The organism is Flagellimonas sp. (assembly GCF_965233845.1).
Classification (GTDB): domain Bacteria; phylum Bacteroidota; class Bacteroidia; order Flavobacteriales; family Flavobacteriaceae; genus Flagellimonas.
On record NZ_OZ247584.1, the window covers coordinates 3,651,543 to 3,766,885 of the forward strand.

Annotated in this window: 106 protein-coding genes (2 of these 106 cut by a window edge); 58 read left to right on the forward strand and 48 right to left on the reverse strand. The window is 42.6% G+C overall.

Going from position 1 to position 115,343, the window contains the following annotated elements; genetic code table 11:
• Positions 1–456, reverse strand: the start of a protein-coding gene (locus tag ACO6S0_RS16245; RefSeq protein WP_422349362.1) for a DUF5689 domain-containing protein. Its footprint begins 801 nt before the window's first position; the window shows 456 of its 1,257 coding nt (coding positions 1–456); the start codon lies at positions 454–456; the stop codon falls past the left edge of the window.
• Between the two features lie 121 nt (positions 457–577).
• The gene (locus ACO6S0_RS16250; protein WP_422349363.1) at positions 578–3,316 is read right to left on the reverse strand and encodes a TonB-dependent receptor; all 2,739 of its coding nucleotides are present in this window, start codon (positions 3,314–3,316) and stop codon (positions 578–580) included.
• Positions 3,317–3,423: 107 nt separating this feature from the next.
• Between ACO6S0_RS16250 and ACO6S0_RS16255 the strand changes: the two genes are divergently transcribed.
• Entirely contained in the window at positions 3,424–4,461 is a 1,038-nt protein-coding gene (locus ACO6S0_RS16255; RefSeq protein WP_422349364.1) for an endonuclease/exonuclease/phosphatase family protein, read from the forward strand.
• 9 nt (positions 4,462–4,470) lie between these two features.
• Here ACO6S0_RS16255 and ACO6S0_RS16260 read toward each other — a convergent pair whose 3' ends face one another.
• A complete protein-coding gene (locus ACO6S0_RS16260) occupies positions 4,471–5,541 on the reverse strand; it encodes a hypothetical protein (protein WP_422349365.1) in 1,071 nt (356 codons plus the stop codon).
• A gap of 187 nt (positions 5,542–5,728) precedes the next feature.
• On the opposite strand from ACO6S0_RS16260, the gene ACO6S0_RS16265 reads away from it, so the two are divergent.
• Positions 5,729–6,130 carry a JAB domain-containing protein gene (locus ACO6S0_RS16265; protein WP_422349366.1) on the forward strand — a complete coding sequence of 134 codons (402 nt, stop codon included), beginning with the start codon at positions 5,729–5,731 and terminating at the stop codon, positions 6,128–6,130.
• Positions 6,131–6,205: 75 nt separating this feature from the next.
• On the opposite strand, the gene ACO6S0_RS16270 is transcribed toward ACO6S0_RS16265, so the two are convergent.
• The 8 genes from ACO6S0_RS16270 to uvrC all read right to left on the reverse strand — a co-directional run bounded on the left by ACO6S0_RS16270 (position 6,206) and on the right by uvrC (position 18,666).
• Positions 6,206–6,643, reverse strand: coding sequence for a hypothetical protein (locus ACO6S0_RS16270; protein WP_422349367.1), 438 nt, complete (start codon positions 6,641–6,643; stop codon positions 6,206–6,208).
• A gap of 89 nt (positions 6,644–6,732) precedes the next feature.
• Entirely contained in the window at positions 6,733–9,414 is a 2,682-nt protein-coding gene (locus tag ACO6S0_RS16275; protein WP_422349368.1) for a TonB-dependent receptor, read from the reverse strand.
• 170 nt (positions 9,415–9,584) lie between these two features.
• Positions 9,585–11,222 carry a glucose-6-phosphate isomerase gene (pgi, locus tag ACO6S0_RS16280; protein WP_422349369.1) on the reverse strand — a complete coding sequence of 546 codons (1,638 nt, stop codon included), beginning with the start codon at positions 11,220–11,222 and terminating at the stop codon, positions 9,585–9,587.
• Between the two features lies 1 nt (position 11,223).
• Positions 11,224–12,525 carry a M23 family metallopeptidase gene (locus tag ACO6S0_RS16285; protein WP_422349370.1) on the reverse strand — a complete coding sequence of 434 codons (1,302 nt, stop codon included), beginning with the start codon at positions 12,523–12,525 and terminating at the stop codon, positions 11,224–11,226.
• Positions 12,526–12,527: 2 nt separating this feature from the next.
• The gene (locus ACO6S0_RS16290; RefSeq protein WP_422349371.1) at positions 12,528–13,493 is read right to left on the reverse strand and encodes a tryptophan 2,3-dioxygenase family protein; all 966 of its coding nucleotides are present in this window, start codon (positions 13,491–13,493) and stop codon (positions 12,528–12,530) included.
• A gap of 6 nt (positions 13,494–13,499) precedes the next feature.
• A complete protein-coding gene (locus tag ACO6S0_RS16295; RefSeq protein WP_422349372.1) occupies positions 13,500–14,234 on the reverse strand; it encodes a DUF3108 domain-containing protein in 735 nt (244 codons plus the stop codon).
• A gap of 379 nt (positions 14,235–14,613) precedes the next feature.
• The gene (locus tag ACO6S0_RS16300) at positions 14,614–16,869 is read right to left on the reverse strand and encodes a patatin-like phospholipase family protein (protein ID WP_422349373.1); all 2,256 of its coding nucleotides are present in this window, start codon (positions 16,867–16,869) and stop codon (positions 14,614–14,616) included.
• A 6-nt stretch (positions 16,870–16,875) separates the two neighbouring features.
• A complete protein-coding gene (gene uvrC, locus ACO6S0_RS16305; protein WP_422351839.1) occupies positions 16,876–18,666 on the reverse strand; it encodes an excinuclease ABC subunit UvrC in 1,791 nt (596 codons plus the stop codon).
• A 508-nt stretch (positions 18,667–19,174) separates the two neighbouring features.
• Between uvrC and ACO6S0_RS16310 the strand changes: the two genes are divergently transcribed.
• Entirely contained in the window at positions 19,175–19,735 is a 561-nt protein-coding gene (locus tag ACO6S0_RS16310) for a 5-formyltetrahydrofolate cyclo-ligase (protein ID WP_422349374.1), read from the forward strand.
• Here ACO6S0_RS16310 and ACO6S0_RS16315 read toward each other — a convergent pair.
• From ACO6S0_RS16315 to ileS, 4 genes are read right to left on the reverse strand one after another with little or no spacing between them, the layout of a single operon-like run.
• The gene (locus tag ACO6S0_RS16315) at positions 19,732–20,367 is read right to left on the reverse strand and encodes a lipoprotein signal peptidase (RefSeq protein ID WP_422349375.1); all 636 of its coding nucleotides are present in this window, start codon (positions 20,365–20,367) and stop codon (positions 19,732–19,734) included. The two genes, ACO6S0_RS16310 and ACO6S0_RS16315, sit on opposite strands and share 4 nt — an antisense overlap.
• A 34-nt stretch (positions 20,368–20,401) precedes the next feature.
• Entirely contained in the window at positions 20,402–21,022 is a 621-nt protein-coding gene (locus ACO6S0_RS16320; protein ID WP_422349376.1) for a hypothetical protein, read from the reverse strand.
• A gap of 27 nt (positions 21,023–21,049) precedes the next feature.
• Positions 21,050–21,433 (reverse strand): TraR/DksA family transcriptional regulator, encoded by a 384-nt coding sequence (locus ACO6S0_RS16325; RefSeq protein WP_138837316.1) that lies wholly within the window; start codon positions 21,431–21,433, stop codon positions 21,050–21,052.
• 2 nt (positions 21,434–21,435) lie between these two features.
• The gene (gene ileS / locus ACO6S0_RS16330; RefSeq protein ID WP_422349377.1) at positions 21,436–24,837 is read right to left on the reverse strand and encodes an isoleucine--tRNA ligase; all 3,402 of its coding nucleotides are present in this window, start codon (positions 24,835–24,837) and stop codon (positions 21,436–21,438) included.
• A gap of 180 nt (positions 24,838–25,017) precedes the next feature.
• On the opposite strand from ileS, the gene ACO6S0_RS16335 reads away from it, so the two are divergent.
• Positions 25,018–25,371, forward strand: a complete 354-nt coding sequence (locus ACO6S0_RS16335; protein ID WP_422349378.1) for a hypothetical protein — start codon at positions 25,018–25,020, stop codon at positions 25,369–25,371.
• A gap of 49 nt (positions 25,372–25,420) precedes the next feature.
• Here ACO6S0_RS16335 and ACO6S0_RS16340 read toward each other — a convergent pair whose 3' ends face one another.
• The 4 genes from ACO6S0_RS16340 to ACO6S0_RS16355 form a co-directional block, all read right to left on the reverse strand.
• Positions 25,421–27,853, reverse strand: coding sequence for a TonB-dependent receptor (locus ACO6S0_RS16340; RefSeq protein ID WP_422349379.1), 2,433 nt, complete (start codon positions 27,851–27,853; stop codon positions 25,421–25,423).
• A complete protein-coding gene (recO, locus tag ACO6S0_RS16345) occupies positions 27,837–28,556 on the reverse strand; it encodes a DNA repair protein RecO (RefSeq protein WP_422349380.1) in 720 nt (239 codons plus the stop codon). The genes ACO6S0_RS16340 and recO overlap by 17 nt, the downstream gene beginning before the upstream one ends.
• An 87-nt stretch (positions 28,557–28,643) precedes the next feature.
• Positions 28,644–29,987 carry an NADP-specific glutamate dehydrogenase gene (gene gdhA, locus ACO6S0_RS16350; RefSeq protein WP_422349381.1) on the reverse strand — a complete coding sequence of 448 codons (1,344 nt, stop codon included), beginning with the start codon at positions 29,985–29,987 and terminating at the stop codon, positions 28,644–28,646.
• A gap of 129 nt (positions 29,988–30,116) precedes the next feature.
• Complete coding sequence (locus ACO6S0_RS16355; protein WP_422349382.1) at positions 30,117–31,271, reverse strand: cystathionine gamma-synthase; 1,155 nt, start codon at positions 31,269–31,271, stop codon at positions 30,117–30,119.
• Positions 31,272–31,355: 84 nt separating this feature from the next.
• On the opposite strand from ACO6S0_RS16355, the gene ACO6S0_RS16360 reads away from it, so the two are divergent.
• A complete protein-coding gene (locus ACO6S0_RS16360; RefSeq protein ID WP_422349383.1) occupies positions 31,356–32,099 on the forward strand; it encodes a PdaC/SigV domain-containing protein in 744 nt (247 codons plus the stop codon).
• A gap of 3 nt (positions 32,100–32,102) precedes the next feature.
• Here ACO6S0_RS16360 and ACO6S0_RS16365 read toward each other — a convergent pair whose 3' ends face one another.
• Positions 32,103–32,564 (reverse strand): DinB family protein, encoded by a 462-nt coding sequence (locus ACO6S0_RS16365; RefSeq protein ID WP_422349384.1) that lies wholly within the window; start codon positions 32,562–32,564, stop codon positions 32,103–32,105.
• A gap of 291 nt (positions 32,565–32,855) precedes the next feature.
• Between ACO6S0_RS16365 and ACO6S0_RS16370 the strand changes: the two genes are divergently transcribed.
• The 3 genes from ACO6S0_RS16370 to ACO6S0_RS16380 all read left to right on the forward strand — a co-directional run bounded on the left by ACO6S0_RS16370 (position 32,856) and on the right by ACO6S0_RS16380 (position 34,868).
• Positions 32,856–33,548, forward strand: coding sequence for an aspartate/glutamate racemase family protein (locus ACO6S0_RS16370; RefSeq protein WP_422349385.1), 693 nt, complete (start codon positions 32,856–32,858; stop codon positions 33,546–33,548).
• Positions 33,549–33,624: 76 nt separating this feature from the next.
• Positions 33,625–33,978, forward strand: a complete 354-nt coding sequence (locus ACO6S0_RS16375) for an arsenate reductase family protein (RefSeq protein WP_422349386.1) — start codon at positions 33,625–33,627, stop codon at positions 33,976–33,978.
• Complete coding sequence (locus ACO6S0_RS16380) at positions 33,975–34,868, forward strand: DMT family transporter (protein WP_422349387.1); 894 nt, start codon at positions 33,975–33,977, stop codon at positions 34,866–34,868. The genes ACO6S0_RS16375 and ACO6S0_RS16380 overlap by 4 nt, the downstream gene beginning before the upstream one ends.
• On the opposite strand, the gene ACO6S0_RS16385 is transcribed toward ACO6S0_RS16380, so the two are convergent.
• Positions 34,852–35,328, reverse strand: coding sequence for an acyl-CoA thioesterase (locus ACO6S0_RS16385; RefSeq protein ID WP_422349388.1), 477 nt, complete (start codon positions 35,326–35,328; stop codon positions 34,852–34,854). The genes ACO6S0_RS16380 and ACO6S0_RS16385 overlap by 17 nt on opposite strands.
• A gap of 114 nt (positions 35,329–35,442) precedes the next feature.
• Between ACO6S0_RS16385 and ACO6S0_RS16390 the strand changes: the two genes are divergently transcribed.
• The 8 genes from ACO6S0_RS16390 to ACO6S0_RS16425 all read left to right on the forward strand — a co-directional run bounded on the left by ACO6S0_RS16390 (position 35,443) and on the right by ACO6S0_RS16425 (position 41,467).
• A complete protein-coding gene (locus ACO6S0_RS16390; RefSeq protein WP_422349389.1) occupies positions 35,443–36,420 on the forward strand; it encodes an NAD(P)H-dependent flavin oxidoreductase in 978 nt (325 codons plus the stop codon).
• A 57-nt stretch (positions 36,421–36,477) separates the two neighbouring features.
• Complete coding sequence (locus tag ACO6S0_RS16395; RefSeq protein WP_422349390.1) at positions 36,478–37,479, forward strand: bestrophin family protein; 1,002 nt, start codon at positions 36,478–36,480, stop codon at positions 37,477–37,479.
• On the forward strand, positions 37,479–38,456 hold the full coding sequence (locus ACO6S0_RS16400; protein WP_422349391.1) for a YheT family hydrolase: 978 nt from the start codon (positions 37,479–37,481) through the stop codon (positions 38,454–38,456). The genes ACO6S0_RS16395 and ACO6S0_RS16400 overlap by 1 nt, the downstream gene beginning before the upstream one ends.
• A gap of 96 nt (positions 38,457–38,552) precedes the next feature.
• Positions 38,553–39,032 carry a c-type cytochrome gene (locus ACO6S0_RS16405; RefSeq protein WP_422349392.1) on the forward strand — a complete coding sequence of 160 codons (480 nt, stop codon included), beginning with the start codon at positions 38,553–38,555 and terminating at the stop codon, positions 39,030–39,032.
• 108 nt (positions 39,033–39,140) lie between these two features.
• Positions 39,141–39,854, forward strand: a complete 714-nt coding sequence (locus ACO6S0_RS16410) for a membrane or secreted protein (RefSeq protein WP_422349393.1) — start codon at positions 39,141–39,143, stop codon at positions 39,852–39,854.
• Positions 39,851–40,258 carry a hypothetical protein gene (locus tag ACO6S0_RS16415; protein ID WP_422349394.1) on the forward strand — a complete coding sequence of 136 codons (408 nt, stop codon included), beginning with the start codon at positions 39,851–39,853 and terminating at the stop codon, positions 40,256–40,258. Before ACO6S0_RS16410 ends, ACO6S0_RS16415 begins: the two co-directional genes overlap by 4 nt.
• A 36-nt stretch (positions 40,259–40,294) precedes the next feature.
• Positions 40,295–40,783 (forward strand): hypothetical protein, encoded by a 489-nt coding sequence (locus ACO6S0_RS16420; RefSeq protein WP_422349395.1) that lies wholly within the window; start codon positions 40,295–40,297, stop codon positions 40,781–40,783.
• A 144-nt stretch (positions 40,784–40,927) separates the two neighbouring features.
• Positions 40,928–41,467: a DinB family protein gene (locus ACO6S0_RS16425; protein ID WP_422349396.1), complete on the forward strand. Its 540-nt coding sequence runs from the start codon at positions 40,928–40,930 to the stop codon at positions 41,465–41,467.
• On the opposite strand, the gene ACO6S0_RS16430 is transcribed toward ACO6S0_RS16425, so the two are convergent.
• Entirely contained in the window at positions 41,464–43,041 is a 1,578-nt protein-coding gene (locus ACO6S0_RS16430; RefSeq protein ID WP_422349397.1) for a SulP family inorganic anion transporter, read from the reverse strand. The two genes, ACO6S0_RS16425 and ACO6S0_RS16430, sit on opposite strands and share 4 nt — an antisense overlap.
• Positions 43,042–43,122: 81 nt before the next feature.
• Positions 43,123–44,094 carry a phytanoyl-CoA dioxygenase family protein gene (locus ACO6S0_RS16435; RefSeq protein ID WP_422349398.1) on the reverse strand — a complete coding sequence of 324 codons (972 nt, stop codon included), beginning with the start codon at positions 44,092–44,094 and terminating at the stop codon, positions 43,123–43,125.
• A gap of 144 nt (positions 44,095–44,238) precedes the next feature.
• Here ACO6S0_RS16435 and ACO6S0_RS16440 point away from each other — a divergent pair, with 144 nt between their 5' ends.
• Positions 44,239–45,102 carry an AraC family transcriptional regulator gene (locus ACO6S0_RS16440; protein WP_422349399.1) on the forward strand — a complete coding sequence of 288 codons (864 nt, stop codon included), beginning with the start codon at positions 44,239–44,241 and terminating at the stop codon, positions 45,100–45,102.
• Positions 45,103–45,214: 112 nt separating this feature from the next.
• On the opposite strand, the gene ACO6S0_RS16445 is transcribed toward ACO6S0_RS16440, so the two are convergent.
• Positions 45,215–46,138 (reverse strand): nicotinic acid mononucleotide adenyltransferase, encoded by a 924-nt coding sequence (locus ACO6S0_RS16445; RefSeq protein ID WP_422349400.1) that lies wholly within the window; start codon positions 46,136–46,138, stop codon positions 45,215–45,217.
• A 122-nt stretch (positions 46,139–46,260) separates the two neighbouring features.
• Here ACO6S0_RS16445 and ACO6S0_RS16450 point away from each other — a divergent pair, with 122 nt between their 5' ends.
• On the forward strand, positions 46,261–47,262 hold the full coding sequence (locus ACO6S0_RS16450; protein ID WP_422349401.1) for an NAD(P)H-dependent glycerol-3-phosphate dehydrogenase: 1,002 nt from the start codon (positions 46,261–46,263) through the stop codon (positions 47,260–47,262).
• Here ACO6S0_RS16450 and ACO6S0_RS16455 read toward each other — a convergent pair.
• On the reverse strand, positions 47,259–48,011 hold the full coding sequence (locus ACO6S0_RS16455; protein ID WP_422349402.1) for a LytR/AlgR family response regulator transcription factor: 753 nt from the start codon (positions 48,009–48,011) through the stop codon (positions 47,259–47,261). The genes ACO6S0_RS16450 and ACO6S0_RS16455 overlap by 4 nt on opposite strands.
• 123 nt (positions 48,012–48,134) lie before the next feature.
• Between ACO6S0_RS16455 and ACO6S0_RS16460 the strand changes: the two genes are divergently transcribed.
• Entirely contained in the window at positions 48,135–49,466 is a 1,332-nt protein-coding gene (locus ACO6S0_RS16460; protein ID WP_422349403.1) for an alpha/beta fold hydrolase, read from the forward strand.
• A 2-nt stretch (positions 49,467–49,468) separates the two neighbouring features.
• Here the strand turns inward: ACO6S0_RS16460 and ACO6S0_RS16465 are convergent, their stop codons facing one another.
• The 4 genes from ACO6S0_RS16465 to ACO6S0_RS16480 all read right to left on the reverse strand — a co-directional run bounded on the left by ACO6S0_RS16465 (position 49,469) and on the right by ACO6S0_RS16480 (position 54,349).
• The gene (locus tag ACO6S0_RS16465) at positions 49,469–51,028 is read right to left on the reverse strand and encodes an alanine/glycine:cation symporter family protein (protein ID WP_422349404.1); all 1,560 of its coding nucleotides are present in this window, start codon (positions 51,026–51,028) and stop codon (positions 49,469–49,471) included.
• Positions 51,029–51,150: 122 nt separating this feature from the next.
• The gene (locus tag ACO6S0_RS16470) at positions 51,151–52,236 is read right to left on the reverse strand and encodes a hypothetical protein (RefSeq protein WP_422349405.1); all 1,086 of its coding nucleotides are present in this window, start codon (positions 52,234–52,236) and stop codon (positions 51,151–51,153) included.
• A 73-nt stretch (positions 52,237–52,309) separates the two neighbouring features.
• The gene (locus ACO6S0_RS16475; protein WP_422349406.1) at positions 52,310–53,977 is read right to left on the reverse strand and encodes a glycerol-3-phosphate dehydrogenase/oxidase; all 1,668 of its coding nucleotides are present in this window, start codon (positions 53,975–53,977) and stop codon (positions 52,310–52,312) included.
• Positions 53,978–53,992: 15 nt separating this feature from the next.
• On the reverse strand, positions 53,993–54,349 hold the full coding sequence (locus tag ACO6S0_RS16480) for a hypothetical protein (protein WP_420401226.1): 357 nt from the start codon (positions 54,347–54,349) through the stop codon (positions 53,993–53,995).
• A 64-nt stretch (positions 54,350–54,413) separates the two neighbouring features.
• Here ACO6S0_RS16480 and ACO6S0_RS16485 point away from each other — a divergent pair, with 64 nt between their 5' ends.
• The 5 genes from ACO6S0_RS16485 to ACO6S0_RS16505 all read left to right on the forward strand — a co-directional run bounded on the left by ACO6S0_RS16485 (position 54,414) and on the right by ACO6S0_RS16505 (position 58,313).
• Entirely contained in the window at positions 54,414–54,956 is a 543-nt protein-coding gene (locus ACO6S0_RS16485) for a CvpA family protein (protein WP_422349407.1), read from the forward strand.
• A gap of 187 nt (positions 54,957–55,143) precedes the next feature.
• Positions 55,144–55,662: a CAP domain-containing protein gene (locus tag ACO6S0_RS16490; protein ID WP_422349408.1), complete on the forward strand. Its 519-nt coding sequence runs from the start codon at positions 55,144–55,146 to the stop codon at positions 55,660–55,662.
• Positions 55,663–55,771: 109 nt separating this feature from the next.
• The gene (locus tag ACO6S0_RS16495) at positions 55,772–56,311 is read left to right on the forward strand and encodes a 3-hydroxyanthranilate 3,4-dioxygenase (protein WP_422351840.1); all 540 of its coding nucleotides are present in this window, start codon (positions 55,772–55,774) and stop codon (positions 56,309–56,311) included.
• A gap of 2 nt (positions 56,312–56,313) precedes the next feature.
• Positions 56,314–56,685, forward strand: coding sequence for a DUF1304 domain-containing protein (locus ACO6S0_RS16500; protein ID WP_422351841.1), 372 nt, complete (start codon positions 56,314–56,316; stop codon positions 56,683–56,685).
• Positions 56,686–56,759: 74 nt separating this feature from the next.
• On the forward strand, positions 56,760–58,313 hold the full coding sequence (locus tag ACO6S0_RS16505) for an aldehyde dehydrogenase family protein (protein WP_422349409.1): 1,554 nt from the start codon (positions 56,760–56,762) through the stop codon (positions 58,311–58,313).
• A gap of 62 nt (positions 58,314–58,375) precedes the next feature.
• Here ACO6S0_RS16505 and ACO6S0_RS16510 read toward each other — a convergent pair whose 3' ends face one another.
• Entirely contained in the window at positions 58,376–59,140 is a 765-nt protein-coding gene (locus ACO6S0_RS16510; protein ID WP_422349410.1) for a hypothetical protein, read from the reverse strand.
• 449 nt (positions 59,141–59,589) lie between these two features.
• Between ACO6S0_RS16510 and ACO6S0_RS16515 the strand changes: the two genes are divergently transcribed.
• On the forward strand, positions 59,590–60,141 hold the full coding sequence (locus ACO6S0_RS16515) for a hypothetical protein (RefSeq protein WP_422349411.1): 552 nt from the start codon (positions 59,590–59,592) through the stop codon (positions 60,139–60,141).
• 10 nt (positions 60,142–60,151) lie between these two features.
• On the forward strand, positions 60,152–60,718 hold the full coding sequence (locus ACO6S0_RS16520) for a hypothetical protein (protein ID WP_422349412.1): 567 nt from the start codon (positions 60,152–60,154) through the stop codon (positions 60,716–60,718).
• Between the two features lies 1 nt (position 60,719).
• On the opposite strand, the gene ACO6S0_RS16525 is transcribed toward ACO6S0_RS16520, so the two are convergent.
• The gene (locus ACO6S0_RS16525; protein WP_422349413.1) at positions 60,720–61,445 is read right to left on the reverse strand and encodes a metallophosphoesterase; all 726 of its coding nucleotides are present in this window, start codon (positions 61,443–61,445) and stop codon (positions 60,720–60,722) included.
• A gap of 207 nt (positions 61,446–61,652) precedes the next feature.
• On the opposite strand from ACO6S0_RS16525, the gene ACO6S0_RS16530 reads away from it, so the two are divergent.
• The 4 genes from ACO6S0_RS16530 (at position 61,653) to ACO6S0_RS16545 (ending at position 68,785) form a co-directional block, all read left to right on the forward strand.
• A complete protein-coding gene (locus ACO6S0_RS16530) occupies positions 61,653–65,327 on the forward strand; it encodes a T9SS type A sorting domain-containing protein (protein WP_422349414.1) in 3,675 nt (1,224 codons plus the stop codon).
• Positions 65,328–65,421: 94 nt separating this feature from the next.
• Positions 65,422–65,868 carry a hypothetical protein gene (locus ACO6S0_RS16535; RefSeq protein ID WP_422349415.1) on the forward strand — a complete coding sequence of 149 codons (447 nt, stop codon included), beginning with the start codon at positions 65,422–65,424 and terminating at the stop codon, positions 65,866–65,868.
• 44 nt (positions 65,869–65,912) lie between these two features.
• A complete protein-coding gene (locus tag ACO6S0_RS16540) occupies positions 65,913–66,857 on the forward strand; it encodes a carbohydrate kinase family protein (RefSeq protein WP_422349416.1) in 945 nt (314 codons plus the stop codon).
• Positions 66,857–68,785 carry an amylosucrase gene (locus ACO6S0_RS16545; protein WP_422349417.1) on the forward strand — a complete coding sequence of 643 codons (1,929 nt, stop codon included), beginning with the start codon at positions 66,857–66,859 and terminating at the stop codon, positions 68,783–68,785. Before ACO6S0_RS16540 ends, ACO6S0_RS16545 begins: the two co-directional genes overlap by 1 nt.
• Here the strand turns inward: ACO6S0_RS16545 and ACO6S0_RS16550 are convergent.
• Genes ACO6S0_RS16550 through ACO6S0_RS16565 form a run of 4 tightly spaced genes read right to left on the reverse strand, consistent with a single transcriptional unit; the run spans position 68,782 to position 72,036 of the window.
• Complete coding sequence (locus ACO6S0_RS16550) at positions 68,782–69,918, reverse strand: ATP-binding protein (protein ID WP_422349418.1); 1,137 nt, start codon at positions 69,916–69,918, stop codon at positions 68,782–68,784. The two genes, ACO6S0_RS16545 and ACO6S0_RS16550, sit on opposite strands and share 4 nt — an antisense overlap.
• A gap of 45 nt (positions 69,919–69,963) precedes the next feature.
• Positions 69,964–70,344, reverse strand: a complete 381-nt coding sequence (locus ACO6S0_RS16555; protein ID WP_422349419.1) for a four helix bundle protein — start codon at positions 70,342–70,344, stop codon at positions 69,964–69,966.
• A 51-nt stretch (positions 70,345–70,395) separates the two neighbouring features.
• Positions 70,396–71,154 (reverse strand): SDR family NAD(P)-dependent oxidoreductase, encoded by a 759-nt coding sequence (locus ACO6S0_RS16560; RefSeq protein ID WP_422349420.1) that lies wholly within the window; start codon positions 71,152–71,154, stop codon positions 70,396–70,398.
• Between the two features lie 9 nt (positions 71,155–71,163).
• Complete coding sequence (locus ACO6S0_RS16565; RefSeq protein ID WP_422349421.1) at positions 71,164–72,036, reverse strand: aldo/keto reductase; 873 nt, start codon at positions 72,034–72,036, stop codon at positions 71,164–71,166.
• A 157-nt stretch (positions 72,037–72,193) separates the two neighbouring features.
• Between ACO6S0_RS16565 and ACO6S0_RS16570 the strand changes: the two genes are divergently transcribed.
• The 17 genes from ACO6S0_RS16570 (at position 72,194) to ACO6S0_RS16650 (ending at position 90,394) form a co-directional block, all read left to right on the forward strand.
• A complete protein-coding gene (locus ACO6S0_RS16570) occupies positions 72,194–73,195 on the forward strand; it encodes an AAA family ATPase (RefSeq protein ID WP_422349422.1) in 1,002 nt (333 codons plus the stop codon).
• Positions 73,196–73,278: 83 nt separating this feature from the next.
• Complete coding sequence (locus ACO6S0_RS16575) at positions 73,279–74,145, forward strand: DUF58 domain-containing protein (RefSeq protein WP_422349423.1); 867 nt, start codon at positions 73,279–73,281, stop codon at positions 74,143–74,145.
• Positions 74,145–75,806: a BatD family protein gene (locus tag ACO6S0_RS16580; protein ID WP_422349424.1), complete on the forward strand. Its 1,662-nt coding sequence runs from the start codon at positions 74,145–74,147 to the stop codon at positions 75,804–75,806. Before ACO6S0_RS16575 ends, ACO6S0_RS16580 begins: the two co-directional genes overlap by 1 nt.
• On the forward strand, positions 75,807–76,805 hold the full coding sequence (locus ACO6S0_RS16585) for a vWA domain-containing protein (protein WP_422349425.1): 999 nt from the start codon (positions 75,807–75,809) through the stop codon (positions 76,803–76,805).
• 4 nt (positions 76,806–76,809) lie between these two features.
• Positions 76,810–77,856, forward strand: coding sequence for a VWA domain-containing protein (locus tag ACO6S0_RS16590; protein ID WP_422349426.1), 1,047 nt, complete (start codon positions 76,810–76,812; stop codon positions 77,854–77,856).
• Positions 77,849–78,727 (forward strand): tetratricopeptide repeat protein, encoded by an 879-nt coding sequence (locus tag ACO6S0_RS16595; protein WP_422351842.1) that lies wholly within the window; start codon positions 77,849–77,851, stop codon positions 78,725–78,727. The genes ACO6S0_RS16590 and ACO6S0_RS16595 overlap by 8 nt, the downstream gene beginning before the upstream one ends.
• A complete protein-coding gene (locus tag ACO6S0_RS16600) occupies positions 78,727–80,517 on the forward strand; it encodes a BatD family protein (protein WP_422349427.1) in 1,791 nt (596 codons plus the stop codon). Before ACO6S0_RS16595 ends, ACO6S0_RS16600 begins: the two co-directional genes overlap by 1 nt.
• Positions 80,514–81,275 carry an SH3 domain-containing protein gene (locus tag ACO6S0_RS16605; protein ID WP_422349428.1) on the forward strand — a complete coding sequence of 254 codons (762 nt, stop codon included), beginning with the start codon at positions 80,514–80,516 and terminating at the stop codon, positions 81,273–81,275. Before ACO6S0_RS16600 ends, ACO6S0_RS16605 begins: the two co-directional genes overlap by 4 nt.
• A gap of 57 nt (positions 81,276–81,332) precedes the next feature.
• A complete protein-coding gene (locus tag ACO6S0_RS16610) occupies positions 81,333–81,644 on the forward strand; it encodes a hypothetical protein (RefSeq protein ID WP_422349429.1) in 312 nt (103 codons plus the stop codon).
• A gap of 84 nt (positions 81,645–81,728) precedes the next feature.
• Positions 81,729–83,321, forward strand: coding sequence for a SulP family inorganic anion transporter (locus ACO6S0_RS16615; protein WP_422349430.1), 1,593 nt, complete (start codon positions 81,729–81,731; stop codon positions 83,319–83,321).
• Positions 83,322–83,331: 10 nt separating this feature from the next.
• A complete protein-coding gene (locus ACO6S0_RS16620; RefSeq protein WP_422349431.1) occupies positions 83,332–84,150 on the forward strand; it encodes a universal stress protein in 819 nt (272 codons plus the stop codon).
• Positions 84,151–84,167: 17 nt separating this feature from the next.
• Positions 84,168–84,794 carry a carbonic anhydrase family protein gene (locus tag ACO6S0_RS16625; RefSeq protein ID WP_422349432.1) on the forward strand — a complete coding sequence of 209 codons (627 nt, stop codon included), beginning with the start codon at positions 84,168–84,170 and terminating at the stop codon, positions 84,792–84,794.
• Between the two features lie 114 nt (positions 84,795–84,908).
• Positions 84,909–86,768: a SulP family inorganic anion transporter gene (locus ACO6S0_RS16630; RefSeq protein WP_422349433.1), complete on the forward strand. Its 1,860-nt coding sequence runs from the start codon at positions 84,909–84,911 to the stop codon at positions 86,766–86,768.
• 21 nt (positions 86,769–86,789) lie between these two features.
• Positions 86,790–87,485: a hypothetical protein gene (locus ACO6S0_RS16635; protein ID WP_422349434.1), complete on the forward strand. Its 696-nt coding sequence runs from the start codon at positions 86,790–86,792 to the stop codon at positions 87,483–87,485.
• Entirely contained in the window at positions 87,478–88,497 is a 1,020-nt protein-coding gene (gene pheS, locus ACO6S0_RS16640) for a phenylalanine--tRNA ligase subunit alpha (RefSeq protein ID WP_420401255.1), read from the forward strand. The genes ACO6S0_RS16635 and pheS overlap by 8 nt, the downstream gene beginning before the upstream one ends.
• Positions 88,498–88,504: 7 nt before the next feature.
• A complete protein-coding gene (locus ACO6S0_RS16645; protein WP_422349435.1) occupies positions 88,505–88,981 on the forward strand; it encodes a GyrI-like domain-containing protein in 477 nt (158 codons plus the stop codon).
• A gap of 117 nt (positions 88,982–89,098) precedes the next feature.
• The gene (locus ACO6S0_RS16650) at positions 89,099–90,394 is read left to right on the forward strand and encodes a Zn-dependent hydrolase (protein ID WP_422349436.1); all 1,296 of its coding nucleotides are present in this window, start codon (positions 89,099–89,101) and stop codon (positions 90,392–90,394) included.
• Between the two features lie 3 nt (positions 90,395–90,397).
• Here ACO6S0_RS16650 and ACO6S0_RS16655 read toward each other — a convergent pair whose 3' ends face one another.
• Together ACO6S0_RS16655 and ACO6S0_RS16660 are read right to left on the reverse strand one after the other, a co-directional pair.
• Entirely contained in the window at positions 90,398–91,066 is a 669-nt protein-coding gene (locus ACO6S0_RS16655) for a lysoplasmalogenase (protein ID WP_422349437.1), read from the reverse strand.
• The gene (locus ACO6S0_RS16660) at positions 91,066–91,539 is read right to left on the reverse strand and encodes a CYTH domain-containing protein (RefSeq protein ID WP_422349438.1); all 474 of its coding nucleotides are present in this window, start codon (positions 91,537–91,539) and stop codon (positions 91,066–91,068) included. Before ACO6S0_RS16660 ends, ACO6S0_RS16655 begins: the two co-directional genes overlap by 1 nt.
• Positions 91,540–91,566: 27 nt before the next feature.
• Here ACO6S0_RS16660 and dinB point away from each other — a divergent pair, with 27 nt between their 5' ends.
• Positions 91,567–92,667, forward strand: coding sequence for a DNA polymerase IV (gene dinB, locus ACO6S0_RS16665; RefSeq protein WP_422349439.1), 1,101 nt, complete (start codon positions 91,567–91,569; stop codon positions 92,665–92,667).
• Between the two features lie 36 nt (positions 92,668–92,703).
• Here dinB and ACO6S0_RS16670 read toward each other — a convergent pair whose 3' ends face one another.
• Complete coding sequence (locus ACO6S0_RS16670; protein WP_422349440.1) at positions 92,704–93,153, reverse strand: COG2426 family protein; 450 nt, start codon at positions 93,151–93,153, stop codon at positions 92,704–92,706.
• Positions 93,154–93,281: 128 nt separating this feature from the next.
• Here ACO6S0_RS16670 and ACO6S0_RS16675 point away from each other — a divergent pair, with 128 nt between their 5' ends.
• Positions 93,282–93,860, forward strand: a complete 579-nt coding sequence (locus tag ACO6S0_RS16675; protein WP_422349441.1) for a TetR/AcrR family transcriptional regulator — start codon at positions 93,282–93,284, stop codon at positions 93,858–93,860.
• Between the two features lie 48 nt (positions 93,861–93,908).
• Here the strand turns inward: ACO6S0_RS16675 and ACO6S0_RS16680 are convergent, their stop codons facing one another.
• The 3 genes from ACO6S0_RS16680 to ACO6S0_RS16690 form a co-directional block, all read right to left on the reverse strand.
• On the reverse strand, positions 93,909–94,301 hold the full coding sequence (locus ACO6S0_RS16680; RefSeq protein ID WP_422349442.1) for a plastocyanin/azurin family copper-binding protein: 393 nt from the start codon (positions 94,299–94,301) through the stop codon (positions 93,909–93,911).
• 27 nt (positions 94,302–94,328) lie between these two features.
• Entirely contained in the window at positions 94,329–94,874 is a 546-nt protein-coding gene (locus ACO6S0_RS16685; RefSeq protein ID WP_422349443.1) for a carboxymuconolactone decarboxylase family protein, read from the reverse strand.
• Between the two features lie 280 nt (positions 94,875–95,154).
• Positions 95,155–96,003 (reverse strand): helix-turn-helix domain-containing protein, encoded by an 849-nt coding sequence (locus ACO6S0_RS16690; protein ID WP_422349444.1) that lies wholly within the window; start codon positions 96,001–96,003, stop codon positions 95,155–95,157.
• A gap of 174 nt (positions 96,004–96,177) precedes the next feature.
• Between ACO6S0_RS16690 and ACO6S0_RS16695 the strand changes: the two genes are divergently transcribed.
• A complete protein-coding gene (locus ACO6S0_RS16695) occupies positions 96,178–96,696 on the forward strand; it encodes a PAS domain-containing protein (RefSeq protein ID WP_422349445.1) in 519 nt (172 codons plus the stop codon).
• Here the strand turns inward: ACO6S0_RS16695 and pyk are convergent.
• From pyk to ACO6S0_RS16720, 5 genes are all read right to left on the reverse strand, one after another.
• Positions 96,693–98,135: a pyruvate kinase gene (gene pyk / locus ACO6S0_RS16700; RefSeq protein ID WP_422349446.1), complete on the reverse strand. Its 1,443-nt coding sequence runs from the start codon at positions 98,133–98,135 to the stop codon at positions 96,693–96,695. The genes ACO6S0_RS16695 and pyk overlap by 4 nt on opposite strands.
• Positions 98,136–98,137: 2 nt before the next feature.
• Positions 98,138–98,602, reverse strand: a complete 465-nt coding sequence (locus tag ACO6S0_RS16705) for an IPExxxVDY family protein (RefSeq protein ID WP_422349447.1) — start codon at positions 98,600–98,602, stop codon at positions 98,138–98,140.
• A gap of 111 nt (positions 98,603–98,713) precedes the next feature.
• Entirely contained in the window at positions 98,714–99,451 is a 738-nt protein-coding gene (gene rnc / locus ACO6S0_RS16710) for a ribonuclease III (RefSeq protein ID WP_422349448.1), read from the reverse strand.
• Positions 99,452–99,463: 12 nt separating this feature from the next.
• On the reverse strand, positions 99,464–100,714 hold the full coding sequence (gene fabF / locus ACO6S0_RS16715; protein WP_420401267.1) for a beta-ketoacyl-ACP synthase II: 1,251 nt from the start codon (positions 100,712–100,714) through the stop codon (positions 99,464–99,466).
• 100 nt (positions 100,715–100,814) lie between these two features.
• Entirely contained in the window at positions 100,815–101,048 is a 234-nt protein-coding gene (locus ACO6S0_RS16720) for an acyl carrier protein (protein WP_009778413.1), read from the reverse strand.
• Positions 101,049–101,178: 130 nt separating this feature from the next.
• On the opposite strand from ACO6S0_RS16720, the gene purN reads away from it, so the two are divergent.
• From purN to ACO6S0_RS16740, 4 genes are all read left to right on the forward strand, one after another.
• On the forward strand, positions 101,179–101,784 hold the full coding sequence (gene purN, locus ACO6S0_RS16725; RefSeq protein WP_422349449.1) for a phosphoribosylglycinamide formyltransferase: 606 nt from the start codon (positions 101,179–101,181) through the stop codon (positions 101,782–101,784).
• The gene (locus ACO6S0_RS16730; protein WP_422349450.1) at positions 101,774–102,409 is read left to right on the forward strand and encodes a viroplasmin family protein; all 636 of its coding nucleotides are present in this window, start codon (positions 101,774–101,776) and stop codon (positions 102,407–102,409) included. Before purN ends, ACO6S0_RS16730 begins: the two co-directional genes overlap by 11 nt.
• A 96-nt stretch (positions 102,410–102,505) precedes the next feature.
• A complete protein-coding gene (locus ACO6S0_RS16735; protein ID WP_422349451.1) occupies positions 102,506–103,432 on the forward strand; it encodes a PfkB family carbohydrate kinase in 927 nt (308 codons plus the stop codon).
• Positions 103,433–103,477: 45 nt separating this feature from the next.
• Complete coding sequence (locus ACO6S0_RS16740; RefSeq protein ID WP_422349452.1) at positions 103,478–105,376, forward strand: amidophosphoribosyltransferase; 1,899 nt, start codon at positions 103,478–103,480, stop codon at positions 105,374–105,376.
• A gap of 903 nt (positions 105,377–106,279) precedes the next feature.
• Here ACO6S0_RS16740 and ACO6S0_RS16745 read toward each other — a convergent pair.
• A complete protein-coding gene (locus ACO6S0_RS16745) occupies positions 106,280–106,621 on the reverse strand; it encodes an IPT/TIG domain-containing protein (RefSeq protein WP_422349453.1) in 342 nt (113 codons plus the stop codon).
• Positions 106,622–107,026: 405 nt separating this feature from the next.
• Entirely contained in the window at positions 107,027–107,635 is a 609-nt protein-coding gene (locus ACO6S0_RS16750) for a superoxide dismutase (RefSeq protein WP_422349454.1), read from the reverse strand.
• Positions 107,636–107,747: 112 nt separating this feature from the next.
• Here ACO6S0_RS16750 and ACO6S0_RS16755 point away from each other — a divergent pair, with 112 nt between their 5' ends.
• From ACO6S0_RS16755 to ACO6S0_RS16770, 4 genes are all read left to right on the forward strand, one after another.
• A complete protein-coding gene (locus ACO6S0_RS16755) occupies positions 107,748–110,870 on the forward strand; it encodes a UvrD-helicase domain-containing protein (protein WP_422349455.1) in 3,123 nt (1,040 codons plus the stop codon).
• A 10-nt stretch (positions 110,871–110,880) separates the two neighbouring features.
• Positions 110,881–112,083, forward strand: a complete 1,203-nt coding sequence (kbl, locus tag ACO6S0_RS16760) for a glycine C-acetyltransferase (protein ID WP_422349456.1) — start codon at positions 110,881–110,883, stop codon at positions 112,081–112,083.
• Positions 112,084–112,187: 104 nt separating this feature from the next.
• The gene (locus ACO6S0_RS16765; protein WP_422349457.1) at positions 112,188–113,546 is read left to right on the forward strand and encodes an OmpA family protein; all 1,359 of its coding nucleotides are present in this window, start codon (positions 112,188–112,190) and stop codon (positions 113,544–113,546) included.
• A gap of 69 nt (positions 113,547–113,615) precedes the next feature.
• Positions 113,616–115,343: the 5' portion of a PD-(D/E)XK nuclease family protein gene (locus tag ACO6S0_RS16770; RefSeq protein ID WP_422349458.1), read on the forward strand. Its footprint extends 999 nt past the window's final position; 1,728 of the gene's 2,727 nt are visible here — the first part of the coding sequence; its start codon is at positions 113,616–113,618; the stop codon falls past the right edge of the window.

Sequence of the window (115,343 nt, forward strand, 5' to 3'; positions counted from 1 at the left end):
CACATCATTCAATTTGATCAGGGTATTTAACCCAGCCTGATCTAACTGCGAAATAGTCATTGGAAAGGGTTCGACCAGCCCATTTTCATCACATGTAGCTATAAGATGGTCTTGAACTTTTAAAGCGGGTAATCGCCCTACGGAAACATTGCCAAAGGAAGTAAACGAGCTGCCAAGCCTCAAGGTTTCACCACTCTTTCCAAAAAACAATCCTTTTAGCTTGACAAGCACTTTAGTGCCAAGCGGGTAATATAGGTGCGCAGGACTTAGTTCCGCTTCCAAAAGAAGCCCCTTTGTGGGATTCTTGGTCTTATCTTGTAGATATACCTCATTGAAGAAGTTACCTGCTTCATCTGAAGAGATGACATAACCCTCAATGATCAAATCCTCTTGTATCTGAAATGTTTCATCAGAATACATCTCTTCCAATTCCTGAAACGTTGTGTTGGCAGACATAACTTTATCACAGTTCGGTTGTGGTACTTCGAAATTGGTATTCGGAACACAGGCTGAAATTATTGTTGATACGACCAACCCTTTTAAAACAATCCTCACTTTCATTTTCATTTGCCCATCTTTAAAAGTTTATAGCAAGATTTAAAAAGTAAGTCCTGCCGTAACTGTGCCAATATTTGGGGCCAAAAGATGGGGTTCCACTTAAATTATCTTGTAGCATTTGCCCATAATTTCCATTCCTACTCTGTTCATATCCCCCAGTCTTGAATACGGAATCAAATACATTGTTCACGCTCAAAAAGGCACTTATATATTTCTTGTTCACCAACCAAGACTTTCCTCCTACCAGGTTTAATAGGTAAATCTCATCCAACTTTTGTTGTTTTAACAATCTTTCAACATCGGCAGGGGTAACATCTGAAAGCGGTTCCTGTGTGTCAGGATCCAACAAGAAACTCTGGGTTCGCTTTATGGTACTTAGGTTTGCATAGCTTTGATCCATAAAATTTGCCGTCGTCCCCAGCCACCAATATTTTGGACTTCTGTATTCTACTCCAAGTGATAGTGCTGTTTGTGGTCCTTGAGCCAATTTCAACCCCTTTATTTTGGCTGTTCCCAATTGCACCTTCCCTTCGTTGTTAATTAGGTCTTCGTCATTGCCAGCAGTATCAAAATAGAGCTGAATGTCCGGGTCGCTGGCGTATACACAGCTGCCTAAATTACCCGCCACGGAAAGTTTAAGCTCGTTGGAGGCCTTATACTCCAAACCCAATTCCAAGCCTTTGTGCAACTTGTCCAAACCTGTAACCACTTCCTGAACAAAATCCGAGCCCAGGCCTGAATCCACGAAAAAGAAATTGACATCCGTTGCGTGTTGAAATCTGGTATAGAAAGCACTAATGCGACCTTTTAAATCTGGTAACCGGACATGGTAACCAACATCAATTGTGGATATAGCTTCGTTTTGAATATCAGGAACAATTAAGTTGTTCTCTCTTGGGTTAATAAATAGGTTTTGAAGTGATGGAGCGCGATTGATTTTTGCACCATTTATCATTATCCAATGCCTCCCGTTTAAGAAGTAGGTCATTCCCGATTTTGCGTTTAGTCCCCCAAAGGAAATTTCCTCCCCTTTACCTATTGAGGTATCGGGATATCGCTCATTTTGAAACAATCCATTCCGTTGCGCATTCCATTGAAACAGTGCTCCTGAAACAAATGCATTCCATTTTTTTCTTTTGATCTGCAATTGTGCAAACCCCTTGAGTCTTTTGGAATCCAATTCAAAGTTGTAGCCAATCCTATCCCCTTCGGTTTTTGCCGGATTCCCAAAAACATCGTTCCGAGTAGATGAAAAGGAATCGCTGTCATCTAGAAATTCGGCTCCAAGTAAATCTTTGATGTTGGCATAATTCTGGATACCCGAAACTTCTATGTTGGCACCTATACCCAATTCCAAACTCCTACCTAAATCCAATTGCATATTGCTCGCAAATATGAACCGTTCTTCGTTCTGTACATCTTCAGAAAGCACATAGGAAGCAGCCTCATCCACGGAATTGCTATTCACCGCATAAATTTGTTCCCAATCCAATTGCGGATGATCTAATAAAGCTTCCTTGGCCAAGTTTGCATTGGCAAAATCGGCACCAAAAGAACCATTGATATGATAACTGGGGACATATTTATAATAGGTAGGGTCAGGGTTTTGTGTATTAAAGTAAGCCAGTCTATCTTTTGCCACGCTACCATTCTGATACATCATTCCCGTAGTCCAATTCATTTTATTGGATTGAAGAAAGTGATTGACCATGAACATGGGTTCAAAAATCTTGCGTTCCCTTGAATTTCTAGTTTCCCCATTCTGAGTTCCCCAATACGGATTGTAGCGGTTCCCCATCAAGGCAAATACTTCCTCGGTCAGTGCTGCTGACCTACCTCTTCTATTGTTTGCCATAATTGTACTTATGACCAAACTGTTTTTGTTGTTCCATTTATATTCCAGAGCGCCAAAAAGGGAGTGGGCATCATACAAAGTACCTTCAACATAGCCCGAATTAGCCCATCTTCTGGAAGCGGAAAGGGAGTAGGCCCAACCACTTTCCAGTAGGCCTGAACTGTAGGTCGCCATTAGCCTGCTCTTATAAGTCCTGTTGGACATGGAGCTGGAAACTCGCAGACCTGATCTAAATCCAGAAGGTCTTATATCTATATTGGTGTTTCCCAAGATTCCACCGAAGGTATTTGGGTTTATTTCCAAGGCTTGGGTATACGTCTGATTTCGAATTACATCATTGAGTCCGCCCCAATTGTTCCATTGTGGTCTTCCATCCCAGATTTTGTTTAAAGGGATTCCGTTGATCAATACTTCCCCCTCCTGGGAATCATATCCACGAATCCTAAAAAATGCCTGTCCAAAATCAAATGCTGCTCGGGTAAGGAAGATATCCCTAGTGGACTGCAACATTCCCATAGATCCTGAAAGTAAACCTTCCTCATCCGAAAGTTCGTTATCTGTCAAGGTTATGAGATTGTCACTTTTTTCCAGGGTAATATCCTTTTCTAAAAAAATGTCTCCCAAATCAATAGCTTCGCCTTCAAGAAAAAGCTCGAATTTTTTGGGCAAGTAGTCAGGTGCCGATATATGAATTATAAAATCCTCCTTAAAATTCAGAACAATGGTAAAACTACCATTAACCCCAGTATGATATTCTTTTTGAAATCCTTCTACTTTTAAAGAAGCCCCCGAAACAGGAACTTGGTTTGACCCATCTTTTATGGTTCCTGAAATTTCTATACTGTGCTGGCCAAATAAGAGGTTGGAATAGCATAGCAGCACAAAGAACATGGCTGTTCTCATATGTTAGCCTTTGTAGGTTAATCAGAATAAAATTTGGGGTTATTACTAAATGTTTTGTAAGAAAAGCGAACAATCTTAGTAATTTTAGTACAGAAAACAAAACCCAAATGAAAATTTTAACCTACTCATTCCTACTATTGCCGTTTTGTCTATGGGGACAAAATGAAGCGAGCTACAAAATCAGAACTGTTGCTTTTTATAATGTTGAAAATCTATTTGACACCACCAACGACACCTTGATATTTGATGATGACCGCACCCCTGAAGGTGCCTATCATTGGACGGAAAATCGCTATGAGGCAAAAATTCAGAACATATCGCAGGTCATGGCCCAATTGGGCAAGGAAAAAAGCGGGACATCACCTGACATTCTAGGACTTTGTGAAGTGGAAAATAAAGGGGTACTGGAAGATTTGGTGAATCATCCCAATTTACAAGCAAAGGATTATGGCATTGTTCATTTTGACTCTCCTGATGCCAGGGGCATTGACGTAGCCTTGCTCTATAAAAAATCGGCTTTTATCCCCACCTCCTTTAAAAGCCATAGGCTGCTTTTGTTTGATGAAATGGGGGAACGGGATTATACCCGGGACCAGCTTGTTGTTGGCGGTTTAATGGATCAGGAAGAACTACATTTTATTGTGAACCACTGGCCTTCCCGACGGGGTGGCGCCACCAAAAGCCAGCCCAAACGGGCTAGGGCTGCCTTGCTTAACAAGAGAATCATGGATTCCATAAGAGAGCTGAACCCCAATGCCAAGATCATTGCCATGGGTGACCTTAATGATGATCCCAGAGACCATAGTTTAAAAAGGATACTAAGAACCAAAGGAACGGTATCCAAGTTGGACAGTCTTTCCCTTTTTAATCCTATGGAGAAAATGTACAAAAGAGGGTTGGGAACTTTGGCTTACAGAGACCAATGGAACCTTTTTGACCAATTTTTTATAACCCCCAACCTAGTCCACGAAAATGAAGCCGGGTTTTTCTTTTGGCAAGCCCAGATTTTTGCTCCCTCATTAATTAAAACCCAAAAAGGAAAATATAAGGGCTATCCCAAACGCACCTACTCGGGTAAAACCTACACCGGAGGGTACAGCGACCATTTTCCGGTGTATTTGTTTTTGATAAAAGAGGAGAATTAAGCTAAGGTTCTATAGATCAACAGCACCACCCCAAATTAAATGTTGGTCTCCTGTACCATGGTAACTAAGGCCTCCAAAATCATTTCCTCCTTCATGAACCTGATAGGTATTGAAATACTGGCTGGTCCATGAACCGTCAGGCCATTCAGCAATAAGGGCAAAGGTAATTGTACGACCTTCAATCACACCTGAAAATTTATTTCGTTTAATGCGATAATCGCTGGTTTTTATTGCCTTTCTGAACTTTTCTTTCCAGCCACTATTTCTGGCATGATTTTGCATTAATGTCAAGGCCTCTTTTTCCAATTTTTTATCTCGCTCAAAAGGCTCTGGAACCTTGTAGTTTGGAATTTTGCTAATCCATTCCAGGCCTTCGTCCACATTGGTCAGGAGTATTTGTTTTTCGGCTAGGGGCAAGGTCTTTTTGTGCATCCATCCTCCACCAGAACTGCCATCTGCCAAAGAATATCGTAACCCCAGCAACACGGAATTGTCCTTTTTTGACTTTATATATCCTTGATGCTTTAACAAGGCTTCACAAATGCGGGCCTGCTGTATGCTTATTGTTGGATTTTCTCCCTCTTCTTTAGGAAAAACACTGGGTTCAAAAACTGGATATCTTACAGATTCCCAACCCCTTTCTTCTTTGGAGGTTTTGTAATTGTAGTAATAATCCGCCTGTAGGCTGTCAATAAAATAGTCGTACCTCAAATGGGCATTTCTTGGTATTCCAGGGTTTACGGAAAACCTTTTAAAAATTTCTGCCGGACCCACATTGTAGTTGATGAACAATCTACAGAACAGGGGTTCCTTATCCATTTTGGACATATCATAGGTGGTAACAAATTTGCCTTCGTCCTCCCACTCCCTATCTATAGTTTCATGGGCAAAAACATAGCGTCCCAGGTTGTTTTTGTGGATTTCGCTGAAGAATTTTTGGCTCAAAAGCTTAGTGGTGTCAATTTCCATAGGTGGCCAATAATAGGGGGATTGGGTAATGTCTTTTGTTGAAGACCCTCCTGAACAGGCAATTAGTAAAATGACTGCTACACAACAGGATAAATAGGTTAAGATTCTCATGGTTTTATATTTAATTAATAGATACGCTACCGTGAGGTTGAATAGAGGTTGGACACAGGAATATCATTCCCATTAAAACACAAAAACCCTATGCGCTAGGCGCAAAGGGTTATGCTATAAAATCAAGATAAAGTTATGGAAAAACAGCTTTCCAACCAACGGTACCATTTTTTTCTATCTTTAGCCCATGACCGTGAGATTACCAAAAGACGAGGACAAGCATATTTCTGGGACAGACGATATCGCCCGTATTATGCTCAAGATATTATGGCGGCAGAATAAACTTCATCGCAAAAAGGAGTATTTCTGGACTGTAGGGTTAAACAATGCCAACGACATAGATTATATTGAATTGGTCACCATTGGAATCAGTAACAGAAACATTGCTGAACCAGTAGATATTCTAAGTCTACCTGTATCCAAAAAATGCAAAAAAATAATTCTTTGCCACAATCATCCTTCTGGAAGATTATACCCAAGCGAACAAGATATTTTGTTCACGGAACGAATTACCAAAGCAGCTGCAATCCTGGGAATAGAAGTTTTGGACCACCTGATAATATCGGAGAACAACTACGTCACCATTTAGGCCAAAAGTGAAAAGATCCCCGCTATGCGTCACCGCTAAAGCTTTTGGCTGCATGCAGCCACTGGAATGACAGTTTTAACTAAACCACTGTCCCCAAGGAATACGGCTTAGGATAAAAAGCAATCCCAATCCATAAAAAATGGTAATGCTCTTGAACTTGGCGTTACTGGTTTCTTTTTTCTTATGCTTGGACCATCCTATGGTGATCAGAGCCACCGCCAAGATGTTGATAAAAGGGTGTTCCACGGCCAATAAACGGGCTGCGGAGTTAAGGCCACCCATGCCCAAGGTCTGTATGGCCTGGAGTCCGTTGGCGGATACAAAGTAAAGGATAAGGCCTATTAGCAATTGAATGTGGGTCAAGATCAGGGCAAAAAGACTTATTCTTAAATCTTTGTGCATGGCGAACTCTCTTTTGCCCAAAAGCCCCATAAGAGCATTTACGAAGGCCAAAATTAAAATGGCCAAAACAATATAAGCGAAATAGGAATGCAGGTTCTTTAGAATTTCCATGAGTTGAATTTGTGAATCCTAAAAGTACGGATTTTGCAAATAAAAAACCCCCGCCTTTGGCGAGGGTTTGATATTATAAGGAACAGCTGTTAGAAATCGTATCTCAGCGTCAAGTTCCAAGTTCTACCCCATCCAAAATAACCTCGGTTAGAGACATTTAAACCATCATAGGTTTCGTCTCCTGCCTCAACCATATTGGCAGTTGTCAACCTTGAAATGTACTCAGTATCAAAAACATTGTTCATATTGGTTCTTACCTTCAATCTGTTGGCTTTTTCAGCTCCAACTGGAATGGTGAAAGTCAATCCAGCATCTACCAGGCTGTACGAAGGTAATTGCAAGTTTTCCTTGATAGCACCCACATCGGCATAGAGGTTGTCGTAGTGTCTAAAATCGGAGTCAAAAGAAAACATGTCATTAAACCTAACGTTTACCCCAAGTCCACCTGAAAGCTGGGCAGCACCACCCACTTTGCCACCATCAAAGTCGTTGTTCTCCGTGCTGATTACGTTACGCTCTTCATCAGTAACCTGGGTAACCGCTTCTCCTAGGTATTTCCAATCACCGATGGAGGCAAATGCATTAAATGAAATTACATCATTGGGTCTTACTTTGGCATCAAATTCAACTCCGGTGTGCAACTGTTCTGTACCAAAGTTTGTGGTAAACTGTACTACATCGTCCACAACATCAGAGCTGGTTACAACCCTATCTTTCCAAGAAGTTCTGTACACATTAACATTAGCGGAGAAAACATTGGTTCTGAAACCATATCCACCTTCCAAACCAAAAATCTTTTCGTTCTCGGTCAATGGATTTACCTGATTGGTAAAGTTTAGGTAGATGTTGTCATGGTATGGTTGACGGTTATAGTATCCAACATTGGCATAGAAGCTGTGTTGGGTAGTGGGCTTATAGCTAAAGCCTGCCTTGGCATTAAATCCAAAGTTGTTTACTTTTTCAGAATCCACCCCATCAGTGATTCCAGCCGGTAATGGCTCACCCGTACCTTGTGGAGATGTTCCGTCAATAAGGGATTGATCGGCATATTGGAATAAATCAAACCTTTGGTGGTACTGATTGGAAATAGATCCTTGGAAAAAGGTTGAGAACTGATCGGTGGCATACTCCAACTGTGTGAACAAACCACCATACGAAATACGCTCCTCGTTGTTGTAAGCAATTTTCTCAGTTTCATCATAGCTGTTGAAGGCTGCGGACCAACCTGAAGGTCTAAAGCTTTCCGTAGCGTTCACAAACTTGTAGGTTCCAAAACCTCCAAAAGTGTCATGGTTGTTGTTCTGGTCTCTTAGTCGAATATTTTCTCTCCAAGATTCCAATCCATGGAAGTTGGAAACTACCCTAAAGTGCTTTCCGTAGTAAGTTCTAAGGTCAAAACCAATATTCCAAGTAAGGTTATCGGAAAGTTGCTTTTCCAAGTTTGAAATTAACCCATACCAGCTGTGCAGGTTCATGGAAGCTCTTGTAATGTAAGCGTCATCCGCTCCAAAGTATACCCCGGCTCCATTAGGCACCAACGCATTTTGGGCATAAATAGCTTCATAATCTATTCTACCTTCATCCGTTCTAATTCTATTGCCACGGTCACCAGTTCCACCCCCGTTACCCCAAGAGGCGTAAAGCACAGTGGATAAGCTGGTTGTGGAATTGATGTTCCAGTCCCAGTTCAGGTTAGATACTGGTTTGTGGTAGAAGTTTCTTCTTTCTGTCAAGTACTCCCCATTGTATGTACCCCAGTTGTTGTTGTACTGCATTCCGTACTCCAAATAATCGGCAATGGGTTTGGTAAAGTTTTGATCATGAAACTGTGGAGCACCCGTAATCAAGAAGTTGAAATTATGCTTATCACTGGGTCTGTACCCAATAGATAAGAAATAGGTTTGACCTTCTCCATAGTTTCCTTCGTTGAAACCATCACCTTGCCAGTGGGAGAACATAGCACTAACACCCCACCCCTTTTCAGAGATTCCAGTGTTATATCCAGCAGAAGTCTTTAGATAATTATTGTTGGCCACTGTGGTGTAACCAAATCCACCTTCATTCATCTCGGTTGCCTTGGTCACAAAGTTCACTGTACCCCCAACCGATGAAATCGCAAGCTTGGAAGAACCTAGACCTCTTTGAATCTGAACCCCGGAAGCAATATCGTTAAGACCGGACCAGTTGGACCAGTACATCAATCCATCTTCCATACCGTTGATGGGTTGCCCGTTCAAAAGAAAGGCAGTATTATCCTGATCAAAACCTCTCACCCTCATATTGGTATCTCCAAATCCACCTGCTTGACCAGATACATAAACAGAAGGGGTGTTCACCAAGGTCATGGTCACGTCCTGAGTCCCTATTTTTTCCTGGATTACCTTAATCGGTACCGATGACACTGCTATAGGAGTTTGTCTATCACTCGCCAAATCTATGATTCCAGTTCCCACAACCACAACGCCTTCCAGCTCTTCCGCATCAGGAAGCAATGAGATGGTTCCTACGCTCCCTGCAGCGTTAAAAGAAAGGGTTTTGGAAACAAATCCAATGTAAGAAATCACCAAAGTACCTGAGTTACTTGATGCTTCCAGTGTAAAATTACCGTCAAAATCGGTTGATGTTCCGTTGTCCGTGCCCCTAAGCACCACACTCGCTCCAGGAAGCCCTGTTCCCAGTTCGCCATCCACTACCTGACCGGTAATGGTAACTTGTGAAAATGCCATGGTTGATGTAAGCATAGCCACAAATGCCAAGTAAATTGTTTTCATTTTCTAGTGTTTAAATAGTTTAAATAGCCCTGCAAAAGTGCTGTATTTCCAAGTTATCCCGATTAAGGGAAAGTTAAGAAAAAGCTAAAATATTAATATAAAATTAACATTTAAAATGAGCTGACAAAGAAGTATTTAGCTTTTTTCCCGAAGAATGCTAACCCGCTAATTTACTTCTTAAAATGTTGAAGAAGATGAAGTGTTGAACTGTCATGACTGCCAATTCCTGAATTCTCAATATCTGTCAAAATATTCTTGGCCAATTGCTTGCCCAATTCCACGCCCCACTGGTCATAGCTGAAGATGTTCCAAACTATTCCTTGAACAAAAATTTTGTGCTCATAAAGGGCTATCAAAGCTCCCAAACTCGTTGGAGTTAGTTTGTCAATTAGAATGGTATTGGTGGGTTTGTTGCCCTCAAAAACCTTAAACGGAAGTAAGGTTTCCATTTGTTCTTGGGACAATTCCTGTGCTTGCAATTCAACGTTGACTTCCTCTGCTGTTTTACCGTTCATCAAGGCTTCGGTCTGTGCGAAGAAATTTGCCATCAATTTATTGTGATGGTCCACATCCCCATGAAGGGATTCCTTGAATCCAATAAAATCCGTTGGGATCAATTTGGTTCCTTGATGGATAAGTTGGAAAAAAGCGTGTTGCGAGTTAGTTCCCGGTTCGCCCCAAATAATGGTTCCGGTCTCATAATTGGCTCGTTGGCCCGCTCGATCCACACTCTTACCATTGCTTTCCATGATTCCCTGTTGTAAATAAGCCGAGAAACGATTTAGGTATTGGGTATATGGAATAATTGCCTCGGTTTCGGCACCATGGAAATTGTTGTACCAAACACTCAACAATGCTAAAACAACCGGAATGTTTTCTGCAAATGGTGCTTCCTTAAAATGGATATCCATTTGATTGGCCCCTGATAGTAGTGCATCAAAATTATCGTACCCCACGGCCAACGCAATGGAAAGTCCAACTGCACTCCAAAGTGAGAAACGGCCTCCTACCCAATCCCACATGGGGAACACATTTTCCTGGGCTATCCCAAATTCATCAATTTTTTCCTGATTGGTGGAAACCGCTGCAAAATGCTTGGCAATATCGGCTTGGGAAGCGTGCTCCAAGAACCATTTTTTTATGGTTAGCGCATTGCTCAAAGTTTCTTGGGTGGTAAACGTTTTGGACACCACCACAAAAAGGGTGGTTTCTGGATCCAAGGTTTTTAGAACCTCGTGCACATGATCCCCATCCACATTACTGACAAAGTGGGTGTTCAGATGGTTTTTATAAAACTTTAGTGCTTCGGTGACCATTACAGGGCCCAAATCCGATCCTCCAATACCAATATTGACCACATCGGTAAATGCCTTACCAGTAAATCCCTTTTTTTCTCCTGATATCACAGCATGGGAAAAGGTCTTTATTTTCTCCTTAACCCCAAAAACCTCCGGGACCACATTTTGCCCATCAACCAAAACCTCATCCCCTTTTTGAGCCCTCAGCGCAGTATGTAAAACAGCCCTTCCTTCCGTCTGATTGATCAAATCCCCCTTGAAGTAACTGTCAATGGAGTTTTTCAGGCCTACTTCCTCGGCCAATTCCAAAAGCAAATCAACCGTCTCTTGGGTTATTCTATTCTTGGAAAAATCGACCAGAAAGTCTTCCCACTGCAAGCTAAACCTTGTGCCACGCTGCGAGTCGTTTGCAAAAAGCTCCCTTAAATGGGTTTTGTGGGTTTGGGTAAAATGATTTTGAAGTTTTTTCCAGGCTTGGGTGGTAGTAGGGTTTATTTTGGGTAATGCCATTTTACGGGTTAAGGGTTAGTTGGTTTTCTTCAAGCTCAGAGTCAAGCAAATCCTCGGTTTCTTTGGGTAGGAGGATATATTCAATACAATCCAACTGGGTTTTTAAAGGATCAATGTGCGCTAGATAATCGGTTCGCAAGGAGTCAGCAATGGGCTCTGCAGCAGGTAACTTTTCCCTAAGCGGATCCACCTGTCTTCCGTTTTTCCAAAATCTATAGCAGACATGGGGGCCTCCCGTATTTCCGGTCATCCCAACCCATCCAATTACATCGCCTTGGCGAACAAATTCCCCTCGCTTCACCTTCTGCTTTTTCATGTGCAGGTATTGGGTACTATAGGTGCCATTGTGCCGAATCTTTACATATTTGCCATTACCTCCTCTTCTGGTGGATTCTGTAACCGTACCATCTGCCGTGGCAATGATCGGTGTTCCAATTGGAGCAGCGTAGTCCGTTCCTTTATGCGGTCTTACTTTGTACCCATAATAGGCAATTCTTCGCTTTAAGTTATAGCGGGAAGACAAACGATATCCAAACTTGATTGGGGCACGTAGAAAGGTGCTACGCAGGTTGTTGGCCTCCTGATCATAGTAATCCAAAATGTTTTTGAGCGAATCCGTTACATACGGAAATGCGAATATGGGCCTACCCTTGTGTTCAAACAGTGCTGCCTTTATAGGTCCACGTCCGGCATATACGGAATCGTTGATAAAATGTTCGTCATAAATTACCTTGAACTTGTCCCCTTTTTCCAATCTAAAGAAATCTATAGTCCACGCATAAATTTCAGACAGATCAATGGTCACGTTGTAATCAACGCCAAGGTTATCCAAGGTTTCAGAAAGATTGTTCTCAATTACCCCACCAACTTCGCGCTCCACTGAATTTACCTTTCTTCTTCCCTTATAGGCATTGGCCGTGCTGTCCCTAAAATCAAAAACCGTGTAATTAATCTTGTCATTTTGATAAATGAAGACTTGAGCTGATTCAGAAGTGTCCTTGGATTTTAACAACACATAGGGTTTCCTGTCTATTCTTCTAATGTCGAAGGTATCCTTGTACTCTTCCGCAATATGAATGATCTTGGGGTAATCCACCTTGTTCTTGAGCATAAGTTCGCCAAAGGTTTCCCCTTTTTGTATGGTATCATAAACCACATTGAATTCCTCCAAATTGAAGCCAAAGCGTTTTACAATTGGCTTTTGAACCGGTTCCGCCGGCTCCAGTTGTTGTACCAATTCCTGTTTCTCCTTACAGGATACCAGTACCATCAATGCGAGAATTGCCCCAAAAAATTTCTGCATTCCTATCTTTTATTTGCCGGGTTAAAAATGTGGTCAACCCACTGTTTTCCCCATGTGTCCAGCTCATTTTCCGAGTACAAAGTTGGGAAAAATATTATTTTCTGAAAACTTGGGGGTAAAAAGTCTTTCCAATTGGTTCCTCCGGTAGCATCAACCTCCTTGTTTTCCTTGGCCAAATATCTATAGGCAGAGCCCATATGCATCAAGGGCCAATTTACATTGGCGTTGACATCCATCTCTTTAAGGGACTTGATCAACTGCCCATTTTTTCTGTGCTCTTCGGGCAATTGTAAGTACTTGTGATAGATAGTACTTTCTTTCACCTGATTGGATATTCGTAATAGGCGGGGGGTGTACCTAAACTCAAACTGTTTAAGGGTAAGTGTTTTTTCTCCGGTGGTTAAATCAGTGGCTCCTTTTTTCCAATAGATATGCTCAAAAAGCTCTTCAACACTGTTTTTCGCTGAAAAGGAGTCCCGTTCGGTATGGTGGACGAGATTCTCCAATGGTGTTGCATAGATCTCAATCATTCTATATTGGGCAGATTGAAACCCACTGGCCGGAAGCAATGCCATTCGATATCGGAGAAACTGTTCACGCTCCATCCCCTTGATCATGATTCCAAAAGAGGATATGAGTGCCTTGAAATAGCTGTTTATCCTATTGACCTTTTCAATGAAATATTGCACATCTTGGGACCTATCCTCTACGATTTGCTTTTGCTCGTGCAAAATGAGCTTAAAATAAAGCTCCGTAATCTGGTGATACATGATGAAGATCTCCTCATCGGGAAAATGGGTACGCGGCACCTGAATACTCAATAAGGTGTCTAAATGGATATAATCCCAGTAGGTAAGATATTTTTGGTAAAGGAGTCCGTCTAGGTAGGAACTTAGGTCTTGTCCAGAATTTTTGTACTTCTCTTCAAGCTTATTGATTTGGGACTCAATTCGCTCATCATTCCTCATTAACTACTATCTCATTATTATTTTAAACTGGTTTCGCAATCCGTTGTAACCATCCAAATCCGCTTTTAGGGAACCAACGGCCAAATCGGCCTTGATACGTATAGGAATTTTGTTGAGATCATTGGAAACCCATAGGGTAAGGCTCTCTTTTTCCTTAAATACACGGCCAGATTGTACAATGGGCCTAAATTTAAGACATTCTACCTTGCCAAACTTGGTGCGAATCACTTCTTTTCCCAAATATTTTAGTTTGAACTTGTAAATTCCCTCATCATCAAACAACATATCCAAATCAATGGACTTGCCCACTTCAAAATCATCCAGCCCATATCGGTTTCTCAGATAATAGGAGGCCGATAACAAATCCTGCACTTCCTTGTGTACCGGAATGTCCATGACCTTCCCATTTTTGTTGTCCGTTAAAATGGCTTTGTCCTGGTCATATTTAAAGTCGATTTCCACATCTCGGGTATATCCGCCTTCACTGATCTTACGGATGAATCGGTATGGTTTACCGTCATTTTTTCCAAAGTAACTCTCATATCTATCATCCACCTTAAAGAAAATACTGGCAAAGCCAGTGGTTTTTCCCAAACCCACCACATGGTATACGGGAACTTTTTCTATGGTGTCAGAAGTTAGGTGCAGAGTGGCGTAGCTCGCATTGAGAATACCATAGTGAATTCGAAATTTTAACCATTCCCCACTCTTGTATGCAGGAGATTGGCTTATTACTGTCATAGGGGTTAAAAGCAATAAGATTATAAGGGCAAAAAACTTTTTCATAACTATTTTGTCGTCATAAAATTAGTAAAATCACATGTTTAGCAGGTTAACTTACTATTACATAAACAAATCTTGTTCCAAAATAGTATGTATAAAAAAAGCCCAGTGTAAAAACTGGGCTTTTCCTAAATAACCAACCAAACTTTAAATTATGAAAAACCAATACTTAAAGTTATAAGGGAACCACCCCTTATGCCAACAATGATAAGCCAAGGTTTTGTAGGAAAATAAGTTTTAAGGTGACTTTAACTATCTTTTATCAATTTTGATATGGAAGGGAGAAAAAATTGACAGTTTTTTAAGAGGTTTTGCCAATAAATAGGGGATTCCCAAACTAAAACCAGTAGCCTACGCTAAAGAAAAAGTTGCTTTCAGAGACTTCCGGGCTCCAGGAATAGAAGATTTGGACCGGACCCAAAAAAGATTCCAGTCCGTAACCCAGGCCAAATCCTGAATAGGTGGGTTCCGAAAACCAGTCCCCCGTCCTAAAAAGATCATCGGCCACGTTGGCGAAGTTGGCCGTGAACAAGATGTGGTTCTTAGGAGCCACTTCATAATCCAAACGGCCATAGGCCTTCACAAAACTATTGCCAGGAAGGCTAAGAAAATCATAGCCCATAAAGGAGGTAAAGTTGTTTACAAAATCGTTGCCGTAGCCCCCAAGCACAAAATCGAAGGAAGTTACGCCCGATGTTCCCAATTTTACGCCACCTTCGGTTTCCAAATTAAGGGTCAAATTAGGAAATAGCGTAAATGCTGTTCCCATTCTTGCTTTTCCCACAGAAAACTCCCTAAAGTTATCGTTGAAATCCGAAGAGAAAAGATACAAATGGAAATCACTATCAAAGAAAAGTCCTTTGGTAGGGAAGTATTTGTCATCATAGGTATCCAAGGTGATTTTACCATAGGCACTGAAATAGCTTGAATCATCAAAAAAAGTGCGCTCCGAAGGTTCGGGCAAAAAGGCTTCCGCCGATTCATCCGCAAATTGATTCAAGGTTCTTGTGCTATAGCGGAGCAACTTGTGTTCCAAGCCCAGTGTAAATGCAAACTCTTCCCGTAATACAGTCTGTAGATATATTTGGTTCGTCAAATCCGTAACGTCCAAATTGACCTCACGGATGTTGGGGTCGTTGGGAGCATCAAAGTTGGTTCTGATCAGGCTATAGTCTATTTCCTCATTAAAATTTGTGAATTTGGAGTTTATCCCAAAACTCCAGTAATACCCTTTATCCAAGTAGTACTGCATATTGTAACGGATGTTGTCCCCCACAATAAAATCAAAGGAGGCCACATCGTCCTTGAGTAAAAAGTTCTTTTTGGTCAGATTAATCAGAGCGGAACTTTTATAAAGATCATCATAATGGGCAGACATTTTAATAAACATCTTTGTAGGGTTCTCTTTGAGTTTGAGAATCAGATCTGTGCCCAAACCATTGGATACCAATTCATATCTAATGGCCTTAAAGTTTCCTGTTGCGGATAAGTTGTTGATTCCCTGTTTTAGTTTTTCGAAGGCAACTTTTTCTGCCAGATTGAGCCGTAACTTACCCTTAATGTAACCTCGGGTGTAGCGGTCGTTCCCCTCCAAGATCAGACGGTTGATGACCAGACTATCTTTTACAGCAATCCTCTTTTTGGGAGTTGGGGTTATTTGCTGCTTAGCTGCAATCTCCTTCAACGCTTTCACTTGGGTATAAGCGGCTATCTCACCACTCTCCACAATTTCCATGCTCCGATCAAAATCGATTACGGAAAAGTCATCAATATCAGGCCTTATATAGATATCTGTCTGCTGCACCTTCTTTTTCATGTCCTTGACTGTTCTGTAGTTGTTGATCTGCAATAAAATCTCCGTAGCAGACTCCAAGGATTCCCTAGTGGCCAATCCATGCTGCACATCCACACCAATGATGATGTCCGCTCCCAAGGCCTTGATCTCATCTATGGGATAATTATTGACCACCCCTCCATCAATCAATACCTCTCCTTCAATCTCCGACGGCTCAAACAGCGAGGGAAAGGTTCCACTTGCCATAATAGCTTCCGGCAAATAACCTCTATCCAACAGGACTTCTTCTCCGGTTTCCACGTTGGTCGCCACGCACAAAAATGGGATAGGAAGACTACTGAAATCCTGAACATCCTTTACATGAAATAACAATCGGACCAGCTCATTGTAGATGTTTTGCCCTCCAGAGATAGCCTGCGGAAATGAAACATTGAAATTGGTAAAAGGCAATCCCAAAGCGTATCGTTCAGAATCTTCTTTCTCATAAAAAGTTTTGGCCCCCCTTGGTACGTTGTCCTGAATAAGCTCGGTAAAATCGGTCACCCTAAAAATGGAATCCAATTCCTGGGCGGAATAGCCCGAGGCATATAAAGCACCTACAATGGCTCCCATACTGGTTCCGCCGATGTAATCAATTTTGATTCCTGCCTCATCAATTACCTTGAGCGCCCCAATGTGGGCCAAGCCCTTGGCACCACCTCCACTAAGCACCAATCCTACCTTGGGAGACTCGTCCTGGGCCATGCCCAAAATCCCCATCAAAACAAAAATCACTAACAATACGCTCTTTAATCTCATGGGTTTTTAATGGAAGGATTTATAAATTTTTTTGGCCTTGGCCATACCTACAGATTCCGCAAGACTCTCAATGGTTGCTTCCTTGACCCTTTTTACTGATTTGAACTGTTTCAACAATTGTTCTGCCGTTTTCTTTCCAATTCCCTCTATGTTTTCCAACTCCGAGTCTATGGCTTCCTTACTTCTTCGGTTTCTATGATGGGTGATGCCAAATCTGTGGGCTTCGTTTCTTAGCTGTTGGATAATTTTAAGGCTTTCTGATTTTTTGTCCAGATAAAGCGGAATGGGATCATCCGGAAAGTAAATCTCCTCCAAACGTTTGGCAATGCCAATGATGGCAATTTTGCCTCTCAATCCCAAAATTTCCAAACTTTTCAAGGCGGAAGATAATTGGCCCTTTCCCCCATCAATCACAATAAGCTGTGGTAGGGCTTCGTCTTCTCCCAATAATCGCTTGTATCTGCGAAAAACCACTTCCTCCATGCTTGCAAAATCATCTGGCCCTTCAACGGTTTTGATGTTAAAATGCCTGTACTCCTTTTTGGAGGGTTTGCCATTTCTAAATACCACACAGGCTGCCACAGGATTACTCCCTTGGATGTTGGAGTTGTCGAAACATTCTATATGGGTTGGCTCTTCACTAAGCCTTAAATCGGCTTTCATCTGAGCCATGATTCGCTTTACATGACGGTCAGGGTCTGTAATCTTGATCTGTTTGAACCGATCTTGTCTAAAAAAACGTGCATTGCGTTCTGACAGTTCCAAAATTCTCCGTTTTTCGCCCAATTTGGGAAGGGTAATCTTGATATTGTCCTCCACCAGGACAGGAAATGGCAGATAAATTTCCTTGGATTGGGATTGGAAGCGCTGTCTAATTTCGGTTATGGCCAACTGAAGCAGTTCCTCATCCGTCTCATCCAGTTTCTTTTTAATTTCCAGGGTATGCGAACGAACAATGGAGCCGTGGGACAGTTGCAAAAAGTTCACATAGCCGTGGGTCTCATCAGAAATAATGGAGAACACATCCACATTGTTGATCTTGGGGTTGACCACCGTGGAACGCGCCTGATAATTCTCCAAGATTTCAATTTTATCCTTGATGAACTGTGCTTTTTCAAACTCCATTTGCTCTGCCAAGGTTTTCATCTGCTGCTTAAAATGCTGGATGGACCCCTTGAAATTTCCCTTGATTATTTGTCGGATGTTTTCAATCTGTCCGTGATAGTCTGCCTCGGATTGCAAGCCAGCACATGGCCCCAGGCAATTTCCAAGATGGTACTCCAAACAAACTTTATACTTGCCCGCATTGATTTTTTCCTCTGACAAGTCATAATTGCAGGTTCTAAGGGGATATAAACTTCTGACCAAATCCAGTAAGGTCCGTACGGTTTTCATACTGGTGTACGGCCCAAAATATTCAGAACCGTCCTTAATGAATTTTCGCGTGGAAAACACTCTTGGGAAACGCTCTTTTTTGATGCAAATCCAGGGATAGGACTTGTCATCCTTGAGCAATACGTTATATCGGGGCAGTAGTTTCTTGATCAGGTTGTTCTCCAGCAGGAGCGCATCGGATTCAGAGGACACCACAATGTGCTTAACGGAGTGGATTTTCTTTACCAAGACCCTTGTTTTGCCGTACTCCTGCTTCTTGTTAAAGTAGGAGGACACCCTTTTCTTCAGATTTTTGGCTTTCCCCACATACAGAATTTTTCCTTCCGAATCGTAAAACTGGTATACGCCCGGATTGCTGGGTAAAACACTTATTTGAACACTAATAGAGGGTAAGTCGGACATAAACTTCTCAAAAATCCACGCTCTAACAAAAGTAGGTTTTAATACTACTGGTTTTTTGTTAAAATTGATCAAATCCCTTTCGGAATTGACGGTTGGCAGCAGGGAATTCATGGATGTAAAATTGAACACCGTGCTTGACTCCTAATTTATTATTTTAATGCTCAATGATTCAGGCTAAATTCCTAAGAATGAAATTGAAAGCAGGAGCACAAAACTTTTTCATAACAATAGGTTTAAACTTTGTGGGAAAAGGCATCCAAAATAGGGGCTACATGTTAAACTGTTGCTAAAAATGATGCTGTTCATCGATAAAAAGTGCATTTCATGGTGATTTTTCCAATTCTTTTACCTACATTTAACCGTATAAATACAATTCAATGGAGAACTATGTTATCGTTTTGGGAATGTATTTGATTTTGATGCTGTTTTTCAAAATCTTTTTCTCGGTTTCAACTAGAGAATAGACCAAATCCCCCAGAACCCCCAACCCCAAAATTTTCAACATTCGATGTTGAAACGTGAACTAAGAAAAAAGTATAAAAACCTGAGATTGGGCATGAGTCCGGAACAAATCTCAGCGTCGAGTATCATTCTAGCAAATCATGTACTAGGAATCCCAATTTGGGATTTTTTTTATTTCCATACTTTCCTAAGCATTGAAGCCAACCAAGAAGTTGACACTTTACCGCTAATCACCCTGCTCCAAGGCCGGGACAAGAACGTGGTTGTTCCCAAAGTAGTTTCCAACAATTCCATGGAAAATTATCTGCTCATGGACAGTACCACTCTTAAACTGAGCAAATGGAACATTCCAGAACCTGAAGACGGGATACTGGTCCCAGAAAATAAAATAGAAGTGGTGTTTGTGCCATTGTTGGCCTTTGACCTCATAGGAAATCGGGTAGGCTACGGTAAGGGGTTCTATGATAATTTCCTCCGCAAGTGCGATGCAAAAACCGTTAAAATTGGCCTGTCTTTATTTGAGCCCGAAAATTCCATCCAGGACGTCCACGAAAATGATGTGGCTCTGGATTACTGCATCACACCAGAGAAAATCTATAAATTCTAATCTGAAGTTTCATCCTTCTGTTTTTTAGGGAAAGCTTTTTTGTTGAAAACAATCAAGATTCCTACACCCGTACTTATAGCGGTATCTGCAATGTTGAAAACGGGCTCAAAAAAACGGAATCGGTTGCCACCAACCCATGGAACCCAATCGGGCCAGGTACTATCAATCAAGGGAAAATAGAGCATGTCCACAACCTTTCCATGAAATATCTTGCCATAGGGATCATCAGCGAAAAGGGTGGCTACTTGGCCATGGCTGTCGTTGAATACAACCCCGTAAAAAACCGAATCTATAATATTCCCTACCGCACCGGCAAAAATCAGCGACACGGCCAAAATCAAGGTTTTGGGCGATTGCTTTCTTATAATATCCCAAAGCCAATATCCAATTCCAGATATGGCAAAAAGCCTAAAAATGGTCAAGATCAACTTTCCAGTAGATTCCGATATAGGAAGAAAATCGCTGAGTTTGGTTCCCCAAGCCGCGCCCGAGTTTTCAATGAAATAAATCTTGAACCACGAAAAAATCTCGTGTGACTGTTCATACAGGAAATTGGTCTTGATATATATTTTGCTGATTTGATCTATGATCAAGACCAACACAATGATTATTAGGGACTTCTTTAGATTCATACCTTCAAAAAGAGATTGCGCAAAAGTAGGGATATTATTTTGTTTTCTTAAGTTGTATGGTACCTTCCACTGTGCTTAAAATGTACTGGTTACTCCCTATTGGGATTTCCTCTTTTATTACCTGTCCATAGGTGGATTCTGCCTGAAAATCTCCTTGGGACGCCCTTACCAGAATATCTCCTTTTTGGGTTTTGACATCCACATATTCCCTCACATTGTTTAACCTACATGTTCCGTTCGCCAATTTCACTTCCAATTTTTCATAGCTGCCAAGGACATCAACATTGCTGCTGGTGCCGTAAAGGGACACATTCCTATATTCCGGGACAATAATTTCCAGAGCAATAGAGATTACCTTATGGGCACTCAATTTATCGTTGGGGTTGGTAAAGTTGGGGTGAAATCCAGTTCCGATTAGCATGGTTGCCCCCTTTTCTTCCAAGGTTAGCAGTAAATCCTTGGCATATTCACCTTCCATTTGGGCGGCAACATATACTTCATCTGTTTTGGCTGTTTGAAGGGTAACTTGGTAACAGAAATCAGCATTGATCTGGATAAATTCAATATCCGAATCCAACAGTGCTTTCTTGATTTCTTTTTGCCCATGGAGATTGGACAATCCAAATAAGCCCAAGAAAATGAACAGGAGTCTCATAAACAAAAAACGCCTTAAGGCGTTTTTTTATTTCTGCATGTTCTTGGCCTCTATGCTCAGCGTGGCATGGGGAACAAGCTTTAGCCGTTCCTTATTGATCAATTTGCCAGTGACCCGGCAAATTCCATAGGTTTTATTTTCTATACGCAACAAAGCGTTTTTTAAATCGCGGATAAACTTCTCTTGCCGAATGGCCAACTGGGTATTGGCTTCCTTGCTCATGGTCTCGGAGCCTTCTTCAAAGGCTTTGAAAGTGGGGGAAGTATCATCAGTACCATTATTGCCATCATTCATATAAGAGCTTTTCAGCAATTCCAAATGCTTTTTCGCCTTTTCAATTTTTTCCTCGATCAACGCTCTGAATTCCTCAAGGTCTTTATCAGAATATCTTACTTTTAAATCTTGCGCCATTTCTAGTGTTTTTGGATAAACAATTTTGTATTCACTTCGTCAAAGGCAATTGCTATACCTTCCTCTAAATTCTCTTCAAAATTAAGTTGGGCGGTCAGCGTCTCTGTCTTGATGTATTCTTCATTACTGGAAACCGCTTGTTCCACCAAACCGTCTTTCAATATTTTGATATCAATCTTATCGGTCACTTCAAACCCAGATTCTTTTCTAAGATTTTGAATTCTATTGACCAATTCCCTCGCAATTCCTTCTTTTTTCAGGTTTTCGTCTATGGTCACGTCCAAGGCAACTGTCAAGGCACCTGAACTAGCAACCAACCAACCTTCAATATCTTGCGAACTGATCTCTACATCGGTTAACTGTAAAATAATACTTTTATTTTCCAATTCAAGCATTAATTCGCCTTCTCGCTCAATTTTTTGGATTTCTTCCTGGCCCAATTGGTTTACTGCGGTGGCAATTGCCTTCATGTCCTTACCAAATCTAGGTCCCAAAACTTTAAAGTTAGGCTTTATTTGCTTTACTAAAATCCCCGAGGCATCATCCAGCAATTCAATCTCCTTGACATTCACTTCGGACTTGATCAAGTCAGCGACAGCTTCAATACTTTCTTTTTGGTCAACATCCAAAACGGGTATCATCACCTTTTGCAAGGGTTGACGTACCTTAATTTTCTCCTTCTGACGTATGGACAGCACCAAAGATGATATCTTTTGTGCCAACTGCATTTTCCGCTCCAGTTTTTTGTTGACCATTTTAGGATCAAAAACAGGAAAATCTGCCAAATGCACGCTTTCTACCCCTTCTTTTTGGGTGCTATTGTCCAAATCCTTGTACAAACGCTCCATATAAAACGGAGCTACAGGAGCAGAAAGTTTTGCCACTGTGGTCAAGCAGGTATACAAGGTCTGATAAGCGGATATTTTATCCTGTTGGTAATCCCCTTTCCAGAACCGTCTTCTGCTTAAGCGTACATACCAGTTACTAAGGTTCTCCTGAACAAAGTCAGAAATCATTCGGGTAGCCTTTGTGGCCTCATAGTCAGCATAAGCTTCATCCACTTTTTCAATCAACGAATGTAGTTCTGACAGGATCCATTGATCTATTTCTGGCCGCTCTTCCAAGGGAATGTCAGCTTCAGCATAGGTAAACCCGTCAATATTGGCATACAGCGCCATAAAGGAATAGGTGTTGTAAAGTGTTCCGAAGAATTTTCGTTTCACCTCAACAATTCCATCCATATCAAATTTAAGATTGTCCCAAGGGTTGGCATTGGAAATCATATACCAACGTGTAGCATCTGCTCCATGCTTGGGCAACACCTCAAAGGGATCCACTGCATTGCCCAATCGTTTGGACATTTTCTTGCCCTCTTTGTCCAGCACAAGCCCGTTGGATACCACATTTTTGTAGGAAACGGTATCAAAAACCATGGTTGCGATGGCATGCAATGTATAGAACCACCCTCGAGTCTGATCGACCCCTTCTGCAATGAAATTAGCTGGAAAAGCGACTCCGTCATCCACCAGTTCCTTATTCTCGAAAGGATAGTGCCATTGTGCGTAAGGCATGGAACCACTATCAAACCAAACATCAATCAAATCGGATTCGCGTTTCATGGGTTTTCCAGACGGAGAAACCAACGTAATCTGATCTACAATGTTTTTGTGTAAGTCTATCTTTTCGTAGTTGGCCTCACTCATATCGCCTACCACAAAATCTTCAAAAAGGTCTTTCTCCAAAACCCCAGCTTCCACGGCCTTGGCCATTTCTTGTTTTAGCTCTTCAACAGAACCTATGATCAATTCTTCTTTGCCATCGTCCGTTCGCCATATGGGCAATGGAATCCCCCAATATCTTGATCGGGAAAGGTTCCAATCGTTGGCATTGGCCAACCAGTTCCCAAAACGACCTTCACCCGTAGCCTTGGGTTTCCAATTAATGGATTGGTTCAGCTCAAACATGCGATCCTTGATATCCGTAACCTTCACAAACCACGAATCCAATGGATAATAAAGTACCGGTTTATCAGTCCTCCAGCAATTGGGATAACTGTGCAGATATTTTTCAACCTTAAAGGCCTTGTTCTCTTCCTTTAGTTTGATGGCAATCTCGACATCCACTGATTTATCCGGTGCCTCGCCATCCTCATAATATTCGTTCTTGACGTATTTGCCTCCAAGTTCCTTCATTTCAGGCCTGAATCTTCCCTGTAGATCTACCAATGGGACTGGGTTGTTATTCTCATCCAAGACCAACATGGGCGGCACAGGCGGTGTGGCTTGTTTGGCTACCAGGGCATCATCCGCACCAAAGGTGGGAGCGGTATGCACTATTCCGGTACCGTCTTCCGTAGTCACAAAATCCCCGCTAATTACCCTAAAGGCATTTTCAGGATTTTCATAAGGGAGGGTGTAATCCAACAATTGCTCGTATTGAATTCCCACCAAATCCTTGCCCACAAAACTCTGACCTACTTGATACGGTATCTTTTTGTCACTTGGGCTATAATTGGCAAAGTCATCTTCGCTTTCGGCTTCAAAAAACTTTCCTGCAAATTGTTTCCCAACTAAGGCTTTTGCAAGCACCACATGGATAGGCTCAAAGGTGTATTGGTTAAAACTCTTTACCAGAACGTACTCAATCTTTGGCCCAACTGTTAAAGCGGTGTTGGATGGCAAGGTCCAGGGTGTGGTGGTCCAAGCCATAAAGTAAATGTCGCCATCAACACTTTGTAAGAAGTCCGGTAGGGAATCCTTTTTGGCCTTGAACTGGGCCGTAACCGTGGTATCTGTAACATTTTGATAAGTTCCGGGCTGGTTTAGTTCGTGCGAGCTTAATCCAGTTCCCGCTTTAGGGGAATAGGGTTGTATGGTATATCCTTTGTACAACAATCCCTTGTCATATATCTGCTTCAACAACCACCAAACCGATTCCATATACTTGGACTTATAGGTAATATAGGGATCATCCATATCTACCCAATAGCCCACCTTCTCGGTCATTTCATTCCAGACATCGGTATAGCGCATCACTGCTTTCTTGCAAGCAGCATTGTACTCTTCAACCGAGATTTTTTTGCCTATATCTTCCTTGGTAATGCCCAATTCCTTTTCAACACCAATCTCAATGGGCAGTCCATGGGTGTCCCAACCAGCTTTACGCTTTACTTGGTAGCCTTTCATGGTCTTGTACCTTGGAAAAATATCCTTTATGGTCCTTGCCATTACATGGTGAATCCCGGGCATCCCATTGGCAGAGGGTGGGCCTTCGTAAAAAACGTAGCTTTCCTTGCCTTCCCTTGTGGAAACACTTTTCTCAAATATTTCGTTGGCTTTCCAAAAATCCAAAACCTCTTCGGACACCTTAGGTAAATCCAATCCCTTATATTCCGCAAACTTCATATGTACTGCTACTTCTTCTAGAATTCCAAGTTTGCAAAATTAAAAATTTAGATGGAATAACTGTTGCTTAAATGAGGGTTTTAAATGCTTTAAGTTGCTTAACCTAAATATGATATACTGCTCTGATCCAGTTCTTTTAAAATTTATATCTTGACAGCTTTAACACTAAACCATTATAATATGAAAAAAGTAGTAATTGGGGTCATGGCCTTGACCCTTTCCATGTCCGTTTTGGTATCATGTAAAGAGGCCACAGATAAGGCCAAGGAAGCGGCTGAAGAAACGGAACAAAGCTTGGAAGAAGCTGGTGACAACTTAAAAGATGCCGCCAATGACGCCATGGATGCCGTGAAGGAGGCTGGAGAAGATGTGAAGGAAGCAGGTGAGCAAGCCTTGGACAGCATTAACAAAGCTGGCGAGGAAACCATGGACAAAGCCAAGGAAATGAGCAATGACCTAAAGGATGCCGCTGACCAAACTGCAGATGACCTGAAAAAGGCGGCGGAAGATACCAAAGAGGCTTTGGATCATTAAAAATCAAGCTCCAACCAAAAATTCAGCCCCGATTAATCGGGGCTTTTTTTTAGAAGTTATAGCCCAACCCCATAATAACGTTTGTGCCTGGGGCAACAATTCCAGAGGAATAGGTTCTGTAGCGTTGGTTGGTCATGTTCTCCAAACTTAGCGTAGCTTTTAAGGCATTGGTTATTTGGTATTGCGACCTAAAGTTAAGGGTATACCAGGACGGGCTATATGGATTTCCATTTTCATCCACAGCATAGATATAAGATTTGCTCCGTTCGGATAAGGCTAAATCATTATACCCTATTTCACCGTTATAGTTGAGGAAAAAGTCGGTTTTCAACTTCTGATTTTGCCAAATCAAATGGACATCACCAAAGGTGGGAGCGGCATGTCGAGCGGCACTTTCCTCCCCAGTATCATCTTCTTCTGTCCCCTCGGTAATGGTCAAATTACTGGCAATGGCCCAGTTCTCATTTAAAAATGCCTCAAGTCCTACTTCCACCCCATACACATACGCTTTAGCTGCATTTTGAATGGCCTGGACGGTACTTAATTCCCCATTGTAGATAATCTCGCTTTCTCCGTTGAAGGTAAAATCCCTTCTTACCAAGGCATCAACCAAATAGGTATAAAAGGCTGCACCTTTGAATACTATTTTATCTTGGACATTTTTCCGAATCCCCAATTCCACGTTATAGGCATATTCGGGTTCCAACTCAGGGTTGGGCACCACCACCGCTCCCGGTTCAGAATCAAAGATTTTTCCAATATCGTCAATGTTGGGCGCTCTAAATCCGGTAGAACCGTTTAAGGTAATCTGTAAATCGGCCTTGGGAAACCAGCTAAATCCTACGCTGCCCGTAAGTGCTCCCGTAATCAAATCAGCCTCATCAAATGGAAAGGGATAAAAGGTTTTATCAAACTGGGCATCCACCCAGACCTGACTATACCGTGCCCCAGAAAGCAGGGTAAAATTGGGCATCAGCTTATACTCCCCGTTAATATAGCCGGCAAAGGTCTGCCAAGTGGCCCCATCGGGATATCGGGAGGCCGCAGCCGAAACCACATCGGTTGTAATATTGGTCTGGCTTCCTTCGGAATGTACTTTGTTGAAAATATATTCTGCACCATAGTACAGTCTGAGGTCTCCAATTTTTTTGTTTTCAAAGTCCAGGCTAACGGTAAGGGCATCCACCTTTTCCATTGTGGTAAATCGGTCTACAGCTTGAAAATTCCGATTGATCCTGCTTTCTTCAAAAAACTGGTAGGCGGTGGTGAGCTTTACCCCGTCATAAAATTTGTTCTTCCCTTGCTTGGTGACTTGAAAATTGCCCATAAACCACTTTTGTGGGCCATATTTCCATTCAGCGGAACGCAGTCCATCACCTGCATCATTGGGTCTGATCAATCTGTCATATCTGGAAAACTCCGAGGTTTCCGAGTAATGAAGTCCCAAATCGTAGTTCCAAGTGGCATTGGGCTTATAGGTGAATTTTTGCAGCAAATTGATTTGATCATATCCTGATGTCACCTGTTTTCTTGGATCGTTATTTTCCCGAAGCACGTCCATCCCATTTTCCCTAACCACAAATTGATTCCTTAAATAGGAATCTGGCCCGCTTTCTCCCATAACCAAGTCATCAAAATTGTTGTAGGTGATACTGGTGAAAGATGCCCAATGTTGTTGCCCAAGATTCAAATCCACATGCGCCGTGTTCTCATTATTGGCCGTTGCAAAGCGATACGTGGCGTTGCCCGATACGGTAAGACTGTCCGTAAACGAAAATCTGGGGTTTTTGGTAAAAAAGTTCATGACCCCTCCCATGGCGTCACTTCCATATATAACCGATCCTGGGCCAAAAATCACTTCCGTATTTCTGATGGTAAAAGGATCTACCGAAATAACATTCTGTATGTTCCCGCCCCTAAAAATGGCGTTGTTCATCCGTACGCCATCCACGGAAAGCAATAATCTGTTGGTGGCAAAACCTCTTATCATGGGACTGCCTCCACCCAATTGACTTTTCTGCACAAAAACCTTCCCGCTGTTTTGCAGCAAATCGGCAGAGGTTTGCGGATTGGTAAAGGCTATGGTTCTGGCATCAATGGATTCAATCTTTTGGGGAATATCCTTTTTTTGTTGCTCCCATTTGGACACGGACATGACCACTTCCTGCAATTCTTCAGGTTTCAATACCAGATAAACGCGGTTTCCCTTTTTCCCAATTTTAGCCCGAGTGGTCACCAGCTCCTCATAGCTGATGTGTCTAAATGTGATGCGTTCCTTGCCATCGAAAATATCCAGGTTGGCCTTCCCGTTTAAATTGGAAACCGAGGTTTTGGATTTATCCTCATTAAAGATGGCAATATTGGCCACAGGATTTCCTGTATCAGCGTCCAAAACAGTGATTTCTTGTGAAAATCCGGAAAGGGAGGCCATAAGGAAAAGGAGGACAAAACCAATGTTGCGCATACTACTCAAAAACTGCATTTAAAACGGCCAGTGACTTCGGTTTTCTAAATCCGTGCAAATGTAATTCAAAATACAGAATAACTTTTTTTAGCAATTCCTGTCTTTGGGGCCGGTTCATTTGTATCGCTTGAAGTGCATCAAAATTTATGCCCAAGAGCGTTTTGAAATGAACAATTTCATCTCCCTGGATCATAGGGTTAAGGGAAGGAGCGGTGACAAAACTCCCTTCCAATAAGTCAAAGTAGGGAGCATTTACAAAAGAAGTATCGGGATAGAACCCTAAAAACTTAGTGAGGTTCAATAAAAACAAAATATGAAAACTGGGTGAGGGCGTATTTTCATCCAACCAATGCAAGGTGTACTCCAAGTAGTTGAAAAGCGCCTTGTCCTCTTCCTGTTCTTGAATGCTATTCCCCAACATTTCGGCCAAAAAAAGTACCAAACTGTTCTTGATGATATCGGTATGAAGTGTCTTGTAAGGCACCGCAACTTTTACCTCTTTGATGCTTTCCAAGGTACCCTTGTTTTTATGATTGGCCACAATCTCCAACTGCATCAAGGGTAAAAAATAGGCGGCTTTCAACTTTCCCCTTTTCGAGCTGAGCACTCCTTTGAGCAGATAGGATTTTAAACCATCGGACACGGTAAAGGCCTTAACGATAAGACTGGTATCGCCATATTTTATGGAAGAAAGTACAATGGCCTTGGTAGTTACCTGCATCTGAAAAAAGGGATTGGTCCAATATAAAAAAAGTGGGCGATTGATCAACAACCGCCCACTTGGATTTTATGGAATTGGAATCTGTGTTTAGATAACCCCTTGGGCCAACATGGCATCGGCTACCTTCACAAATCCAGCAATATTGGCTCCTTTTACATAGTTGCAGTAGCCATCTTCTTCTTTTCCAAACTCGATACAAGAATCGTGGATATCTCCCATAATTCCCTTCAAGCGTTCGTCAACCTCTTCCCTTGTCCAGCTAATACGCAAGGAGTTCTGAGACATTTCCAATCCTGAAGTGGCAACACCCCCGGCGTTGGAAGCTTTTCCTGGTGCAAACAAAATTTTGGCATCGTGGAAGGCGTGTATGGCTTCAGGGGTAGAAGGCATGTTTGCCCCCTCAGCAACAGCGATACAACCATTTTTGATCAAGGTGGCAGCATCATCCCCATTCAGCTCATTTTGGGTGGCACAAGGTAAAGCTACATCGCAGCTTACTTCCCAAGGTGTTCTGCCCTTATGGTATTCTGCTGATGGGTACTTATCCACATATTCGGAGATTCTTCCCCTTCGGTTGTTCTTCAAATCCATGACGAAGGCCAATTTGTCTTCATCAATACCATCCTTATCGTAGATATATCCTCCTGAATCTGAAAGTGTCAATACCGTTCCACCCAAGTGCATTACTTTTTCAGCGGCAAACTGGGCCACATTCCCTGAACCGGAAATCACCACCTTTTTTCCTTCAAAGGACTGGTCTTGGGTCTTGAGCATGCTATCTGCAAAGTATACGGTTCCATATCCAGTAGCTTCCGGTCTGATCAGGGATCCACCCCAAGAACGACCTTTCCCGGTCAATACCCCGGTAAACTCGTTTCGAATCTTTTTGTACATTCCAAATAGGAATCCAATTTCACGGGCACCCACACCAATATCTCCAGCAGGAACATCCGTATTGGGGCCAATGTGTCTGTTCAATTCCAGCATAAATGCATGGCAAAAGCGCATGACCTCATCGTCCGATTTCCCTTTCGGATCAAAATCCGAACCTCCTTTACCACCTCCCATGGGAAGTGTGGTCAAACTGTTCTTGAATACTTGTTCAAAAGCAAGGAACTTTAGGACACTGGCATTCACCGTTGGGTGGAAACGAAGCCCTCCCTTGTAAGGGCCAATGGCCGAGTTCATTTGAATTCGGTATCCCCGGTTTACGTGAATTTCTCCACTATCGTCAACCCAGGCTACTCGAAAGGATATCAAACGCTCTGGTTCCACCATTCGCAAAAGGATATTTTTGCCATGGTAAATATCGTGTTTGACAATGTAAGGGATAACCGTTTCGGCCACCTCTTGTACCGCTTGGATAAACTCAGGCTCATGTCCATTTCGGGCAATCACCTCATCCATAAATGCTTTGATTTTTGCTTCCATATAACGGATTTCAAGTTTAATTTCCCCGACTTCGATTTCGGAGAATTTTAACAAATTAGGAATTAGAGGGCAAAATTATACTATTTACATAATTCAAATAGCCTTTTTCTGAAAATTTTTCAAAATTGACTATCCTATCGCCTGTTCCAGGTCCGCTATAAGATCGTTAACATCCTCAATGCCCACGCTCAATCTGATCAAGGCATCCACGACTCCACTTTTCTCGCGTTCCTCTTTAGGAATACTGGCATGGGTCATGCTTGCCGGATGGCCCGCCAAACTCTCAACCCCGCCCAAGGATTCTGCCAGGGTAAATACTTCCAATTTTTCCACAATTTTAATGGCATCCTCGTAGCTGCTTCCTTTGGTGATAAAAGATATCATTCCACCAAAACCGTCCATTTGCGATTTGGCAATGTCATGATTGGGATGGTTCTCAAATCCGGGCCAGTACACCTTTTCAATTTTTGGATGGTTCAAAAGGAATTTGGCAATGGCCTGACCGTTTTCACAATGGCGTTGCATACGTACGTGAAGGGTCTTTATCCCGCGAAGGGTCAAAAAACTGTCCATGGGTCCACATACCGCACCGCTTGCATTCTGAATAAAATAAAGCTGATCTGCCAAGGCTTTGTCCTTAACCACCAAGGCCCCAACAACCACATCACTATGCCCTCCCAAATATTTGGTGGCCGAGTGCATTACAATGTCCGCTCCCAAATCCAAGGGTCTTTGCAAATACGGAGTGGCAAAAGTATTGTCCACCGCCAAAAGCAAGTTGTGTTTTTTGGCCAAATCGGAAACTGCTTTAATGTCTATGATGTTCATCATGGGGTTGGTAGGGGTCTCTACCCAAATCAACTTGGTCTTTTCATTGATTTTGGCCTCAATGGCCGCCGGATCCTGCATTCCAATAAAGTGGAAGGTAATCCCGTACTTCTCAAACACTTGCTTGAACAAGCGATAGCTTCCCCCATACAAATCGTTGGTGGACACCACCTCGTCACCTGGGTTGAGTAATTTGATCACCGCATCCATGGCCGAAAGTCCGCTGGCAAATGCCAATCCGTAATTGCCATTTTCAATACTGGCCAGGGCATTTTCCAATGCCGTTCTCGTTGGGTTTGCACTTCTGGAATATTCATACCCCATATGCCCGCCAGGTGTGGATTGGGCATAGGTAGATGTTTGGTAAATAGGGGGCATTACGGCTCCATACGCCTTATCAGGTTGCTGTCCCCCGTGAATTGTTTTGCTATTGAAATTAAGTTCTCTTTTGCTCATTGTATATTAGTCTGATACAAATGTATTGTTATCTTTTGGAGTAATCAATGAAGTCTTATTTTTGAAGTCCATAAACCCCTTATAATGAACAAGTCCTTTTATCTACTCCTGCTTTTATTGCTTTCCCTTGGTTGCGAAAATGACCATAAACTTACTTTTGAAACCCAGCAGCTGGAAGGCGAATCCTGCGATGATTGCCCAGAGGTTCAGATATCCTTGCCAAAGGCCTTGGATGAAACCATTTTGGCAGAGGCCATTAATACAGCCTTAGAGGAAGAGGTCATAGCCATCCTCTCTTGGGACGAGGATAAAGAAATCGAAACAATGGAAGATGCCATCCGTTCTTTTTCAGGGAGTTTCAAGGAGCTTAAGAACAAATTTCCTGATGAAACTGTGGGATGGGAAGCCAAGATCAATTGCGATGTCGCCTTTGAGGACAAGGCTATGTTGACCTTGGTAATGAATGCATACACTTTTACAGGCGGTGCACACGGATACAGTGCAGTAACCTTCCTTAATTTTGATAAAATCAAGGGACAAGAAACGGAACAGTGGGAACTTTTTGAGGATGAAGAAGGTTTCGTGAACTATGCAGAAACCAAATTTCGAATCCAGGAGAGCATTCCACAAGACTCAAATATAAATGGCACGGGATTTATGTTTGAGGGCGACCAGTTTCATCTCTCCGAAAATCTGGGCTATACCCAGGACGGCATACAGTTAATTTACAATCAGTACGAGATTGCCTCTTATGCGGATGGCCCAAAAATCCTGACCATCCCTTTCGCTGAAGCCAACAAATACCTCAAACGACCCGTTAAAAACTAGAGCCTATACCCTTAAGGCCTTTTGAATGGCCAAGATGGCCCCAAGATGTATCCCATCGTGAAAAGTCAAAAATGCAATGGCGTCCTCCACGGATTCAAGGCCAACTTTTGGTGTGGTCATACAGGGTTCAAACGTGCTAAATACCCCTTTTGAATAATCGGCTTGCATCTGTTCAATAGTGCTGATCAGGTATTCCGATACTTTGCCAACTTCCGCTTCAGAGGGAATGGCCTCTGGCGCAGTACCCTTCCTGTAGGCATTTATGAGGGTTTCTTCTATAGTGAAGTCCAATCCACTCAACTTATAGACCAATAATTGTTGAGAGACCATTGCATGGGCAATGTTCCACCAGATATTATTCTTAAAACCATTTGGAATTCGAAACAAATCTTCCTTTGGGGTTTGCTCCAAAAAGCGTTTGAAGATAATCCGGTTCTTTAGGAGGATGTCAAATTGTTTTTCCATTGAAGGGAAATATTTCATTTTTAACATATCTATAAATATAAATATGTAAATGTTTTATAGCTTTGTTAAACAATACTTGTAGCAAGGTATTATTTTTTTGTTTTATAAATCGATATTTATGAATATCTAAATGTGAAATGTATGGAAAACTGTTTAAGCTGTACTTGCATAGAGCAGCCCGTTAAGATATCGTTCCGACAAGTATTAAATGAACATATCACAAAATTTCTTACGTCCTTTACTCTGGATGGCGCAGAGGACAGGTCAAAAATCAAATAAAGTAGATTTAGCATGAAAACAATTGGGATGATTGGGGGAATGAGTTGGGAATCCTCCAAAATTTACTATCAGCATGTCAATCAAATGGTTCGGGAAGCCGTGGGTGGGTCCCATTCGGCCAAAACTATTCTTACTTCAGTGGATTTTGATGAAATAGAGCAGTTTTCCTTTTCAGGGGATTGGGATAAAATCGGCGAATCCATGGCAAGCGAGGCCACAAAATTGGAACGAGCCGGTGCCGATTTGGTGGTGCTTTGCACCAACACCATCCACTTGGTGAGTGACCATATCACCAATTCCGTTTCCATCCCATTTCTGCATATAGCGGACGCTACAGGAGAGGCGATTCAGAAAAAAGGCTTGAAAAAAGTGGCACTTCTGGGTACCAAGTTCACCATGGAAAAAGACTTCTATACCAAAATCCTTAAGGAAAAATTTGATTTGGAGATTCTGGTTCCAACCAATGCCGAAATGGACACCCTACAATCCATTATTTATAACGAACTGGTCAAGGGAGTCTTTACAGAAGCGTCCAAAAAGCAATGCTTGGAAATCATTGCAAAATTAATTGGCCAAGGGGCGGAAGGCATAATTTTAGGCTGTACAGAATTGCCCATTCTTATCCCGTCGGAAGAAATAGCGGTTCCATCTTTTGATACCACTAAAATACACGCCCAGAAAGCAGTGGATTTTGCGCTGTCTTAATTTCAAATGCACGACCTTTGATTGAATTATTGGATAATATGGATTCCTATGTTCTTAGGAATCACAACTCTGGAAAATGAAAAAAATATACCACCTAGGAAGCTGCTCTACCTGCCAACGTATCCTTAAAGATTTGGAACCATTGGATGGTGTGGTGCTTCAAGAGATAAAATCGGAACCCATGACCGCTGAGCAAGTGGAACAAATGGCGCAATTGGCCGGAAGTTACGAAGCACTTTTCAGCAGACGGGCCATGTTGTTCAGGCAAAGAGGGCTTCATGAACAAAATCTCACGGAAAAAGACTATAAAAATCTGATTTTGGAACATTATACTTTTCTAAAAAGACCGGTATTGCTCTTAGAGGATCACATTTTTGTTGGAAATTCCAAAAAGGTGGTAGAAGCCGCCAAAGCCGCGCTACATTCATGAACAAACGTACCCTAGCTTTATTGGCCGCCTTGGGGGCTACCACCATCTATGGTCTTAACCACACCATAGCTAAGGGAGCCATGCCCGACTATGTGGGCCCATACGGGTTTATCATGTTGCGCTTGGGGGGTGCCTCCATTCTATTTTGGGCCATTTCTTTTTTGGGGCCCAAACAACATATTGAAAAAAAGGATTGGTTGCGCATACTGGCTTGCTCCCTTTTGGGGATGGCCATTAATATGCTGGCCTTTTTCAAAGGATTACAATTGTCCACGCCAATTAACAGCTCGGTGCTGGTGACCATCACCCCCATTATTGTAGTGGTACTATCGGCCTTGTTCATTAAGGAAAAAGTGACTTTGAACAAGGGATTGGGAATCTTCCTTGGTTTTGTTGGGGCTTTGGGTTTGATTTTATTTGGTGCTGAAATCCGGCAAGATGCACCCAATATTCCCTTGGGCAACATCCTTTTTGTAGTGAACGCAACGGTTTATGGCTCTTATTTGATCTTGGTAAAAAAACTGCTTGAGAAGTACCATCCCCTTACCCTGATGAAATGGCTGTTTACTATCGGATTTGTAATCGCCTTTCCGGTAACCTACCCGGAATATTCCCAAATTGAATGGGCTACTTTACCCCTATGGGTATATGGGGTAATAGCTTTTGTGGTTATCGGTACTACCTTTATGACCTATCTATTTAATGTGTTTGCCCTTACCCAATTGAGAGCCTCAACGGTAGGTGCCTTTGTGTATTTGCAACCACTCATCGGTATCCTTTTTGCCCTGTTTTCTGGCAAGGATGAATTGACCCCGGTCAAAATATTGGCCACGGTTTTGGTGCTTCTAGGTGTATACTTGGCCAGTAGAAAACCTAAGGCAAGTCCCTAGGCACTTTGGCATACTTGCGTGTATCCTCCTTGGTCAACACCCTAAAATCTTCTGCTTTTTCCTGTTGATTAAAAATTTCCAGACCCACCTTGGGAAGGTTTACCAGTTTTCTGGTCTTCATATCTATCCAGGAAAAGAACATTTCGCAATGCGCCAAGTGTTTCCCTTTGCTGTCATAAAAGTTATGGTGGAACTCAAAGAATTTACCTTCCTCACTCATGCCTTTGAACTCCAAGGAAACTTTAATGGGTTTTCCAGGAAACACTTCCTTGAAGTAGTAGATATGTTCATAAAAAACCACAGGGCCAATTCCATAGAATTCAAACTCCTTGTGCCCAAATCCAAGATGGGTCAAATATGACATCCGGGTATGACTCATAAAATTGATATAAGCCGAATTGGCCAAATGCCTGTTGGCATCCAAATCGTTCCATCGTACCTCGAACTCCTTAAAAAACATAGGTGGATTATTTGTTATGCATGCATAATATTTGTAAAATTACCATACTTTTCAGAAATGGGTCCCATCTGAAGGCACAATTAACCTTAAATTTAAAACTCCAAGAACATTATCATGAGTCAGAAAGCTGAATTTATCCAAGATTTAAGTTTACCGGCCATTGCGGCACCCATGTTTCTAATTTCCGGGCCCCGTTTGGTAATCGAGTGTTGTAAAAATGGGATTGTGGGCACCTTCCCTGCCCTTAACCAAAGAACCAGTGAAGGTTTTGAGGAATGGCTCATCGAAATTAAATCCGAACTTAAAAAATTTGAAGAGGAAACGGGTAAAAAGCCTGCTCCTTTTGGAGTCAATCTCATTGTGCATCCTACCAACCCTAGATTGGAGGCCGATGTGAAACTCTGTATGAAACACAAGGTTCCTTTGGTCATTACCTCTCTTGGCGCGGTAAGTATGGTGGTTAATGCCATTCACAGCTACGGCGGTCTGGTATTTCATGACATCATTAAAAAACGGCATGCCGAAAAAGCGGCCGAAGCAGGTGTGGACGGTCTTATTTTGGTCTCAGCAGGTGCCGGAGGACATGCTGGAAATATCAACCCTATGAGTCTGGTGGCAGAAGTAAAAAAGATGTTCGATAAAACCATCATCCTTTCCGGCTGCATCAGCACAGGCAAGGATATTGCCACCGCCATGCAAATGGGGGCCGATCTGGCTTATATGGGTACGCGTTTTATCAATACGGAAGAAAGCAAGGCTCCAGAAGAATACCGCAAAATGATCATTGAAGCGGGGGCAAGCGATGTGGTGTATACGGCAGCCATATCCGGTGTGCACGCCAACTTTTTGGCCGCCAGTTTAAAAGCCGCTGGAATTTCTGAGGAAGATTTGAAAAAAGACCATAAAATTGATTTCGGGAAAGAACTGGATACCGAAGCCAAGGCTTGGAAGACCATCTGGTCTGCTGGGCAGGGGGTTACCACCATAGACAACGTGCTCCCCGTTTCGGAACTTGTATCCACTTTAAAATCAGAGTTTAAAACCGCTATTGAGGAACAGGCCCAATTGCTGGAGCGCTACCCCAAAGACTAAGCTTATTTCTTACTTTTCTTTTGTATTTTGGGTAGACCAAAAACCATCTGAAGAAACATGTACATCAAAAGGAACATAAGCTGGGCGCTTATCTTAAGGTTTGCCTGGAGAAAATTAATTTTCTTTACCGTCTACGCCTCGATTGTATTTTATCTCTATTATTTTTTGAACTGGACCCATATCGATATTCCATTTGAGCCGATTTCCGTAATAGGTATTGCCGTTGCGTTTTACATCGGTTTTAAAAATAGCCAGAGCTATGATCGCTTTTGGGAAGCCCGAAAAATATGGGGCGGTATCGTAAACTATTCAAGAACCTGGGCCAATAACGTTTTAAGTCTGGTGGAAAATGACCGCGATGCCCAAATTGTTCTTATCCATCGCCATATTGCTTGGATCAATGCTTTGCGGATCCAATTACGGCAGCCTACCAGCTTTTCCAAAAAAGAAAATCGGGCTGTGGAACGATTGTTTGATCGCCATGGCGAAAGAAACCCTGTGTGCAGTGGCATGGATCATTTGTTGGGGCCTCAAGAAGTGGATTCCATTGAAAATCGTAAAAACGTAGCCACGCATCTTATAAAAAAGCAGGGGCTCCATCTAAAAAAGCTGTTGGCTGAGGAAAAGATTACTGAATTCGACAAACAAATCTTTCATGGCAATCTTGAGGAAATGTATAATCTTCAGGGGAAGTGCGAACGAATCAAAAACACTCCTTTTCCCAGACAATATGCCTATTTCAGCACTGTTTTTACGTGGATATTTTTGTTGCTGCTCCCTTTTGGTTTATTGAACGTATTTGCAACGGAACTAAAAGAACTTGACGCAGGAAACAATTGGTGGTATATTGTTTTGATGATCTTTTTTTCCATTCTAATTTCCTGGATTTTCTCCACCATGGAGAGTGTTGGCAGCAACAGCGAGGACCCCTTTGAAGGCCGCATCAATGATGTTCCCATGACTGCCTTATGCCGGACCATCGAAATTGATCTAAGGGATATGTTGGATGAACAAAACCTCCCGCCAAAAATCCAACCTATGCACAATATTCTGTATTAATGCCGCAGGTTTCCTCCACTTATAAGCCATCGCTTTTTTTTAGAAATGGGCACTTGGCCACTATCTACAATGGTCTTTTTAGAATCGTGAAAGGTGTTGCCCAAAAAAGGGAGCGCATAACACTTTCTGATGGGGATTTTTTGGACTTGGACTGGAGCTATGCTCCAAATACTTCCCAAAAGCTGGTCGTTTTGTTGCATGGCTTGGAAGGCGATGCCCAACGGCCCTATATCACCGGGAGTGCCAAGCTGTTCAACACTAAAGGATTTGATGCTTGTGCAGTTAATTATCGGGGATGCAGTGGGGAACCCAATTCAAAATATCGATCGTACCATAGCGGAGCTACCGAAGATTTGAAGGAAGTCCTTGACCACATAATCGCCACAAAGAACTATGAAAACATTTATTTAAAGGGATTTAGTCTTGGTGGTAATCTGGCCCTCAAATATCTGGGAGAGGGCAATGTGATTCCAAAGGAAGTCAAAGCTGCGGCGGCCGTATCTGTGCCTTGCAGTTTGCAAAGTTCCTGCGAAAAGCTATTGACGTTTGAAAACATGCTGTACGCCAAAAGATTCAAAAAACATTTGATTGGCAAGCTCAGGCAAAAGCAAAAAATGTTTCCCCATTTAATTTCCAATGCGGATATAAAGGCCATAAAGACCCTAAAGGATTTTGACGACATCTACACCAGCAGGGCGCATAATTTTAAAGATGCGCTTGACTATTACACCCAGTGCAGTTGCTTGCAATTTTTGCCTTCCATCCAAGTCCCAAGCCTAATCATCAATGCTGCCGATGACTCCTTCTTGGGTCCAAAATGTTACCCTTACGCGGAAGCCGAACAGAACCAAAACCTCCATTTGGAAATTCCCAAACATGGAGGACATGTCGGCTTTTGGGGTCAGAACGGAACCACCTATACCGAGTCCAGAGCCTTGGAGTTTTTTAATTCACACTGTCTTCAACTATCTGACTAGTTGTTATAGACGTCAAAATAAAGGAGTAAAAAGTTCTCTGCTATTTATATATCTTAGTAGCTGCAAATTCAACTAACTACAACACAATCTACTGAAATGAAAAAAATACTCCTGTTTTTATGTTTAGCTGCCTTCGTAGCAAGCTGTGGTGGAAAGAAAGAAGAAAAGAAGGACGGTTTTGAAGTAAGTCGTTCCAAAGCCGAGGACAAAAAGGCCGATGCCAGCGAAGGTGTTCCCGTTGACTTGGACAACAAGGGCGTGGGACCCATCAAAGAAGTTACCTTCGCGGATGAGATAGATCAAGAAATGGCTGCTCGTGGGGAGGCTAGTTTCAATTCCATCTGTGTGGCTTGTCATATGGTGGATCAGCGCATGATTGGCCCGGCCATGAAAGGTGTTTACGAGCGCAGAAGCCCGGAGTGGGTCATGAACATGATGCTCAACCCTGATGGTATGCTGCGGGAAGACCCCATTGCAAAGGCTTTGTTGAAAGAATATAACAATGCCATCATGCTCAACCAAAACCTGACTGAAGAACAGGCTCGGGATTTGGCGGAATACTTGCGCACGCTTTAAGCGCAAGGGCGATATAGGTAACGGTTCCCAATTATTGTGAACTCGGTTTGGTATTTCTAATCTTTCTATTGGAAAGGATTTAGTGGTTCACTTAAGATATTCTAACACATGAAAACCATTCTGCTTGCATTTGTTAGCTGTCTCTTTTTTAATGCCCTCCACAGTCAAAGTTTATTGGGCGCATGGGAGAATGTATACACCAATGAAGAAGGACAGGCTATAAAAAATGTGGTCATTTTTTCTGAAGGATTTCAAGTAGCCACTTGGTATGATGCCAATACAGGAGCCTTTATCAGCACCAATGGTGGAGGTTGGGAATTAAATGGTACTGTATTGACCGAAACGGTGGAATTTGACACTAAAAATCCGGATAGGGTTGGAACCCAAATCAGTTTCGAAATTGTTTTAACACAGAATTCCCTTAAGGTAAAAGATGAGGAGCGCACATGGAATCGATTGGACGATGGTACCCCTGGAGCGTTAGCTGGAGCTTGGCTCATGTCCGGGAGAAAAACAGATGGGACTTTACATCACCGAGATACCAACAGGCCAAGAAAAACCATGAAAATTTTATCCGGCACCCGTTTTCAATGGATTGCTTATAATACCGAAACCAAACAATTCATGGGAACCGGGGGTGGAACTTATACTACTGTTGACGGGAAATACACGGAAAACATCAAGTTTTTCTCCAGAGATAACACTCGGGTTGGGGCAAGCCTTGTGTTTGACTTTGACCTAAAAAATGGTGACTGGCACCATTCAGGATTCAGTAGCAAGGGTGCACCTCTTTATGAGATTTGGAGTTTACGAAAGCAATGAAAATCAATCCTAACATAAACGTAATTGATGTCATTAAGACGCCCAAGACGTTAATCCTTTGGTTGTTTTTATGGGTTCTGCCATTCCATTCCTTTTCGCAAAGCGAAGAAAAAACAGCGTCCTATTTTGTGGCCCTATACACTTTAGGCGAAAGCTGGGATACGGAAAAACAACCTCAAGAACAAGCGTACTTTAAAGAACATTCCTCCTTTTTGGCCCAACTGCGTAAAGAAAAGAAAATCGCTGTGGGAGCACGCTACAGTGATACCGGAATGTTGATCATTCTTGGCAAGGATCTTCAGGAGGTAACAGATATGCTTCATGCGGATTTGGCTATTCAACATAAGCTTTTTAAGCTGGAAATCCATCCCTTTGCTCCCTTCTACAAAGGATGCATTGAATAGTCAACGGGAATGAGCCGTTAAGCCTTACTTAGCCCTATGAAAATTCAGTTCAAAAAAAGAAAAGGCAAACCCAGCATACTCAACTGTGTTAGGGAAGATGGCAGTGTTACTTGGGCCCAAATACATCCAAATTTTGAAGCCCATGACCTTGCCCACTATGCCGTGGAAACCGTTTTGGGCTTTAAAAAGGCCTTTTACGGATTGCTGTCCGATGGGTCCAATATTGAGGATTTTGAATTGCCACGGGATAAAAGACCTGAGGCCTTGGTTCCTGCAAACCTACCTCCTGAATCGTTGCAAACCGAGCACCTAGTGAACCTGTTGTTGACCAACCTTCAATCTTGCGGGGAGTATATGGATCTTATCCCAACCCTAAAAGAAATTTTGACTCGGGAAGGTTTACCTTATCCCCATGGTCTTAACACGGATTCCTTAGCTGAAATTCAACAATCCTTTAATGACTTGTTGGCTAAATGGAATGCCTTGAGTGAGGGAGAAACCTTGGAATTATCCTTCGATAAGTAATTTGATATGCTAAATGTTTGTCAAAACACTGGGCGGTAACATCCAAAACGGTTAATTTGATTCCTTATTTATATGCATATGATAACCAAGAAACCTCTCGTCAGTGCTTTAGTGCTGTTTCTTTCCCTATTTTTATGTAACCCAATGAGTGCACAGGAAGAATTACCGTATCACGAAATTCCGGATTATCCCGAGGACTATAGTCCTGGGAATGTTGCCGCCCGAATGATAGATGGTCTGGGTTTTCGATATTATTGGGCCACCCAAGGTCTAACCCAAAAAGACCTGGAATACAAACCATCGGAAGATGGTAGGGCCAGTATAGAGACCTTGCGCCATATTCATGGCATGTCCAAAATGATCTTGAATGCAGCCGATGCTACACCCAATGTTCAAGTGGAAAATCCGCCAGAGCTTTCCTTTGAAGAACTTCGAAAGGAAACCCTGTTGAACTTAAAAGCCGCCAGCGCCAAAATGCTTGGGAAACAGGCAAAAGATTTTGAAGCAACAGGCGTAGTTTTTCAACGTGGTGACCAAGAGTCCAAATATCCCTATTGGAATTTGATCAACGGTATGCTATCGGATTGCATTTACCACGCTGGTCAAATTACCTTGATGCGCCGAGCGTCTGGCAATCCCATTCACCCAAAGGTTAGTATGTTCAATGGGAAACTAAGGAGTTAAACCTTATCCGCAACCACTTTATAGGTTGGATCTTCGAGGACGTTAACCTCAATGATGTCCTCTGCATTTTTCAGGAGGCGGATACAGTCCTTGCTCAAATGTCTTAGGTGTACCTTTTTCCCCGCTTTGGCATAACGTTCGGTGATTTTGTTCAAGGCCTCAATTCCAGACATGTCTGCTACTCGGCTTTCCTTAAAATCGATGATAACCTCCACAGGGTCGTTTTGCACGTCAAACTTTTCAGCGAACAAGGTGGTGGAACCAAAGAAAAGCGGGCCATAAATTTCATAGTGTTTAACCCCATCTTCATCTACATGTTTTCTTGCTCGAATGCGCTTGGCATTCTCCCAAGAATATGCCAAAGCCGAAATAACAACCCCCAGTAAAACCGCAATGGCCAAATTATGGGTTATGGCTGTGATCAAAGTCACCAATACCATTACAATCACATCAGAATTGGGCATTTTACGGAAAGTCTTGAAACTGGCCCATTCAAAAGTTCCAATGGCAACCATAAACATAAGCCCAACTAAGGCCGCCATAGGCAATCGCTCAATAAGGCTACTTCCAAACATGATAAATATCAAGAGCATTACCGCCGCGGTAATCCCTGAAAGTCTCGCTCTGGCACCAGAGGAAGTGTTAATCAAACTTTGACCGATCATAGCACAACCCCCCATTCCAGATAGGAAACCAGAAAGTATGTTTGCCGTTCCTTGAGCTACACACTCCTTGTTTCCACTACCTCGGGTTTCGGTAATTTCATCAATAATGTTCAAGGTCAGCAAGCTCTCAATTAAACCTACTCCGGCAACAATGGCGGCATAGGGAATGATAATTAGGAATGTGTCCAAGGTCATTGGTATTTTGGGAATGGACAAGGGTGGGAATCCACCTTTGATACTTTCACCTTCCTGCATGGTGTCGGCAACCGTTAGGGTATCAATCCCAAAACCGATAACAATGGCTGAAACCACAATTATGGCCAACAAGGAGGACGGAACTGCCTTGGTCAACTTGGGAAATCCCCAAATAATGAGCATGGTGAGCAAAGTCAAACCCAACATGGTATAGAGTGCAGGCCCAGAAAGTAGTTCAGAGGTACCCTTTTCATAGAAATTTGGGAACTGGGCCATAAATATGATAATGGCCAAGCCATTGACAAACCCGAACATCACCGGATGTGGTACCAAGCGAATAAATTTTCCCAATCGAAGTAGTCCTGCCAAAATCTGTATGGCTCCTGCAATGATCACAGTGGCAAAAGTGTAGTTCAGAATGGTGGTAGGGTCAATTCCTGGAAAGGTCTGTTTAAGTTCCAAGATCAAGCCTACAAAAATTACAGCTACTGCTCCCGTTGCGCCAGAAATCATGCCCGGACGTCCACCCAAAATGGAAGTCACCAATGCTAAAACGAACGCAGCATATAAACCAGTTAGGGGAGAAAACCCAGGAATCAGCGCAAAAGCAATAGCTTCTGGTACCAAGGCCAAGGCAACGGTCAATCCGGAAAGCACTTCGGTTCGGTAGTTTACCTTTTGGGAAAAATCGAAAAGATTGAGATACTTTTTCATAGCTCCTGTTTGAAGCCGGCAAAATTACCAATATTCCTTTAGTAGGCCATAAGTATCCTCATTTTTAAGGATTTGATAATCCTACCACTTCTTCAAACCCAATAATTTCTCTCCAAGTGGACTTAATTTTGCAGTTTCGTATTTCTCCTGTTCCCAATTCCGCGAATCACCTGGAAAGGCATATCCTTCGGGAGCCACACGGTTCTTCCACGAATTGATACGCCATTGTCTCAATTCCTGGTTTTCCTCTTCCGCGGGCATCATGGAAATGTATTGGGCAATCCTAACCTTGTTCTTGGATTTATTGGGCCTGATACCATGGGGTTCCGTACTGTTGAATATCAATAAATCCCCTGCCTCCATCTTTACTTTAACGATTTTATCTTCCAATCCTTCCAAGTCTGGCTGAAAGTGATCTCGATCTTCGGGCTGGGTCAATTTCCAGGTGTCATAATTTCGGTACAACCATGGAATACATTGGAAACCTCCCATGTTCTCATCTGTCTGGTCTGCCAGGGCCAAAACGCCTTGAACATTTTGCGGTCGGGTCTCGGGATCGTAGTCCCAATGGATAAATCCTTTTTTCTCCACTCCGGGTTGTAGCGGGAAATTCAAATTGGCCCTGTCAATGGTTACCCAAAGTTTTTCTGTGCCCCAAACATCCACAAAGGCATCATATACTCTAGGCATTTGTCTGTTGTTCCATAAATGCTGATGGTTATACACCTCTACCATTCCCGTTCCGGTGAGTTCCTTCATTTTCATTTCTGCCCTCGCGGGTGCGTACCACGTATTGGGGTCGTTGGGATCTTTTTCATCAAACTCCCATATAAAATCGGCAGTTGCCTTTGCTTGCTCCTTCGGAATGGCATTTTTTATTACGATATAGCCATTGTGCATCCAAAAGTCCCAATCTTCTTCTGAAAGTACCCGAAGTGACTTTCCATTAGATCGGTCATTTAGTCCGATCTTACTGCTCGTTGCTGTGGATGGATTTCCTGGAATTTCCTCGTGGGCCTTGTTGGCCATCTCCATTTTTGCTTCTTTTCCCATGTCTTCTATTTTTTCCGTTTCTAAATTCTATGGGATAAAGCTAGATAGCACCTTAGGGTTTCTCAACCTTCATATTGATATAAATTTGAACTATATTGATAATTTCAATCAAAATCTATATTTTAATAGACATAAAAGTGAAAATTGAAGATCCAATTAGAGACCATAGCACCCCATACCAAAAGTCCATTCCGACTTTTGCACCTCCCGCGTTTGAACCATTTGTTCTATTGGCATTTTCATCCAGAGTACGAGTTGGTCTATATTGAAGGCGCAAGTGCCACCCGACATGTGGGGGACAGTATTTCCAATTTTGAGGAAAGCGACCTGGTCTTTATTGGCTCCAATATTCCCCACTTGAATTTTGATTACGGGGTGCAAACGGATTACATTAAGGAAGTACTGCACATTAAACCCAGCTTTAAGGAGGAGCTGTTGACCAATATTCCAGAACTGGAATCCATCAATGCCCTTTTTGAGAAATCCAAATATGGAATCGTGTTTACTGGGGATACCAAAAAACGTATTGGGGAACGATTGAAAAAACTGCACCTGCTTTCTCCTTTTGAGTTGTTTATGGAATCCATCCATATTTTAAAGGAACTTGCCAGTAGCAACGACTGTTTTTTATTGCATGATTATCCCTTTGTGAATCGCTATCGAAAAAAAGAACAGGCACGATTAAGGGACTTACATGCTTTTGTGGACAAGAACTATCAGCGAAAAATTGAAATTGCCGAGGTAGCCGCCCTATGCAATTTGGGCAAAGAGGCCTTTTGCAGATATTTTAAAAAGAGCACGGGAAACACCTTTACCAATTTTTTAAACCAGTACCGTATCAGTCAGGCCAAAAGGTTATTACTTATTGGAAAGAATGTGAGCGAAACTTGTTACGAATGTGGATTTGAAAGTCTTTCGTACTTCAATCGGACTTTTAAAAAAATTAGTGGGGAAAATCCGTCCGATTTTAAAAGACAATATTTGGTTAATCTTAAAAGGAAGGTTTAACTCTTTACTATATATAAAAGAAGAACCGCCCCAAGCTGAGAACTTGAGGCGATTCTTAACTAAATAACCAACCAAAAAACTTGTCTAAATAGTCGAACACTATTTTTTCTCCTTACATTTTTCTTTGTCTTGTTACGTTCATTAAGGAAGATTTAACTTTTGAACGCTTTTTTCCCACTTTGTCCCCAGATTTCAAAAACTCGATATACCCTCTTCCTTGAAACTCATAAACCGTTTCGCTATCCACATGGTACAACTCAATGGTACTATCATCTATAACGTATAGCTCAAAATAGTCATTGCCCAAGAAGTCATAATCCAGTGTTAAAGTTTTGAGCGTGGGATCATTTGCCACATCAAATATTTCATAATCCCCTTCAAAATCCCATTGCAGATTCGATACTGCGGTTCCTGAACCATCCACAGAGGATCTAAAAAAGGCTCCATCCGTTCCAGATAAAAATTGAAGGAAATTCTCGTCATCAAATTCATTGATAGCCCCAACTTCACTGGTATAAGTCTTTTCCCATGCCTCATATTCCTGCAAAAAGTAATGGAGGTTGTCATAGAATATTTGGTCATAATCAAAACTGTTCCGCTGATACCCTCTAATGATGTATGAAGTATCCGAACGGGAATCATACAATTCCAAGGTATTGTTATTGACGGCAAAAACATCCAGCACCCAAACCCCGTCTACATCATGTTCAATTTCAACCGCACCAAACAAGGTTCCATAGTCCCCAACATCAATTCCCAATCCATTTCCAGTTTTTCCTATACCCACCAGGTTGTTGTTGGCCCTAATCGTTCCATAATCAAAGGATATGGTAAAGGCCCTTTGCAAAAAAGGAACTTCCCCACTTCCTTTGGTTGCATTGATATCCACATACCATAAATCGTAGGATTCCAGAACCAAGGCTGTATTGATTGGTGATTCTTCGATAAAGTCATCTTCAAAGACAACATCGGTATAGCATGAGCTGGCCAAAAGACCTATAATTAAGCTTCCAAAAAGTAGTTTTCCCATTTTCATAATCTAGACGTTTTGATTCAATTGGTATAAACCAAGCACCATGCCAAAACCTTAACCTTTTGATAATCAAGTAGTAATAGGTGGTTGAATATATTTTTTAGCTTTGCTTCCAAATTAGAGGGATGGACAAAAAACTTCGTTTTGGAGTCATTGGAGGTGGTAGTTGGGGAACTGCCATTGTAAAAATGTTGATGGAAACCCAAGATCAAGTGGCTTGGTATATGCGTAGCGAATCAGCTATTGATCATATTCTAAAGGAAAAGCACAATCCCAACTATCTGAGTTCTGTTGAGTTTGATATTTCCAAGCTTCAACTAAGCAACAATATGAACGCGGTGGTTAACGGCTCTGATGTGCTCATATTTGCTATTCCTTCTGCATTTTTGGAAGGAGAACTCAAAAAACTGTTTGCTTCTTTGGAGGGCAAAATCATTTTTTCAGCTATAAAAGGTATAGTACCTGAAAGTGGATTGATCGTTGGGGAGCATTTTCATGATGTCTATCAAATTCCATTCAAAAATATTGGGGTAATTACTGGGCCATGTCATGCGGAGGAAGTTGCGCTAGAACGTCTTTCATACCTTACCATTGCCTGTGCGGATGAGCAAAAGGCGCACTGGGTGGCCAATGCCCTTCAAAGTCATTATATCCGCACCAAAATTTCAGATGATATTATTGGCACCGAATACGCTGCCATGCTGAAGAACATTTATGCGATCGCGGCTGGAATTGCCCACGGGCTTGGCTATGGCGATAACTTTCAAAGCGTACTGATGAGCAACGCCATTAGGGAAATGAAACGGTTTATAGACAAAGTCTATAAAATGAAACGGAACATTAACAATTCGGCCTATTTGGGTGACTTGCTGGTCACGGGATATTCCACCTTTAGTCGAAACAGAATGTTTGGGAACATGATCGGGAAAGGGTATACCGTAAAGAGTGCCATGATGGAGATGAACATGGTAGCGGAAGGCTACTATGCCACCAAAAGTGCACACCTCATCAATCAAAACAGGATCAAAAAAACCAAAACCCCGATCATCAATGCGGTATTTCAAGTGCTGTATGGAAAGAAAAATCCGAAAAAAGTCTTCAAAAAGTTGACAGAAAAACTGAACTAGTTCAGCAAAACATCGTCGGCAATACTTTTGCCCCGTGGTATGGAGTTGTCCTGAATGTCGATTGTCAGGGCATCGTAGGATTTAATATGTTCCTTGTTTACGATAAAGGACTTGTGAACCCGCCTAAAATTTGAGGGGAGCTGTTCCAGTGTTTTTTTAATGCTTCCATAGCTTGTTATCTTGGATTTGTCCTCTAGGTGAAAAGTGACATAGTTTCCCAATCCCTCCACAAAGAGAATGCTACCCACGGGAACACGGTGCGTTTTTCTATTGGATCGGATTTCCAAAATCTCACTTTCCAAACTTTTGTTCTTTTCCTGCTCCAACGCCCACAGTTGAAACAGTTTTGCGCCCAGTACAAACAGCACCGTGGTATTGATCAACACGATGGCACGCACCAACATCATTATGCTAAAAAGTCCAGCAGAGGAATCGTTCAACAACAGCTCCTCGTAAAAAAGGTGGATAAATACCCTTTGCAACACCCCTCCCAGTAGCAGCGTTAAACCATAGCCAAGGAAAAACTCCTTGTATTTTCTTTGGAGCAAAAATTGGGGCAATAGATAATATAGAGTGATATAAACCGCCAAAATTCGGATGGGCAGCAATACAAACTCCAAATAAAAGGAGGCTAAATAGCCTTCCTCACTCACCCATATCAATCCAAATAATATATAGTACAGTACCCAGAATATGCAATGGGTGGCAATCCTTGATCCAAATAGATAAAAGTTGGTATTCGGTTTCATGAACAAGCTTTTCCTATGTCATTACCAAAGGGGCTTACGTATAAAAAACAAGGCCGTAGGCATAAATTGTCCCTTGTCTAAAATTAGGCAATCTACTTTTAAGGAAATCATAAAACATCAGTCATGAAATACTGTTCCTTATTTATCGCTTTACTATTGTTATCCCTATCCAGTTCCATCCAAGCACAACAACTGGGCAGAAGAAGCTCTTGGGAAGCTAAAATTCAAGGTCCACAAGCGAACAATCCAGGAGCCAAAATCCTAGAAATTGAAGACAACAGCCCGTTGGCCAAAGCGGGATTCTTGGCCAACGACATTATCATTGAAGTCAATGGCACTGCTGCCTCCTCTGATGAAAAGTGGACAGAGATATCCTATGGTCTTAGAGCCGAACTTCCCACAACGGTCAAGGCGATTAGAAATCAGAAATTGATTGAAAAAGAGGTGACTTTCAATCCCTTGGAACGGGAAATCCATAAAAATTTGGACACTTATTATGAAGAAGTGACCAGTTCCCACGGTATCACCCAACGCATCATTATCACCAAACCCAAAAAACAGGGAAAACAACCCGCCGTGGTGCTCATCGGGGGTCTAAGTTGTTCCAGTATTGAAACCTATCCAGGACGTAAGGGCAATTGGGTGCAGACCATTAAAGACCTGGTAGAAAAATCGGGAATGGTGGTCATGCGCATAGAAAAGCCAGGGGTAGGCGATAGTGATGGGGATTGCAGCCAATCTGACTTTCTAACGGATCTAGCCGGTTACCGAGCTGCCATAGCAAATTTCAAGACCAAGCCCTATGTGGACTCTTCCAAAATTGTGGTATATGGCTCCAGTATGGGCAGTGCGTTAGCTCCGCTATTGGCCAACGAGTATGATTTGGCAGGCGTTATTTCTGATGGAACTTTTTTTAAGACCTGGTTTGAACATATGTTGGAAATTGAACGGCGTATTCTTCAATTTAAGGGCAATTCAGAATCCGAGATCGTGGATAAAATGAACACATACTATATCCCACTTTATTATGGAATGATGATTCAAAAGAAAACCTATCAAGAAGTGGTGGATGAGCAACCTGCTCTTGCAAAATACAATTACCATTCAGCCGCCCATATGTATGGCCGTCCAGTTGCTTATTACCAACAGCTACAAGATTTTGATCTTGCCGGACAATGGGAAAAAGTCAAAGTTCCTGTTAGGATTTTAAGGGGTTCCAACGATTGGATCATGTCCTCATTTGACAATCAAATGATCATCGATGTTCTAAAACGAAATGGACATAAAGACCATATTTTGCATGAGTATCCGGGATTAGATCATTGGAACACCATTCATGAGAACCCCAAAAACTCTTTTGAAGGAAAGCCTGGGAAATGGGACGAGGGAACCATCAACCTTATTGTTAATTGGGCCCGGGAAATAGTGGGTTTAGCCCCCACGGCATTTCCATAACTCTAAGATTTGATAGTCCCCACTTTAATAGCATGTAAGTACTTCCCGAGTTCCTTTTTGGCCTTTGGGAATAAAAAGAGCAGTCCGATCATATTGGGAAAAACCATGGCAAGAATCATGGCATCCGAAAATTTAATGACAGCATCCAAGGTGATGGCTGCACCAAGTATGGTAAACATCAGGAATAAAAACTTATAGCTAAGATCCGTCCACTTACTTCTTCCAAATAGGTATTTCCAAGCCTGAAGGCCATAGTAAGACCAGGAAAGAATGGTAGAAAATGCGAATAGTATCACGGCTATAACCAACACAAACGAAGATTCCTGGATGGCATGTTCAAAAGCCTGGGAGGTAAGATTGATGCCCCCAATCCTGGATCCGTCCAGCATCAAAGCCTTGCCGTTGACCACGTCACCGTACACAAACATGCCATCCATATTAAAGAGGATGATCACTATGGCTGTCATGGTACAAATCAAGACTGTGTCAATAAAAGGTTCCAGCAGTCCAACCAATCCTTCCGAAGCAGCAAAAGGGGTGTTCACTGCAGAATGTGCTATGGCAGATGATCCAGCCCCGGCCTCATTGGAAAAGGCCGCCCTCCGGAACCCCTGAATCATTACCCCAATAAAACCACCTGTTACGGTAGCTTTGGGGGTAAATGCTTCACTGACTATCAAGGATAGTGCATCATCCACCAATGCCATATTGGAACAAATAATAAATAGCGCGGCCAACACATAGAGCAAGGCCATAAAAGGGACAACTTTCCCAGTCACATTGGCGATGCGTTTGATACCTCCAATAATCACGATTCCCACAAAAATGGCAAATATCATCCCAATAATGGTTCCCGAAGCTTCGTGTTCTATCTGAAATTGACCTATTATTTGTGCCGCTGCTTGATTGGTTTGAAAAGCATTCCCACCTCCTAAGGATGCACCAACACATAAGATGGCAAAAACACCCGCCAATAGCTTCCCAAAAGTTTTAAATCCTTGCCCCTTGAGCCCTCTGGACAAATAATACATGGGGCCACCAAATACTTTACCATTTTCATCAATATCCCGATATGCAACTCCCAAAGTACATTCCACAAACTTGGTGGACATCCCCAGAAGCCCCGCCAAGATCATCCAAAAGGTAGCACCCGGGCCACCAATGGATATGGCTACGGCCACCATGGAGATGTTTCCCAATCCAACCGTACCCGATACGGCTGTTGCCAAAGCTTGAAAATGATTGACCTCTCCCTGCTCTCCTTCTGATGCTGCAGCTTCCACTTTATCATACCTCCCCCGGACCACATTGATTGCTATTGGAAAAAGTCGCACATTGATTCCCTTAAAGTAGATGGTAAAGAAGAGCGCTCCCACAATAAGGAGAATCAAAACTATGGGGATGTTGGCACCACCAATGGGTACGGTGCCCAGTATAAATGCCTCCCACCAAATGGCAAAGGGCATGAAGGAATCATTGATTTGCTGATCCAAGCCTTGGGCCGACGAAAGCTGAGGTAAAAAAATAAGTAGGGGCAATAAAAAGAGATGCTTGAATTTCATAGATCCTATTTTAAAATTTTCGGGAAATTGAAAAAAGACGCTATGAATCAATGCCGTTGTCGGAAAAGCTTATGCGATGTCGGTAAGTCCGTAAGCCGACAAATATTTTTTAAGTTGCTGTTTTACAGGAATATGTTTTCTGGTGGAAGAATCATCCGAATCCTTCGATTTCTACTTTCCGACATTTCAAACAAGGTGTTTTTTAGGGGTATCAAATGCTGTTCCCTGCTCCAATTCCCCTTGCCAAAAAGTCCATCCAGAAGCGCATTCAGCAATCGCTTTATTTGATTGTAATCCCCTATGTCGTAGTTTCTTTCTCCTGCTGTGAAATTTTTAGGCTTTATCTCAAGCCAGGGTTTCTCACCACTTTTGCATCGCTGCGCAAACTCCAAAAGCAACGAATGCAACTTGGGAGTGAGAACAATTTTTCGCTCCTTGGTTCCAGGAAAACCGTTCAACACTACAGTGGACGTCCATTTTCCTGATATATCCTTCTCTTTGGAAAAAACCAAACTCAAATGAGCCGATTTGGGAATGATGTTTTCAGCCAACTCCTTGACCCAACTAAGTGCCAGTGCAAAAAACAACATGATCAAGCTTGTTTTGAAAATGGCTGAAAAAAGCAACAGTATATGCTCAGATTCCGATAGCTTAAAAAACTGGGCCACCAAAATAATCAGAATGCATACCAGCGAAAGCCAAGACAGCACTTTTAATCTTCTTTTTGCGAAGGATTCCCAAAGTACTCCTCCCAAAAAAATAAGGGTAAAAACCGCATAATACACGTCAAGTTCTTGGATATAGCCATATTCCCTTCCTACCACCAGTTTGTGAACCGTAAATGCCAAACAAAATAAGAATGGGACCCCAACAATGTATCTCCAAAAACCTCCCTTGATCACAGGCGCAAGGGGTTTGGGGAGGTATCTAAACCATGGTAAGGCCAGTAGGATGAACAAACTGTTAAACAAGGAGAATATACTCCGCCCGCTATCCAGATATAGGGCATTAGTCTGTGAAACTCCAGTAAAATAAACTTCCAACAAACCTGAAAAAGCCCAAGCAAGTATGGACAAGGCCAGCCAAACCTGTCCGAAATCATTTTGCTTTTTTCCAATCTGCCACCAAATTGCGATCAACGCAAAAAATGCGAAAAGGCAGACAGCAAACTGCCACCAGCCGTAGAAAAAGTAAAGGTTGGCGTCCATTGGAAACGCAGAAGTTTAATTTAACCAAATATAGGGAATTCCTATAGCTGCATTGGTTGGCAAAGGACGGGGCCTAAACCCTATCCAAAGAAAAATTGGAATGCGAATCAAGCTCGTGCAACAACGACTCCTTAAAGGATTGGGTTTCCTCCTTGGTATACCCAAATACCTGCTGGAATTCATCCAATACCGGTTCCATGAACAGTTTAACGCTCTCAATGTCAAAATAAAGTCTTCCTGTTCTTCGGATAAAGAAATCCATAGGGTTCAACACCATTTCATAAGCAATGGAAAACTTGGTCTCTGCACGAATCATCCGTTCATAGGCATCTTGCTGTTTCTGGGATTCGTAAAGTTCCAATATCAGCTCCGTTTGCTTCCCGTAGGTGGTGACGAGGTACCATGCATCGTACTCGGACAAACCATCCGCTTGTACACGCTCATGTACTTCTGCAATGTACTTTTTGACCTGTTTGAATTTCTTAAAATTGCTTCCACAGAGTGGAATATTCTCGGTTTTACTGGATGGAAGTTCCATCCCGTGGTCTTCTTGCATTTTTTGGGCAATCCGATTTACGGTTCGCTCCGCCATCTTGCGATACCCGGTCAGTTTACCTCCGGCGATGCTGATCAGTCCGGTATCCGAAGTGAAAATCTCATCTTTTCTGGACAGTTCTGAAGCCGATTTGCCCTCTTCATGAATCAAAGGCCTCAAGCCAGCCCAAGAAGAAATAATGTCCTCCATTTCCAAATGGATGTCCGGAAACATGTTGTTTACTGCGGAGATAAGGTAGATGGCATCTGCCAAATCGGTTCGAACATGATCCTTGTCCAGGTTAAAGTTGGTGTCGGTGGTTCCCACATAGGTTATTTTACCCCGTGGAATCGCGAACATCATACGCCCATCAGGCACATCAAAATAGACGGATTGTTTTACGGGCAATTTTTCTCTTGGGAATACCAAATGGACGCCTTTTGTCAAATGCAGGCGCTTACCCTTTTTGGAGTTGTTGATGATACGTAATTCATCTACCCAAGGGCCTGCGGCACTCACTACATATTTTGCATTGATTTGGTATTCCTTTCCGGATACCTCATCCCTAACCTTGACTCCTGACACCTTCTCCTTCTCATAAACAAATCCGGTAACCCTCATGTAGTTCAAAGCGTCAGCTCCATATTGAAGACTTGTCTTGATGTTTTCCAAAGTCAAACGGGCATCGTCTGTTCTATACTCTGCATAATATCCAGCCCCGTTCAATATCTTTTTGGGCAAGAGAGGCTCCAGTTTCAAGGCTTGCTTTTTCTCCAGCATTTGCCGCTTATCTTCTCCGGTTACTTGGGCAAGGATATCATATACCTTAAGTCCAATGGAGGTTAACCATTTCCCGTAAGAACCTCCCTCAATTAAGGGGAGCAGCATCTTCTCCGGCAATACCAAATGAGGGGCCAACTTGTGTACAATAGCCCTTTCGGAACCCACTTCCTTGACCAACCAAAAATCGAATTGTTTCAGATATCGCAGACCCCCGTGAATTAATTTGGTGGACTTACTACTGGTTCCGGAAGCAAAATCCCCTTTTTCCAAAAGGAGTACTTTTAGTCCTCTCGAAGCTGCGTCCAAGGCAATCCCCCCGCCAGTTATTCCACCGCCAATGACCACAAGGTCAAAGTCTGTTTTTATAGCCTTGTCAATCTTTTTTTTCCTTTCAAGGTTGGTGAAACTCAAGGGTGTTTCCATTTTTTGGATTTCTAGTTATTTAATGTACTCTTTTTCCAGGAAATAGTTCACCAAGGCCTCCTTCATCAAAATGGATTGCTCTCCTGGTTTTAGGGGAGGTAGTTGTTCTTTGACCGTGTAATGGGGCCAACCATCATCGTCATAAAAATCAAAGTCGTAATACCCATAAGGCTCCAACAATCTACAAATGGCAATATGCATAAGATTGACCTTTTCATCCTTCTTAAAAGTTCTATGGTAGTTTCCCAGTTCTTGTACACCTACCAAATAGACCATTCCGTCTATGTCCAAGGGGTCACCATCCGAAAATTGTTCAGACAGCTTTACGACCAATTGGTCCCATCGTTCCTTAAGTTCCTCGTCCCTTGCCATATCCCTTTGTTTGACGGTCACCAAAGGTAGTAATCAATATCCTATATTTGTTAAAATAGAAGCAATGAACTTTCTGGATATCGTTATAGGTGTTCTTCTGATATGGGGACTATACAAAGGCCTTAAAAATGGGCTTTTCGTAGAAATTGCTTCTCTTGTGGCCCTCATAGCAGGAATTTATGGTGCCATACATTTTTCATACCTCACAGCAGACCATCTGTCCGAAAACATGGGTTGGAATGGACAGTATTTAAAAATCACTGCCTTTCTTATCACTTTTTTTGGTATTGTTCTGTTGGTTCATTTTGCTGGCAAATTCCTGACCAAAATTGCCGATTTTGCAATGCTTGGTCTCTTAAACAAGGTGGCCGGAGGCATTTTTGGGATGCTCAAAGTGGCCATTATTGTCGGTGCCTTACTTATCTTCTTTGAACGCCTTACCGCGTCTTTTGATTTTATTAACGAGGACACCAAAAAGGAATCCCTTTTTTACCATCCGGTAAAAGAAATAGGTGCTCTGGTATTTTCTTGGGTATTGGAAGCTGAGCAGCCCAATCCAAATTCTGAAGAGAATCCAACGTCTTCAGACCAAAACATCATCATTTAAACGATAGATTTTCTCGACGAATGGAACCGGAGTTCATTCAGTTCCGATTGAAAAATGAGGCTTTTTGACCTCTTAACGGATAATTTTGTGTTCCCATGGAAAATTTATGGCTCGGGGAAGCTTCTCGGCTAGTTTAGCTCCTAGAACATATGGGGTGCCAGAACCACCCCAAAGCATAGCCCTGAAAATGAAAAGAGTATTTTACACCCTATGGCTGACGGCCGCCGTTATAGGCCTCACTATGTGTAGCAAGTCGTCTACAGTTGAAGAAGAAAAAGCTATTGCCGAATCCTTTCTTCAGAATGAAAAGATGACCGTGGACCCCCAGGAGATGGAAGCTGAATTGGTGAATCTGGTGAACGAGCACAGATCGTCCATTGGCGCAACTACACTACAAAACAGTCCCTCCTCTTATGGTCATGCCAAAGACCATAACAACTATATGATTTCCAAGAACGAGTTGAGCCACGATAATTTTGAATCCCGTGCCTCCAAGATTGCATCAGAAATAGATGCGGTAAAGGTGAGTGAAAATGTGGCCCGATATTATTCCACTGCCGAAAAGACATTGGAAGGTTGGCTAAATAGCAGCTCCCATAAAACCACTTTGGAAGGAGATTTTACCCATACCACTTTAAGTGTGCAAGTGGATAAACAAGGTAGGCCATACTTTACCCAAATATTTATGAAGGTAGCGGCGCAATAAACCTTTGTTATACTTCAATATAACATTAGGACCCATGCATAGCATGGGTCTTTTTGTTAAAGCCTATGCTGACAAAAAGGATTTTTATACCTTTCAAAAAATCTTGGACATGGCAGCACAAGCTCCTTTCAACCTAAATCAATGGATAGCGGAAAATAGGGACACCCTTAAACCTCCCGTGGGCAATAGGAATCTATATAAAGACGCTGGTGATTATATTGTAATGATCGTGGCAGGGCCCAATGCCCGTAAAGACTACCACTACAACGAAACGGAAGAACTGTTCTACCAATTGGAAGGCAATATTGAGGTTCACATTCAAGAAGAAGGACAAAAGAAAACAATGAAGTTGGGCCCGGGAGATATGTACCTCCATCCAGCCAAAGTACCCCATTCACCCGTGCGACATAAAGACTCTATAGGTTTGGTGGTGGAACGTAAACGGGACCACATGAACGTTGATGACGGACTTTTGTGGTTCTGCGACAACTGCAACCATAAACTTTACGAGGCGTATTTTACCTTACATGATATTGAGAAGGACTTTTTATCCCATTTTGAGCATTTTTATGGCTCCGAAGAACTAAGAACCTGTGATAATTGTGGAACGGTGATGCCTATTGACGAACGTTTTACCGCAAAAGATTGATGATGCTGATAATTGCCAAAACACTTATCGTTTTAGTTGCCATTTTGCACCTATATTTTTTGTGGTTGGAAATGTTTGCCTGGACCACCAAGGCCAAGAAAGTATTCCGTAAGTTTCCGGAGGAATTGTTTGAACCTACCAAAACCCTAGCTGCCAATCAGGGATTGTACAATGGTTTTTTGGCGGCAGGACTAATCTGGTCCTTACTCATTAAAAATCCAGAATGGCAAGTGTATGTTGCCATGTTCTTTTTGGGCTGTGTTTCTGTGGCAGGAATCTATGGCGCATTGACAGCTTCTAAAAAGATTTTTACGGTCCAAGCCCTTCCTGCGTTGATTGGATTGGGATTATTGGTCATCCATTTTTTCCTTTAGGAAATCTTCACTATGTTCATCGGGAATATTCGTATTTTTGCGAAATATAACAATACACCTATAAAAAGTTATAAATGTCAGAAACTGCAGTATCATTTGGAATAGATGAAGCTCTTCAAAAATTGGGCTTAAACCAAATAAACGAAGGTACTTCCACCGGTTCAAACAACTTCGGTTCAGGAGATGCCATAGCTTCCTATTCCCCTGTGGATGGAGCGTTGATCGGAAAGGTAAAGAGCACCACATCCGAAGATTACGAAAAAGTAATGCAAGCCGCCACATCGGCTTTCAAGGAATGGCGATTGGTTCCTGCTCCCCAAAGAGGTGAGATGGTTCGCCAATTTGGTGAAAAACTTCGCGAGCTTAAAGAACCACTTGGAAAATTGGTTTCCTATGAAATGGGGAAATCCTACCAAGAAGGTTTGGGGGAAGTTCAGGAAATGATTGATATCTGTGATTTTGCTGTTGGCCTTTCCCGTCAATTGCATGGGTTGACGATGCACTCGGAGCGACCTGGACATCGCATGTATGAGCAGTACCACCCGCTGGGAATTGTCGGAATTATTTCGGCCTTTAACTTCCCTGTGGCCGTTTGGGCCTGGAATACGGCTTTGGCTTGGGTATGTGGAGATGTTTGTGTTTGGAAGCCCTCAGAAAAAACTCCTATGTGCGGGGTGGCTTGTCAAAATATTATTGCCGAAGTTTTAAAAGAAAATAATCTTCCCGAAGGAATCTCCTGCTTGATCAATGGCGATTACAAAGTGGGAGAAATGATGACCACGGATAAAAGAGTTCCCCTGGTTTCAGCAACGGGTTCTATCCGCATGGGTAAAATAGTGGCGCAAGCGGTTGCTGCCAGATTGGGTAAATCCTTATTGGAGCTCGGCGGAAACAACGCTATCATTGTTACCCCGGATGCCGATATTAAAATGACGGTCATTGGGGCGGTCTTTGGAGCTGTAGGTACCGCAGGACAACGCTGTACCTCGACCCGTAGATTGATCATCCACGAATCTATTTACGATCAAGTAAAAGAAGCGGTGACCGACGCTTACCAACAACTTCGAATTGGAAATCCTCTGGACGAGAACAACCATGTAGGTCCCCTGATTGATACCGATGCGGTTGCGATGTATCAAAAAGCCTTGGAAGAAGCCAAGAAGGAAGGTGGTTCGGTATTGGTTGAAGGAGGGGTTTTAACTGGTGAAGGCTATGAAAGTGGTTGCTATGTAAAACCTGCTATTGTGGAGGCTAAAAACAGTTTTCAGATTGTACAGGAAGAGACTTTTGCACCCATTCTTTATCTTTTAAAATATTCAGGAAACGTTGAGGACGCCATTGAACAACAAAACGGGGTGGTTCAAGGTTTATCGTCTGCCATTATGACCAATAACCTTAGAGAGGCGGAACGATTCCTGTCCGCTTCTGGTAGTGATTGTGGAATTGCCAATGTAAACATAGGTACATCCGGAGCTGAGATTGGCGGGGCATTTGGTGGTGAGAAAGAAACTGGAGGTGGTCGTGAAAGTGGTTCTGATGCATGGAAAGTATACATGCGCAGGCAAACCAACACGATTAACTATACTACGGAACTTCCATTGGCCCAGGGCATCAAGTTTGATTTGTAGTCAAGTCTTTATAATGGAAAAAGCCCGAGTTATCGGGCTTTTTTTATGCTATTTAAATAGCGTTATTGCTGAGGTGCAATTCGTTTTACACGCTCATAAATGATACTGTACTCAAATCCTCCCTCGGGCATTATCTCTCCCATTTTGGACTTGGATATTACTTCTTGAAAAGCGGCGTCCATACCATCTGGATTGTATCTCAAATAGTTCATAACATCTGCCATGGTATCAAATCCATCCCATGTAAGTGCAGAAAACCTTGCTGCACTTCCCCTAGGGTACACAACCGACATTAATCCCCAGGATTTCATACCTAGATTGCCCTTTTTAATGTTTTGTTCATGAAGTGGTTTCCACAGGGCCTTGTTCTCTTCAATAAAGCCACTTCTATTTTTGGGCATGGCATAGTTTACCAAGGCATATTTATAATCCCCTTCTACCATGTCCTCTAATTGTAGCCAATAATCAAATGGTACTTTTGTAAAAGAGTTGGTCTCCACCAAATTTGGTGAAATACCCATGGTCTTTAGATTATCAGCAGACCATACCTCTGCCGGGTTGGCTTTTTCAAAACTCTCATATAGGTTTACAAAGACATAATTGGGTGCGCCTTCCTCTGTAACACCCACTTTTCTCCATAAGGACCATCCAGCCATTTTACCTTGGTCAATCGCCGTTTTGGCCACCTTGGCCCAATGATTGGTTTCTTTATCCAAAAATTCAGATTCCCGATCGGCTGGAACCACTCGGTACTGAAAATAGGCAACCTGTCCCATGGAACAGAAGCAGATCATAAATGCAAACAGTGTCAATAGTGTTGATCTCATAATGTTGGTTTTAAGGTTAACTTCTTAATATACTGAAAATCAATTAGATTTACCAAAAAACCATTGCCAGAATAAAGACGAACAAGCCGGTGGCTTTTCACACAAAACAAAAAATCGCAGCTCATAAGAAACCACGATTTTTAAACCAACTTAACTAACTCAAACTTAAATTAAACCCTATTTCAATGCCGGAACTTCGTCGGGAGAAATAGGGTTCCTTACCTAATATATATATGCAAATTTCCCATTATTCCGGATGAGGTCTCATCGGAATATTATCATTGGTCATAAAAATTGTATGATTGGTGTTTTTTGGTACTTCTTTCGTTGAAATGTTATCTTGCGCCAAACCAATTATTATCATAAGTCCCTCGGATTCTAGTGGTTAAACCCTGATTTTTTAGCATTTTTTTAATATTTTGTAGGAACGAACGCTAACTTTTGTTCCGATGTCCAACAAGAATTTATACCTGCTAGGGATAGTGGCTGTTATTGCTATCGGAACTTGGATGTACCTCAATCTCTGCAGTGGGTGTCTTAACGAAACAAATCAAGAATCCCCGCAATTGGAAAATTCGGTAGTTCTGAAACAGTCAAGTAATAAGCTCGCCTACCCTTTTGCCCTTAGTGACGGGAGCTTTACACTCAACATCACGGACAATTTTGATTTCCGTCCTTCCAACCCTACTTTTCTAATGCCCATTTCGAAAGATTTGAAAGATGGCATTGAGACCTTACGGAACTATTTGATTGCAAACGACTCTTCCGTTGTTAATATCATTGGACATTTTACGCCTAAAGAAGAAAACACTACCTCATATTCCAATCTTGGTTTGGCACGGGCACAATCCGTTAAAAACCATTTTATCATTTCGGGAATCCCTTCCGATCAAATTAAGGTGTTGGGAAAACTTGATGAGGAAATGGAAAAGGAAGGCAATGTTTATTTGGGAGCCGTGTCGTATGCATTGATTTGGAAGCAGGAACAAGAAAAACCTTAAACCACTAATTATGAGTGCTGAAAATATTAATATTTGGTGTTGGATTATTCCAGCTTTGGTAGGTCTAATTGCTGGCATCTTGGGTTATTTAATTGGAAAAGGCAAGGACGCCGGGGTTGTTGACTCTTCGGCAGAATTAGCGGCCCTGGAATCAGAGAATGCCCGATTGAAAGCTGAACTGGAAGCTTGCAACAAAAAGCTGGCCGATGAAGCTGCAACAGAAAAAACAAAAACCATTTCCAGTTCCCTTGCTCCTCCCTCAACAAGTAAATCCAAAGGATTTGATGCCAATGCAGCCAAAGCTGCCTTGAAAAGGCGAGTAAAGGAAAATGACTTGAAGATAGTAGAAGGTATAGGGCCAAAAATAGAAGGGCTGTTCCATAATTTTGGAATCAAGACCTGGAAAGACCTCTCGGAAATATCCACTGTAAAATGTCAAGAAGTACTTAATTCAGGAGGGGATCGCTACCGAATTCACGATCCAGCTTCTTGGCCCATGCAGGCAAAAATGGCCTATAAAGGGCAATGGACCGAGTTGGCCAAATGGCAAGACAAGCACAAATCGGGTAAATTCTAAGTTAGTTTCTCCCCCTTTCTCCAGGATAAAAGGTGTGAACGGGGTCGCTTTGCCAATACTCTTTAGTCTCCACATCCATCATGGTCAAGGCCCCCTTAAAAGCAGCTCCTGTGTCCACATTCCAAACGTTGGCTCCCTTTTGGGGTACAGCTTCCCCTATTTTGGAAAGTGGCGTGTGCCCAATAAACACCTCCTTGTAATGGGTTAACCTTTGCGGGAAGTTAGGATGATCGGGAGACATGCTGGAATCCAAGGCCTTGGCCAGTTCCCAGAGGGTCCGGTCCCAATAAAAAAGCTGTTCAAAATACTCGTATTCCACACCCTTTAAATTGGTATATCCAGCGTGCAGGTACAGTCTATTGTCCTTATCCAAAAAGTAGTTTTGCAGTCCAGCATAAAATTCCAAGTGCTCTTCCCATTTTTCCTTGCTTGCCGCCAAATAAGAGTCTCTTGTTGCCACGCCTCCATGGGCCAACCACTGAGGATTTTCTTTTTGGGTAAGCAACCACTCCCTGCATAGCTCGTCATGGTTGCCCCTTATGAAAGTACATTGGTAACGCTTGTCCAGTTCCATCAAAAAATCAACTGTTTCCACAGCAGTACTCCAAGCATCCACATAATCCCCCAAAAAAATGAGGTGATCATCCGTCGTCACCTTTGCTCGCTGTAGTAATTGCTTTAGCGCTTTAAAGCCAGAATGAACATCTCCAATTACCAAAGTTCTCATGAACCAAATTTTGGGCAATGATACACAACAAAAGCAAATTTGGACCAAAATCAAGCTAAACTTTCGGCGAAAACATATTTCCTCAATGGGGAATTCCCAATTTTACTTTGTAAGCTGATTCCTATTAATCGATTTTATTTAGATTTTTTTAACAATGGTGCTTCTTTTTGTTATATTGAAAAGCTAATTCATTTAATCTCATACTATATGAAAAGAACACTACCCTATCAACTTCTTTTTTCTTTTTTAATCTGTATGTCCCTTTCCTTCTCGGGTTTACAGGCTCAGAACCTAAAAAAGACACATGATGACGCTCCACAGAAAGGGCATAATCTGTATAAGCAAACCAAAATTTACGATAGCAAACAAGGGCCCGTTGGCGTTACTCCTAAGCCTATTGGTGATCGAGCCTTAGATCGAATGGCCTACGAGCATAGACAGGTTCAAGATCCGTTTACCAAAAAAATTCCAGAGCATATCAAAGAGCGGGAAGCAGAATTTGTTGGTAAAATTGACTCTACGGATATCCAATCCCAAATGTCCAAATCCTATGGGAGTGAAGCTTCAAAAAAGAAGTATTTCTACTTTAGGAATAGAGGGCCATTTAACGTTGGGGGAAGGACCAGGGCATTAGCCTTGGACATGAAGAACGAAAACATAATTTTTGCTGGGGGCGTCTCGGGTGGACTATGGAGATCGACCAATTCTGGCGACACTTGGCGCAAGGTAACCCGTAGAAGGCAATCCCCAAGCATTACGGCCATTGTTCAAGATCCAAGAAAAAACAAACAACATATTTGGTATTATGCCTCCGGAGAGCGTTTTGGTAACTCCGCTGGAGCACCAGGGGCTTTTTACCAAGGTTCCGGTATATTTAAATCCAATAATAATGGTAGAAGCTGGTTCCCATTGCGCAACACTTCGGATAATGACGTAACCTCTTTCTCATCCTTTGATTTGATCAACAGCCTGGTTGTGCATCCGCACACGGGTCATATCTATGCCGCAACTTTTGATGGTTTGTTTCGCTCCACGAATGGAGGGAGGTCCTTTGATGAAGTGCTCCCAAGTGGATTCGACAGCCAAACTGAAGTTATGGTTACCCCAGGCGGTACCCTTTACGGAACAGTGGACATTTTTGGAGGGGAAAATGCTGGGTTCTTCACCTCTGAAGATGGGGTGAGTTGGACCAACATTACTCCTGCAGGACTATTCCCTTCGTTCGGAAGAACCGTCATGGCATACGATCCATCTGATGAGAATAGAATTTACTTCTTCTCCTATGATTTAAGCAATGCGGGAGAGGCCTTTTTGTGGAGATACCAAAGAGATGCAGCCACCCCCGAGGAACAATGGATAGATCTAACGGCCAATTTGCCCATAGGAATTGGTGGCATCGCCAGTGATCTAAACTTGCAGGGAGGATATAATATGGTGGTGAAAGTACATCCTACCCATCCGGATATTGTCTTTTTGGGCGGCACCAATTTATATCGTTCTAATTCTGGGTTCACTACCCCAGCTGGATTTGAAACCTGGATTGGGGGCTACACCATTTTTAGTGACAGCTTTGGATTATATCCCAATCATCATCCCGATCAGCACAATTTGGTTTTTCTTCCATCCAATCCCAATAAGGCAATTTCGGCAAACGATGGTGGTGTTCAGGTGACCGAGGATATAACAATTGCCAGCGAACCTGTGAGTTGGACGTCCTTGAACAATGGTTATATTACCACTCAGCCCTATGCCATTGCCATAGACCCCGAAGGGAATAGTCAAGATGTAGTAGCAGGATTCCAAGATAATGGTACATGGTTCACCAACTCTACGAACGGAAAAGACCCATGGGAAGAGGATTTTGGGGGCGATGGTTCCTTTAATGCCATAGCTGATGGAGGACTGACCCGATATGTATCCGCCCAGTTCGGCGTAGTGTTCCGATTTAATTTTAACGAAGCGGGTGAGTTTATCTCGTTTACAAGGGTACAGCCTTCCAGTGCTAGTGGATTTGATTTTGTGGCTCCATTTATTCTGGATGCCAACAACGATAACATCATGTATATGCCCGCAGGTGACCGCATGTGGAGGAATAACAACCTGGATGAAATTCCTTTGTTCTCCAATGCCCCGACCACGGTGAACTGGGTGCGTCAAGATCAAACAGCCACGCCAGATGGTTCCTTGATTACTGGTTTGGATGTGTCCAAATATCCTGTGGCCAACAGATTGTATTATGGAACCTCAACGGGCATGATTTTCAAAATGGAAAATGCCAACATTGATGACCAACCCCCTGTGGATATTTCAACCGGTAAAGGTCTGCCCACTGGAAACATCAACCAAATTTATGTGGACCCCAACAATTCGGATAAAGTATTTGCTGTGTTTTCCAATTACAATATCAAAAGTATCTTCATGAGTAGGGATGCTGGTGAGACTTGGGAAAGTATCAGTGGAAATTTGGAAGAAAACAATGATGGTACAGGTAATGGCCCATCCGCTAGATGGTTCTCCATAGGCGGGAACAACAATATTTACTATGTAGGTACCAGTACTGGGCTTTATGCAACATACTACCTCAATGGGGATAGGACACGTTGGTATCGGGAGCCCTGTATTGTTGGAAACGTGGTTGTGCCTCAAGTGCGTACAAGAACAGATGGGTTTGTTGCTGTTGCCGCCCACGGAAATGGGGTTTACAATGCAAAATTCTATGCCTCCAAATCTCCAACATCCAAGCTTAGCGTAGCCTATTTGCTGCCAGACCTTGTACTGCCCATAAGTAGTCCAGATAGGGAAGTGAATGTAAAAGATTTATTTGTCCATTCCAGAGGACGGGATATTTCCATTGAGATGACCAATTCCAATCCAGAACTGGTCACTGCCGAGATGGATGGGGATATCATCAAACTGTCCTTTGCACCCGGTATGGAAGGAAGTGCTGCCATTGGCTTAATTGCCACATCTGGAAAAGAGCAGGTTGCGGAAGGATTTACGGTGACTTTAACGGAATTACCTATTTATGAGCAGAACGAAGCGGCCATAGGAAGTAGACCTTCCCAATTGTTCCCTGACTTTGGTGGGGCCCTGGCCCAATCCGCTGATGATTTCATTGTGCCTGCGGACAGTCAGTGGACCGTGAACAGTGTTGTTGCCTTTGGAGGTGCCAATAATAGCCCGTTGCTTACCAGTGCCAATGTGGTGATTTATGCTGACAGTGGGGGACAGCCTGGTGTTGTGGCTTATGATAGTGGCGCTGTGGTTCCGTCTTCAGAACCAACAGATAGCAATATCAGCATTGAGCTTCCCGAACCTTTGGTTTTGGAGGCCGGTACGTATTGGATATCGGTCTACGCCAATCTCAATTTCTCTCCTGATGCCACCCAGTGGTTCTGGTTGACACAGGCAGGTTTAATTGGCAACGAAGCCGTGTTTAAAGATGCGTTTGACCTTTTCGGTACAGGTGCGGTAGATTGGACGGCCCAGTCAGCGGCTTTCGGTGATGGAATTACGGATCAGGTTTTCCAGATATATGGAACAGTGGACAGTGGATCTTCTGATGATATTGCCATGCAAATTCCTCCGTCTGGCCAAGCTGACCAAGTCCAGCAAAACCTGGCGACCTTGGAGACGGAAGTCATCACTGCGGTATGGCCCAACCCATCCACGAACCAGTTCTATTTTGCTGTTAAAAACAATAGGGACAGCAAGGTTAGCGCCCAAATTTTCAACATTCTTGGACAAAAAGTCTTTGATCAGCAAAACGTGGATAGTTCGCAACCATTTATTTGGAATGCTTCCAATAATCCTGACGGGATTTACTTTGTGAAAATTAGCGGTTTGACCACGAATGAAAATTTTAAAATCATAAAAAAATAATAGGAGAAGAGTTTGAAAAAGGCGCGATGGTAATCGCGCCTTTTTAACATCCAATCCAATGGCTTGTTCCGTATATCATTAAAACGCAAATAATATGAAACCCCTAATCTTCATACTAGTCTTTATCTTAGGGCAGTCCTGTTCCAAATCGCAAGAAGGTTTGATGACGGAAAACTCTCAGATACAGGAACAATCCACGGGTCAAAATGAAGAAGTCAATGGTGCAAACAATGAACAAGAAATGTTGGGTCCAAATGAAATAGTATTTAAGATAAAAGTACTTTCGGCCGTTCAGGACAACAAGGAAATTTGCGGCATTGCCAAGGATCATCTTTACAAGATTGAGGTCTTGGAAATCATGGAATCTGGAGGGAGCCTCCAGCAAAAAGTTTCGGAAAATCAACAAATTTCAGTTGCTTTTCTTTTTGAACCTGGACAACTTCAAGCCGATTCAACACTAGAGGCCAAAGCGCGGGAATCCCTATGCCAAGATTCTTCCAAAACATATTTTACAGTCATAGCCCACAAAATTTTGGATTAGCCGCTTTTTTCTCCTTACATTGAGTCTTCTATTTAGATGTAGGGATGAAAAAAGTATTCTGTGTAGGTGAGTTACTAATTGATTTTGTTGCTGAAAAGCAGGGAAGTGACCTTACCCAAGCCACCATCTTTACCAAAAAAGCAGGCGGTGCTCCAGCCAATGTGGCCTGTGCCATTTCCAAATTGGGAGGCAAAGGTGTATTTATTGGTGCGGTTGGCGAAGATCCCTTTGGGAAGTTCTTGCTGGATGTCATAAAAAAAGAAGGTGTCGATGTATCACTTGTCCAAATTTCAAAAACCTTTACAACCCTAGCGTTCGTCTCACTTGCAGAAGATGGCGAGCGTGACTTTGTTTTCAGCAGGGGTGCCGATCGGGAATTGACCTACGACCCATCGCTTAGGAAAGATTTTCACGGTAACATTATGCATTTGGGGGCCGCCACCGCATTGCTGGGAGGTGAACTTGAGAAGGCCTATGGCAAATACCTTTTTGATGCGCTTACCAAGGAAATGTTTATCAGCTTTGACCCAAATTTCAGGGGAGATCTTTGGAAGGATAATGAACAACGGTTCATTAAAAAATGTATGCCGTTTGTAGAAAAATCCCATTTGTGTAAATTTAGTTTGGAGGAAGCCCAATTACTATCTGGAAAGGACGATCTATACCAGGCATGCGATTTCCTACATCAAGTGGGGACAAAAATCATTGCGGTGACCCTAGGCAAGGAAGGGACTTTGATAAGCATGGACAAAAACAAACAAGTTGTCCCTAGCATCAAAGTCAAGTCCGTTGATACCACAGGAGCCGGAGATGCTTTTATTGGTTGTTTGCTGAAACAAGTTGCAGATATGGACAACTTTGAACATCTCAAGGAAGACTTTGATTTGCTTCTTCCCATGGTCACCATGGCCAATAAAGCCGGTGCCATCACTACTACCAACTACGGAGCCATCCCCTCGCTACCATCTAGATCACAATTGGAAGCCTAATGAACCAAGCTGCTTTACATAAGCTCGTTTCAAATCGGCTAAATGTCAAAACTCCCAAGGCACTTTTTGATTTAAGGTTAAGCACCAATCTTAGCTTGATCCAACAGCTGTTCTTTTCGCTATATCCCGTAGAAAAACACGATAAGGATTTTGATAAACTCCTAAAACTTTTACCCAAGCTATATGACCTTCGGCCTGATGAACTTCAGCGTCAGGATCTGGAGCGCTTGGAAGCCGAATCCTGGTACCAAAGCCAGAACATTGTAGGGATGCAATTGTATGTGGAAAACTTCAACAAAGACCTGAAGGGATTACACAAAAAAATATCTTATTTCAAAGATCTTGGGGTCAATTTTATTCATGTAATGCCCATTACCACAAGACCTAAGGGAGAAAGCGATGGCGGATATGCGGTTAACAGTTATCTGAAGGTCGATAAAAAATATGGCTCCCAAGAAGACTTGCTGAAGTTAACCTCTGCCTTTAGGAAACACGGTATTTTATTGATGTTGGATTTTGTGGTAAACCACACTTCAGACGAGTATCCGTGGGCAAAAAAGGCCAAAAAAGGGGAGCAAAAATATCTGGATTACTACTACACCTTTGAAGACAGGACCATCCCCGACGCCTTTGAGAAGGTGCTTCCGGAAGTTTTCCCTGAAACCTCACCGGGCAACTTCACATTTGTCCCAGAAATGGATCGCTGGGTGATGACCGTTTTCAACAGCTATCAATGGGATCTGAACTATACCAACCCAGAAGTTTTTATGGCGATGCTGACCAACTTGGTCAAAATGGTGAATTTGGGTGTTGATGTAGTTCGGTTTGACGCCCTGGCATTCTTGTGGAAGAAAATAGGAACAATCTCCCAAAATTTGCCCGAGGCCCACAATTTAGTGTCCTTGTTCCGTATGTGTCTTCAGGTGGTTGCTCCCGGTGCTATTTTTTTGGCGGAGGCCATTGTGGCTCCCAAGGACATCATCAAATATTTTGGCGAAGGACCAAAACTGGGCAACGAGTGCGAAGTAGCCTACAACGCATCGCTTATGGCTCTTTTGTGGAACTCCATAGCAACCAAAAAAACAGGACTGCTGTATAAAAGCCTTACGGAAGTTCCTGCCAAACCAAAGGAATGCACTTGGATCAATTATATCCGCTGCCATGACGACATAGGTCTTGGGTACGATGATTCCTTTATCCGTGAAATGGGATGGGACCCAAAGCAACACCGAAAATTCTTATTGGATTATTATTGCCAAAGATTGGATTGGTCTCCTGCCAAAGGCTTACTATTCATGTACAATCCCAAAACAGGTGACGGAAGAATCACAGGCAGTGCCGCCTCTTTACTGGGATTGGAATCGGCTTTGGAAAATGAGGATAAAGAACTACTTGAAAAAGCTATCTCCAAAATCAATTTGCTACATGGAATCATCCTATCTTTTGGGGGCATTCCCATGATTTATGCCGGGGATGAAATTGCCACTTTAAACGATTACTCCTATACCAAAGATTCCAGCAAAAGTGGTGATAGCCGATGGGTGAATCGTCCCCAGCAAGATTGGGCCATGGTTAAAAAACTTGGGAATGGGGATTTGCCCCAGAGCAACGTATATCACACCCTAAAACATTTGATTTCCGTCCGTAAGGCGAACCCCGTTTTGGCCGACACCAACAATCTAGTCCTGCATCAGAGTGGAAATAATCATATACTGGTTTTTGAACGAACCCAAGGTGCCAAGAAAGGGATGATCGTCATCTGCAATTTTGATGAAAATCCGCAAGTCATAGATTCTGGTTGGCTGATGAAATTGGGGTATTTCACCAAGGGAAATCCAAAAGATCTGGTAGCTAACAAAAAAATTGATGTGAAAAGTGGGCTGTTGGAACTCCAACCCTATCAAATGATCTGGCTTAAAAAATCCTAATTGTATCTCACCTTTCGGAGTATTCGCAAGGATTCTTTCAGTGATTGATAAATATTGGAGTCCTGCCGCTTTATAAGTGGGCGGGCTTGTTCCATTTGCTCCTTGGCCTCTTCAAATCCATTCAGATAACAAATGAGGTAGGTGGCAGGCAAATGCATCAAATCTGCAGTCTCAACTTTGTTGAGCCCAATGTTCTTTTTTAATTTTTGCAATATTGTATTGTTGGTGTTCAAGACATGGTGCAGCGTTTTCTTGTCATATTGGGGTGGTTCAAATACGAGTTTGCTGTTGATGGTGTATTTCCCATTCTCAGAAAAGGTAATCACCATTTCTTCCAACGGATAATATTTTTGTTCGGCTCCCAATCCCAATTGAACAAACTCCAGCATGGTAAAGGAATCTTCGGTATAGTCAATCGTGATTTCATCCAAGGCCGAATAAAATAATTTGACCTGCTCATTGATCAGTTCGATATCCACCCTGGAAAAGTACGTCTTGTTCTTAACGGTTTTCTTGTTTCCTGCCCAGCATACCACAAACTGTTCCTTAAACACCTTGTAATCACTTGTAAGGTCCGCGTGTCTGTTGTTTATAAAATTGATGACCGCATCCAAGGTCAATTCTATATTATTGCGAGCGTGCTGTTCTATGGTAGCCACCGCTTCTGAATTGATGTCCTTGAGCTCAATATCAAAAGCTTTGGGAAGACTTATGCTTCCTTCCCTGAAAAAAACAGCTCCTCCGTAATACTTCCAGATATTTTTCCGAAGGGCACATACCTTGCCATTGGAACGAATGGTTACCAGACCCACTACTTTGCCTTCCGGAAGATGCGGAAAGGGGATGTTCTCATACGAAATTATGGGCGGGTTGTCCAAATAGGCGTTGACCAGATTTTGGATCTTGCTATCGTCAAAAAAATCAACCCCAACAATTTTATTGTCCTCATCCTCCACTCCAACCACAATAAAAGAGTTGTTCTTAGGGTTGCTGTTGGCAAGAGCACAAACATGTTTTAAGAATTTCGCCTTCCCTTCCTTTTCCCCAATGGCAATGAATCGTTTTTTGTCGTAAAAACTGTTTTCATCATTATGGGCAAGCAGGTTTTTAACCAGAAGGCGTTTGTTGATCATATTCTTTGGTTTCGGGTAGCGCGTTACAAGTTTCGGGTTGCTTGGTTAATCATACTTAGAACCCTTTCTTTCAGATTTTTTTAAATAGGTCATAAAAGCGCCCAATTTCTTTCCCAGCGTCAATGTCATATTATAAATGGCATCGAATTGTTTTTGCGAAATATGTCTTCTGTCCAAACACCTGTACAATTGTGAACGAAGCTCTCCACAAGATGCTTTGGATATGCTTAAAAACTGAATAAACTCTCGGTTGCCGTTTCTTTCATAACCTTCCGCAATGTTGTCCATAACCGAACCTGAATCCGAATTCATTTGATTTCTTAGTTCAAAATCTTTTGCCAGGGTTGTATTCAGCATAATTTGCCAAACTTCATTGCACAATTCTCGGGACATATTCCAAACTTCCAATTCCTCAAAACCCTTCATTTCTCAACTATTTAACTTCTGCACCCAACTTTCAACCCGTATCCTGCAACACTACAGTTTTTTGTTCACGATTGTACTGCCAGCTTGCGCAGTTGGCAACACCAACAAATCGGCGATATTTACATGATATGGTCTTGTAATGACAAAGTGAATTATATCGGCAATATCTTCTGCCTTTAGTGCTTGATACCCTTGATAAACGGTTTTTGCCCGATTGGCATCCCCTTTAAATCGAACATCACTGAATTCCGTTTCCACTAGACCTGGATTTACCGCTCCAACCTTAATACCATGTTCATTAAGATCAATTCGCATCCCTTGACTAATGGCATCAACAGCAAATTTACTGGCACAATACACATTTCCTTTGGGGTATACTTCCTTCCCTGCAAGAGATCCAATATTGATAATATGCCCTGCCTTTCTTTCTACCATTTGCGGCATGATCGCCTTGGAAACATGAAGCAACCCTCTTACATTAATGTCAAGCATGGCATCCCAATCGTCCATACTCCCTGAATCAATTTTGTCCATCCCATGGGCATTCCCTGCATTGTTGATCAACACATCTATCTGGCAAAAGTCTTGGGGCAAACTTTCCAAAGCCTTAAAAACCTCCTCTCGATTTCTAACATCAAAAGTTAGGGTATGAACTTCTGTTCGTTCACCCAATGTGTTCCGAAGTTGGTCTAAACGATCTGTTCGTCGGCCACATAGTACCAAATTAAATCCATTCTTCGCCAAAAGCTCGGCGGTTGCTTTACCAATTCCACTGGTGGCTCCCGTTATCAATACAGTCTTCGATTCCATAAATTAAGTTTAAGGTACTTCCTGCCCCTGGCTTGCTTCCAGAAGTGCAAACCAATCTTGTAATTCCAAATCCAATTGCACGGCTTTGGCCGATGAAGTTATTCTTTCCTTGGTGGTGGTTCCAATAACAGGTCTGGGAACGGCAGGATGTTTTAGCATCCAAGCCAAAAGAACTTCGCTTTCCTCCACCCCATATTTTTTTCCAAGTTGGGACAAGGTTTTATGGATCCGCACAGTTTGTGCGTTTTCCTCTCTAAAAACCAGCCCAAGAGGACTCCATGCCATGGCCAGTCTTTTATTGGCTATGCAATCGTCAAAAGTTCCATCGTACATGGGCGCCGTATGCGTTAAGGAAAACTCCACTTGATTGGCTTCAACTTTTACTACACTTTCCAGCATTTCTACCTGGGATGGTGTAAAATTGGATACCCCAAATTGCTTGATTTTTCCATTCTCCAACAAGTGGTTGACGGCCTCTCCAATTTCCGAAGGATGCATTAAAGGACTAGGGCGATGCAACAGGAACAAGTCCAAGTACTCCGTCTTCAGTTTTCGTAAAGACTCCTCAGCAGACCAAACAATGTAATCTTTGCTGTAATTATAGTGCTTCAGGCGGTTGTCCCTGCCAGATGTCATCTGAATGCCGCATTTGGTCACTATCTGAATTTGTGATCGATCTATCCCGCTTTCGGCAAAGGCTTTCCCAAAGTCCGCTTCGGTAGTATAGTCCCCATAAATATCAGCATGATCAAAGGTGGTAAGTCCGTTTTCCAGACAATGCTCCATTAATTCAATCATCCCATGTTTGGAAAGTTGTTTCCCCCAACTCCCCCATGTCATGGTTCCAGCAATAACTTTGGAATATTTACCTGTATTTTGCATCCGAGATGAAAGTATAAAATTAAACCCTTAAAACCTTCATAAAACTGGGCTTTCGGGGATTTTTTTAACCATTAATTAACAGATGGATTTTAAATAAATTTTCATTTTGCACATCTAGAAAAAAATTGACAGAAATACCTAAAGAATAAAAGGTTATATGGAAGAAAACACTACTATAGATATTAGTGCTGTGAATGAGAAAATTGCCCAGGAAAGTGCTTTTATTGACCTGCTCACCCAGGAAATGAACAAAGCCATTGTTGGGCAAAAACATATGGTGGAACGACTGCTTATTGGACTATTGGGCCAAGGGCATATACTTTTGGAAGGTGTTCCTGGATTGGCTAAAACCCTAGCCATAAATACCCTTTCCAAAGCAGTTAAGGGAAGTTTTAGTAGAATTCAGTTCACTCCCGATCTTTTGCCAGCCGATGTGGTGGGTACTTTGATCTACAATATCAAAGAGAACGATTTTTCGATAAAAAAGGGGCCTATTTTTGCCAACTTCGTCTTGGCGGATGAGATCAATAGGGCGCCCGCCAAAGTGCAATCGGCACTTTTGGAGGCCATGCAGGAGAAGCAGGTGACCATTGGGGATGAAACCTTTAAACTGGATGCGCCGTTTTTGGTAATGGCCACGCAAAACCCAGTGGAACAGGAAGGAACCTATCCACTTCCGGAAGCCCAGGTAGACCGTTTTATGCTGAAAACCGTAATTGATTATCCCAAACTGAATGAGGAGCAGCTCATCATTAGGCAAAACCTCAAGGGAGCCACAGAGGAAGTGAAACCCGTAGTTACCTTAAAACAAATTTTGAGCGCGCAACAGGCGGCACGGGAAGTCTACATGGACGAAAAAATTGAAAAGTACATTTTGGATTTGGTGTTTGCCACCCGATATCCCGAAAAATACAATCTAGAGAATTTAAAACCCCTGATCAGTTTTGGTGCCTCTCCAAGAGGAAGTATCAATTTGGCCAACGCATCCAAATGCTATGCATTCATTAAACGAAGAGGATATGTTATCCCGGAAGATGTAAGGGCTGTTGTACATGATGTGCTAAGGCACAGAATTGGGATTACCTATGAAGCCGAAGCTGAGAACATCACTTCCGAAGAGATCATCAACAAGATTGTCAATGAGGTAGAAGTTCCCTAGCAGGGAATTTTGTCTTACAGGTGATCTCCCAACAACAACCTACCATCACCTAAAACTGAAACCTAAATACGGTTTGCTTACTGATGGATACGAAAGAGTTACTTAAAAAAGTACGCAAAATTGAAATCAAGACCCGGCGTCTATCCGACCATATCTTTGGTGGGGAGTACCATTCTACCTTTAAAGGTAGGGGTATGACTTTCAGTGAGGTAAGGCAGTATCAATTTGGGGATGATGTAAGAACCATTGATTGGAATGTTACTGCAAGATATAATGAACCCTTCGTAAAGGTTTTTGAGGAGGAACGGGAACTTACCATGATGCTGATGGTTGATGTAAGTGGCTCCGAGTTGTTTGGAACCACCAACCAATTCAAGAAAGAGGTTATTACTGAGATTTCAGCAACGCTTGCTTTCTCAGCACTTCAAAATAACGACAAAGTCGGTTTAATCCTGTTTTCGGATGAGGTTGAGCTATTTATTCCGCCCAAAAAAGGAAAAAGCCATGTTTTGCGCATCATTCGGGAATTGTTGGAATTTAAACCGCAAAGTAGCGAGACCAATATTGCCGAAGCCCTGAAATTCTTGACCAATGTGATGAAGAAAAAGGCCATCGTATTTGTGTTGTCGGACTTCATTACGGACGACTATGACAACACCTTGCGGATTGTTGGCAACAAACACGACGTAACCGGGATTAGGGTTTATGATGCCAAGGAAGAGTCCATCCCCAATTTGGGTATGGTTCAAATGCTTGATGCTGAAACTGGAACGCTCCAACTGGTGAACACAAGATCCAAAAAAGTACGGAACGCTTATGGCACTTTCCATAAGGAAAAAGTGGAGTACTTCATGGATTCCTTCACCAAATCAGGTTGCGGCGTAATCAATTGTCGTGTGGATGAAAGCTATGTGAAAAAATTGTTGGGCTACTTTAAACGAAGAGGATAATGCAGCAGATAAGTTCCCCTATATCGGAAGTTCAAAGAAAATCTTCACTGCTGTTCGGTGTGGTTTTACTATATATCTTTTTACTTCCTTCCCTTGGGTTTTCGCAAGCTTCCAAAGTCACCGCGGAAATTGACACCACAGGGATCAAAATTGGAGAGCAAATCAAGTATACCATAACGGTAGAAACCGATTCCCTAAACGTAGTCCATTTTCCGGAAGGTCAAACGTTTTCCCCTTTGGAGTCTGTTGAGGCCATTATGCAAGATACCGTCAAAAACAACAACAGGGTAATCCTTCAGCAGATATATGCATTAACACAGTTTGACAGTGGATCGTATACCATCCCGCCACAGCGTATTGCCATTAATGAACAACCCTTTTTCACTGACTCCTTTAATATTAAGGTAGCCGATGTTGTGGTGGACACCACCAAACAGAAAATGTACGACATTAAGCCGCTGATCGAAGTGGATAAAAGTTACGCCAAAATATGGATGATCGTGCTTTGGGTGCTGTTGGCGTTATTGATTACAGGTGGATTGGTCTATTGGTTCTTTTTGCGAAAAAAGCCATTGACCGAGGAAGAAAAAGAAGCCTTGTTACCACCTTATGACCGTGCCTTGTTAGAACTGAAAAAGCTCGAAAATTCGAGGTATCTCATCCACGACGAATACAAAAAGTATTATTCCGAACTAACGGACATTGTACGTTCTTATTTGGAAGAAGATGTTCATGTTTCCGCTTTGGAAAGTACCACGGCCCAGCTTATTTCCAAATTGGAAATGCTCAAAGATGCAGGTCAGCTGGACTTGGATCATGAGACCATCGTCCAATTCCAAAAAATTCTCCAAACAGCTGATTTGGTCAAATTTGCCAAGTCAAAGCCATCCACTTCCGTAGCAGAGGAAGATCGGAAAATGGTAGAACAAATTGTGGTCAAGACCCATGATGCCCTTCCAGAACCCACGGAAGAGGAACTCATGCTTACAGAGGAATACCAGCTGGAATTGGCCAAGAAAAAACAGCGGAAACGTATTATTTTGGCGGCTGCCATTTTTGCAGGGCTAATTGTAGTTGGAGGAGCATCTTCCATAGTCTATTTCGGATTTAAAGAAGTCAAGGATACCGTTTTTGGACATCCTACCAAAGACTTGCTCGAAGGCGAATGGGTGGCCAGTTCGTATGGATATCCACCAATAGAAATTGAAACCCCGCAGGTGTTGATTCGACAAGAGGTGGAATTACCTACAGAGGCCGCCGAAGTGATCAAGTCGCACCAGACTTTTATGAATGGAAAAGTGGACGGTCTATTTTCTGTATCGACCAACTCCACCACTTATAAGGAAGCCGTAGATCCCAATTTTGAAGCGGTGGTTGAGGCCAATCTGGCCCAATTTGAAAGCATGGGAGTAAGAAATATGCTGACCAAGACCGATGAGTTCAATACAAAATCTGGAGTGGCCGGTTTAAAAACCTATGGGTCTGGTTCGTTCGAACATCCGGTGACCAAGAAATCTGCCAAAATTGAATATATGATTTTATGTTTTGGAGGTAAAGGATTTGTACAACAAGTCATCATCTATCATGAAAGGGGCGATGCCTATGCAGAACAAATAGTAGAACGAATGTTAAGTACCCTTGACGTAAAAACACAGGTGTAAATGTTTGATAATATCGAATTTGCAAACCCACAATTTTTTTGGCTGTTCCTTCTGCTGCCAATGGCTTTGCTATGGTATCTTTTCAAGCATCGGGAAGAAGTGGCCTCGTTAAAAATCTCAAGCATCAAAGGTTTTACTGTTAGTAGTTGGGCCGCAAAACTAAGACCGGTACTTTTTGTTCTGCGATTGCTGGCCTTGGCCTCCATAATTACCGCTTTGGCCCGCCCACAGATTGAGGATATTTCCACTAGGACCAAAACCACGAAAGGAATCGATATTGTTATGGCCATTGATGTTTCCTCAAGTATGCTGGCGCGTGACCTCAAGCCCAATAGACTTACCGCCTTAAGAAATGTAGCGGGTGAGTTCATCAAAAAACGCCCCAATGATCGGATTGGTTTGGTGGGATATGCGGGAGAAAGCTATACCAAAACACCTATTACAAGTGACAAGTCCATCGTGTTGAATGCGCTTCGGGAAATCTCTTATGGCGATTTGGAGGATGGCACCGCCATTGGGATGGGATTGGCAACCTCTGTCAATAGGTTAAAGGAAAGCAAGGCCATCAGCAAGGTGATCATTTTGTTGACAGACGGGGTCAACAATTCTGGTTTTATAGAACCCAAAACTGCAGCGGATCTAGCTGTGGAATTCGGAATAAAAACCTATACCATCGGCTTGGGAACAAACGGAAACGCCTTATCTCCCGTGGCTTACAATAGAGACGGCACCTTTAGATACGGTATGCGACAGGTGGAAATAGACGAGGCTTTGCTAAAAGACATCGCCAAAGTAACAGGCGGAAAATATTTCAGGGCAACGGACAACGAAAAGTTGGAGGAGATTTACGATGAAATCAACAAACTTGAAAAAACCGAGATAGAGGAATTCAAATATTACAAATACGACGAAAAGTACCGTCCCTTGATTTTCATTGCCGGTATTTTATTATTGTTGGAGTGGGCTTTGCGCAACTCCATATTTAGAAGTTTTATATAGCACAATGATTCAGCTTGACGAAAAAGCATATTTCTATCTTTTGGCCATTATCCCCGTAATGGTGGTGGCTTTCTTTTTTCTTCAAGTTTGGAAGAAGAGAACCCAACGCCAGTTTGCAGAAGTTGGGCTTTTGCGCAAGTTGGCGCCTAATCGTTCAAGTTTTAAGTCTGCGCTTAAACTCATATTTCTTTTACTGGGCCTAAGCTTTTTGATTTTGGGCTTGGTCAACCCCAAAATTGGAACCAAGTTGGAGACGGTTAAACGGGAAGGGGTCGATATTGTTTTTGCGGTGGATGTTTCCAAAAGTATGCTGGCGGAAGATATTGCTCCCAACCGACTGGAAAAATCCAAACGCCTGGTCTCAGAGATTATCAATCAATTGGCAAGTGATCGGATTGGAATTATTGCCTACGCCGGGCAGGCCTATCCGCAACTGCCCATTACCACAGATTATGGTGCGGCCAAGATGTTCCTTCAAAGCATGAATACCAATATGTTGTCCTCCCAGGGAACAGCCATCGATGCAGCCATAGATTTGGCAAGTACCTATTACAATGATGCAGAACAGACCAATAGGGTTTTGTTCATTGTTTCCGATGGTGAGGATCATTCAGAAAGTTCCACCATTGAAGCAGTGGACAATGCCATTCAAAATGGTATCCGCATTTTTACCATTGGGGTTGGAAAACCCAAAGGAGCACCCATTCCACTCAAAAGAAATGGAATTGTTGAGGGCTTAAAGAAGGATAACCAAGGGGAAGTGGTCATCACAAAGCTGAATGAGGCCGTACTTTCCGAAATTGCCCAAGAGGGTAACGGGGAATATATTGATGGTTCCAACACCGAAAATGCTGTGGAATATATCAAGGAACAGTTGAACCAAATGGACAAAAAAGAATTCGAGGCCAAGCAATTTGCCGAATACAAAGACCAGTTTCAGTGGTTCTTGGGCATAGGTCTTTTCTTTTTATTTTTGGACGTTTTCTTGCTGGACAGAAAAACCAAGTGGTTGAAAAAACTAAATCTTTTTAATGAACACGATGATGCATAAGCTAAGATTGATTTTGGGTCTCTTGTTCTGTACCGTTTGGGCTTATGGACAAGAAGGTGAAGCAGCCAAAGAGGCGGAGAAGGCTCTCCTAGAGTCCACTAATCTAACCTGGGATGCCAACAAAGAGCTGACCACCAATGACTTTATTGCCGCAGAAGGCGAATACAGAAAAGCCATTTCCAAGAGTTCGGACAACACTGTTGCGCCCTTCAATTTGGGGACTGCCTATTATAACCGGGAAAGTTTTGAGGAGGCCTTTGGCCGATTCAAACAAGCGGGAGAAAAATCCAAGGAAAAACCAGGTAAGCACAAAGCTTTCCACAACATGGGCAATGTGTTCATGAAGAACAAGGAATACCAAAAAGCAGTTGAAGCTTATAAGGAGGCCTTGCGCAACAATCCAACGGATGAGGAGACCCGGTACAATCTTGCTTTGGCCAAAAAAATGATGGAAAATCAACAAGACGAGCAGAACAACGACCAAAACGACGATAATAAAGACCAGCAGGATCAACAAGACCAAAAAGACAAGAACCAAGACCAAAACAACGACGGGGAAAACGACAAAGATCAAGAGGGGGAACAAGATCAGGATGAGAACAAAGATCAAGGCGATGATGGAGAAAATGGAGAAAACAAACCTGAGGAAAACACTGAGGGTGACGGAGACGAAAAGAAGGAGCAAGAGCAAAAACCCAGCGAAGGAGATCAGCCAGATGAGAAGCAACAGCAACCCCGCCCCAACCAACTTTCAAAGCAGCAGATACAAAATCTGTTAGAAGCCATGCAGAACGAGGAGAAAAAAGTACAGGAGAAGATGGAGGCGAAAAAAGTGAAAGGCAAAAAAATCAAAAACGAAAAGGATTGGTAATGAACATCAAATGGTCCATTTTATGGGTACTGATTTGTTCCCCAATCTTTTTGGGCAATGCTTTGTATGCCCAAGAAAAACAGGAAGAAGAGGTTACGTTTGAAATGAACCTCAGTAAGGAAAAACTAGGCATAAATGAGCGCCTAAGGGTGGAGTTTACCATGAACAAGGATGGAGACAATTTCAATCCACCTTCCTTTGATGGATTCAAAGTGGTCATGGGCCCATCCCAATCCATTAGTTCTTCATGGGTCAACGGAAAGCGAAGCTTTTCCAAAACCTACTCCTATATTTTGGTTCCTACCGCCAGAGGGAGATTCAATATTAAGCAAGCTACCATAGAAATCAGTGGCGAAACCTATAAAACTTTACCAAAGACGGTAGAAGTAACTGCTGCCGTGGACAAACCCAATGATCAGAAAACGGTGGACGATGTTGCGGATGAAAGCCTTCATTTGGTAGCAGAAGTATCCAATGGAAGCCCTTATTTGAACGAGGCGGTCACGGTTACCTATAAACTTTATGTGGGCCATTCCATTCGGGTGACCAACTACCGCTCCTTGGACAATCCTACCTACAACAACTTTTGGAGTCAGGAAATTGACGTTTCCAAACCCAAACCCATAAACACCACTTATAACGGTAAGCCTTATTTATCCGTTGTGCTGAAAAAAGTAGTGCTGTATCCACAGAAATCCGGAAAATTGGATATTGAGCCACTTGCTTTGGAAATTTATGTGGATGTGCCCACCAATAGAAGGGATTTCTTTGGGGGCAGAATTTACACCCAAACCACCAAAACGGTCTCCGCCGGAAGAAGAACCTTGAGCGTAAAGGCATTACCGGAAGCGGGTAAGCCAGCCAACTTTGGAGGTGCTGTGGGAGACTTTGATTTTAAGGTAACCACAAGCAAACAAAAGCTCAATGCTTCAGAATCGCTACAGGCCAAAGTGGAGGTTTCAGGTAAGGGAAACCTAAAGCTTTTCCAACTTCCAGAACCTGAACTGCCCAGTGCCTTGGAAGTGTATGAGCCTGAATTTGACGAGAAGGTGCGTACCATTAGTACGGGAATGGAAGGTAGGGTGGCCAATAACTACACCATTGTTCCCTCTTATAGAGGCAAATATCCTATTCCGAGTATCTCATTTAGCTATTTCAATCCTAAAACCTCAAAATATGTTACTGTTGATTCTGAGGAAATCAACATTGAGGTTCTGGAGGGGCCATTAAGTTCTTCGGGGGTAGATAATGCCGTGACAGCCAACAAACAATTCGTTGTGCCTTCAGGAAAACAGTTTCACTTTATAAAGCTGAATCCTAATTTAACAACAATTGGGACCAATTATTTCTTTGGCTCCAATACGTTTTACCTGCTGTTGTTTACCCCGCTCATCCTTATTCCGATTGTGGTGTTTTCATTTAAGAAAAGAGAGGCCATTGCCAGCGATGTGGTGGGAAACAAGATCAAACAAGCCAATAGGTTGGCAAGAAAGTATCTTTCCACTTCAAAAAAGGAGATTGGGAACAAAGAGGCCTTTTATGTTGCCTTGGAAAAAGGACTTCACAACTATTTAAAAGCCAAGTTAAAGATTGAGACCTCGGAATTCAGTAAAGAAAAAATCACCCAAATCTTATCCGAAAAAAATGTGGACAATTCGGATATCGAGGGATTTATTAGTCTGCTCAAAAATTGTGAGATGGCCAGGTACAGTCCATTCTCCAATGTGCAAATGCAAAATGATTATGAAAAGGCAAGTGAAGTAATCTCTAAACTGGACAAGCAATTATGAGACAGATCCTCTTGACCTTTATTCTTTGTTTATCGGTTGTTTTGGGAACTGCCCAAAACAGTACCTTGTTTAAACAGGCCACAGAATTTTACAATAAAGGAGAATATACCAAGGCCATTGAAAATTATGGGAAAATCCTGGAAAACGGGGAGCATTCGGCAGAACTGTACTTTAATCTGGGCAATTGCCACTACAAACTAAATGCCATTGGCCCAAGTATTCTGTATTATGAAAAGGCCTTGTTGTTAAAACCAAACGACAAAGAAATTCTAAATAACCTGGGTTATGCCCAGAACATGAGATTGGATGCCGTAGAAGAAATGCCCAAAACAGAAATTGCCCAACTCTACTTGGGACTGGTCAACTTTTTGTCGTTCGATCAATGGGCCTACTTGGCCGTGGCCCTCAGCTTTTTATTTGTTTTGGCCTATTTGGCCTATTTCTTTTTGCGTCCTGCCACCCAAAAGCGGATTGCCTTCATTTCCTGTATGTTTTCCCTTGTCCTAGGAGTTCTTTGTGTGCTGTTGGCCTATTTGCAGTTCCAAGAATTTAAGCATGATAATCCGGCAATAATCTATAGTAAAGAGGTTAAGATCAGCTCGGAACCAAACACAAATAGCGAAGCAGTCTTTACGTTGCATGAAGGAACCAAGGTAAATGTGGAGGAGGAGTTCAACGATTGGAGCAAAATTAAAATCGCTGATGGCCAAACAGGATGGCTTTTAAACGATAATTTGCGGTTATTGAAAGACTTTTAAAATTTATTTAACAGAGATTTTTTTCCATGCCGTTATTTTTGCACAAAAAAGTATTCCGTGCTAAGACTATTGGCTGTTCCTATTGTCTCGGTGTTGTTGGTCACAATTTTGATGACCTCGCCCTTTGTCCCCCTTTTGGGCAAGGAGTACTGTACCGCAATTATTCTTGGCTCATCGGAAGAGGAAAACAATGGCAAGGAAACCACAAGTAGCAAAAACTTTGAGAGCAAGTTTTATTCACTTTGGAACTTCTTCTCGGTAAACCCTTCTTTTAGTCAAGAGAAAGATGCTACCGCCATAGATTATGTTTTCCGGGTTTTGGATTATACCATTGAAATTCTTGACCCCCCTCCCAGGAGATTGATTTAATTTTTTCAAAACACATTAAAGTCAATTTCTAACTGTCTTCAGTAAACGCTTATAAACACTGAAGGCAACATTATCATATTATTTATGTTCAAGCATATTAAAAACGACTTGCCTGCAAGTATCGTAGTATTTTTTGTGGCATTACCCTTATGTTTGGGTATTGCCCTGGCCAGTGGAGCCCCCCTTTTCTCGGGCCTTATTGCGGGTATAATTGGGGGTATTGTAGTAGGGGCCCTAAGTGGATCCCAAATTGGGGTAAGTGGGCCGGCCGCAGGATTGGCGGCCATAGTATTGACCGCAATTGGAACCCTTGGAGGGTTTGAGAATTTTTTGGTCGCCGTAGTGCTCGGGGGCCTCATTCAAATGCTCTTTAGCGTTCTAAAAGCCGGGGTCATCGCCTACTATTTTCCATCTTCGGTAATTAAGGGAATGCTCACCGGAATTGGTATCATCATCATCCTTAAGCAAATTCCACATTTCTTCGGATACAGTGAAAATACTGAAGGTGATTTCGCATTCTTCCAGGTAGACGGGGAAAACACTTTTACCGAAATCATAAATTCCCTGAACTTTATTAGTCCGGGGGCAACCATAATTGCTGTTGTTGCACTGTCCATTCTAATTCTATGGGACAAGGTGCTCAGTAAGAAGTCCAAGGTCTTCCAATTGGTGCAAGGCCCCTTGGTTGCCGTGGTAGTGGGCATCCTGTTTTATGTTTTTACCAAGGACAATTCAGGCTTAGCCATTTCCGATAAGCTTTTGGTAAGTGTCCCGATCCCCGAAAGTGTGGAAAGTCTGGGCACGCTGTTAAGCTTTCCCAATTTTGGTGTTATTGGAAATCCTGAAATCTGGATCACCGCATTTACCATTGCCCTAGTTGCCAGTTTAGAGACACTGTTGTGTGTAGAAGCAACGGATAAACTAGATCCGCATAAAAGGACCACACCAACCAATAAGGAGCTCTTTGCCCAAGGAATAGGAAATAGTATTTCGGGACTTTTGGGCGGTTTACCCGTTACGCAGGTAATTGTTAGAAGCTCTGCCAATATCCAATCCGGAGGTAGAACCAAGGCTTCGGCCATCATACATGGCTTCTTTCTACTGATCTCGGTAATCCTTATTCCAAGATTGTTGAACATGATCCCACTTTCCGTATTGGCGGCCATCTTGTTCATTGTTGGATACAAATTGGCCAAACCGGCACTGTTCAAAAAAATGTATGAACTGGGCTGGAAGCAGTTTGTTCCCTTTGTTGTCACTGTTTTTGGTATTGTGTTCACCGATTTACTCATTGGAATTGGTTTGGGCCTTATGGTAGGGATTGTCGTCATTTTGCTAAAAAGCTACCAAAACTCACATTTCCTTCATATTGAGGACAAAAGCAATGGCAAGCACAAGATCAAAATGACCTTGGCCGAAGAGGTGACATTCTTTAACAAGGGAGCAATTTTAAAGGAACTGGACAGTCTCCCCAATGACACCTACCTGGAACTAAGCCTCTTAAACACCAGGTACCTGGACAATGATATTATTGAAATTCTAGAGGATTTTGCCTTCAAGGCAAAAGAACGGAACATTGATATCAAGCTAATTTCTAAACGGGGCGTGGAAGAAAACCCGGCAAGTTTTATCGAGTTCTTCAGAACCCGTCCAAAATCAAGTTTAAGTTTAAGTTAAAAAATCTATTATGGAAAATAAGAATTATAGAATTTTGGTCCTTTCGGATTTAAGAAAGACGACCGGCACAATCTTGAAAAACACGGCCAATTTGGCCAAAATGATCGGTGGCGATATTTCCCTGTTGCACGTTAAGAAACCTTTAGGGGTGGTAAAACAGGACAACCAGCTGTCCGCAGTACGATCTATTAACGATACTTACACCACTACAAAGAAGCAAATTGAGCAGTTGGTGAAACCTTTAAAAAAAGATTTTGGTGTTACTATAGACACCACCTTTAAGGTTGGTAACGTTAAGGAGGAAATAAATCGGCAAATCCAGGAATTACAGCCAGACATCATCGTTTTGGGCCAGCGAAAATCGGTCCCCATCAAGTTATTGGGAGATGGTATTACAAAGCATGTAATGTCAACTTTTGATGGACTGGTGATGATCGCCTCGCACGAGCAGCTTATGTCCAATAGCAACGAGCTTTCCATTGGGGTAATGAACGGTACCAAGGAAACTGTGGGCTTGGATTTAGTGGAAAAGTTGATCAAACAAAGTTCGCGTCCCCTAAAATCGTTTAAAATTGCCAACCGCGAAAGCCAGGCAGATACGGAAACACAAGGAGACCGATCTACGGTAGAATTTGTTTTTGAGCCCCAAGACAGTGCCATCAACAATGTGGCAACATATCTTTCCAGAACAAATGTTGACCTATTGTACTTGGATTTGGAAGGAGCAAGCCAGGCAAAAATCAATGTTAAGAATGTAATTGGTAAATTTAATGTGCCCTTCCTCTTGGCCGGAAAACGCAAAGTGGATTATTCAAATAATTTAAACTAAGGTAACACCATAAAATTATGATAACACAAACTAAAGAATCCCAGGCTGCTCTATCACCTCAGGCGGCATGGGATCTATTGAAAGAAGGTAATAGCCGTTTTGTGGAAAAGAAACAAACGGAAAGAGATTTGTTGGCCCAAGTAGCCCAAACGGCTTCCGGGCAATTCCCGTTTGCCACCATTCTAAGTTGTATCGACTCAAGGGTTTCCGCCGAATTGATCTTTGATCAAGGCGTGGGTGATATTTTCAGTGCGCGAGTGGCAGGAAACATTGTAAACGAGGACATTTTGGGCAGTATGGAATTTGCTTGCAAATTGGCCGGAACCAAGATTGTTGTGGTTTTGGGGCACACCGCATGTGGAGCCGTCAAAGGCGCCTGTGATGATGCCAAAATGGGAAATCTGACCGAATTGCTCAGCAAGATCAAACCTGCTGTAAATGGTGTGTCAGAACCAGCGGAGGCTTCGGAACGCACATCCAAAAACTTGAATTTTGTTAATTCCGTTGCCGAAAAGAACGTACAGCTTACCATAGATAACATTAGAACCCAAAGCCCTGTCCTAAAGGAAATGGAAGACAATGGGGAGATTCTAATTGTAGGAGGTATGTATGATATTTCTAACGGAAAGGTGAGCTATATGTAAATGGCAAACCACCGTCCCGAAAACCAAAAAGGCCAGTGTTTAACATTTCATTGGCCTTTTTTAATTTTCTAAAATCACTATCTTACAATACAACTATTTAACCAACTGTCAGGTATGTTCAAGCATTTTAGAGGGGATTTATTTGGAGGGATAACCGCGGGAATAGTGGCTCTGCCCTTGGCTCTTGCTTTCGGGGTAAGCTCGGGATTGGGCCCAAGTGCCGGATTGTACGGCGCTATTTTCATTAGCTTTTTTGCTGCGCTTTTTGGAGGTACCAATACTCAGATTTCAGGGCCCACGGCCCCAATGACAGCAGTGAGCATGGTCATTATTGCCGGGATTTTGGCAGTGCACGATGGAGATGTGAACAAGGCCCTCCCCATAATATTGGCCGTTTTCCTGTTGGCCGGTTTAATGCAAATTGGCCTGGGGCTTATAGGTTTGGGCAAGTACATCAAATATATTCCATACCCAGTGGTTTCAGGATTTATGACCGCCATTGGTGTAATTATATTGGTTACGCAGATTTTACCTGCAGTTGGGTATTACCCCAAAGAGGATACTGAATATGTAAGCCAGTTTAAAGCTGCCGCCGAAGAAGAAATTCTGGAAAACATCCTTAAGGAAGAAGCAGGGGAAGGAATCTTGGTTTTGGAAGATTTTGAGGAAACCATCAAGCGAGCTGGTAAAATCACAGAGGAAGATATGCAAAAAGAAGCCAAGACCCTGGCTGCCAAGGATGCCTCAGGGGTTCTGGGAACCTTAAAGGTTCTTCCAAGGGCCCTAAAAAGTATCAATTGGCTGGAACTGGGGTTGGCTTTGGCCACTATCTTCATCATCTATGGATTTAAAAGAATTACCACAGCCGTGCCCAGTACCTTGGTAGCTCTTATTGTTGTCTCGGGCCTTGCCTATGGTCTTGGATGGGACTATAGGCCTATTGAAAAAATCCCCGAAGGTCTTCCTGCTCTGCAATTGGGCATTTTTACCGAGTTTAAACTGTCCTCACTCACACCCTATGTGTTCACCGCACTCACCTTGTCTCTTTTGGGAGCAATTGACTCTTTACTCACCTCGGTTGTTGCGGATAACATGACGCAGACCAAGCACAAACCCAACAAGGAATTGGTGGGGCAGGGTATTGGTAACAGTATTGCCGCTGTTTTTGGTGGAATTCCAGGTGCGGGTGCTACCATTAGAACGGTAGTGAACATCAATTCCGGTGGTAAAACCCGTCTTTCGGGGATGATTGCGGGTCTATTGCTACTGGTAATTCTTTTGGCACTGGGCCCTGTTGCATCACAGATTCCAGCGGCGGTTTTGGCTGGTATTTTGGTTACCGTGGGCATTGGGGTAATGGATTATAAAGGACTAAAGGCCATCCCTTATCTGCCCAAAGACATCAAACTGGGCCCTTTAAAACTTAGTTCCGAAGTCATCATTATGCTAGTGGTATTGGTGCTTTCCTCAGTATGGAATTTGGTTTACGCCGTGGGCATTGGATTGGTTATCGCTTCTCTTATGTTCATGAAGAAAATAGGGGACCTCACCGCCACACGCTCAGTTGTAAAGCCTTTAAAAGAACAGCCGTGGGCAGATGAAAAGGATTTCCCCCAAAAGCTTAGGGAAGAAGTATTCATCAAACACATCAAAGGCCCGCTCTTCTTTGGTTCCACAAGCGACTTCCAACAATTGGCAGAGCAAATCCCCGATACCGCGTCCAATGTGGTTATCAGAATGGATCGGATGCAATACATGGATCAATCTGGTTTATATGCCATGGAAGATGTACTGCAGGACCTTAAGAAAAAGGACATCAATGTTTTGTTGGTGGGCATTCTGGACCAACCAAAATATATGATGGAGCGTATAGATATTATTCCAGATTTGATTCCCAGGGAAAACGTTTTCGAAGGTTTTAAATCCTGTATGCGATGGATTAGGGAAAATGTGAAGGATACGGACACCGCTTAACGGCGGTTTTAAGGAGTCATCTTGATTCAATTGACCAAATTCCCCAACGATACAGGGCCCATTTATTTGGAAACCATGGAAGGAAGGTTTCCGGTGGAACCTTTCAACACCTATAGCAATCTCATTTTTGTAGTGCTGGTGATCTATTGGGGATTGAAGGTGTACAAAAACCCAAAACAACATCAGTTTTTGGCATGGGTGCTCCCCATAATCGCCATCAGCTATGTTGGTGGCACTATGTTTCACGCCACCCGTAGCCACGAGTTTTGGCTTCGGTTGGACTGGATGCCCATTATGTTTCTCTGTTTGTCCTTGGTCATCTATTTTATTTTCAAACTGGCTCAAACATGGTGGTCTCGATTGCTCTTGATTGTGGCTATTTTGGGAGCTTCCTTTTTGTTGAGAACCCTCCCCATCCCATCAGGATTGCGAATCTCTTTGGGCTATGTGATTACAGCGCTTACCATCCTATTGCCACTGGGCTGGCATTTACATAAAACCCAATGGAAAAATGCGGGGCTGGCCAGTTTGGCCTTCTTGGTTTTTGCCATTGCCATTTACTTTAGAAGTATTGATCTTACCCAAACTTTTTTTCCTATGGGCACCCATTGGTTATGGCATTTCTTTGGCGGGGTAGCAGTTCATTTTCTCATAGCCTATATATTCAAGGACAATTTGCTAAATTTGTCGGCCAATACAGCCAACAAAGATGATTGAGACCATAAAGGAGCATTTGATTGAAGTTGAGAACTTTACTTCTGCATCCAAAGATGAAATTGAGGCTTTTCGAATTAAGTACTTAGGGAAAAAAGGGTTGCTGAATTCCTTCTTTGCCGAATTCAAAAACGTTCCGAACGAGCAGAAGAAAGAATTTGGACAGGTGGTCAACCAATTGAAAACCTCAGCCACCGACAAGGTTAACTCCCTAAAAGACGCTTTGGAAAACCAAGCAGAGACTGCGGGTAAATTTGGGGATTTAACGCGCCCTGGTGAACCAATCCCATTGGGAGCCAGACATCCAATTTCCATTGTAAAAAACCAAATCATAGATATATTTTCCAGAATTGGTTTCAATGTTTCCGAAGGACCTGAAATTGAAGACGATTGGCATAACTTTACAGCCTTGAACCTTCCGGAATACCATCCGGCAAGAGATATGCAGGATACGTTCTTTATCCAGACCGACCCTGACATTCTTTTGCGCACCCATACCTCCAGTGTCCAGGTGCGGTATATGGAAAACAACCAACCGCCCATAAGGACCATTTCTCCGGGAAGGGTTTATCGGAACGAGGCCATTTCAGCGCGTTCCCACTGTTTCTTCCATCAGGTGGAAGGACTGTACGTGGACAAAAATGTCTCTTTCGCAGATTTGAAACAAACCTTGCAGTATTTCACCTCGGAAATGTTTGGCAAGTCAAAAATTAGATTGCGCCCATCCTATTTCCCGTTTACGGAGCCTAGCGCAGAGGTGGATGTGTATTGGGGTCTGGAAACGGAAACCGATTATCGTATGACCAAGGGTACAGGGTGGCTGGAAATCATGGGATGCGGTATGGTGGATCCCAACGTATTGAAGAATTGCAATATTGACCCTGAAGTATATTCAGGATTTGCGTTTGGAATGGGTATTGATCGTATTGCGTTGCTACTTCACCAAATTTCAGACATCCGACTCCTGAGTGAAAATGACATTCGTTTTCTGGAGCAATTTAAAAGTTCCCTTTAAAAGCTGAATGGAACCCAAGATTACCGAGCTTAAAGAGAAACAACTGGTGGGTATGCATACCTCCATGAGCTTGGTTCACAATAAAACCTTCGAGCTATGGGGAAAATTTAGGTCAAGGATCCATGAAATAGAAAGCAGGGTTTCTTCCGATTTTATTTCCATGCAAGTATACGACCCTTCCTATTTTGTAAATTTCAGTCCCGCCTACAATTTTGTAAAATGGGCCTGTGTGGAAGTCCCTAATCCCGAAAACGTACCTGATGGAATGGAACGTTTTACGTTGAAGGGGGGTGCCTATGCCGTTTTTCATTACAAAGGTTCCAGTGCTGACACTTCCATTTTCCAATACATCTTTACGGAGTGGCTCCCCAATTCCAAATACCAATTGGACAACAGACCACACTTTGAGGTTTTGGGAAGTACATACAAAAACAACGATCCCCATTCCGAAGAGGAAATATGGATCCCGATCAAAGAAAAGTAGGCCATCCTAAACCTCACCTAGTTGGAAATAAACGCTTGGTTGGTTTTATCGCTATATTTATAAAGTGCATTATTGCATCGAACTCTATTTTGAATTCATTTCAGAACATTTTTTATCATGGGAAATCGTCTGCTTATTATCTTGCTTTGTTTGGTCCACAACCCCATAGTGGGGCAGAAAAACGAAGTTCATATCAATCAAAATCGATTGGAATCCCGGATTATGGAATTGGCCAAATTTGGGCTACAAGAAAATGGAGAAACCGAGCGGGTGGCTTTCAGCGATGCCGATATAGAAGCACGCAATTGGGTGGTACAAACCCTAGAAAACATGGGCTTGGCTGTATCCATTGACTATGCGGGAAATATTATCGGACTTAGAAAAGGCAAGAAAAAAGAGGCCAAAACCATTTCCTTTGGTTCACATATAGACCGGGTCCCCAACGGAGGAAATTATGACGGCTGTGTGGGTTCCATGGCAGCGTTGGAAATCATTGAAACCCTGAATGAAAACAACATTAAGACTAAACATCCTTTGGAAGTCATAATTTTTTCCAATGAGGAAGGTGGGGTAATGGGGAGCCGAGCCATGTCGGGTCATTTAAGCAAAAGTGCCTTTAAGGTTGCAAACTCAACCGGTTATACCATGGGTGAAGGTATTATGCGTTTGGGTGGAGATACATCCCAAATCAAAAAAGCCATTCGGAAGAAAAACTCCATGGCAGCCTTTTTGGAACTGCATATAGAACAAGGTGCCATCTTGGAAAAGGAAAATTTGGATATTGGGATTGTCGAGGGCATAGTTGGATTAAAATGGTGGGATGTGGTCTTCACTGGATTTGCCAACCACGCAGGAACCACCCCAATGAATGCTAGGCAAGATGCCCTTCTGGCCGCAGCCAAATTCGTAGTCGCCGTCAATGAGGTCACAAATAGCTTTGAAGGGGCACAGGTGGGTACTGTGGGCCGGATAAAAGCGGAACCGGGGGCACCCAATGTCATCCCCGGAAAAGTGGTGACCAGTTTGGAAATTAGAGACCTATCTTCCCAAGTAATAGAGCAAGTTTTTAATGCCATTCAAGCTAAAGCACAGGAAATAAGCAAAGCCTCCAACGTACAGATTGAGTTTATTCCCCTGGACACCACCGCCGATCCGGCGTTGACCGATCCAGTGGTGCAAAAGGAAATAGAAGCTGTCTCCAAAAACTTGGGGCTTTCCTTTAAATATATGCCCAGTGGCGCGGGTCATGATGCACAGGATATGGCCCATATTGCACCTACAGGGATGATATTCGTCCCCAGTAAGGGCGGAATCAGCCATTCGCCAAAAGAATTTACATCCGCGGAGGACATGGCCAATGGAACGAACGTCTTACTTCAGACCATACTCTCCCTTGACAAAAAGTTGGATTGACCCTTATCTATCTTGCTCCTTCAGCTTTAGAAATATTGCGTTGGCAATCAAAGCAATACTCATCCAATAGGTGCTCAGAATTACAACTCCTGAAAGCGGGAATGGGGATTTAAACTTATTGACGGCAATCATCATATCCGAAAACATAAATAAGAACACAGCGATGGCAATAAGTGCATATGCCACTATCCTTTTTTTAAACCAAAGTCCAAAGCCCTGCCAAGCCATACAGCAGATAGCCAAAATGTAAACGGCCACTGCCAAGGCCATATTCCCCAAATCAGGCTTCAGCCAAAAGAATATGGACAAACCCAATCCAAGAAAAAGTAAGCCGGAAATCCAATGAACACGAAAGCCCTCCAACACCACAAATCCGTAAGTCAAAAGCAGATGGGCTATCAGGAATGAGCCCAAACCAAATACGAAGAATTCATCCTGGAGCAAGAGTATATCTCCCAGCAAGCAGAAGATCAGGGCAGCAACCATAATATTCTTAAACTTGATCAAGCTTGGATTTTTTGCAAAAAATAAAAGGGAAATCACTAAAACAGTGGTCAATGGTTTAAGGATGCGATAAAGCATTTCCCAGCTCATACAATCTGCGAAAATAGCAGCGCACGCTGAGCAAAAAATCAGCAAATTTATCCACAAACGAAGCCTAAGCTTTCCCATCACCAATTTTTAAATGGATTTCTGCTGAGTTGGGAATTGTAGTACCTTACATCTCCTGTTACCTCCTGCCCCAACCAATCTGGTTTATCAAAAAACTCATCTTCATGTTGCAATTCCACTTCGGCCACAACCAGTCCCCGATTCTCACCAAGAAACTCATCCACCTCAAAAACATGATTTCCAACCGGAACTTTGTATCGGTTTTTTTCCAGGATAAAAGCTTCGCACAGATCAATTAAGTTGGTTGCCTCAGCTATGTTGATTTCGGTCTCCCATTCAAATCGGGTAGTTCCAGAAACGTTGCTAGCCCCCTTTACGGTCAAAAAACCCTTATCTCCCTTGATCCTTACCCGAACCGTCCGTTCTGGTGCCGTGTTTAAAAACCCTTGGACAATCCGTATCTGTTCCGTTGCCTGATGCTTATAGCCTTCTGATCTGACCAAAAATTTGCGTTCAATTTCCAAGTGTTCCATCAAACTAAATATAGCCTAAATTTGGGTATGGAGATGGACCTTCCATTGCGAAAAATTATTCATGTGGACATGGATGCCTTCTACGCATCGGTAGAGCAGCATGATAACCCGGAACTCCAAGGCAAACCTATTGCTGTGGGTGGAGGGTCCAAACGCGGGGTGGTTTCTGCTGCCAGTTATGAAGCCCGAAAATTTGGGGTTCGGAGTGCCATGGCCGGCTACATCGCAAAGCGAAATTGCCCTGATCTTATTTTTGTTCGGCCCCGATTTGACCGGTACAAAGAGGTTTCCCATCAAATACGCGAAATATTTTTTGAATATACTGATTTGGTGGAGCCCCTGTCTTTGGACGAGGCCTATCTTGATGTCACCGAAAACAAAAAAGGGAACCCTTCGGCCACGTTGATCGCCAAGGAAATCCGAAAGAAAATCCTGGACAAAACCGGACTAACAGCTTCTGCCGGCATCTCTATCAATAAATTTATTGCCAAGGTGGCCAGTGATTACAACAAACCCAACGGGCAAAAAACGGTAAACCCGGAGGACGTTGTTCCGTTCTTGGAAAAACTGGACATTCGAAAATTCTATGGTGTAGGGAAGGTAACTGCCGAAAAAATGTACAAGCTTGGTATTTTCACTGGAATTGACCTTAAGGAAAAGTCCCTGGAATTTTTGGACGAGCACTTTGGAAAAAGCGGGCGTTACTACTATTATGTGGTCCGAGGGGTTCACACCAGTGAGGTTAAACCGCATCGTATTCCCAAGTCTGTGGGTGCGGAACGCACCTTTAGTGAAAATCTCAGTAGTGAGGTATTCATGCTGGAAAAACTAGATCATATTGCCCATGAACTGGAGCGCCGATTGGAAAGATCCAAAATAGCAGGTAAAACCATTACCTTAAAAATCAAATACAGTGATTTTACGCTTCAGACACGAAGCAAAACCCTCCCCTATTTTGTGTCCAAAAAAGAACTCATCCTAGAGACCGCCAAGGAACTGTTGTACCAATCCAAGTTGGAAAATTCAGTTAGGTTACTGGGAATCTCTTTGGCCAACCTCAACACCGAAAAGAAAGAGAAAAAAAATAAAGAAGAACCCGTCTCCGTGCAGTTAAGGTTCGAATTTTAAGCTGTTGACAGGACTATCCGTCCCCTAGTATAGCACTTATATCTTGTTCATGGAGACAGCCACGGTCCAAACAAAAACTGAAGAGATAAAAATGCCCAAGGTGTTGGCCCAAAATGCCTTCTTTTTTTCAATTCCGAACAAATAAGAGGCTATGCTACCAGCGTAAACCCCTGTTCCTGGCAAAGGAATCATCACAAAAAACATTAAACCAAAAAATCCAAATTTCTCAATTTTCTTGCCTGATCCTGTTTTAGCACGCTTGGCTATGTAAAGGGCTGATTTTTTATAAAAACGCCATCTTATCAAGTAACGGTTGATGTGTTCCAGAAAAAACATCATTAACGGAAAAACCACAACATTGGCCAAAAAACAAACAACAAAGACCAAGTAACTATTGAGGCCCTTCATAATACCATAAGGTATGCCCACCTTGGCTTCACCAAAAGGAGATAAACTCCAAAGTACGGAGGTCAATAAGTCTAACATGGCAATTTTTTAATTTGCAAAACTAAGTGAAAATCAAGTTCCTTCTAGTTAAAAAAACATTAACCCCTGACTTTTGAAACTTTACATTGCCCATTCTGGACAGACCAGTCTTTTTTTATCTTTGATCCATGAAAAAAACAAAACTCAGAGAAAGGATAATCAACACTGCCGGAAAGCTTTTTTATTCCCAGGGTTACAACTCTACCGGAATCAATGAGATCATTGCCAAAACCGGGATAGCAAAGGCCACTTTGTACAGTCACTTTAAATCCAAGGAAGAAATTTGTATTGCCCATTTGACACAAAGGCATGAAGGGTTTCTCACTTCCTTGAAAAGTTATGTCTCCAGGCGAAAAAATGGCAAAAATCAGCTTTTGGCCATTTTTGATCTTTTGCAGGATATGTACAGAGAAGAAGGTTTTTATGGGTGCTGGGATCTTAAAACATTGGGAGAACTTTCCCCAAAGCAAAAAAAGATCATTACAGTCATCCAAAAACACAAAAAGGAGCTTTTGCTTTATTTAGGGGAAGTTGTTGGAGAAAACATCATCAATGTCTCCAAAGCGGAAATCGAGAAAATATCAGGAGGCATTTATCTTTTGTATGAAAGTGCCATCACGGAAAGTTACCTGTTCAAAAATGATTGGCCCATTTATATGGCAAAAAACATGACCCCCTCCCTTTTTGCCAATTCTGAGGTAAAATAAAAGCCCCTTCTTTTCAGAAGAGGCTTCTACAACCATACATCAATCCATCTACTTCACCGTCAAAATATTGTCTGTTGATGTTGGATTCAAAGGGCAGAAATATACATATTCGCCTTTTGATAGTTTAGTGGGCTTGGAGGTCTGGGAAGCTCCAGTTGCAACCGGTTTGGTTACATAGGCCGTTTGAATATGGTTCTCTGGCTTGCTTAAATCCTGTCCTTTTTTCACCAAAACAAACCCTACATCATGTCCAACACCGTTGTTGGCAATGTCAAAAACATAGGTTCCTTCAGAAACTGTGAGGTTCTTCTGGGTAAATTCACCAGGAGTCTGTTCCAATTTGATGGTTTGGACATCCTTGCCTTTTTTCATGCTTTCTTGTGCCTGTACAGAAAATACCGTTACCAAGGCCATCACTAAAATTGAAATTGTCTTTTTCATAATTACTTGTTGTTTTCTTGTATTTAATTAAACTGTTGCTTCCAAGGGTTGCGCCACTGGAAAATCCACAGGGATTTGTGTTGTGTTGTTTATATAATTGGAGATGGTTTTGTCACCAACCAAAACAATGGTGTCAATCAAGTTTTCTTTGGTCCATCCGGCATCGAAGAAATTTTCAAGAACTGCAGCATCGGTTACACCCCTGTTTTCGGTGATGTTTTTGGCCAGTCTGGCCAAAGCGTCCAATTTGTTGTCAAAAGAGGCCCTTCCAGTTCTCAATTCCAAAATTTGCTCGTCTGTATATCCATTCATTTTACCAATGGCGGTATGGGCAGACAAACAGTATTCACATCCATTTACCTCACTAACCGCAAGGTTCACTGCTTCTTTCTCTTTTGCTTTAAGCGATGTTTTGGCGTTGGCAAAAGTCAGGTAATTCCCTAGGGCATTTTCTGAATATGCATAGGTGGCATAAAGGTTGGGTACAAAACCAACTGCTTTTTCCAAGTTGTCAAAAATGGCCTGATTGGCACTACTTACTTCTTCTCTTTTTGGTACATTAAAATTGCTCATGATTATAAATTCTATTAATTGTTATATGGGTTAAAAATTCTTTACAAACGGTTTTTCTGCATCACAATAAAAATCGTGATGGTATTTCTGCTCGCAATGCGCGGGAGAAATAATCGACTTTGTTTCTGGTCTTCGTGCAGACCGGAAAATCTCAATGAGATTAAAAACAGATTTTTCCAGTGATTTCATCTTTACCTTTCTTTTAATTACTGAGCAAAGATGTGACGAAAAAGAAGGGAGGTGTTAGGAGGGATTTCCCGACCGCTTGCCAAAATTTCCCTTAGGGGGCTATGAGCAGGTTTTCTCTATATTCCGAGGGGCTCATATCCGTCATTTTTTTGAAGAAACGGCTAAAGTGGGCTGGGTCGTTGAACCCTAAATCGTAGGCAATTTCCTGATTTTGTTTTTCGGTAAAATGGATCAGGCGCTTGGCCTCCAACATAAGTCTATCCAATATAATCTGTTGGGGTGTTTTCTGATTGTAAATGGAAAAGAGGTTGGAAAGGGTCTTGGGTGACTTAAAAAGCATATCTGCATAGTCGCTTACCTTTCTTTTGGTTTTGTAATGGATGTCCACCAGATAGTTGAATTTGCGGATGGTATCAATTTGCGCATTGTCCAAACTCTTCACGATCAGCTGCTCCTTGGCCAATCGGGTGCTCATAATGATCAATCTCTTCAGCAGCATTTGCAACATATCCCCTTGAATATTGTCCGGAGTGGAAAACTCTTCCACAAAGACCTCATACCATAAATTGAATTTCCGCTGTTGATCGGCAGGGATAGAAATGATGGGCAGATCTTGGGTGCCAAAAAACAAGATGCCATTACAGGACACCTCGGCATCATGATCGGAGATACAATAGAATTCCCTATTGAACAATACCGAGGACAAGGGTAATTTGGTCTTGGCAAAAGACACTTGTTGTAGATAGGTAACGGTTACAATCTGATTGGGTTCCAGCATTAAATCAAATCCATCTACCTCAAGACTTATAGGTTCAAGGTTCCGGTTCCATAAAAACTTAATGGTATTGGCCGTTGATGAAAAGTAGTCTTTGTCTTTTCTAATGTCATCGGTAAGACCTAATATGGCTCCCAATTTTGAATCTGAATATTCGTATTTCATGATATGCAAGCTTGCCCTATTCCAAGCCTTGAAGATGGTTTTTCTGGACTTTAGTCCTTAAATACTGTTGATACTTACAGCCCTATTTCCAACTATAACACGTAAATTCTTAAACAAGAGTGTTAATGTTATCCGTAGATTTTCTGGTCCATATTCCTTTTTATAGTATTGGGCATGGAAAAGATGCGATTTTACGACGAAGCTGCACATACTTTTTACAATAAATTGGATGTGCATGGCTACCCTCTCCACTCCATGGATTTGTTTGCTCAATCTTTTGATCGACTTTCTGGTAACCTTGCCGATGTCAAAAGCTTGGAAAGCATGGCATTGTCCGAAAAATGGCATAAAATGGCCAATTTTGGCACTGAGATTCTTAAAAAAGATCGGGTAGTTGTCGTTACGGATACCCAATTGAACATTGTTTATGCCACACAGAATATGGTTGAAATGAATGGCTACCAACCGCATGAGGTTTTAGGTAAACAACCTAGAATGTTCCAAGGGGAGGCCACCTGTAGGGAAACCACAAGTCAAGTTTCCCAAGCCATTAAGGACCAACGACCCTTTGAAGTGGTTTTGACCAATTACAGGAAAGATGGCACCACTTACGAATGCCATATCAAAAGCAGCCCTGTATTTGACAAGGCTGGTAAATTGGTCAATTTTATTGCTTTTGAAAAAGTAGCCTAGAAACTACAGCTTTCTATTTCTGTTACCCTAAGGGTATTCACCATTCCCTTATCCTTGATGGGCATGGCTGCCAAGCTTATAAGCATGTCCCCAACATCCAAATAGCCTTTTTTGCAGGCAATTTGGTTTACATCCTCTATGGTCTCATCCGTGGAAACGTACTTATCGTACATGAACGCTTTTACACCCCATAACAAATTCAGTTGGGTCAGGATTCTTTTGTTGGAGGTAAACACCAAAATGTGGGCACTGGGTCTCCAAGCGGAAATCTGGAAAGCCGTATAACCACTATTAGTCAAGGTTGAAATGGCCTTGGCCTCTATTTCGTTGGCCATAATGGCGGCATGATAACAAACGGACTTGGTAATATATCTTTTTGTACGAATATGGGGTGGCGTCTGTGGAACACTGATCAGATTGGAACCTTCCACGCTCATCAAAATGCTGGACATTTTTTCGATAACCTGAACTGGATAATTTCCAACGGAGGTTTCTCCAGACAACATCACGGCATCCGCCCCATCCATAACAGAGTTGGCCACGTCATTGACCTCCGCACGGGTTGGGGTAAGACTGGTGATCATGGTTTCCATCATCTGTGTTGCAATGATCACGGGAATCCTCGCTTTTTTAGCCCGCAATACCAACTGTTTTTGAATGAGTGGTACTTCATGTGCAGGTATTTCCACTCCCAAATCTCCACGTGCAACCATGAGACCATCACAATAGGCCACAATCTTATCTATATTGTCAACCGCCTCCGGTTTTTCGATTTTGGCAATGATTGGAATCTTGTGCTCGGAATGTTTGTTGATCAAATTTTGAAGATCCATAAGGTCCTGGCTATGCCGAACAAAGGACAGCGCAATCCAATCCACTTCTTGGGAAATGGCAAATTCGGCATCTTTAATGTCCTTTTCCGTCAAGGCAGGTAGTGAGATATCTGTGTTGGGGAGATTAACTCCTTTTTTCGATTTCAAAGGCCCTCCTTGTACCACAACAGCCTTCACCTCATCCTTCCCATTGGTTGACTTCACTTCGAAAATCAACTTTCCATCATCCAACAAAATGCGCTCTCCCGGTTTCACATCCTGGGGAAAGCTGGCATAGTTCATATAAACCCTTTTGGCACTTCCTTCAAAGGGTTCCCCTGTAGCAAAGGTAATCTCATCCCCTGGTGCCACAACAGCTTCACCTCCCATTACCCCGACTCTCAATTTTGGTCCTTGCAAATCGGCAAGAATTGCGGTGTTGGTATCCAGTTCGTCATTCAATTCCCTAATGAGCCTAATACGCTCGGCTACATCATCATGTGAGGCATGGGAAAAATTTATTCTGAAAACATCCACCCCAGCTTCCATCATTTGCTGAAGAACTTCCTTCTTGCTAGTGGCAGGTCCAAGGGTGGCTACTATTTTTGTTTTTTTAACGGTTGGCATTGTTAAAAGATTAGGTTTCTTTTTGATTTTAAAGTTTGTGTTTCAAGCGGATATGCAGTAACCACTTTTGGAATGGTGTTAATAGCCTTTATTTTGTGAACCAGGGTAGGCCCATCCACGCCATCAACCTTCAAAAAGTAATCTACTTCCTTGCGTTCTTTGATCAAATAGTCCGCTCTGGAAGACGTTCTATCCTGAAAAAGTCCAATAGACGGAATGGTCTCTTCAACAGCACATTTGTTGGACATGAGGGTCCAAAAAGTGTCACTCAATTCATCGTCCCAATCAAAGACCGAAAAAGTGAGATCCTGATCAAATTGCAGGTCGTTTTTCCTTCTACTTAATTGAAGTCCACAGGCTAAATTAACGGCATAGCCCATCGCAAAATCTTCCAGCCCACTATGAATTGCAATAAGCTGAAAGTTGTCGTCATAAAAATCATCAGATATCTTATGGGTCGTCAACATCTCTTTTACACGAACCCCAAATATACTTCTATTCCCTTTGACAGCCTAGCTTAATGGGGACAATACCCTTTTTAACACAACGAAAACGTTTGAGTTTACGGTAATTTAAAGTCAACTATTTTCTATTCTGCTCTGGAGGGCAAAATAGGCTCTTTTGGAGGCTTTTTCCTCAGCCTTCTTTTTGGATGTGGCCCGGGCTTTGGCCATAACTCTTTCGTTGATGGTCAATTTAACCGCAAAATGTTTTAGCTCATCGTTGCCGGTGTCTTCGTAAACATCGTAGTGAAAAGTCTTTTTCTGCTTTTGGCACCATTCTATGAGCAAGCTTTTGTAACTGATTACCTTTCCTTCCAATTGTTCAATGTCCACATATGGCATAATAACTCTGGAATTGATGAATTTTTCGCAGTAGGTATAGCCCCTATCCAGATAAATGGCTCCTACAAGGGCCTCAAAAACATTGCCGTGAATGTTTTCCCCAAAGTGGGATTTGGGAATTCTGCTCTCTACATATTTAAGCAGTTTTAAATCTTTTCCAAGCTCGTTGAGGTGTTTTCTACTGACTATTTTGGAGCGCATTTTGGTTAAGTATCCCTCATCTCCTCCAGGCACCTTATTATATAGGTGTTTGGAAATAATTGTTCCCAGCATGGCATCTCCAAGAAATTCCAATCGCTCATAGTTCATGGGGTTACCGTCTTTATCCCTTTTATTTACGGAGCGATGTAGAAATGCCTTCTTATAGATTTTTATGTTCTTGGGTTTAAATCCCAGAATTGACTTAATACCTAAAAAAAAATCCCCATCCGATTTCGGATGGGAATTGAATATTTTGGAGGGAAATTTCATTACACTACAAAACTACCCTATTTTTTTGAACAGAACACAAGCGTTGTGTCCGCCAAACCCAAAGGTATTGCTCATGGCCACATTTACCTCCCTTTCCTGTGCCTTGTTAAGGGTCAGGTTCAATGAAGGATCAATGTTCTCATCCACTACACTATGGTTGATCGTAGGAGGAACCATACTGTGTTCCATGGCCAGGATGGAAGCAATGGCTTCTATGGCTCCAGCCGCACCCAATAAGTGCCCTGTCATGGATTTTGTGGAATTGATATTAATGTTGGGAGCATGTTTCCCAAACACTTTGGAGATGGCTTTCAATTCGGCCACATCTCCCAAAGGCGTAGATGTTCCGTGTGTGTTGATAGCATCTACATCTTCAGGGTTTAGTCCAGCATTCTGAAGGCAATTCTCCATAACCTTAACCACTCCAATTCCCTCTGGATGAGGGGCTGTCATGTGGTGGGCATCACTGGAAAGTCCGCCACCCAAAACCTCTGCGTAGATCTTGGCCCCTCTTGCCTTGGCATGTTCATACTCTTCCAAAATCAGGGCTCCTGCTCCTTCTCCCAAAACAAAACCATCCCTAGTGGCATCAAAAGGTCTTGAAGCCGACTCTGGACTATCGTTTCGTGTGGATAGGGCATGCATGGCATTGAACCCTCCCATACCAGCAATGGTAACCGCCGCTTCACTACCTCCTGTTACAATAACATCACAATGTCCCAATCTAATATAATTGAGCGCATCTATCATGGCATTGGCAGAAGAGGCACAGGCAGATACCGTAGTATAGTTAGGCCCCATAAAACCATGCTTGATGGAAATATTTCCAGGGGCAATATCGGCAATCATTTTTGGGATGAAGAAAGGATTGAACCTTGGAGTTCCATCTCCGCCGGCATAACCGATTACCTCGTTTTGAAAAGTTTCCAGTCCGCCTATTCCAGCACCCCAAACTACACCTACCCTAAATTTGTCAACCGTATCTAAATTGATACCGGAGTCTGCAATGGCTTCATCGGAAGAAACCAATGCATATTGGGCAAACCTATCTAGTTTTCTGGCTTCCTTTCTATCGAAATAATCTTCAGGTTTATAGCCTTTAAGTTCGCAGGCAAACTTGGTTTTGAACTTTTCCGTATCAAAATACGTGATGGGAGCGCAACCGCTTTTCCCTGTTTTTAGTCCTTCCCAATAAGCCTCCAAATTGTTACCTATAGGTGTTAACGCACCCATTCCAGTAACCACAACTCGCTTTAACTGCATTGAACTATTATTTACCCTTATGAACCTAAATTAAAAAAAAATTATCCATGTGATCCTCACCACATGGATAATTTAAAATCTTTAGTAAAATATCATAAAATTACTTGGCTTCTTCTATATAGCTAATGGCTTGACCAACAGTTGCAATGTTTTCTGCCTGATCATCAGGGATTTGAATGTCAAATTCTTTTTCAAACTCCATGATAAGTTCAACAGTGTCCAAGGAATCCGCACCCAAGTCGTTGGTAAAGCTAGCCTCAGCTACTACTTCATTTTCATCAACACCTAGTTTATCAACGATGATAGCCTTTACTCTTGATGCAATGTCTGACATAATTATATCGGTTTTAAAAATTTAATCGGGGCAAAAATATAAAACTTTGGATTAAATACACCATTTGTCGATAAAATGTGCCTCAAATTAAACATATTACATACACGTGCAGTAATTTAGCCTTTTAAACATGTATAGCGATTTGCAGGAGAAACCCAACGTAAAACAGATAGTTATTCTGGCATCCGGCAGCGGTTCCAATGCCGAAAAAATCATTACCCATTTTAGGGAACAACAAACGGCCAAAGTCTCAGCGGTTTTTACCAATAAAAGCACTGCCCAAGTACTGGATCGGTGCAAAAGACTGAAGGTTCCCGCCTACTCCTTTAATCGGGAATCGTTTGTGGGAACGGACCAGCTTTTGGGGATGATCCAAAGTCTTGAGCCAGACCTAATCGTTCTTGCCGGATTCCTTTGGAAGATTCCTGAAAGTTTCATCCAGGCATTTCCAAACCAAATCATCAACATACATCCTGCACTATTACCCAAATATGGTGGAAAAGGCATGTATGGCTCCAAGGTCCATGAGGCAGTAAAAGAAAATGGGGAAACGGAAACAGGTATCACCATTCACTATGTGAACGAGCATTATGATGAGGGCGCTGTTATTTTTCAAGCCAAAACGAAATTGACACCTGAGGATACCCCAGACACCATAGCCCAGAAGGTGCACGAACTGGAATACGAGCACTTTCCCAAAGTGATTGAAAAACTATTGACCCAACATGGCGAATAAGAAAAAATTCTATGTGGTCTGGAAGGGGAAACGCCCCGGAATATTTGAGAGTTGGGACGACTGCAAGGCTCAGATAACGGGTTTTAAAGGTGCACAATACAAGTCCTTTTCTACTTTTGAAGAGGCCAAAAAAGCATACAACGGCAATTATTTGGAGTACAAAGGAACTTCCAAAGGCAAAAAGGAACTAACCCAAGAAGAGTTGCTGCGAATTGGAGACCCCAACTACAATTCCATTTCAGTGGACGCTGCATCCAGTGGCAATCCAGGTAAAATGGAATATCAAGGGGTGGACACCAAAACCAAAAAAGTGTTGTTCAAGCAGGGACCATTTGAGCAGGGAACCAATAATATAGGCGAGTTTTTGGCCTTGGTGCATGGCCTGGCTTTTTTAAAGGAACGAAAAAGTGAGCGTGTGATCTATTCCGATTCCCGGATAGCCATTGGCTGGGTACGGAAGAAAAAATGCGGCACCAAACTGAAAAAAAACACCAAAAATGCCCAGCTCTTTGAACTGATAGAGCGAGCAGAAAGTTGGTTGAAAAAAAATAGGTACAACACCCCCATTGTAAAATGGGAAACCAAAGCCTGGGGTGAAATTCCTGCAGATTTTGGAAGAAAGTAGGGTCATATTCAACGGATTTCCCGCCATTTTCTTAATTAAATGTCAAGTGGTGGAAAATGGAATATCTAAACGTATATTTGCAGCAAATTTTAGCGCATGGGCAAATTGCTTATTGTAGGCAGTGTGGCTTTTGATGATATTGAAACGCCATTTGGGAAGAGTGATAAAATTCTTGGTGGCGCGGGCACCTTTATAGGTTTGGCAGCTTCACAATTTAAGGTAGAGTCAGCCGTAGTTTCTGTGGTTGGAGAAGATTTTCCTCAGGAATATCTGGATATTTTCACAGCACATAATATTGACATTTCTGGAATTGAGGTGGTAAAAGGAGGTAAGACTTTCTACTGGAAAGGCAAATACCACAATGATCTAAATTCTAGGGACACCTTGGTCACGGAGTTGAACACCATGGCCGATTTTAACCCCATTGTTCCAGACAACTTCAAGGATGCCGATGTGGTCATGTTGGGTAATCTTCATCCAAACATCCAATTGGGTGTAATTGCACAGATGAAAGAACGACCAAAACTTATTATAGCGGATACCATGAACTTCTGGATGGACAATACTTGGGATGAGTTGATGGAGGTCATTGCAAAGATTGATGTGATTACCATCAATGATGAAGAGGCAAGACAGATGACCAACGAATATTCCTTGGTAAAGGCTGCGGCCAAAATTCAAGAAATGGGTCCTAAATACGTAGTGATCAAAAAAGGGGAGCACGGTGCACTTTTGTTTCATAAAGAACATGTTTTCTTTGCACCCGCCCTGCCTCTGGAAGAGGTTTTTGACCCCACTGGAGCTGGAGATACCTTTGCTGGTGGATTTGCCGGTTATTTGGCCGAGTCCAAAAATATCTCGTTTGAAAGTTTGAAGAATGCCATTATCCATGGATCTAACCTGGCCTCGTTCTGTGTGGAGCGATTTGGTACGGAACGAATGCTGGAACTGGAGAAGCAGCAGGTGGAACGCCGCCTTATGCAATTTAAAGAATTGACGCAATTCAATATTGAGTTAACATAAATAACTGCCCTGACACGTTTCGGGGCTTTTTTATTTTGGTTTGTTATGAGTGATGCTATTAAGCACGAGTGCGGATTGTCCATGATCCGATTGCTTAAACCACTGGAGTACTACAAGGAAAAATACGGTACTGCATTTTATGGGGTCAACAAGATGTACCTCATGATGGAAAAACAGCACAACAGAGGTCAGGACGGAGCCGGTTTTGCCAGTATTAAATTGGACATGAAGCCCGGGGAGCGTTATATGAGCCGGGTACGTTCCGCCCAGCAGCAGCCCATCCAAGACATCTTTGCCCAAATCAATGACCGAATCAATACGGCTCTGGAACAAAATCCAGGTTTGGAAAATGATGTGGAGCTGCAGAAAAGAAACATTCCTTATATAGGGGAGTTGTTGATGGGCCATGTTCGGTATGGCACTTTTGGGAAGAATAGCATAGAAAGCGTTCATCCTTTTTTAAGGCAGAACAATTGGATGCATCGGAACCTCATAGTTGCGGGTAACTTTAATATGACCAATGTAAACGAGTTGTTCGAGAATCTCGTAACCTTGGGTCAGCATCCAAAGGAAATGGCAGATACGGTAACCGTGATGGAAAAGATTGGACATTTTCTGGATGATGCCGTGGCCAAATTGTACAAACAAATCAAGAAAGAAGGATATAACAAAAGGGAAGCTTCGCCCCTAATCGCGGAACGCCTGAATGTTGCCAAAATATTGAGAAAAGCCTCCAAAAATTGGGATGGGGGCTATACCATGGGTGGTCTATTGGGACATGGTGATGGATTTGTGGTTCGTGATCCCGCGGGAATCAGACCGGCCTATTATTACCAAGATGATGAGGTTGTGGTAGTGGCTTCCGAACGCCCTGCCATACAAACCGTTTTTAATGTACCCTATGATTCAGTTAGAGAACTGAATCCAGGACATGCCTTGATCATTAAGAAAAGAGGTGATGTTCATTTGGAGCAAATCCAAGAACCTACAGAAAGAAAGGCATGTTCCTTTGAACGTATTTATTTCTCCAGAGGGAGCGACAAGGAAATCTATCAGGAAAGAAAGATGCTGGGGAAATTGGTATTCCCACAAATTCTTCAGTCCATTGATAATGATTTGGCCAACACCGTCTTTTCCTATATCCCCAATACAGCGGAAACTTCCTTTTTTGGAATGGTCAAAGAAGCGCAGAACTACCTTAACAAACTCAAGGAGGAGCAAATCCTTGCTCTTGGGCCGAACATTTCCGGAGAAGAACTGCACAGCATATTGGACGTACGCCCTCGGATAGAAAAAGTGGCTATCAAAGATGCCAAACTGCGGACCTTTATTACGCAAGACAGTAGCAGGGATGATCTTGTAGCCCACGTTTATGACATTTCCTACGGATCTGTAAAAAAAGGGGACAACCTTGTGATCATTGACGACAGTATTGTTCGGGGAACGACCTTAAAGAAAAGTATCCTTAAAATCCTGGATCGCTTATCCCCTAAAAAGATTGTGGTGGTTTCTTCGGCTCCGCAAATCCGTTATCCAGATTGTTATGGAATAGACATGGCCAAGCTGGAAGATTTTGTAGCCTTTAAAGCGGCCCAAGCGCTACATGAAGATCATGGGACCACCGACAAGATCCGAGAAATCTATGAAAAGTGCCTTACGCAAACCGAATCCAAGGATAAAGAGGTGGTCAATTATGTAAAGGAATTCTACGCTCCGTTTACAGCAGACCAAATTTCAAAGAAAATTGCTGAAATCCTAAGTCCAAAAGGGATCAATGCAGAAGTCGATATAATTTATCAAAGTATTGAAGGGTTGCACCAAGCCTGTCCCAAAAATTTGGGAGATTGGTACTTTACAGGTAACTATCCTACACCGGGAGGGAACCGTGTTGTAAACAGAGCATTCATCAATTTTTACGAGGGAAAAAACCAGAGAGCGTACTAGTTTTCCCATTATCGGGACTCCCTGTGCATTTCATCGATGAAACGTGCAGATGAACGGATTTTTGCCCACTGGGCAACCTACAAACCTACTTTAGTATTGCCATAGCATAAGTAGGTTAAGTTCATGGTAAGATTTGGGGCAAAAAAGGTGGAAGCTATTCCACCTTTTTTATTTTCCATCCTGCTTTCCCCAACAAATTTCGTAGTCCTTTTCAACCACAATTGTATTTCACCCAGACAACTGGGCTTTCATCTAAAAGCTTGCTCCCAAAGCGGTGCTCTGTATTACATTTGGAGGACCATAGCATAAGTAGGTTAAGTTCATGGTAAGATTTGGGGAAAGCGACCGGGGAATACTCCGGTCGCTTTATTTTTAGGGGTTGCCCTAATTCCCCGTAGTCCTTTTCCTGAATTCCCGTGCGTTCAAACCCCTTCCCGATCCGTTCACCCAATTAACAGGAGTTTCATCTAAAAGCTTGTTCCCAAAACAACCCCTTGCCTTACTTTTGGAGCTACCATAGCATAAGTAGGTTAAGTTCATGGTAAGATTTGGGGAAAGAAGGCGGACATTGTCCGCCTTCTTTATGTTTGAATCCCAATGATTTACCAAAATTGTTGCTTAAATCTTCCCTTCCTTTTTTGGCTCCAATTCAAAAAATTCTGCAAAAACTTTTGTTATTTCTCACAATACCAGTAATTTAGTTTCGCCATAGCATAAGTAGGTTAAGTTTATGGTAAGATTTGGGACGAAAAGGGTGAGGGCTTCCTCGCCCTTTTCTATTTGGGGTGTTTGGGCACCAAAAAAGGAGACGCTTACGCGGCCCCCAATTGAAAAAAATCCAATTACCCCAAAAAATATTTTTCGAATACATCATTGCTTTGCTCAACTAGGCCAATTGACCTCTTAAGGTTTCACAACAAAGTCAGTATCACTTAGTGCGGTCTTACTCCCCACCTTTACAGTTACAGGGCCGCTCTTTGCACCATTCGGAACAGTTACCACCAATCTTGTTGTGCTTGCAGTTATGATAGAGGCTATATGGCCATTAAATTTCACCGTATTTTCTTCCATCAAATCCCCAAAATCCTTTCCTTCAATAACCACAATTTCGCCTATTGCGCCGCTCATCGGTTCCACACTTTCAATTTGGGTCTGCTTCCCTTTGGGACCATTAAGGCTATCGTCATTGCCACAAGAGAAAACAAACATTGCAAATAACAGGTTCAAAATCTTTCTGCTCCTCATCCCTGCGGTTTAGACCATAAAAGAAGTGCAATGCGCTTGGCCAAGAAGCTCCCAATTGACGAATGCCCCTTTTCACTTGACGGATGGGGGTTTTGGGTTAATACACACCCCTGTCCCTCTCTAAAGTGGAATTGGTTTCTGTCGCTTTTGGTATGTGCTCCCTTCTTGAGAAGGGAAGATTTCAGCAGGCTGAAATCAGGGATGTGTTTGTAAGCTCTCCACGAAAAATCCAAACCATTGGGATTCCTCCGCCTTCAGCGTTCGGAATGACAAGGAGGTCCTTAAAAAAATAAAAAAAGGCCGCTAATGCGGCCCCTTTAAAAAGTACTTTCATCCAGTCTCCACTTCTCGATACATCCCGAAGTAAATTCGGGACACTCGAAGTGACGCTTGAATTTCTAGTTCTTATTTATTGGAAGCATATCCTTCCGCCACCTTATCCCAATTGATCACATTAAAGAATGCGGCAACATAGTCGGGTCTGCGGTTTTGGTAGTTTAGGTAATAGGCATGCTCCCAAACATCCAAGCCCAAAATGGGGTGTCCCGCACAACCTGTATCTGGCATCAACGGATTATCCTGGTTGGGCGTGGAGCAGATTTCCAACTTCCCTCCTTTATGCACGCAAAGCCACGCCCATCCAGAACCAAATCGCGTTCCGGCAGCGGCACTGAACTGCTCTTTAAAAGCATCAAATGAGCCAAATGCCACATCAATGGCAGCGGCCAAATCCCCGCTTGGGGCACCTCCACCATCTGGCGACATTACCTCCCAGAAAAGGCAGTGGTTGTAAAATCCTCCGCCATTGTTTCTAACCGCACCATTGGACATATCCAAATTGGAAAGGATGTCGTCTATGGACTGTCCCTCCAAGTCCGTTCCGGCAATGGCACCGTTCAATTTTGTAGTATAGCCGTTGTGGTGCTTGGTATGGTGTATCTCCATGGTCCTGGCATCTATATGTGGCTCCAAGGCATCGTATGCATAGGGTAATTTTGGTAATTCAAAAGCCATAATTGTACTGTTTTTAAGTTATTATTGATTCCTGTAAAAATACGGCTTTATGGGATATATTTCATGCTCTCGGAGATTAACTTAAGGCGGGTAATCCGTAATTTGCAGGAAAATGTTTTTGGAGCCTCCCCATTTTAAAATATACAGCGCATCAGCCGGATCTGGAAAGACCTATTCCCTGACCAAGGAGTATCTCTTGCTATTGCTAAAGGATGGTTCCCCGTCCAAATTCAGGCAGCTATTGGCCATCACCTTTACCAACAAAGCGGTGGGGGAAATGAAGTCGCGAATTTTGGAAAGCCTGTATAGTTTTGGGTTGGACATGCCCCCTGAAAAGCGAGCTTCGCTTTTTAATGAAATTCGAGAGGAACTTTCGTTGAATCCTCAACAATTACAGCAACGTTCCCAAACGGTCCTACAACGGATTTTGCACAACTACTCCTTTTTTGAGATTTCCACCATAGACAAGTTCAACCACAAAATCATTAAAACCTTTGCCCGCGACCTACAGCTTTCGCAGAACTTTGAAGTGGAGCTGGACACCGATCTATTGTTGCACGAGGCCGTAGGCCGATTATTGGAAAGAGCGGGCAGCGATGAGGCCTTGACCCAAACCCTCATTGCATTTTCCCTGGAAAAAATTGATGAGGATAAAAGTTGGGACGTTTCTTATGATCTGATGGAAATTGGCAAGCTGCTTTTTCAAGAGGACCATGCCGATCATATTACATCCTTGGAAACCAAGACCCTTCAGGATTTTAAGGCAGTCCAACAAAAGATTTCCTCACAAATTGCTGCTTTGGAATCCCACGCAACCCAACAAGCCGCATTGGTATTACAGGAAATTGAACAGCAAGGTTTTGCTCCTGAAGATTTCCCCAGGCAAACGCTCCCCAACCACTTCAAGAAAATCCGCGGGAAGGAATTCAACATCAAAGTACTTTACGCCAACAAGCTGGAAGAGTCCCTTGAAGCTGGCAGACTGCTAAAAGCTTCGGACAAGCGGGATAGTTCCCAATTGGCCACTTTTGTTCTTGATCTTTATCGGACCATCAAGAAAACACTTTACCAACGCCATTATCTGCGTAACATTTATGGCAACATTGTTCCCCTGACCTTGCTGAGCGAAATCGCCAAGGAAATCAAGAACATTGAACTAGATCGTGAGGTCATTCCCATTTCTGCCTTAAACTCGCTGTTATCCAAAGAAGTCAGGAACCAACCCGTCCCCTTTATCTATGAGCGGATGGGTGAAAAGTACAGGCACTACTTTTTGGATGAGTTTCAAGATACTTCCAAAGTGCAGTGGGAAAACCTGGTTCCCTTAATTGGAAATGCCCTGGAAAGTGTGAACGAGAAAAACGAAGAGGGTACCCTTTTTTTGGTAGGGGATGTTAAGCAGGCCATTTACAGATGGCGAGGGGGAAAGGCGGAGCAGTTCCTAAACCTGATCAGTGGCAAATCCAGACCTTTTTCCATTAGTCCAACCACATTTGCTTTGGATACCAATTGGAGAAGCTACAGTGAAATAGTCCAATTCAACAACCAATTCTTTAGCACCGTTGCTCCTATATTAAGGAATACGGAATATCGCAATCTTTTTCTGGAAGGATGCCATCAGAAAACCAACGATAGGCAAGGGGGCTATATTGAATTTTCTTTTGTGGACAGTGAGGTTGATGATAAGGCGGAAGAACATTGTCAGCAGGTGCTCAATACCATTGAAACCCTACAAAATAAAGACTATGTGTATTCCGACATCTGCATATTGGTGCGGAAAAACGACCATGGCATGCTCTTGGCCAACTTTCTGTCAGAAAATCAAATTCCTGTTGTTTCCTCAGAATCGCTTTTGTTGAAAAACAATTCCACCGTGGACTTTCTGATTTCTCTGTTGAAAGTCATGGAGAATCCAGCCGATCAGGAGTCCACCTATGCCCTTTTGTATTATCTGTCCAAAACCTCTTCTGACCCCCATCATTTTATTTCCAGTCATCTGGACAAGGTAGCAGGATTACTGTTGAACGCTTATGGTTTTTCCATAACCGAGCTCCAAACCCAGCCCGTAATCACCATTTTGGAAAAGGCGATTCGATCTTTTGAACTTGCAAATGAATCCCAAGCCTACCTAGTTTTTCTGCTGGACGAAGTGCTGGTGGTTGAAAAGAGGGAAGGCCCGGGCATACATGCCTTTCTCAAGTATTGGGAACAGAAAAAGAACAAGCTTTCCATTGCAGCACCTGAACATATTGATGCCGTCAAAATCATGACCATCCATAAATCCAAAGGACTTGAATTTCCAATGGTGATTTTTCCTTTTGCGAATGCGCTGATCCATGACCCCAGAAAGCAAAAGAAATCTTGGGTGGGTGCTACCCCAAAGGAAAAAGAACTTGGACTGGATGAATTTCTGATCAACACAAAAAAGGAAATGCTCCAGTACAACGAAATCACTTCCAAGAACTATTTAGAGGAAATGGAAAAAACCGAACTGGATGCCCTTAATGTGCTCTACGTAGCCTTGACGAGGGCTGAAAAAGGACTTTTTGTTTTCTCTGAAACTGATAAAGCCGTTAACAGCTTGGAACAATGCAACTCTTATTCCAACTTGTTCCACTATTTTCTGAATCAACAAGGATCGGAGGAGAGCTCAGCGGGAAAGTTCATTTTTGGGGAATTGACCCAAAGGGATGAAGAACAGGAACCGACCATGCCAAGCAGCAGTATTCCATTTGTAGCAAAGGATGAAAGGGATACAGGTTTTGCCATTTCTACCAGATCTGTTCATTTATGGGATGATGAACGTAGGGAAGCCATAGAACTTGGCAATTTGGTACACCATGCCTTAAGCAAAATAAAGACGGTGGATGATATTCCTTCGGTTTTGGATGACCTTCAGGAATCAGGGCAGCTTACGGCGGCCGATTCAGCATACGTCCAAGAAAAAATTATGGGAGTTGTTGAACACCCCCAACTCAGGGGCTACTTTTCCTTGGAATACCAGATTTTAAATGAGCAAGAAATTTTACTGGGCAATGGTAAAACGCTAAGGCCCGATCGCATCGCCATAAAAGATGGAAAGGCAACGGTTATTGATTATAAAACAGGTAAACCCGCCCCTTCGCACAACGAACAAATCATGGAATATGCCGATGCTTTAAAAGCCATGGATTTTACGCTTGGACATCTTATTATTGTATATATTGATCACGAAATAAAACCCCTTTTCCTTTAAACAAAAAACTATGTACGGAACTATAAAACAACATTTGACCCAAGAACTGGACAACATTAGGGAAGCGGGCCTTTTTAAGAAGGAACGCATTATCACTTCCCCACAAGATGCTGTCATCAAAATATCCACTGGAGAGGAGGTAATCAACTTTTGCGCCAACAATTATTTGGGGCTTTCCTCCCATCCAGAGGTAATCCAAGCGGCCAAGGATACCTTGGACACCCATGGTTTTGGGATGTCATCGGTCCGCTTTATTTGTGGCACCCAGGATATCCATAAAAGCTTGGAGCAAAAGATTGCTGATTTTTACGGCACCGAGGATACCATATTATATGCTGCTGCCTTTGATGCCAATGGCGGGGTGTTTGAACCCTTGTTGACTGCGGAAGATGCCATTATCTCAGATTCCCTTAACCATGCCTCTATTATAGATGGGGTTCGATTGTGCAAGGCCAAACGCTATAGATATGCCAACAACGACATGGCCGATCTTGAGACCCAACTTAAGCAGAGCCATGAAGACGGTTCCCGCTTCCGAATAATAGTTACGGATGGCGTATTCTCCATGGACGGATTATTGGCTCCATTGGACCAAATATGCGACTTGGCGGACAAATATGATGCCCTGGTGATGATTGATGAATGCCACTCCGCCGGATTTATTGGCGAAACCGGCAGGGGCACCTTGGAAGAAAAAGGCGTAATGGACCGGATAGATATTATTACCGGAACGCTTGGCAAAGCCCTTGGGGGTGCCATGGGTGGTTATACCACGGGTAAAAAGGAAATCATAGAAATGCTCCGCCAGCGTTCTCGCCCTTATCTTTTCTCCAATTCCCTTGCTCCTGCCATAGTGGGCGCATCCATTAAGGTGTTTGAGATGCTGGATAAGGATACAAGCTTGCGGGATAAGCTTCAAAAGAACACGGAATATTTCAAAAAAGGAATGAAAGAGGCCGGATTCGATATCATAGATGGGGATTCCGCCATTGTTCCAGTAATGCTTTATGATGCCAAGTTATCCCAAGAAATGGCAGATATGCTCTTGGAAAAGGGTATTTATGTAATTGGGTTCTTTTACCCAGTGGTTCCCAAGGGAAAGGCAAGGATAAGGGTCCAGTTGTCGGCAGCCCATGAGAAGCATCATTTAGACAAAGCCATAGCAGCGTTCACCGAAGTTGGAAAAGCCTTAAAAATCGTTGAAGTGCATTAAAACTTCTATGTAATGCACCAAAAAAAAAGAAAATTTGATTTTGTTAATAAGTCTTAACAACTTACATTTGCTGCTGATAAACACTTAAACTTAAAATTTTGAGCATGAAACATCTTAGCAAATTATTGGTTGTTGCCCTAGTCTTTTTGGGCTTTAACAACGTACAAGCGCAAGACGAGAATAATCCATGGCAGATCAGTTTTGGGGTAAACGCCATTGACACTTACCCGACCAACGACGAGGACAACCCGTTCTCAAGTACTACTTTGTTCGATGAGTATTTCAATGTATCTGATCACTGGAATATTTTGCCTTCCGTTTCTTATGTGGCTGTTTCTAAATATATAGGGGATGGTTTCTCTATTGGAGCAAGAGGTTCTTTGAACAGACTTGAAAAAAACGGTGACCAATCCATAGACGATCTTTCACACTATGCTGTAGATGGTACCATCAAATACAACTTCCTAAAAAACACAACTATCGATCCTTTTGCTGAAATCGGTGGTGGTTATACTTGGATTGATGAAATTGGTGCTGGTACGGTTAATGGTGGTATCGGTGTTAACGTATGGTTCTCCGAGAACGTTGGTCTTACCCTACAAACCCAATACAAGCACGCTTTCGAAGATTTCTTGGTAAGACATTTCCAGCACATGGCTGGTATCAGCATTAAATTTGGTGGAACCGATACTGACGGTGACGGAATCTACGACAAAGACGATGCTTGTCCAGAGGTTGCCGGTTTGGAAGCTTTCAACGGTTGTCCAGATGCTGATGGCGATGGAATCGAAGATAGCAAGGATAGCTGTCCTAACGAAGCTGGTTCCAAAGAAATGAACGGTTGCCCTGATACTGATGGTGACGGAATCGCTGACAAAGACGATGCTTGTCCTAACGAAGCTGGTCTTGCTGCATTGGCAGGTTGTCCTGATGCTGACGGTGACGGTGTAAGAGATGGAGACGATCAGTGTGTTAACGAAGCTGGTCCTGCTGAGAACAACGGATGCCCTTGGCCAGACAGAGATGGTGACAGCGTTCTTGACAAAGACGATCAGTGTCCTGATGTAGCCGGTACTGTTGCCAACAACGGATGCCCAGAAGTAACCGAGGAAGTTCAAAAGCAATTGAACGATTACGCTAGAACTATCTTGTTCGATACTGGTAAATCTTCCATCAAAGCTGAGTCTACTTCAGTAATGGTTGACATCATCCAAATTTTGAACGAGTATCCTAACGCTAAGTTTACTGTTGAAGGTCACACTGACAGCGTAGGTAGTGCTAAATTGAACCAGTCTCTATCTGAGAAGAGAGCTAACTCTGTACGTGATTTCTTGATTGACAAAGGAATTAACGCTGGTAGATTGACTGCCATCGGATACGGTGAAGACAAGCCAATCGCTACCAACAACACAAGAGCTGGTAGAACTCAGAACAGACGAGTTGAAATCAACTTGATCAAATAATAAAAGGAACTTAGATTTCCTTGAAAAAAGGCTCCCGACAATGTCGGGAGCCTTTTTTATTTTTAATGCATGCAACAAAGCTTCCTCGAATACGTACTACATGATCTTCAGCAAAAGGGTGTGTCCATTCCCGAATGCACCTATGTACTTCCAAGTAAGCGATCAGGGACTTTCCTTAAAAAACATATGGCGCAAATCATTGGGAAGAACATTTTTAGCCCAACTGTGCTCTCCATTGAAGATTTTGTGACCCAAATCTCGGGGCTGTCCCAAGCTTCCAACGTAGATCTTATCCTGGAACTTTATTCGGTTTATAAAAAGACCGAAATAAAAGAACATGACGATTTTGACACTTTTCTGAAATGGGGACAGACCCTACTACAAGATTTTAATGAAATAGACCGGTACCTTATTCCACCAAATGATATTCTCAATTATCTATCGGCCATTAAGGAACTTAATCACTGGTCCATGCAAAAGGACAAATCTGATTTGGTCAAGAACTATCTCGCACTTTGGAACAATCTGAGCACGATCTATGGGACCTTTACCAAAACTCTCATAAATCAACAAAAGGGCTATCAGGGTCTTTTGTACCGATGGGCCGCAAAGCATATGGATACTGGCGATTCCATCTTTCAGGAAGCGCCAATTGTATTTATTGGGTTCAACGCTCTCAATACAGCCGAAGCCTTAATCATTCAGCACTATTTGGATAGTCCCTCCAATCACATTTATTGGGACATAGACGCTTATTTTCTGGACAGCTCTATGCACGATGCCGGATTATTTATTAGGAACTACAAGCAAACTTGGCCCTATTATCAACGAAATGATCTGGAAGGCATCCATCATAATTTTTTGTCGCCGAAGAAAATCTCGATTACAGGCGTTCCAAAAAGTATCAGCCAAGCCCAATATGTAGGAAATCTTTTGGCGGAAATACAAGAAGCCACCCCAGATGGCATTCACGATACGGCCTTGGTTCTGGCAGACGAATCGTTACTCAATCCAATGCTCCTGGCCCTTCCTTCTTCCATTTCCAAGGTGAACATTACCATGGGCTTCCCATTGAATAAAACAGTTTTGTATTCCTTCTTTTTGTCCTTTTTGGACCTACAGTTGGCGCAATCCGAAAAGGGGTGGTTTTTTGAAGATGTCCTTACCTTTTTCTCCAATCCGTTTTGCCTTTTACTTTCTTCTTCTGAAAAGGTGGATGCCCTTTCGTCAATCGCCAACGATATTAAGCAGCACAACAGGCTTTACCTCAACCATCCATATCTTGAAAGATACTCGGCCCAATCAGAGCTCTTGGGTTTGCTGTTTCCCGCTAATCCTACGACTCCATTGGATTGGATAAAACGATGTCTCCAACTCATCCAAAAGTTAAAGACCATTGGCCAAGAACAAAACGACCTTATGGAACTGGAGTATCTATACCGATTCCATAAGTTGTTCAATCAGCTCAAACAGCACATTGAATCCGTTAACTTCATCAAACAGCTAAAATCCGTAAAAAGCTTTTTTAAGCAATTGGCAGCTTTGGAAACTACCGACTTTATAGGGGAACCACTTTCCGGTTTACAGATTATGGGAATGTTGGAAAGCAGGAATTTGGATTTTGAAACGGTCATCATCACCTCTGTCAACGAAGGGATTCTACCAGCAGGAAAGTCTGGCAACTCTTTCTTTCCCTTTGATGTTAAAAGGGAGTTTGGATTGCCCACCTTCAAGGAAAAAGATGCCATATATACCTACCACTTTTATCGACTGATACAACGGGCCAAAAACATATAC

Coding starts and splice junctions, on each gene's coding strand:
- ACO6S0_RS16250 (WP_422349363.1), bottom strand. CDS start 3,316: ATGAGAACAGCCATGTTCTTTGTGCTGCTATGCTATTCCAACCTCTTA.
- ACO6S0_RS16255 (WP_422349364.1), top strand. CDS start 3,424: ATGAAAATTTTAACCTACTCATTCCTACTATTGCCGTTTTGTCTATGG.
- ACO6S0_RS16260 (WP_422349365.1), bottom strand. CDS start 5,541: ATGAGAATCTTAACCTATTTATCCTGTTGTGTAGCAGTCATTTTACTA.
- ACO6S0_RS16265 (WP_422349366.1), top strand. CDS start 5,729: ATGACCGTGAGATTACCAAAAGACGAGGACAAGCATATTTCTGGGACA.
- ACO6S0_RS16270 (WP_422349367.1), bottom strand. CDS start 6,643: ATGGAAATTCTAAAGAACCTGCATTCCTATTTCGCTTATATTGTTTTG.
- ACO6S0_RS16275 (WP_422349368.1), bottom strand. CDS start 9,414: ATGAAAACAATTTACTTGGCATTTGTGGCTATGCTTACATCAACCATG.
- pgi (WP_422349369.1), bottom strand. CDS start 11,222: ATGGCATTACCCAAAATAAACCCTACTACCACCCAAGCCTGGAAAAAA.
- ACO6S0_RS16285 (WP_422349370.1), bottom strand. CDS start 12,525: ATGCAGAAATTTTTTGGGGCAATTCTCGCATTGATGGTACTGGTATCC.
- ACO6S0_RS16290 (WP_422349371.1), bottom strand. CDS start 13,493: ATGAGGAATGATGAGCGAATTGAGTCCCAAATCAATAAGCTTGAAGAG.
- ACO6S0_RS16295 (WP_422349372.1), bottom strand. CDS start 14,234: ATGACAGTAATAAGCCAATCTCCTGCATACAAGAGTGGGGAATGGTTA.
- ACO6S0_RS16300 (WP_422349373.1), bottom strand. CDS start 16,869: ATGAGATTAAAGAGCGTATTGTTAGTGATTTTTGTTTTGATGGGGATT.
- uvrC (WP_422351839.1), bottom strand. CDS start 18,666: ATGTCCGACTTACCCTCTATTAGTGTTCAAATAAGTGTTTTACCCAGC.
- ACO6S0_RS16310 (WP_422349374.1), top strand. CDS start 19,175: ATGTTGAAACGTGAACTAAGAAAAAAGTATAAAAACCTGAGATTGGGC.
- ACO6S0_RS16315 (WP_422349375.1), bottom strand. CDS start 20,367: ATGAATCTAAAGAAGTCCCTAATAATCATTGTGTTGGTCTTGATCATA.
- ACO6S0_RS16320 (WP_422349376.1), bottom strand. CDS start 21,022: ATGAGACTCCTGTTCATTTTCTTGGGCTTATTTGGATTGTCCAATCTC.
- ACO6S0_RS16325 (WP_138837316.1), bottom strand. CDS start 21,433: ATGGCGCAAGATTTAAAAGTAAGATATTCTGATAAAGACCTTGAGGAA.
- ileS (WP_422349377.1), bottom strand. CDS start 24,837: ATGAAGTTTGCGGAATATAAGGGATTGGATTTACCTAAGGTGTCCGAA.
- ACO6S0_RS16335 (WP_422349378.1), top strand. CDS start 25,018: ATGAAAAAAGTAGTAATTGGGGTCATGGCCTTGACCCTTTCCATGTCC.
- ACO6S0_RS16340 (WP_422349379.1), bottom strand. CDS start 27,853: ATGCAGTTTTTGAGTAGTATGCGCAACATTGGTTTTGTCCTCCTTTTC.
- recO (WP_422349380.1), bottom strand. CDS start 28,556: ATGCAGGTAACTACCAAGGCCATTGTACTTTCTTCCATAAAATATGGC.
- gdhA (WP_422349381.1), bottom strand. CDS start 29,987: ATGGAAGCAAAAATCAAAGCATTTATGGATGAGGTGATTGCCCGAAAT.
- ACO6S0_RS16355 (WP_422349382.1), bottom strand. CDS start 31,271: ATGAGCAAAAGAGAACTTAATTTCAATAGCAAAACAATTCACGGGGGA.
- ACO6S0_RS16360 (WP_422349383.1), top strand. CDS start 31,356: ATGAACAAGTCCTTTTATCTACTCCTGCTTTTATTGCTTTCCCTTGGT.
- ACO6S0_RS16365 (WP_422349384.1), bottom strand. CDS start 32,564: ATGGAAAAACAATTTGACATCCTCCTAAAGAACCGGATTATCTTCAAA.
- ACO6S0_RS16370 (WP_422349385.1), top strand. CDS start 32,856: ATGAAAACAATTGGGATGATTGGGGGAATGAGTTGGGAATCCTCCAAA.
- ACO6S0_RS16375 (WP_422349386.1), top strand. CDS start 33,625: ATGAAAAAAATATACCACCTAGGAAGCTGCTCTACCTGCCAACGTATC.
- ACO6S0_RS16380 (WP_422349387.1), top strand. CDS start 33,975: ATGAACAAACGTACCCTAGCTTTATTGGCCGCCTTGGGGGCTACCACC.
- ACO6S0_RS16385 (WP_422349388.1), bottom strand. CDS start 35,328: ATGTTTTTTAAGGAGTTCGAGGTACGATGGAACGATTTGGATGCCAAC.
- ACO6S0_RS16390 (WP_422349389.1), top strand. CDS start 35,443: ATGAGTCAGAAAGCTGAATTTATCCAAGATTTAAGTTTACCGGCCATT.
- ACO6S0_RS16395 (WP_422349390.1), top strand. CDS start 36,478: ATGTACATCAAAAGGAACATAAGCTGGGCGCTTATCTTAAGGTTTGCC.
- ACO6S0_RS16400 (WP_422349391.1), top strand. CDS start 37,479: ATGCCGCAGGTTTCCTCCACTTATAAGCCATCGCTTTTTTTTAGAAAT.
- ACO6S0_RS16405 (WP_422349392.1), top strand. CDS start 38,553: ATGAAAAAAATACTCCTGTTTTTATGTTTAGCTGCCTTCGTAGCAAGC.
- ACO6S0_RS16410 (WP_422349393.1), top strand. CDS start 39,141: ATGAAAACCATTCTGCTTGCATTTGTTAGCTGTCTCTTTTTTAATGCC.
- ACO6S0_RS16415 (WP_422349394.1), top strand. CDS start 39,851: ATGAAAATCAATCCTAACATAAACGTAATTGATGTCATTAAGACGCCC.
- ACO6S0_RS16420 (WP_422349395.1), top strand. CDS start 40,295: ATGAAAATTCAGTTCAAAAAAAGAAAAGGCAAACCCAGCATACTCAAC.
- ACO6S0_RS16425 (WP_422349396.1), top strand. CDS start 40,928: ATGAGTGCACAGGAAGAATTACCGTATCACGAAATTCCGGATTATCCC.
- ACO6S0_RS16430 (WP_422349397.1), bottom strand. CDS start 43,041: ATGAAAAAGTATCTCAATCTTTTCGATTTTTCCCAAAAGGTAAACTAC.
- ACO6S0_RS16435 (WP_422349398.1), bottom strand. CDS start 44,094: ATGGGAAAAGAAGCAAAAATGGAGATGGCCAACAAGGCCCACGAGGAA.
- ACO6S0_RS16445 (WP_422349400.1), bottom strand. CDS start 46,138: ATGAAAATGGGAAAACTACTTTTTGGAAGCTTAATTATAGGTCTTTTG.
- ACO6S0_RS16450 (WP_422349401.1), top strand. CDS start 46,261: ATGGACAAAAAACTTCGTTTTGGAGTCATTGGAGGTGGTAGTTGGGGA.
- ACO6S0_RS16455 (WP_422349402.1), bottom strand. CDS start 48,011: ATGAAACCGAATACCAACTTTTATCTATTTGGATCAAGGATTGCCACC.
- ACO6S0_RS16460 (WP_422349403.1), top strand. CDS start 48,135: ATGAAATACTGTTCCTTATTTATCGCTTTACTATTGTTATCCCTATCC.
- ACO6S0_RS16465 (WP_422349404.1), bottom strand. CDS start 51,028: ATGAAATTCAAGCATCTCTTTTTATTGCCCCTACTTATTTTTTTACCT.
- ACO6S0_RS16470 (WP_422349405.1), bottom strand. CDS start 52,236: ATGGACGCCAACCTTTACTTTTTCTACGGCTGGTGGCAGTTTGCTGTC.
- ACO6S0_RS16475 (WP_422349406.1), bottom strand. CDS start 53,977: ATGGAAACACCCTTGAGTTTCACCAACCTTGAAAGGAAAAAAAAGATT.
- ACO6S0_RS16480 (WP_420401226.1), bottom strand. CDS start 54,349: ATGGCAAGGGACGAGGAACTTAAGGAACGATGGGACCAATTGGTCGTA.
- ACO6S0_RS16485 (WP_422349407.1), top strand. CDS start 54,414: ATGAACTTTCTGGATATCGTTATAGGTGTTCTTCTGATATGGGGACTA.
- ACO6S0_RS16490 (WP_422349408.1), top strand. CDS start 55,144: ATGAAAAGAGTATTTTACACCCTATGGCTGACGGCCGCCGTTATAGGC.
- ACO6S0_RS16495 (WP_422351840.1), top strand. CDS start 55,772: ATGGCAGCACAAGCTCCTTTCAACCTAAATCAATGGATAGCGGAAAAT.
- ACO6S0_RS16500 (WP_422351841.1), top strand. CDS start 56,314: ATGCTGATAATTGCCAAAACACTTATCGTTTTAGTTGCCATTTTGCAC.
- ACO6S0_RS16505 (WP_422349409.1), top strand. CDS start 56,760: ATGTCAGAAACTGCAGTATCATTTGGAATAGATGAAGCTCTTCAAAAA.
- ACO6S0_RS16510 (WP_422349410.1), bottom strand. CDS start 59,140: ATGAGATCAACACTATTGACACTGTTTGCATTTATGATCTGCTTCTGT.
- ACO6S0_RS16515 (WP_422349411.1), top strand. CDS start 59,590: ATGTCCAACAAGAATTTATACCTGCTAGGGATAGTGGCTGTTATTGCT.
- ACO6S0_RS16520 (WP_422349412.1), top strand. CDS start 60,152: ATGAGTGCTGAAAATATTAATATTTGGTGTTGGATTATTCCAGCTTTG.
- ACO6S0_RS16525 (WP_422349413.1), bottom strand. CDS start 61,445: ATGAGAACTTTGGTAATTGGAGATGTTCATTCTGGCTTTAAAGCGCTA.
- ACO6S0_RS16530 (WP_422349414.1), top strand. CDS start 61,653: ATGAAAAGAACACTACCCTATCAACTTCTTTTTTCTTTTTTAATCTGT.
- ACO6S0_RS16535 (WP_422349415.1), top strand. CDS start 65,422: ATGAAACCCCTAATCTTCATACTAGTCTTTATCTTAGGGCAGTCCTGT.
- ACO6S0_RS16540 (WP_422349416.1), top strand. CDS start 65,913: ATGAAAAAAGTATTCTGTGTAGGTGAGTTACTAATTGATTTTGTTGCT.
- ACO6S0_RS16545 (WP_422349417.1), top strand. CDS start 66,857: ATGAACCAAGCTGCTTTACATAAGCTCGTTTCAAATCGGCTAAATGTC.
- ACO6S0_RS16550 (WP_422349418.1), bottom strand. CDS start 69,918: ATGATCAACAAACGCCTTCTGGTTAAAAACCTGCTTGCCCATAATGAT.
- ACO6S0_RS16555 (WP_422349419.1), bottom strand. CDS start 70,344: ATGAAGGGTTTTGAGGAATTGGAAGTTTGGAATATGTCCCGAGAATTG.
- ACO6S0_RS16560 (WP_422349420.1), bottom strand. CDS start 71,154: ATGGAATCGAAGACTGTATTGATAACGGGAGCCACCAGTGGAATTGGT.
- ACO6S0_RS16565 (WP_422349421.1), bottom strand. CDS start 72,036: ATGCAAAATACAGGTAAATATTCCAAAGTTATTGCTGGAACCATGACA.
- ACO6S0_RS16570 (WP_422349422.1), top strand. CDS start 72,194: ATGGAAGAAAACACTACTATAGATATTAGTGCTGTGAATGAGAAAATT.
- ACO6S0_RS16575 (WP_422349423.1), top strand. CDS start 73,279: ATGGATACGAAAGAGTTACTTAAAAAAGTACGCAAAATTGAAATCAAG.
- ACO6S0_RS16580 (WP_422349424.1), top strand. CDS start 74,145: ATGCAGCAGATAAGTTCCCCTATATCGGAAGTTCAAAGAAAATCTTCA.
- ACO6S0_RS16585 (WP_422349425.1), top strand. CDS start 75,807: ATGTTTGATAATATCGAATTTGCAAACCCACAATTTTTTTGGCTGTTC.
- ACO6S0_RS16590 (WP_422349426.1), top strand. CDS start 76,810: ATGATTCAGCTTGACGAAAAAGCATATTTCTATCTTTTGGCCATTATC.
- ACO6S0_RS16595 (WP_422351842.1), top strand. CDS start 77,849: ATGCATAAGCTAAGATTGATTTTGGGTCTCTTGTTCTGTACCGTTTGG.
- ACO6S0_RS16600 (WP_422349427.1), top strand. CDS start 78,727: ATGAACATCAAATGGTCCATTTTATGGGTACTGATTTGTTCCCCAATC.
- ACO6S0_RS16605 (WP_422349428.1), top strand. CDS start 80,514: ATGAGACAGATCCTCTTGACCTTTATTCTTTGTTTATCGGTTGTTTTG.
- ACO6S0_RS16615 (WP_422349430.1), top strand. CDS start 81,729: ATGTTCAAGCATATTAAAAACGACTTGCCTGCAAGTATCGTAGTATTT.
- ACO6S0_RS16620 (WP_422349431.1), top strand. CDS start 83,332: ATGGAAAATAAGAATTATAGAATTTTGGTCCTTTCGGATTTAAGAAAG.
- ACO6S0_RS16625 (WP_422349432.1), top strand. CDS start 84,168: ATGATAACACAAACTAAAGAATCCCAGGCTGCTCTATCACCTCAGGCG.
- ACO6S0_RS16630 (WP_422349433.1), top strand. CDS start 84,909: ATGTTCAAGCATTTTAGAGGGGATTTATTTGGAGGGATAACCGCGGGA.
- pheS (WP_420401255.1), top strand. CDS start 87,478: ATGATTGAGACCATAAAGGAGCATTTGATTGAAGTTGAGAACTTTACT.
- ACO6S0_RS16645 (WP_422349435.1), top strand. CDS start 88,505: ATGGAACCCAAGATTACCGAGCTTAAAGAGAAACAACTGGTGGGTATG.
- ACO6S0_RS16650 (WP_422349436.1), top strand. CDS start 89,099: ATGGGAAATCGTCTGCTTATTATCTTGCTTTGTTTGGTCCACAACCCC.
- ACO6S0_RS16655 (WP_422349437.1), bottom strand. CDS start 91,066: ATGGGAAAGCTTAGGCTTCGTTTGTGGATAAATTTGCTGATTTTTTGC.
- ACO6S0_RS16660 (WP_422349438.1), bottom strand. CDS start 91,539: ATGGAACACTTGGAAATTGAACGCAAATTTTTGGTCAGATCAGAAGGC.
- dinB (WP_422349439.1), top strand. CDS start 91,567: ATGGAGATGGACCTTCCATTGCGAAAAATTATTCATGTGGACATGGAT.
- ACO6S0_RS16670 (WP_422349440.1), bottom strand. CDS start 93,153: ATGTTAGACTTATTGACCTCCGTACTTTGGAGTTTATCTCCTTTTGGT.
- ACO6S0_RS16675 (WP_422349441.1), top strand. CDS start 93,282: ATGAAAAAAACAAAACTCAGAGAAAGGATAATCAACACTGCCGGAAAG.
- ACO6S0_RS16680 (WP_422349442.1), bottom strand. CDS start 94,301: ATGAAAAAGACAATTTCAATTTTAGTGATGGCCTTGGTAACGGTATTT.
- ACO6S0_RS16685 (WP_422349443.1), bottom strand. CDS start 94,874: ATGAGCAATTTTAATGTACCAAAAAGAGAAGAAGTAAGTAGTGCCAAT.
- ACO6S0_RS16690 (WP_422349444.1), bottom strand. CDS start 96,003: ATGAAATACGAATATTCAGATTCAAAATTGGGAGCCATATTAGGTCTT.
- ACO6S0_RS16695 (WP_422349445.1), top strand. CDS start 96,178: ATGGAAAAGATGCGATTTTACGACGAAGCTGCACATACTTTTTACAAT.
- pyk (WP_422349446.1), bottom strand. CDS start 98,135: ATGCCAACCGTTAAAAAAACAAAAATAGTAGCCACCCTTGGACCTGCC.
- ACO6S0_RS16705 (WP_422349447.1), bottom strand. CDS start 98,602: ATGTTGACGACCCATAAGATATCTGATGATTTTTATGACGACAACTTT.
- rnc (WP_422349448.1), bottom strand. CDS start 99,451: ATGAAATTTCCCTCCAAAATATTCAATTCCCATCCGAAATCGGATGGG.
- fabF (WP_420401267.1), bottom strand. CDS start 100,714: ATGCAGTTAAAGCGAGTTGTGGTTACTGGAATGGGTGCGTTAACACCT.
- ACO6S0_RS16720 (WP_009778413.1), bottom strand. CDS start 101,048: ATGTCAGACATTGCATCAAGAGTAAAGGCTATCATCGTTGATAAACTA.
- purN (WP_422349449.1), top strand. CDS start 101,179: ATGTATAGCGATTTGCAGGAGAAACCCAACGTAAAACAGATAGTTATT.
- ACO6S0_RS16730 (WP_422349450.1), top strand. CDS start 101,774: ATGGCGAATAAGAAAAAATTCTATGTGGTCTGGAAGGGGAAACGCCCC.
- ACO6S0_RS16735 (WP_422349451.1), top strand. CDS start 102,506: ATGGGCAAATTGCTTATTGTAGGCAGTGTGGCTTTTGATGATATTGAA.
- ACO6S0_RS16740 (WP_422349452.1), top strand. CDS start 103,478: ATGAGTGATGCTATTAAGCACGAGTGCGGATTGTCCATGATCCGATTG.
- ACO6S0_RS16745 (WP_422349453.1), bottom strand. CDS start 106,621: ATGAGGAGCAGAAAGATTTTGAACCTGTTATTTGCAATGTTTGTTTTC.
- ACO6S0_RS16750 (WP_422349454.1), bottom strand. CDS start 107,635: ATGGCTTTTGAATTACCAAAATTACCCTATGCATACGATGCCTTGGAG.
- ACO6S0_RS16755 (WP_422349455.1), top strand. CDS start 107,748: ATGTTTTTGGAGCCTCCCCATTTTAAAATATACAGCGCATCAGCCGGA.
- kbl (WP_422349456.1), top strand. CDS start 110,881: ATGTACGGAACTATAAAACAACATTTGACCCAAGAACTGGACAACATT.
- ACO6S0_RS16765 (WP_422349457.1), top strand. CDS start 112,188: ATGAAACATCTTAGCAAATTATTGGTTGTTGCCCTAGTCTTTTTGGGC.